General features: G+C 44.8%; 93 protein-coding genes and 1 tRNA gene (1 of these 94 running past the window's edge). 54 read left to right on the forward strand and 40 right to left on the reverse strand.

The genetic code is table 11. The features are described from left to right. Nucleotides 1–443: 443 nt before the first annotated feature. The 3 genes from dnaA to NIASO_RS00015 all read left to right on the forward strand — a co-directional run bounded on the left by dnaA (nt 444) and on the right by NIASO_RS00015 (nt 4,016). Complete coding sequence (gene dnaA, locus NIASO_RS00005; RefSeq protein ID WP_008582401.1) at nt 444–1,877, forward strand: chromosomal replication initiator protein DnaA; 1,434 nt, start codon at nt 444–446, stop codon at nt 1,875–1,877. Between the two features lie 98 nt (nt 1,878–1,975). Further along, nucleotides 1,976–2,064 (forward strand) — tRNA-Ser (locus NIASO_RS00010). A gap of 89 nt (nt 2,065–2,153) precedes the next feature. Beyond that, the gene (locus tag NIASO_RS00015; RefSeq protein ID WP_008582399.1) at nt 2,154–4,016 is read left to right on the forward strand and encodes a sulfatase family protein; all 1,863 of its coding nucleotides are present in this window, start codon (nt 2,154–2,156) and stop codon (nt 4,014–4,016) included. A gap of 789 nt (nt 4,017–4,805) precedes the next feature. On the opposite strand, the gene NIASO_RS00025 is transcribed toward NIASO_RS00015, so the two are convergent. Together NIASO_RS00025 and NIASO_RS00030 are read right to left on the reverse strand one after the other, a co-directional pair. Continuing rightward, on the reverse strand, nt 4,806–6,002 hold the full coding sequence (locus tag NIASO_RS00025) for a hypothetical protein (protein WP_044046357.1): 1,197 nt from the start codon (nt 6,000–6,002) through the stop codon (nt 4,806–4,808). Between the two features lie 289 nt (nt 6,003–6,291). Continuing rightward, nucleotides 6,292–6,762: a response regulator gene (locus NIASO_RS00030; RefSeq protein WP_008582396.1), complete on the reverse strand. Its 471-nt coding sequence runs from the start codon at nt 6,760–6,762 to the stop codon at nt 6,292–6,294. Nucleotides 6,763–6,827: 65 nt separating this feature from the next. Here NIASO_RS00030 and NIASO_RS00035 point away from each other — a divergent pair, with 65 nt between their 5' ends. The 11 genes from NIASO_RS00035 (at nt 6,828) to NIASO_RS00085 (ending at nt 20,975) form a co-directional block, all read left to right on the forward strand. Beyond that, the gene (locus tag NIASO_RS00035; protein WP_008582395.1) at nt 6,828–7,964 is read left to right on the forward strand and encodes a ThiF family adenylyltransferase; all 1,137 of its coding nucleotides are present in this window, start codon (nt 6,828–6,830) and stop codon (nt 7,962–7,964) included. 7 nt (nt 7,965–7,971) lie between these two features. Further along, nucleotides 7,972–8,703, forward strand: coding sequence for a GNAT family N-acetyltransferase (locus NIASO_RS00040; protein WP_008582392.1), 732 nt, complete (start codon nt 7,972–7,974; stop codon nt 8,701–8,703). A 31-nt stretch (nt 8,704–8,734) separates the two neighbouring features. Then, a complete protein-coding gene (locus NIASO_RS00045; RefSeq protein ID WP_008582390.1) occupies nt 8,735–10,867 on the forward strand; it encodes a sensor histidine kinase in 2,133 nt (710 codons plus the stop codon). Nucleotides 10,868–10,879: 12 nt separating this feature from the next. Continuing rightward, a complete protein-coding gene (locus NIASO_RS00050; RefSeq protein WP_008582389.1) occupies nt 10,880–11,974 on the forward strand; it encodes a hybrid sensor histidine kinase/response regulator in 1,095 nt (364 codons plus the stop codon). 59 nt (nt 11,975–12,033) lie between these two features. After that, complete coding sequence (locus NIASO_RS00055; RefSeq protein WP_008582387.1) at nt 12,034–14,184, forward strand: M3 family metallopeptidase; 2,151 nt, start codon at nt 12,034–12,036, stop codon at nt 14,182–14,184. Nucleotides 14,185–14,390: 206 nt separating this feature from the next. Next, on the forward strand, nt 14,391–15,575 hold the full coding sequence (locus tag NIASO_RS00060; RefSeq protein ID WP_008582386.1) for an acyl-CoA dehydrogenase family protein: 1,185 nt from the start codon (nt 14,391–14,393) through the stop codon (nt 15,573–15,575). A 214-nt stretch (nt 15,576–15,789) separates the two neighbouring features. Continuing rightward, nucleotides 15,790–16,296, forward strand: coding sequence for a shikimate kinase (locus NIASO_RS00065; RefSeq protein WP_008582384.1), 507 nt, complete (start codon nt 15,790–15,792; stop codon nt 16,294–16,296). Then, nucleotides 16,289–16,675, forward strand: a complete 387-nt coding sequence (locus NIASO_RS00070) for a DUF423 domain-containing protein (protein ID WP_008582383.1) — start codon at nt 16,289–16,291, stop codon at nt 16,673–16,675. The genes NIASO_RS00065 and NIASO_RS00070 overlap by 8 nt, the downstream gene beginning before the upstream one ends. A 108-nt stretch (nt 16,676–16,783) precedes the next feature. Continuing rightward, nucleotides 16,784–19,360, forward strand: coding sequence for an FtsK/SpoIIIE family DNA translocase (locus NIASO_RS00075; protein ID WP_008582381.1), 2,577 nt, complete (start codon nt 16,784–16,786; stop codon nt 19,358–19,360). Nucleotides 19,361–19,447: 87 nt separating this feature from the next. Continuing rightward, nucleotides 19,448–20,095: a LolA family protein gene (locus NIASO_RS00080; protein ID WP_008582379.1), complete on the forward strand. Its 648-nt coding sequence runs from the start codon at nt 19,448–19,450 to the stop codon at nt 20,093–20,095. Nucleotides 20,096–20,162: 67 nt separating this feature from the next. After that, nucleotides 20,163–20,975, forward strand: a complete 813-nt coding sequence (locus tag NIASO_RS00085) for an SDR family oxidoreductase (RefSeq protein ID WP_008582377.1) — start codon at nt 20,163–20,165, stop codon at nt 20,973–20,975. A gap of 583 nt (nt 20,976–21,558) precedes the next feature. Here NIASO_RS00085 and NIASO_RS00090 read toward each other — a convergent pair. Next, nucleotides 21,559–23,748: a glutamine synthetase III family protein gene (locus tag NIASO_RS00090; protein WP_008582375.1), complete on the reverse strand. Its 2,190-nt coding sequence runs from the start codon at nt 23,746–23,748 to the stop codon at nt 21,559–21,561. A 574-nt stretch (nt 23,749–24,322) separates the two neighbouring features. Between NIASO_RS00090 and purL the strand changes: the two genes are divergently transcribed. From purL to proC, 3 genes are all read left to right on the forward strand, one after another. Next, complete coding sequence (purL, locus tag NIASO_RS00095; RefSeq protein WP_008582374.1) at nt 24,323–26,551, forward strand: phosphoribosylformylglycinamidine synthase subunit PurL; 2,229 nt, start codon at nt 24,323–24,325, stop codon at nt 26,549–26,551. 127 nt (nt 26,552–26,678) lie between these two features. Further along, nucleotides 26,679–27,503: a hypothetical protein gene (locus NIASO_RS00100; protein WP_044046239.1), complete on the forward strand. Its 825-nt coding sequence runs from the start codon at nt 26,679–26,681 to the stop codon at nt 27,501–27,503. 230 nt (nt 27,504–27,733) lie between these two features. Further along, nucleotides 27,734–28,528, forward strand: coding sequence for a pyrroline-5-carboxylate reductase (proC, locus tag NIASO_RS00105; protein WP_008582371.1), 795 nt, complete (start codon nt 27,734–27,736; stop codon nt 28,526–28,528). Nucleotides 28,529–28,794: 266 nt separating this feature from the next. Here proC and NIASO_RS00110 read toward each other — a convergent pair whose 3' ends face one another. After that, nucleotides 28,795–31,311 (reverse strand): M1 family metallopeptidase, encoded by a 2,517-nt coding sequence (locus NIASO_RS00110; protein WP_008582369.1) that lies wholly within the window; start codon nt 31,309–31,311, stop codon nt 28,795–28,797. Nucleotides 31,312–31,921: 610 nt separating this feature from the next. Between NIASO_RS00110 and NIASO_RS00115 the strand changes: the two genes are divergently transcribed. Both NIASO_RS00115 and yidC read left to right on the forward strand, forming a co-directional pair. After that, nucleotides 31,922–33,574, forward strand: a complete 1,653-nt coding sequence (locus NIASO_RS00115; RefSeq protein WP_008582366.1) for a CTP synthase — start codon at nt 31,922–31,924, stop codon at nt 33,572–33,574. Between the two features lie 111 nt (nt 33,575–33,685). Continuing rightward, the gene (gene yidC / locus NIASO_RS00120; protein WP_008582365.1) at nt 33,686–35,530 is read left to right on the forward strand and encodes a membrane protein insertase YidC; all 1,845 of its coding nucleotides are present in this window, start codon (nt 33,686–33,688) and stop codon (nt 35,528–35,530) included. Nucleotides 35,531–36,357: 827 nt separating this feature from the next. Here the strand turns inward: yidC and NIASO_RS00125 are convergent. The 6 genes from NIASO_RS00125 to msrA all read right to left on the reverse strand — a co-directional run bounded on the left by NIASO_RS00125 (nt 36,358) and on the right by msrA (nt 41,642). Beyond that, complete coding sequence (locus NIASO_RS00125) at nt 36,358–37,053, reverse strand: SusC/RagA family TonB-linked outer membrane protein (protein WP_008582363.1); 696 nt, start codon at nt 37,051–37,053, stop codon at nt 36,358–36,360. A gap of 57 nt (nt 37,054–37,110) precedes the next feature. Beyond that, a complete protein-coding gene (locus NIASO_RS00130) occupies nt 37,111–37,653 on the reverse strand; it encodes a TonB-dependent receptor plug domain-containing protein (RefSeq protein ID WP_008582362.1) in 543 nt (180 codons plus the stop codon). A gap of 169 nt (nt 37,654–37,822) precedes the next feature. Next, nucleotides 37,823–39,121, reverse strand: a complete 1,299-nt coding sequence (locus NIASO_RS00135) for a radical SAM protein (RefSeq protein ID WP_008582359.1) — start codon at nt 39,119–39,121, stop codon at nt 37,823–37,825. Between the two features lie 95 nt (nt 39,122–39,216). Continuing rightward, nucleotides 39,217–39,819, reverse strand: a complete 603-nt coding sequence (locus NIASO_RS00140; protein ID WP_008582357.1) for a hypothetical protein — start codon at nt 39,817–39,819, stop codon at nt 39,217–39,219. A 10-nt stretch (nt 39,820–39,829) separates the two neighbouring features. Continuing rightward, nucleotides 39,830–40,873, reverse strand: a complete 1,044-nt coding sequence (locus NIASO_RS00145) for an agmatinase family protein (protein WP_008582355.1) — start codon at nt 40,871–40,873, stop codon at nt 39,830–39,832. Nucleotides 40,874–41,096: 223 nt separating this feature from the next. Further along, entirely contained in the window at nt 41,097–41,642 is a 546-nt protein-coding gene (msrA, locus tag NIASO_RS00150) for a peptide-methionine (S)-S-oxide reductase MsrA (protein ID WP_008582353.1), read from the reverse strand. 423 nt (nt 41,643–42,065) lie between these two features. Between msrA and NIASO_RS00155 the strand changes: the two genes are divergently transcribed. The 5 genes from NIASO_RS00155 (at nt 42,066) to NIASO_RS00175 (ending at nt 48,050) form a co-directional block, all read left to right on the forward strand. Beyond that, a complete protein-coding gene (locus tag NIASO_RS00155) occupies nt 42,066–43,949 on the forward strand; it encodes a beta-N-acetylhexosaminidase (protein WP_008582351.1) in 1,884 nt (627 codons plus the stop codon). 33 nt (nt 43,950–43,982) lie between these two features. Beyond that, on the forward strand, nt 43,983–44,525 hold the full coding sequence (locus NIASO_RS00160) for a Crp/Fnr family transcriptional regulator (protein WP_008582350.1): 543 nt from the start codon (nt 43,983–43,985) through the stop codon (nt 44,523–44,525). A 60-nt stretch (nt 44,526–44,585) separates the two neighbouring features. Further along, entirely contained in the window at nt 44,586–44,942 is a 357-nt protein-coding gene (locus tag NIASO_RS00165; protein WP_008582349.1) for a bleomycin resistance protein, read from the forward strand. A 136-nt stretch (nt 44,943–45,078) separates the two neighbouring features. After that, entirely contained in the window at nt 45,079–47,187 is a 2,109-nt protein-coding gene (locus tag NIASO_RS00170) for an endonuclease MutS2 (RefSeq protein WP_008582348.1), read from the forward strand. Between the two features lie 164 nt (nt 47,188–47,351). Then, complete coding sequence (locus NIASO_RS00175) at nt 47,352–48,050, forward strand: DUF5683 domain-containing protein (RefSeq protein ID WP_008582346.1); 699 nt, start codon at nt 47,352–47,354, stop codon at nt 48,048–48,050. Nucleotides 48,051–48,114: 64 nt separating this feature from the next. On the opposite strand, the gene NIASO_RS00180 is transcribed toward NIASO_RS00175, so the two are convergent. Beyond that, the gene (locus NIASO_RS00180) at nt 48,115–49,206 is read right to left on the reverse strand and encodes a calcium:proton antiporter (protein WP_008582344.1); all 1,092 of its coding nucleotides are present in this window, start codon (nt 49,204–49,206) and stop codon (nt 48,115–48,117) included. A gap of 134 nt (nt 49,207–49,340) precedes the next feature. Beyond that, a complete protein-coding gene (kdsA, locus tag NIASO_RS00185; RefSeq protein WP_008582342.1) occupies nt 49,341–50,171 on the reverse strand; it encodes a 3-deoxy-8-phosphooctulonate synthase in 831 nt (276 codons plus the stop codon). A gap of 274 nt (nt 50,172–50,445) precedes the next feature. Here kdsA and NIASO_RS00190 point away from each other — a divergent pair, with 274 nt between their 5' ends. Further along, nucleotides 50,446–51,399, forward strand: coding sequence for an NAD-dependent epimerase/dehydratase family protein (locus NIASO_RS00190; protein ID WP_008582341.1), 954 nt, complete (start codon nt 50,446–50,448; stop codon nt 51,397–51,399). 214 nt (nt 51,400–51,613) lie between these two features. Here NIASO_RS00190 and sucC read toward each other — a convergent pair whose 3' ends face one another. Beyond that, nucleotides 51,614–52,825 (reverse strand): ADP-forming succinate--CoA ligase subunit beta, encoded by a 1,212-nt coding sequence (sucC, locus tag NIASO_RS00195; RefSeq protein ID WP_008582340.1) that lies wholly within the window; start codon nt 52,823–52,825, stop codon nt 51,614–51,616. 209 nt (nt 52,826–53,034) lie between these two features. Between sucC and NIASO_RS00200 the strand changes: the two genes are divergently transcribed. From NIASO_RS00200 to NIASO_RS00220, 5 genes are all read left to right on the forward strand, one after another. Then, a complete protein-coding gene (locus tag NIASO_RS00200) occupies nt 53,035–53,859 on the forward strand; it encodes a purine-nucleoside phosphorylase (protein ID WP_008582339.1) in 825 nt (274 codons plus the stop codon). Between the two features lie 9 nt (nt 53,860–53,868). Beyond that, nucleotides 53,869–55,914: a putative porin gene (locus NIASO_RS00205; protein WP_008582338.1), complete on the forward strand. Its 2,046-nt coding sequence runs from the start codon at nt 53,869–53,871 to the stop codon at nt 55,912–55,914. 297 nt (nt 55,915–56,211) lie between these two features. Continuing rightward, complete coding sequence (locus NIASO_RS00210) at nt 56,212–56,715, forward strand: TlpA family protein disulfide reductase (protein WP_008582337.1); 504 nt, start codon at nt 56,212–56,214, stop codon at nt 56,713–56,715. A 61-nt stretch (nt 56,716–56,776) separates the two neighbouring features. Then, on the forward strand, nt 56,777–57,949 hold the full coding sequence (locus NIASO_RS00215) for a PepSY-associated TM helix domain-containing protein (protein WP_008582336.1): 1,173 nt from the start codon (nt 56,777–56,779) through the stop codon (nt 57,947–57,949). 108 nt (nt 57,950–58,057) lie between these two features. Beyond that, complete coding sequence (locus NIASO_RS00220; protein ID WP_008582335.1) at nt 58,058–59,065, forward strand: LacI family DNA-binding transcriptional regulator; 1,008 nt, start codon at nt 58,058–58,060, stop codon at nt 59,063–59,065. Here the strand turns inward: NIASO_RS00220 and NIASO_RS00225 are convergent. From NIASO_RS00225 to ubiE, 5 genes are read right to left on the reverse strand one after another with little or no spacing between them, the layout of a single operon-like run. Further along, nucleotides 59,062–59,418 (reverse strand): hypothetical protein, encoded by a 357-nt coding sequence (locus tag NIASO_RS00225; RefSeq protein WP_008582334.1) that lies wholly within the window; start codon nt 59,416–59,418, stop codon nt 59,062–59,064. The genes NIASO_RS00220 and NIASO_RS00225 overlap by 4 nt on opposite strands. 18 nt (nt 59,419–59,436) lie before the next feature. Continuing rightward, complete coding sequence (locus NIASO_RS00230; RefSeq protein WP_008582333.1) at nt 59,437–60,096, reverse strand: MgtC/SapB family protein; 660 nt, start codon at nt 60,094–60,096, stop codon at nt 59,437–59,439. Between the two features lie 60 nt (nt 60,097–60,156). Then, nucleotides 60,157–60,909: a helical backbone metal receptor gene (locus tag NIASO_RS00235; protein WP_008582332.1), complete on the reverse strand. Its 753-nt coding sequence runs from the start codon at nt 60,907–60,909 to the stop codon at nt 60,157–60,159. Continuing rightward, a complete protein-coding gene (locus NIASO_RS00240) occupies nt 60,902–62,098 on the reverse strand; it encodes a retropepsin-like aspartic protease (protein WP_008582331.1) in 1,197 nt (398 codons plus the stop codon). Before NIASO_RS00240 ends, NIASO_RS00235 begins: the two co-directional genes overlap by 8 nt. 36 nt (nt 62,099–62,134) lie before the next feature. Then, nucleotides 62,135–62,923, reverse strand: coding sequence for a bifunctional demethylmenaquinone methyltransferase/2-methoxy-6-polyprenyl-1,4-benzoquinol methylase UbiE (ubiE, locus tag NIASO_RS00245; RefSeq protein ID WP_245605205.1), 789 nt, complete (start codon nt 62,921–62,923; stop codon nt 62,135–62,137). Between the two features lie 302 nt (nt 62,924–63,225). On the opposite strand from ubiE, the gene NIASO_RS00255 reads away from it, so the two are divergent. Beyond that, entirely contained in the window at nt 63,226–64,248 is a 1,023-nt protein-coding gene (locus NIASO_RS00255) for a GntR family transcriptional regulator (RefSeq protein ID WP_008582328.1), read from the forward strand. Between the two features lie 10 nt (nt 64,249–64,258). After that, on the forward strand, nt 64,259–64,894 hold the full coding sequence (yihA, locus tag NIASO_RS00260) for a ribosome biogenesis GTP-binding protein YihA/YsxC (RefSeq protein ID WP_008582327.1): 636 nt from the start codon (nt 64,259–64,261) through the stop codon (nt 64,892–64,894). A 69-nt stretch (nt 64,895–64,963) separates the two neighbouring features. On the opposite strand, the gene NIASO_RS00265 is transcribed toward yihA, so the two are convergent. Next, nucleotides 64,964–66,280, reverse strand: a complete 1,317-nt coding sequence (locus NIASO_RS00265) for a MutS-related protein (protein ID WP_008582326.1) — start codon at nt 66,278–66,280, stop codon at nt 64,964–64,966. A 10-nt stretch (nt 66,281–66,290) separates the two neighbouring features. Further along, nucleotides 66,291–67,652, reverse strand: coding sequence for a dihydroorotase (locus tag NIASO_RS00270; protein WP_008582325.1), 1,362 nt, complete (start codon nt 67,650–67,652; stop codon nt 66,291–66,293). 173 nt (nt 67,653–67,825) lie between these two features. On the opposite strand from NIASO_RS00270, the gene NIASO_RS00275 reads away from it, so the two are divergent. After that, nucleotides 67,826–69,535: a hypothetical protein gene (locus NIASO_RS00275; protein WP_025298557.1), complete on the forward strand. Its 1,710-nt coding sequence runs from the start codon at nt 67,826–67,828 to the stop codon at nt 69,533–69,535. Between the two features lie 110 nt (nt 69,536–69,645). Then, on the forward strand, nt 69,646–70,149 hold the full coding sequence (locus NIASO_RS19520) for a DUF922 domain-containing protein (RefSeq protein ID WP_168128478.1): 504 nt from the start codon (nt 69,646–69,648) through the stop codon (nt 70,147–70,149). 134 nt (nt 70,150–70,283) lie between these two features. Here the strand turns inward: NIASO_RS19520 and NIASO_RS00285 are convergent, their stop codons facing one another. The 3 genes from NIASO_RS00285 to NIASO_RS00295 are packed head-to-tail and all read right to left on the reverse strand — an operon-like array spanning nt 70,284 to nt 73,707. Further along, nucleotides 70,284–70,730 (reverse strand): GNAT family N-acetyltransferase, encoded by a 447-nt coding sequence (locus NIASO_RS00285; RefSeq protein ID WP_008582322.1) that lies wholly within the window; start codon nt 70,728–70,730, stop codon nt 70,284–70,286. A 24-nt stretch (nt 70,731–70,754) separates the two neighbouring features. Next, complete coding sequence (locus NIASO_RS00290) at nt 70,755–72,116, reverse strand: pyridoxal-phosphate dependent enzyme (protein ID WP_008582321.1); 1,362 nt, start codon at nt 72,114–72,116, stop codon at nt 70,755–70,757. Nucleotide 72,117: 1 nt separating this feature from the next. Then, nucleotides 72,118–73,707, reverse strand: a complete 1,590-nt coding sequence (locus tag NIASO_RS00295; RefSeq protein ID WP_008582320.1) for a S41 family peptidase — start codon at nt 73,705–73,707, stop codon at nt 72,118–72,120. A 279-nt stretch (nt 73,708–73,986) separates the two neighbouring features. Here NIASO_RS00295 and NIASO_RS00300 point away from each other — a divergent pair, with 279 nt between their 5' ends. Together NIASO_RS00300 and murQ are read left to right on the forward strand one after the other, a co-directional pair. After that, nucleotides 73,987–74,829, forward strand: a complete 843-nt coding sequence (locus tag NIASO_RS00300) for an N-acetylglucosamine kinase (protein WP_008582319.1) — start codon at nt 73,987–73,989, stop codon at nt 74,827–74,829. A gap of 13 nt (nt 74,830–74,842) precedes the next feature. Then, complete coding sequence (murQ, locus tag NIASO_RS00305) at nt 74,843–75,670, forward strand: N-acetylmuramic acid 6-phosphate etherase (protein ID WP_008582316.1); 828 nt, start codon at nt 74,843–74,845, stop codon at nt 75,668–75,670. 720 nt (nt 75,671–76,390) lie between these two features. Here the strand turns inward: murQ and rpsT are convergent. Next, a complete protein-coding gene (gene rpsT / locus NIASO_RS00315) occupies nt 76,391–76,651 on the reverse strand; it encodes a 30S ribosomal protein S20 (RefSeq protein WP_008582315.1) in 261 nt (86 codons plus the stop codon). Nucleotides 76,652–76,894: 243 nt separating this feature from the next. On the opposite strand from rpsT, the gene NIASO_RS00320 reads away from it, so the two are divergent. After that, nucleotides 76,895–79,648 carry a 2-oxoglutarate dehydrogenase E1 component gene (locus tag NIASO_RS00320; RefSeq protein ID WP_008582313.1) on the forward strand — a complete coding sequence of 918 codons (2,754 nt, stop codon included), beginning with the start codon at nt 76,895–76,897 and terminating at the stop codon, nt 79,646–79,648. A gap of 259 nt (nt 79,649–79,907) precedes the next feature. Here the strand turns inward: NIASO_RS00320 and NIASO_RS00325 are convergent, their stop codons facing one another. Further along, nucleotides 79,908–80,558, reverse strand: coding sequence for a response regulator transcription factor (locus tag NIASO_RS00325; protein WP_008582312.1), 651 nt, complete (start codon nt 80,556–80,558; stop codon nt 79,908–79,910). A gap of 153 nt (nt 80,559–80,711) precedes the next feature. Between NIASO_RS00325 and odhB the strand changes: the two genes are divergently transcribed. Beyond that, nucleotides 80,712–81,953: a 2-oxoglutarate dehydrogenase complex dihydrolipoyllysine-residue succinyltransferase gene (gene odhB, locus NIASO_RS00330; protein WP_008582311.1), complete on the forward strand. Its 1,242-nt coding sequence runs from the start codon at nt 80,712–80,714 to the stop codon at nt 81,951–81,953. Nucleotides 81,954–82,000: 47 nt separating this feature from the next. Beyond that, nucleotides 82,001–83,170: a methyltransferase domain-containing protein gene (locus NIASO_RS00335; protein ID WP_245605206.1), complete on the forward strand. Its 1,170-nt coding sequence runs from the start codon at nt 82,001–82,003 to the stop codon at nt 83,168–83,170. A gap of 5 nt (nt 83,171–83,175) precedes the next feature. Here the strand turns inward: NIASO_RS00335 and NIASO_RS00340 are convergent, their stop codons facing one another. From NIASO_RS00340 to mnmA, 5 genes are all read right to left on the reverse strand, one after another. Then, the gene (locus NIASO_RS00340) at nt 83,176–84,246 is read right to left on the reverse strand and encodes a glycoside hydrolase family 18 protein (protein ID WP_008582306.1); all 1,071 of its coding nucleotides are present in this window, start codon (nt 84,244–84,246) and stop codon (nt 83,176–83,178) included. A 223-nt stretch (nt 84,247–84,469) separates the two neighbouring features. Next, entirely contained in the window at nt 84,470–85,573 is a 1,104-nt protein-coding gene (locus NIASO_RS00345) for an MBL fold metallo-hydrolase (RefSeq protein WP_044046241.1), read from the reverse strand. A 224-nt stretch (nt 85,574–85,797) separates the two neighbouring features. Next, nucleotides 85,798–86,460, reverse strand: coding sequence for a Rossmann-fold NAD(P)-binding domain-containing protein (locus tag NIASO_RS00350; protein WP_008582302.1), 663 nt, complete (start codon nt 86,458–86,460; stop codon nt 85,798–85,800). Nucleotides 86,461–86,506: 46 nt separating this feature from the next. Then, entirely contained in the window at nt 86,507–86,953 is a 447-nt protein-coding gene (locus NIASO_RS00355) for a DoxX family protein (RefSeq protein ID WP_008582299.1), read from the reverse strand. Between the two features lie 327 nt (nt 86,954–87,280). Further along, nucleotides 87,281–88,528, reverse strand: coding sequence for a tRNA 2-thiouridine(34) synthase MnmA (gene mnmA, locus NIASO_RS00360; protein WP_008582297.1), 1,248 nt, complete (start codon nt 88,526–88,528; stop codon nt 87,281–87,283). 82 nt (nt 88,529–88,610) lie between these two features. Here mnmA and NIASO_RS00365 point away from each other — a divergent pair, with 82 nt between their 5' ends. Together NIASO_RS00365 and NIASO_RS00370 are read left to right on the forward strand one after the other, a co-directional pair. Further along, nucleotides 88,611–89,027 (forward strand): single-stranded DNA-binding protein, encoded by a 417-nt coding sequence (locus tag NIASO_RS00365; protein WP_008582295.1) that lies wholly within the window; start codon nt 88,611–88,613, stop codon nt 89,025–89,027. A gap of 96 nt (nt 89,028–89,123) precedes the next feature. Next, nucleotides 89,124–90,002, forward strand: coding sequence for a hypothetical protein (locus tag NIASO_RS00370; RefSeq protein ID WP_008582294.1), 879 nt, complete (start codon nt 89,124–89,126; stop codon nt 90,000–90,002). A 590-nt stretch (nt 90,003–90,592) separates the two neighbouring features. On the opposite strand, the gene NIASO_RS00375 is transcribed toward NIASO_RS00370, so the two are convergent. The 3 genes from NIASO_RS00375 to NIASO_RS00385 all read right to left on the reverse strand — a co-directional run bounded on the left by NIASO_RS00375 (nt 90,593) and on the right by NIASO_RS00385 (nt 94,029). After that, nucleotides 90,593–91,840: an amidohydrolase gene (locus NIASO_RS00375; RefSeq protein ID WP_008582292.1), complete on the reverse strand. Its 1,248-nt coding sequence runs from the start codon at nt 91,838–91,840 to the stop codon at nt 90,593–90,595. 166 nt (nt 91,841–92,006) lie between these two features. After that, nucleotides 92,007–92,684: an ankyrin repeat domain-containing protein gene (locus NIASO_RS00380; RefSeq protein ID WP_008582291.1), complete on the reverse strand. Its 678-nt coding sequence runs from the start codon at nt 92,682–92,684 to the stop codon at nt 92,007–92,009. A gap of 13 nt (nt 92,685–92,697) precedes the next feature. Next, nucleotides 92,698–94,029, reverse strand: coding sequence for an amidohydrolase (locus NIASO_RS00385; protein WP_008582290.1), 1,332 nt, complete (start codon nt 94,027–94,029; stop codon nt 92,698–92,700). 103 nt (nt 94,030–94,132) lie between these two features. Here NIASO_RS00385 and NIASO_RS00390 point away from each other — a divergent pair, with 103 nt between their 5' ends. The 3 genes from NIASO_RS00390 to NIASO_RS00400 all read left to right on the forward strand — a co-directional run bounded on the left by NIASO_RS00390 (nt 94,133) and on the right by NIASO_RS00400 (nt 97,516). After that, on the forward strand, nt 94,133–95,212 hold the full coding sequence (locus NIASO_RS00390) for an Ldh family oxidoreductase (RefSeq protein ID WP_008582289.1): 1,080 nt from the start codon (nt 94,133–94,135) through the stop codon (nt 95,210–95,212). 231 nt (nt 95,213–95,443) lie between these two features. Then, on the forward strand, nt 95,444–96,766 hold the full coding sequence (locus NIASO_RS00395; RefSeq protein WP_008582288.1) for an aspartate kinase: 1,323 nt from the start codon (nt 95,444–95,446) through the stop codon (nt 96,764–96,766). A 75-nt stretch (nt 96,767–96,841) separates the two neighbouring features. After that, on the forward strand, nt 96,842–97,516 hold the full coding sequence (locus tag NIASO_RS00400) for an alpha/beta fold hydrolase (RefSeq protein ID WP_008582286.1): 675 nt from the start codon (nt 96,842–96,844) through the stop codon (nt 97,514–97,516). Between the two features lie 650 nt (nt 97,517–98,166). Here NIASO_RS00400 and NIASO_RS20110 read toward each other — a convergent pair. The 7 genes from NIASO_RS20110 to mqnE all read right to left on the reverse strand — a co-directional run bounded on the left by NIASO_RS20110 (nt 98,167) and on the right by mqnE (nt 103,790). Then, the gene (locus NIASO_RS20110; protein ID WP_008582283.1) at nt 98,167–98,331 is read right to left on the reverse strand and encodes a hypothetical protein; all 165 of its coding nucleotides are present in this window, start codon (nt 98,329–98,331) and stop codon (nt 98,167–98,169) included. A 14-nt stretch (nt 98,332–98,345) separates the two neighbouring features. Continuing rightward, the gene (locus NIASO_RS00410) at nt 98,346–99,140 is read right to left on the reverse strand and encodes an SLATT domain-containing protein (RefSeq protein ID WP_008582281.1); all 795 of its coding nucleotides are present in this window, start codon (nt 99,138–99,140) and stop codon (nt 98,346–98,348) included. An 83-nt stretch (nt 99,141–99,223) separates the two neighbouring features. After that, entirely contained in the window at nt 99,224–100,048 is an 825-nt protein-coding gene (locus tag NIASO_RS00415) for a lipase family protein (RefSeq protein ID WP_008582280.1), read from the reverse strand. Between the two features lie 3 nt (nt 100,049–100,051). Continuing rightward, entirely contained in the window at nt 100,052–101,236 is a 1,185-nt protein-coding gene (locus NIASO_RS00420; RefSeq protein ID WP_025298563.1) for a hypothetical protein, read from the reverse strand. Between the two features lie 10 nt (nt 101,237–101,246). After that, a complete protein-coding gene (locus NIASO_RS00425) occupies nt 101,247–101,609 on the reverse strand; it encodes a hypothetical protein (RefSeq protein WP_008582277.1) in 363 nt (120 codons plus the stop codon). 483 nt (nt 101,610–102,092) lie between these two features. After that, nucleotides 102,093–102,527, reverse strand: a complete 435-nt coding sequence (locus NIASO_RS00430; RefSeq protein WP_008582273.1) for a CBS domain-containing protein — start codon at nt 102,525–102,527, stop codon at nt 102,093–102,095. 114 nt (nt 102,528–102,641) lie between these two features. Further along, nucleotides 102,642–103,790, reverse strand: coding sequence for an aminofutalosine synthase MqnE (mqnE, locus tag NIASO_RS00435; protein WP_008582272.1), 1,149 nt, complete (start codon nt 103,788–103,790; stop codon nt 102,642–102,644). Between the two features lie 380 nt (nt 103,791–104,170). On the opposite strand from mqnE, the gene NIASO_RS00440 reads away from it, so the two are divergent. The 10 genes from NIASO_RS00440 to NIASO_RS00490 all read left to right on the forward strand — a co-directional run. Further along, nucleotides 104,171–105,418 (forward strand): nucleoside permease, encoded by a 1,248-nt coding sequence (locus NIASO_RS00440; RefSeq protein ID WP_025298565.1) that lies wholly within the window; start codon nt 104,171–104,173, stop codon nt 105,416–105,418. Nucleotides 105,419–105,623: 205 nt separating this feature from the next. Beyond that, the gene (trxA, locus tag NIASO_RS00445) at nt 105,624–105,944 is read left to right on the forward strand and encodes a thioredoxin (RefSeq protein WP_008582267.1); all 321 of its coding nucleotides are present in this window, start codon (nt 105,624–105,626) and stop codon (nt 105,942–105,944) included. Between the two features lie 185 nt (nt 105,945–106,129). Continuing rightward, the gene (locus tag NIASO_RS00450; protein WP_008582265.1) at nt 106,130–107,203 is read left to right on the forward strand and encodes a class I fructose-bisphosphate aldolase; all 1,074 of its coding nucleotides are present in this window, start codon (nt 106,130–106,132) and stop codon (nt 107,201–107,203) included. Between the two features lie 253 nt (nt 107,204–107,456). After that, complete coding sequence (locus NIASO_RS00455; RefSeq protein WP_008582263.1) at nt 107,457–108,074, forward strand: HAD family hydrolase; 618 nt, start codon at nt 107,457–107,459, stop codon at nt 108,072–108,074. 74 nt (nt 108,075–108,148) lie between these two features. Beyond that, a complete protein-coding gene (locus NIASO_RS00460) occupies nt 108,149–109,159 on the forward strand; it encodes a LacI family DNA-binding transcriptional regulator (protein WP_025298566.1) in 1,011 nt (336 codons plus the stop codon). A 10-nt stretch (nt 109,160–109,169) separates the two neighbouring features. Next, entirely contained in the window at nt 109,170–111,338 is a 2,169-nt protein-coding gene (locus tag NIASO_RS00465) for a hypothetical protein (RefSeq protein WP_008582261.1), read from the forward strand. Nucleotides 111,339–111,573: 235 nt separating this feature from the next. Then, a complete protein-coding gene (locus NIASO_RS00475; RefSeq protein WP_008582260.1) occupies nt 111,574–112,605 on the forward strand; it encodes a LacI family DNA-binding transcriptional regulator in 1,032 nt (343 codons plus the stop codon). A gap of 83 nt (nt 112,606–112,688) precedes the next feature. Beyond that, nucleotides 112,689–113,855, forward strand: a complete 1,167-nt coding sequence (locus NIASO_RS00480; RefSeq protein WP_008582259.1) for a glycoside hydrolase family 172 protein — start codon at nt 112,689–112,691, stop codon at nt 113,853–113,855. A 99-nt stretch (nt 113,856–113,954) separates the two neighbouring features. Continuing rightward, nucleotides 113,955–115,226 (forward strand): DUF6786 family protein, encoded by a 1,272-nt coding sequence (locus tag NIASO_RS00485; RefSeq protein WP_008582258.1) that lies wholly within the window; start codon nt 113,955–113,957, stop codon nt 115,224–115,226. A gap of 101 nt (nt 115,227–115,327) precedes the next feature. Beyond that, on the forward strand, nt 115,328–115,343 hold the start of the coding sequence (locus tag NIASO_RS00490) for an L-fucose isomerase (protein WP_025298568.1). Its footprint extends 1,772 nt past the window's final position; the window shows 16 of its 1,788 coding nt (coding positions 1–16); it begins with the start codon at nt 115,328–115,330; its stop codon lies beyond the right edge, outside the window.

Below are 115,343 nucleotides of genomic sequence, written 5' to 3' on the forward strand. Positions count from 1 at the left end.
AAAATCAAAGTAAATACTTCGTAAAAAATTAAGCCCCAACTGGTTTATTAAGAGAAGCGTTGAACAAACTGCGCGACGCCTAGATAAATAAGGTTATTTTTATAAATCCCGTGAAACCCTTTGCAGTAAAGGGTTTCACGGTTTAGTCGTTAACGGATGGCGCTTAACCATTAAGCAATGCCAGGGCCCGGCAATCAAAAGGCCGCAATGAAATTATTTTCTGTTTTTTGATCTTTTTATTGAAAGATTTGTAATCGGCAATCAGAAAAAATAGTTTTTGTGCCATAGTAAAAAAAAATTGAGGATTAAATTTTTTTTATGTTGAATAAATGTGGATATTCGCTGTCCCGCGAAACTTTTTTATCACTATAGAGAAAATAACTTTTGCTGGACCTTTTTTAGAAACCCTTATCTGAATGATCTTATAAATTGTGCAACTTCTCATGGAGAAAAATGTCGAAAAAATCTGGTCTAATTGCTTAAAGATTATTAAAGACATTGTTGAATGGCAACATTACAAAACCTGGTTCGAACCTATTAAGGCAATTTCACTTAAAAACAACGTGCTGGTTATTCAGGTACCCAGCCAATTCTTTTTTGAATATCTTGAGGAACATTATGTAAATTTATTGGCAAAGACCCTGAAGCGTGAGTTAGGAAAAGAAGCACGCCTTGAGTACCGGATCATGGTAGACAGTGGGAACAGTAAGAATAAACCACTCACCATGGATGTTACGGGCACTGGTTACAAAACCTATTCCAATAACGAAATGGATTTCCCTCTCGTGATTAATAACCCTGTAAAAAATCCTTTTGTAATTCCCGGCATTAAAAAAATGCAGATCGATCCTCAGTTGAACATCAATTATACATTTGATGCTTATATCGAGGGTGACTGCAATCGTGTTGCCCGGAGGGCCGGCAAAACGGTGGCCGAGAAACCAGGAGCCAACTCTTTTAATCCGTTGGTGGTGTATGGTGGCGTGGGATTAGGGAAAACACACCTGGTACAGGCCATTGGAAATGAAGTGAAAAAGGCCTATCCAAATAAAATAGTACTTTATGTAAGTTCGGAAAAGTTCATCAATCAGTTTATGGACCATAGCCGGAACAACGCTATAAATGATTTTATACACTTTTACCAACTGATTGATGTATTGATCGTGGACGATGTGCAGTTTTTCAGCAAAGCGGAACGATCGCAGGATGCATTTTTTGCAATATTCAACCATTTGCACCAGTCCGGTAAACAGTTGATCCTGACTTCCGATAAATCTCCCAAAGATCTTGAAGGCGTGCAGGAGCGGTTGCTGAGCCGTTTCAGATGGGGGTTGAGCGCGGATCTGCAGATCCCGGATTATGAGACCCGGATTGAGATCCTGGAACGCAAAATGAAGGCGGACGGGCTGGACATGCCTAAAGAAGTAGTAAAATATATTGCTTACAACATTAATAGTAATGTGCGGGAACTGGAAGGCGCACTGATTTCACTGCTGGCACAATCTTCCTTGAACCGGAGGGAAATTGATCTCGACCTGGCTAAAAAAGTATTGCGTAATTTTATAAAATCTTCCAGTAAGGAAATTACAATAGACACCATTCAGAAAATGGTTTGCGATTACTTTAACGTGTCTTACGATAAACTGCTGCAAAAGACCCGGAAGCGGGAAATTGTACAGGCCCGGCAAATAACGATGTACCTGGCTAAATCGTTTACCAAAAATAGTCTTAAGACCATTGGGGAACATTTTGGCGGTCGCGATCATACCACAGTGATCCATTCCTGTCAAACCGTGAAAGATCTTATGGACACGGATTCTGTGTTCCGTGAGAATGTATTGGAACTGCACCAGAAAGTACAGTTGGCGGCCATGTAGCGCTGCTTTCCTAAAAATTTATTTTACCAAAACAGGCGTTTTTTTTAGTTTATATAGTTCCATTTCTATATTTTTGCAACCCCTGTAAAGGATCAGCCGGTGAGGTGGATGAGTGGCTGAAATCAGTAGTTTGCTAAACTGCCGTACGGGTTAAACTGTACCGCGGGTTCGAATCCCGCCCTCACCGCTAAAAAAATTTTAATGGCTCCCTTGGGGCCATTTTTTTTATGCGTAGCAACTGCGGCCCGCCTACTTTTGTAATATAAAGATTGTCATATGAAACCACATCGGATAAGGCAAGCTGGGTATATTACCGGTCTCTTGTTATTTTTCTATTGCCTGGCAGGAGGTAATTTATCGGCGCAGCAGGCGCCCAACATTATTGTATTTATTGCTGATGACCTGAACCAGCAGGATGTGGGGTGCTATGGTAATGCCGATGTAAGAACCCCCAACATGGATCTGCTGGCAAAAGAGGGGATGCGTTTTACCAAAGCTTATGCTGCATCCTCTATGTGCACGCCTTCCCGCAGTGCTGTTTTTACTGGCTTATATCCTTATAGAAACGGGTCGCAAATGAATCATTTTACCGTTCGCCCGGATATTCAGGGCCTCCCCCAATTTTTACAAAAGCTGGGATACCGGGTGGTGATATCGGGTAAAATAGATGTATTTCCCTTAAAGAATTTCCCTTTTGAAGTAATAGGAAAGGAATTTGGTAAATATGCGCCCGTCGAAAACCGGGTCGATCGGAAAAAAGAAACCGTACACCTGATCGAAGATCATTTTAGCAAACATGCGAATCAGCCTATTTGCTTAATTGTGGCGCCCTGGTTGCCCCATGTGCCCTGGTTCCCGCATAAGGACTTTGATCCGCAGCAAATAAAAATGCCGGCCTACCTGGCCGATACAAAGGAAACGCGCGGCGCGCTGGCGTCTTATTATCAAAGTATAAGTGCAGCGGATAATATGCTGGGCGAGGTAATGCAGGCGCTCGACCGGGCAGGGCAGACACAGCATACCTTGTTTATGTTTACTGCTGATCAGGGAGCCCAGTTTCCGTCAGCAAAATGGACGGTTTATGATAAGGGACTGAAAGTGCCGCTGATCGTACGATGGCCGGGCCATACAGCAAAAGGCACCGTCTCGGATGCATTGATTTCCCTGGTTGATATTGCACCGACGCTGGTTGATGCCGGAGGTGGAGTGCCGGTAACGGGGTTAGACGGAAAGTCATTTAAACCGGTACTGGACAATGCAAAAATGCATCATCATGATTTTGTTTTTGCAGAAACATCTGTTGAGCCACATTTTTGGTATAACTATACGCCGGCGCGGAGTATTATTACTGCCGATGGCTGGCATTATATAAAAAACTATCATCCGGGTAAACGTTTTATCACCCATATTGATAAAGTAGAGCGCAACGAGTTTTACTTTGATTCCTGGGTGGAAGCGGCTGTGCATAATCAACAGGCTCAATTCCTGTTGAACCGCTACAGTTATCATCCACCCGAAGAAATATATAATGATCAAAAGGATCCGGAAGAGTTTCATAACCTGGCGCAGCAAGGAAACTATAAAAGCAAGCTGGATGCATTGAGAGATCTGTTAACCCGCGAACTGTCCCGGCAGGGAGAAACAGACGAGATGATTAAAAGCGGTCCCTTGCCGCAGTTTTTTGATAACAGTTATGTGATCGCCCAAAACAAAAGCGCATCTGATCTGTCTTTTAACAGAAAACGCTGGAACCCCGATGTACTGTATATTACCGCCTATCTCACACAAATAAATAAAGGCGGGGTTGTTTGCGACTACTTCAATAATTTTAAATTATTTGCTTATAAGGGAAAAATAGGCATCGGCACCGGTGGCGATAGCATTCTCGAAAGTACCTTGCTGCCGGAAAAAAACGGGCAATTGGTTTTCCGGCTAACAAAGGAAGGAGCACTGTCAGTCCTGTTTAACAACCGGGAGGTGCTGGCCACCGCATTGCACCGGGACCTTACCAAAATACAGGAAGGATATGTGACCTGCGGCATGCTGCAGGGACTGAAGCTGGAGGGGCGTTTACAACCTTATGAAGGAACGATCAGGGATCTTCAGTTTGTAATGAATCAATTAGATAAAGCTCCGTAAGGAAAAAGCGTAAGTTGCTTCTTCATATACCGATCTTTTCCCGCTGAAATCGAAGGGCCATTCATTAATACGGATATAATGTCGTTTACTTAAGCGGCGGATTCTAGAAAATGTAAAATAAGAAATATTGAATTAGAAATGTAGAAGGGCATTATTTTTATAAAATGCAGTGCTCGTTCTTTTTTTGATGTTTTTTTAACCGAGGAAGAAAGCATCTGAACGTGCAGTCCTTGAATATTTTATATTGATAATTCAGTATCATTTTCTTAAAAGAATAACGAAATTATGACGAAAAATATATCCCGATAAAAGACAATTGCATTTCCCAAACCGGATGTTACTTAGAAGGGGTTCCGCCGGGCAGTGAAAGGTCAAATCAAGCGGAACGGCGGTTTTGACGGCGCTAGACGACTTTTTAAAAACAGAATGGCAGGAAGGCGTCATAACCAGGCCTGTAGCGAGGAGTTGACCGGTTCCGCCCCGGCCTGGTTGCAAAATAGGGGGGCGGAATTCACCTTCCGGCGGAAAAAGATTTTTTGCTTACTTTTTTATCGACTGAAAAAAGTAAGAGAAGAAACAAAACAGAATGAAATTATCAATAGAAATGAAAAGATTGTATCAACATCGTTTTTTGCAAAAAATGTTATAAACAATGAATGTAGTCCTTTGTAAAAGCTAGAAAAGATCTGCTCTGAAAGCTAAAGTAAACGACATTGAATACGGATACCTCATCTGCGCGTGCAGCGGAAAAAGTTGTTGTCAGATATAATTGTTGAACGGGCGCTGAGCCTAAACTTTAAACATCCTGTTGGCAGAATTGATATATTCTAACGGGTCAAAGGTTTTGTCAAACGACTCCTGAAGATCCCGCATTTTTATTTCGAGATCCTTAATGCGGCTGCCCAATTGGGGATCGTTCCGGTATTTGTCAAATAATTCTTTATATTTTAAAAGGTTTTGACTGATGCGGAAGGTGACCTGGCCAAACCGCTGCTTTAAGGATTGCACGTCATTCATTTGTATATAGGCCGCCTGGCGCCATTCCTTGGGGTTATTCTGTTTTTCATTAGTAACAAAGCCTGCTGCCAGATCCCTTAATTTTGTAAGGTACTGGTAGCGTTTTTCAGCATCATTCTCTTTTGAAAAGTTGTTATCAAAATCCGCTGGGGTTATTTTAATGATGGCGAGATTCTCTTTTAATGATTTATCGTATTTTTTCTGAAGGTCCTGTAATTCGGCAGTGATCGCCTCCCACTCATTTTCTATCCTGTTGTTGTCGTAGTTAAATTGGCTGATCTTCATCGTCAACGTCAGCATTTCCTCGCTTTGCGCTTTCAATGCTTTTTCTTTTTTGCCAATATTGTCAATATAGGTGGTCATGCTGGAAAACAGGGCAGAAGTGATGGGGCCTGTTACCGGAACGCCCTTAGAAAAACCACTGGCAAAAGTTAACAGGTTGCTGGTCACCGTTAAGGCCGGGCTTTCTGCTTTTTTTTCTTTTACAAACGCAGCGTAGGAATTATACCATTTGGTATAACCGTCGTAATTCAGCGGATTTCCCGTTGCGTTCAGCGAATTGAAAAATGCCTTTGTGGAATTAAATAGGATCAGCGGTTTGATCTCCCGTTCCATGGAAACCAGGTTTACGATGGCCGACTGGTAGTTGGCCTGAAAAATGTTCAGTTCATTCTGTTCTATTGCTTTTTGTTTTTCCTCAACCGCCTGCACGCGTTTCACCAGCTTGTCTGCCTTGTCCTTAGCATCTTTCGACTCTGTGATCGATTTATCCAACGCCGACATGCGTTGGTCTAATTGCGTAACAGTTGAATCAAAGGATTTCGTCTTACTCGTGAAACTCTTCTGGATATCATCCAGCACCTTATCTCTGAGTGATTGTGTAGCCGGCGGAGCGGAGGTAGCGGTATTCTGACCCTGGGACAGGAAAACGAAACACAACAACACAGCGGAAATCAACAGTTTTTTCATTGCTAATAAATGATTGGTAATCAAAATAAAGCTTGTACCCATAGGGCTGGTCAAAGTTCTTTCTTGTCATACTTCCGGGTGGCTATCCGGATCCGGAGTCTAAAATGTGTTTGATTATCATTTTATTATGATCATCCCTGAGGGCGAAAGACGTTTGAGCAGCCTGCCGGATGCTTCTTAAAAAAGCAAATAACCCGCCAGTTTGGTTGAATCGGCAATAAAATATCCGGTATAAATATATTTAGCTGACAATCAAATTACTAAATATTTAAAAAACGAACTATTGTTATCAGGAGAGGAGGGTTTGTCTTAATATGAATTCCATTTGCCGGTTATTTTCTTCCAATTTTCCGGCAATTTCTTTTTTGGCTTTATTTAAGGCATACAATTCAAGTCCTTCTGTTATCGTTTTCCGCAATTCTTCCTCATCCCAGGGTTTTTGTATGTATTTGAAGATATTCCCTTTGTTGATGGCATCAATAACGGCATTAATATCCGCATAGCCGGTAAGCAACATCCGGATCGGATCGGGGTATACTTTCATTATAGATTCAAGAAATTCTGTACCTGTTATTTCAGGCATGCGCTGGTCTGTAATGATCAGATGCACTTCTTTCTCTTTCAGGATCTCCATTGCTTCTGCTACACTGGAGGCAATCAATACCGTAAACTGCCTCCGGAAACAGGCTTTAAAGGAATTCAGGTTATGAATTTCATCGTCAACATACAAAACATTGTAATATTGAAGAGATTCCTGCATAAATAAGGGTTGGAATTAATAATTCAGTAAGTTTGTAAGAAACAAATCAAATATACTCATTATTTATGAGAAAAGGCACAACTGCTGATAATTCACAAAATAAACAGGCAAATGAATCGCTGGAGCATCCATATCATCCCGTTTTTTTAAAATTGGGAAATCCGAACGATAAAGCGATCTATGAATTTATTAAAAATGAGATAACGGGCGTTGAAATTATTGATACGATTTTGCGGCAGCTTAAGGAACTACTAAAGATCAGAAATGTGAAGACCTGGGCGGAGGAGGATTTCGATCAATTACTAAAAGCGCAGTTGGGCGATACTGCAATTGAAGAATATGGTACATGGGTTTATTATCCGTGGTCAAAGAAGCTGGTTCATTTGCTCAACAAAGATGCATTTATCGAGGTAAGGACTAACCGTAACCTGTACAAAATTACTCCGGAGGAGCGGCTGGTTTTACAATCAAAAATAATCGGGGTTGTTGGCTTATCAGTTGGCCAGTCGGTGGCATTTACGCTGGCGCTTGAAAGGGTATGCGGTGCATTAAGATTGGCCGATTTTGATACGATTGATCTGAGCAACATGAACCGGTTGTCTGTAGGCGTGCAGGATATTGGCGTTAATAAAGCAGTGCTGGCAGCGCGTAAAATAGCAGAACTTGATCCGTATATGGACGTGACGTGTTATACTGCGGGATTGACGGATGAAAATATGGATGATTTTTTTACGAGGGATGGCAAGCTGGATCTTTTAGCAGAAGAGTGCGACAGCCTGCCGGTTAAAATCAAAAGCAGAATAAAGGCCCGGAGTATGGGAATTCCTGTAATAATGGATACGAATGACAAAGGGCTGCTGGATGTAGAACGGTTTGACCTGGAGCCAGACCGGCCAATCCTGCATGGAAGAATGAAGCTGTTTGAAGGAATGAGCGATGCAGCAGTGATTGAAAAACTGGATCGGCTGACACCTGCTGAGCGGTTGAATACAACGGTTGATATTATTGGCGCTGAAAATATTTCCGACAGAATGAAACAGTCGTTAAAAGAGATAGGCGTCAGTATTACCGGCTGGCCGCAATTGGCGTCCGCTGTTGGCCTGGGCGGTGCAATGGTAGCGGATGTAAGCAGAAGGATTTTGTTAGGCCAGTATAATGTTTCCGGTCGTTATAATGTGGATTTTTCTGACCTTGTAAATTAATTGTGGTTTGATAAATACGATAAGAATACGGGCATTTCGGGCGGTAGATGATCCGGAGGCATGTGAAAAATTTATTTACGGGCACCGAAAGATTCTTGAGATCTATTACGGGATAATTAAAATAACTTCAGATAGTAATGACTGGCTGAAGGATCCGTATACGATTGTAATTATAGCGGAAGACCCCGAAACCGGGAAAATATATGGCGGTGCAAAAGTGCAGGTGTTTGACGGAAGCGCACCGTTGCCGATACAAAGCGCTGTAAGCAAATATGATCCATTGATCGATACGGTTGTTTGGAACGATTTTAAAAAAGGAGGAACCTGCGAGATCTGCGGACTGTGGAATTCGAAAGAGATTGCAGGGCTGGGGATCGGAAGCCATATTTTATCCAGGGTGGGCATCGCCATCAGTGATCAGTTGGGCGTAAAAAGCATCTTTGTCCTTTGTGCCCCCGCTACCGTTAGAATGGGAAAAAGAAATGGGTTTGTGGTGGAAACGGAGTTGGGGAAAGACGGGCTCTTCTTTTATCCTAAGGATGATTTTATTGCTACAGTGATGCGGTTGAGGGATGTTCATGATTTTAGCCTGGCCAATCCACAGGAACTGGAAAGTATCTTATTGCTGAGAAACTCAAAAACGGTTCGCCTTGCTGAAAAGGGCCCCAAGGGGGCATTTGAAGTTGACTATGAACTTGAAGTGCATAATTGGGTGCCACCAAAATACGAAGATAAATAAATCAGTATTCTTTGATAAAATGTGTTGTCAAATGCCAAAAAAAATGTTGTTGTTGTTGTGCTGTTTTATTTTTTTTGCTGGCCGCGGATTTTGTGCTGTTGATACCACCTCTTATGTTCTCTCCCCCCGTTTAATACAGGTGCGGGACCTGGCCCTTTCAGAGGATGAAACAAACACACTTACCATCCGGGATATCAACAAAATGCATTTTGAGGCGGAAAAAGATAAATCAATCGGCATTTCAAAGAGCACCTTTTGGGTGCAGTTTTCAATAAAAAATAATTCTGCAAGCGATTCGCTTTATGTTCTGTTGGAAAACCCGACATTGAATACGCTTTTTTTTTATACCACCATTAACGGTGCGGTCACAGATTCCCTGCATTCGGGAAGGGAAGTTGCCTTTAGCCAACGGTTGGAGCGTATGACGAATTTTGTGTACAAAGTGCGCCTGAAACCGGGAAACACTGCCACCATTTTTCTTAAGATCCGCTCCCCGACGCCTATGCATTTACCTGTTTTTATTGGTTCGGGTGAAGCGCTGTATAACCGGGAAGCAACAAATAATATGGTTTTCGGGATCTACCTGGGAATCGTTTTGATTATGGTGCTGTATCATATATTTATAAAATTTACCGTCGCAGACAGCAGCTATACCTATTATATATTTTTCATCTTTTTTGTTGGGGCGGCCCAGGTAGTGTTGCGCGGATATGGACAAATGTACCTGTGGAAAGATAATCCCGCGGTTGGGATGGCCAGCATTAATATAAGCGGAGTTTTATCGGGCATAGCTACCGCGTTATTTGTAAAACATTTTTTACAAACAAGGAACGTAGCCCCTAAAATGGATCGGGTGCTTAACCTGCTGATCCTGGGGTACTGCGTTGCCGCAATTGCCCAGTTCCTGAATTACCCGTATGTTGCCTTCAATCTTATTAATTTTATAGCCGCCATTGGTTCTGTTGTAGCGCTCACTACCGGGGTTATAGCTTACAGGAAAAAGATCCGTTCTTCTGTATTCTTTTTATTCGCCTTTTCAATTTTTCTGCTGTCTGTAATTGTTTATGTAGCCAGATCTGCAGGGATGGTCCCTTATAGCCTGTTTACGAATTATATATTGGAAATAGGTTCGGCCGTTCAGATCACGCTGCTTTCCCTGGCCCTGGCGGATAAAATTAATACCTATCGCCGCAACCAGGAAATTGCGCGCAGGGAGGCATTAAGGGTGTCAAAGGAAAATGAACGTTTGGTCAGAGAGCAGAATGTTATTTTGGAAAAAGAAGTGCAAAACCGCACAGAAGAACTTTCGCAAACGAACGAAGAGCTGAAAGGGGCTATGAAAAAACTCCAGGATGCCCAGAGCAAATTGGTAGAAACCGAGAAGATGGCGTCGCTGGGCCAGTTGACCGCAGGCATCGCTCATGAAATCAATAACCCCATCAATTTTGTTACCTCCAACATCAGACCTCTGGAGGATGATGTGGCTGATCTGGGGAAGATCATTAAAATGTACGAAGCGCTTGATTTATCGAACGAGATCCGCCCTCAGATCGAACAAATTGAAGAATTTAAAAAGGATATTGATTTTGGCTATGTAAACGAGGAAATTACCACTTTGTTATCCGGAATCAGGGAAGGCGCAAGCCGCACTTCAGAGATTGTAAAGGGACTCCGGAGTTTTGCGCGTGTTGATGAAGCAAGCTGGAAACGCGTAAATATCAACGACGGGCTCGATTCTACTATTTTGCTGGTGAAAAATCTGTTTCCCAAAGACTTTGAATTGGTCAAAAAATTGGGTGATATTCCGAAAATCGAATGCGCGCCCGGCAGCATTAACCAGGTGTTTATGAATATTATTACCAACGGCATCCAGGCCATAAAGGAGCAACAGCAAACTACAGCTATGACCGGCCGCCTGGAAATAACCACTTCCGAAGAGCGGGGGTACGTCGTGATATCCATAAAAGATAATGGCCCGGGCATTCCGGAAGCAGTCAAAAAGAAGATCTTTGAACCCTTCTTTACGACAAAAGACGTGGGAGAAGGTACGGGACTCGGACTGTCGATTGTGCAGGGAATTATTGACGAACATAATGGCTTAATTAGGGTAGATACGGAATCAGGACAAGGAACTACCTTTGTCATTAGTTTACCGGTTCGATAAATAAGAAGTGCTATGTCAGGGATTAATGTATTATATGTTGATGACGAGCAGCAAAACCTCAACTCCTTTATGGCCGCTTTTAGAAGGAAGTTTAAGGTTTTCCTGGCTACTTCTGTTGCGGCAGCATTTGAAACGCTTGAAAAAGAACCGATCCATGTATTGGTTTCTGATCAGCGCATGCCCGAAATTACGGGGGTTGAGTTCCTGAAACAGGCAAAGGAAAAATATCCGGATATCCCCCGCATACTATTAACGGGTTATACTGACGTGGAAGTACTGGCAGACGCCGTTAACGAAGGAGACATTTACCGGTATATTACAAAACCCTGGGACGAGCTTGAGGTAGTGAACAGCATTTTGAATGCCTACGACCGGTTTAAAGCTTCAAAAGACCTGCAGGAGAAGATGGAAGAACTGCAGAAGACCAATGATAGTTTGAACCGGTTTGTGTACAGCGTGTCCCACGAACTGCGGGCGCCCATCGCTTCTGCCAAAGGGATTTTGGACCTGGTGAAAATGGATGATATGTACGATGCTGCCGGGGAATATTGGAAGCTGATGGAGACCTGTGTGCAAAAGCTGGATTATTATGTTTCACAAACAATTCAGTTTTATAAAACCGCCCGGTTCGATGTTCGGCCCGAATCAGTTAATTTTAAAGAGCTCATAGATTCCCTGATACGGTTATACAAGAGCCTGGGAAATGCAAAAGGTATTAACTTTCAGGTACAGGTGGATGAACAATATCCCTTTTTGGGCGATGCGTTCCGGGCTGAGGTGATTATTGCCAATTTATTATCGAACGCCGTAAAATGCCAGCGTCAGGAGGAACCGGACAAGATGGTAAAAATTGATGTACTGACGCTGAAAAAAGAAGCAGTTATTGCTGTAACGGATAATGGAATCGGGATTAATGAAAATGATCGGGAAAGGATCTTTGATCAGTTTTATAAAAGTACGAATGTGGAAGGGATAGGATTGGGGTTGTATATTTTAAAAGAATCGCTGGCGAAATTAAATGGTACCATAGAAGTGCAGTCCCGCCTGGGGGAAGGCAGTACCTTTAAAGTAGTGATTCCCAATTACGACGAAGCCACCACTGCATAATTGTTGATTCATCCGTTATCGCCGCAGGGGCCGGCAATGAATTTTAAAATTAAATTTTTATGAAGCTAACTTATTATTATTTTCTTTCTTTTTTGATCCTTACATCCTGTACCATGCAAAACCGCAACCCGCAGCCATCCGCCGGAGGCAGTGAAAGTAATCCGTTATTTCAGGAAAGTACGCTTCCCTATCATACCATCCCCTTTGATAAAATAAAAGAAACAGATTTTGTTCCCGCATTTGAAAAAGGAATGCAGGAAGAGATGAAAGAGGTCGATCATATTGCAACGGATACGGCAATACCATCGTTTGAAAATGTTTTTGTAGCGCTCGAAAGATCGGGCCAGGTATTGAAGCGTACCAATCTGGCTTTTAACGTGCTCACCAGCGCTAATACGGATGACCGGTTGCAGCAAATACAGGAAGCAATGGCAGCGCGGCTTTCAGCCCATTCCGATTCAATCTATATGAACGCAAAGCTATTTCATAAGATAGATACGCTATATAAGCAGTTAAATAAATTGTCGTTGGATCCGGAATCCAAACGCCTGGTGGAACATTGCCATCAGCAATTTGTAATGAATGGCGCAGCGCTTCCCGATTCAAGTAAGGAGCAGTTAAAAAAACTGAATGAGGAAGAAGCAACACTTAGTACAAAGTTTAGTAACCAATTACTGGCAGCTGCAAAACAGGGAGCGTTGGTGGTGCATTCAAAAGAACAACTGGCCGGACTGACGGATGCAGAGATCGCTGCTGCGGCGGAGGCGGGAAAGGCCAGGAGTGAAAAAGGTGCCTACGTGTTATCCTTAACGAATACCACCCAACAGCCAGACCTGCAATCCTTAACAAACCCGGAAGTGCGCAAAAACCTTTTTGAAGCTTCCTCGACCCGTGCAGAGAAAGGGGATTCGAACGATACCCGTAATAATATTTTGCGCATCGCGGCCATACGCAGGGAAAAGGCCGGGTTGCTTGGTTTTCCCAGTTACGCCGCCTGGAAACTGCAGGACCAAATGGCCAAAACTCCCGCAGCGGTAAATAATTTTTTGAGTAAACTGGTGCCACCGGCCCTTGCAAAAGCAACTGCAGAGGCGCGGGATATTAAAGCAATGAAATTGCAGCAAAAAGATACCGGTGCCCTGGAGCCTTATGATTGGGATTTTTATGCTGAGAAGGTGCGCAAGGCAAAATATGACCTGGATGAGTCGGAAGTAAAACCCTATTTTGTGCTGGATAGTGTGCTGAAGAACGGTGTTTTCTTTGCTGCTAACCAGTTGTATGGGATCACATTTAAACAAAGAACCGATCTTCCCGTTTACCAGGAAGACGTAAAAGTGTATGAAGTGTTCGATAAAGACGGAACACCAATGGCGTTGTTTTATACAGATTATTTTAAAAGGGATAATAAAAATGGGGGCGCCTGGATGGATAATTTTGTTACACAATCCAAATTGTTGAACACCCGGCCGGTTGTTTATAATGTATGTAATTTTCCCAAACCCGTAAAAGGGCAACCGGCTTTACTGAGCTTTGACGACGTAACCACCATGTTCCATGAATTTGGTCATGCGTTGCATGGGATGTTTGCCGATCAACAATATCCCTCCCTGTCCGGTGCCAATGTATCCAGGGATTTTGTTGAAATGCCCTCGCAGTTTAATGAGCATTGGGCGCTCGATTCAACAGTGTTGAAAAACTACGCAAGGAATTACAAAACAGGCGCCGTGATTCCGCAAGCCCTGGTAGATAAAATAAAAAATGCCGGTACTTTTAATCAGGGGTATGCCATGACGGAGTTGCTGGCAGCCGCTGAACTGGACATGCAATGGCATTTGCTGGGGGCAAAGGACAGCGCCGTTACCGATGTGGACGCCTTTGAAAGAAAAGCATTGACTAAAACAGGCACTGCTGTTGCTTATGTGCCGCCGCGTTACCGGTCTTCTTATTTTTTGCACATCTGGGCAAATGGCTATTCGGCTGGCTATTATGCTTATAGTTGGGCCGAGATGCTAGACCATGACGCGTTTGCCTGGTTTAAAGAAAACGGCGGGCTCAACAGGGCCAACGGACAGCGATTTCGCGATATGATCCTGTCTAGAGGAAATACTGAGGACCTGGCAACTTTATACAAAGCCTTCAGGGGAAAAGAACCCAGTATTGAGCCGTTGCTGGAAAACCGCGGATTGGTTGTCCCTGGCAAGAAGAAATAACGATATAAATGTTTTAATAGCGAGGTTGTGGTGCGGGGAATGGAATTTTAGAGAGCGGCAACATGCAAAACGCTACCGTCGGGTTCGTATGACGATTAAAATGAGGCAGCCTGTTGGCGATAAATCCTTCGCGTCTCCGCGCCTCCGCGGTTAAATAGAAATACGTCCATTTCGGTTACCTTTGTTCATCATCAACCTTTGGCGTTATGTCTGTAAAGGCCGATTTATTTCAGAGTCCGGATTATTTTGAAGTGGATGCACTCTTTACGGAGGAGCACCGGATGATCCGTGATGCGGTGCGGGCTTATGTAAAGAAAGAAATTTCCCCGATCATTGAGCGTTACGCGCAAGAGGCCGCTTTTCCGGAGCAGATTGTAAAACAATTGGGAGCGCTGGGATGTTTTGGCCCCACTATTCCCACCCAATATGGCGGTGGAGGCCTGGATTATATCAGCTATGGACTGATGATGCAGGAGCTGGAACGGGGCGATAGCGGTGTTCGCTCCACGGCATCGGTCCAGGGTTCGCTGGTGATGTATCCCATTTATGCTTTCGGAAACGAAGCGCAAAAACAAAAATATTTGCCAAAGCTGGCTGGCGGCGAATGGCTGGGCTGTTTCGGGCTAACGGAGCCCGACCATGGTAGCGACCCCTCCAGTATGAATACCCATTTTACAGATGCCGGGGACCACGTAATTTTAAATGGTGCAAAAATGTGGATCAGCAATGCGCCATTTGCACAGGTTGCCGTGGTATGGGCAAAAGATGAAGCCGGGATCGTGCAGGGGTTGATCGTGGAGCGCGGGATGCCGGGCTTTTCAACGCCCACCACCCATAATAAATGGAGCCTGAGGGCGTCAGCAACCGGCGAGCTGGTTTTTGATAATGTACGGGTGCCCAAAGAAAATATCCTGCCGGGCGTTAAAGGGATGAAAGGGCCGCTGAGCTGTTTAAATAAAGCCCGCTTTGGTATTGCCTGGGGGGTGATCGGCGCGGCAATGGATTGTTATGATACCGCGCTGCGTTATGCAAAAGAACGATCACAGTTTGGAAAACCTATTGCCGGTTTCCAGTTACAACAGAAAAAACTGGCGGAAATGATCACCGAAATTACTAAGGCGCAATTACTGAACTGGCGGCTGGGGGTGCTGATGAACGAGGGCAGCGCTTCTCCGCAGCAGGTGAGCATGGCCAAAAGAAATTCCTGTGCCATTGCCACGCAGATCTGCCGGGACGCGCGCCAGATATTAGGCGGGATGGGCATTACCGGCGAATACCCGGTGATGCGGCATATGATGAACCTGGAAAGTGTGATTACATATGAGGGTACCCATGATATTCATTTGCTGATAACCGGCATGGATATAACAGGGATGAATGCGTTTAAATAAGTGAAAAGTGAATAGTAAGAAGTGAATATGGTCAATGGTCGCCGTAGGGGCCAATAATAATTGGCCCATCAATGCACCGGTGTACAAGAGTGCGACGCAACGAAGAGGCCACCTGTACAGCAGCCCGGATAAAAGGTAGCGGTCAATAACCATTGACCTCATGAAAAAGTAAGGGTCAATAATCATTGACCCCAACGAAAAATATAAGAGAATCATGCGCATTTATTTGATAGGATTTATGGGAGCGGGCAAAACACATTGGGGAAAACAGCTCAGTAAAAAAATGGAGCTGCCCTATTACGACCTGGACGACCTGGTGATTGAATCGGAAGGGAAACCGATCAATCAGATTTTTGAAGAAAACGGGGAAGAATATTTTCGCATGCGCGAGAAGGAAGTTTTGTACATGATAACCGAGAGCCATCCTGATCTGCTGCTTTCCTGTGGCGGCGGCGCTCCCTGCTATTTCAATAATATCGACTATATGAATGCGCACGGGGTTACAGTATGGCTTAACACGCCTTTTGATATTTTATTGGGCCGCTTGCGCCAGCAGCGGCTGCATCGCCCCTTATTAAAAGATCTGGATGATGAACAATTGAGGGCTTATGTTGTTAAGAAAAACAACGACCGGCGTATTTATTACGAACAGGCAAAGCTAAAAGTGGACGATACCCATATTAAACCCGAGGAGTTTGTAAAAAAAATAATGAATGCATAAATTATACCTGAGCATTGGAGCCGCTGTTGCAGGCATTGGCGTTATTTTGGGCGCTTTTGGCGCGCATAAATTAAAAGAAATAGCCCCGGATACCGTGCCTACCTTTCAAACCGGCGTGCAGTACCAGATGTACCATGCTATTGCTTTGCTGCTGGTGGCAATTGTTTATGAAAAGTTCCCTGTAAAAATGTTGTCCTGGGCGGGAGCGGCCTTTTTGATCGGGATCATCCTGTTCTCCGGTTCGCTTTATGCGCTAACGGCGCTGAAAGCCACAGGAAAAGTGGGGTTGGGCGGCGTTGGAATTCTTACTCCTATCGGTGGGCTGTTTTTTATCGCCGGCTGGGTCTGTTTCCTGTTGGGGGTGGTTAATAATAAATGATTGTTTGCCGAAAAATCTGATTGTCAGCCCGTTTTTCCTTTCCGCACCGGCCAATTTTTAGCAGCTTCTGGTAGGTATTTCTCCGTTCGTAAATAGTATCTTTGTTCCATGTCGACTAAGAGTAAATCGAAGAGTAAAAAACCAACAGCTCGGATCAGTACTAAGAAACCAACCGCCGGAACCTGGAAAGTTGAAAAGGAAGAAAAAATTCAACTGAAGGCATTGGCTAAAGATGAACGCACCTGGAAAATCGCAGGCGTTACTTTCCTGGTAGTTTCTATTTTTCTTATCATATCTTTTTTATCTTATTTTTTTACCTGGAAGCAGGATTTTACTCAATTATCAAGGGGCAGTGAGATCCTTTGGAATTCTGATGTAAAGGTGGAGAACCTGCTGGGGAAACTGGGCGGTCTCTCTGCACAATATTTTATTTACCGGCTATTTGGCGTGGCGGCCGTGTTGATCTGCACTTTCTTTTTTGTAATAGGGGTGAACCTGATGTGGCGACGCAAAGTGTTTTCCGTTTGGCGCAACCTGAAATATGTAACGTTGGGCATGTTGGTAGTATCGGCCATTTTGGCCTACCTGCTGCACGATGAAGAATTCCGTTATGGCGGGGGGGTAGGTAATGTTATAGCGCATTGGCTGGTTGCGTCCCTGGGAAAAATTGGTGCAGGCGCCGTACTGGCACTGATCGTGATCGGGTATTTTATCTGGCAGTTCAATCCCGTTTTCAGCTTTCCTAAAAAATTGAAAAGGCCTGTTCTGCCTGCAGATGAGGCGGCGGCCGATGAAACTATGCCGGGCGAACAGCCGGTTATTGCAGTGGTTGAAAATGCAACACCTGTTGATACGGGCACCGGGGGAGCAAAACTGGTCATGGATACTGCTGCCGAAAAACCGAAATATGATATCAGGCTGATCAATAAGGAGCCGGAAGTGCATGCCATGGAAGAAGAGGAAGGGCATGAACGCATTACCGTATTAAAGCCGACTGCAAAAAGGCCCGAACCGGTTATTGAAACGGAGCCTGAAAAAGATGCTGCACAGGAGTTGGCGATCCCCTCAAAAATAGTGTCGAAAGACAAGCCGGTGTTAGATGATAATCTGAAACTGGAGATCAATTCAGGCCCTATAACCCCCGCTCAACCGGCAGCACCGGCGGCCGAAAAGAAAAAAACTTACGAGCCTGCCCTGAACCTGAGGAGTTACAAGAAGCCTACTACGGATCTGCTGGAAACGCACGGAAGTGAAAAAGTGATACAGGATCAAAACGAGCTGGAAAATAATAAGAACCAGATCATTCAAACCCTGCGCAATTACGATATCGAAATACAACGCATAAGCGCCACCGTTGGACCAACGGTAACGCTTTATGAAATTGTACCTGCCGCCGGGGTGCGTATTTCCAAGATCAAGAACCTGGAAGACGATATTGCCCTGAGCCTGTCGGCGCTTGGTATCCGTATCATCGCACCCATTCCCGGGCGTGGCACCATTGGTATCGAAGTGCCCAATGCCCGGAAGAGCATTGTAAGTATGAAAACCTTGCTGGCTTCGGATGAGTTTACAAAAAGCACTTATTCCTTACCCATTGCGCTGGGAAAGCGGATCGATAATAAAAATTTTATCGTAGATCTGGCTACCATGCCGCACCTGCTGATGGCCGGTGCTACGGGTCAGGGTAAATCAGTTGGTATCAATGCGATCCTGGTATCGCTGCTGTACAGCAAACATCCCTCGCAATTAAAGTTTGTATTGGTGGATCCTAAAAAGGTGGAGCTGAGCGTTTATAGCCAGATCGTAAACCATTTCCTGGCGCGCCTGCCCAACGAAGAAGATGCGATCATTACCGATACTAAAAAAGTGATCAATACACTCAATGCGCTTTGTATTGAAATGGATACCCGTTATGATCTTTTAAAAGACGCAGGCTGCCGGAATATAAAAGAATACAACGCCAAGTTTACGGAACGCAGACTGAACCCTGAAAAGGGGCACCAGTTCATGCCGTTTATTGTATTGGTGGTGGATGAATTTGCAGACCTGATCATGACTGCCGGTAAGGAAGTGGAAATGCCGATTGCACGCCTGGCCCAGTTGGCGCGTGCCGTGGGTATTCACTTGATCATTGCCACGCAACGTCCGTCTGTAAATATCATCACCGGTATTATTAAAGCCAACTTCCCCGCGCGTATCGCATTTAAAGTAAGTAGTAAGATCGATAGCCGTACGATCCTGGATGCCGGCGGTGCCGATCAGTTGATTGGTAAAGGTGATATGCTGATCAGCCTAAACGGCGAGCTCTCCCGTTTACAATGTGCCTTTGTTGATACGCCTGAGGTAGACAAAGTGGTCGACTTTATTGCCTACCAGGAAGGCTATCCCGAACCATTTCTTTTACCGGAGTATATTGATGAAAAAGACCTTGAAGCCGGTGGCGATTTTGATCTGGATGACCGCGATTCCCTTTTTGAAGATGCCGCTAAGCTCATTGTGGCTAACCAGATCGGCTCCACCTCCTTATTGCAGCGAAGAATGAAACTGGGCTATAACCGTGCGGGCCGCCTGATGGACCAGTTGGAACAAGCGGGCATCGTTGGCCCTAATCAGGGCAGTAAGGCCCGGGAGGTGCTCATAAAAACAGAAGCAGAATTGCAGCAGCACCTGGATATGTTAGGGTAAGGGCTGTTAAAAACTGTTAACACCGCAACCCTGAAACGCGGAAGACGTCTAAGGATTATAATAATTTTCAAATCAAATTAAATAACTATGAAGAAGTTATATGTAAGTGGAGCTCTTTTACTGGCAACCTTTTTTTCATTTGCGCAGCAAAGAGATCCAAAGGCGAAGGCAATACTGGATGAAGTGAGCACTAAGTTTAAAACCTACCAAACTGTTTCAGCTAATTTTGCTTATTCCATACAAAATGCGCAGGGAAAAGTATTGTCAAAGAAGAGCGGTACGGTGAATATGAAGGGGCAAAAGTTCAATATATCCTTCGGCAATAATAAGATCATCAGTGATGGTACTACCATCTGGAACTATGACCCCTCCTCAAAAGAAGTAACGGTAAATACTGCAAATAAATCGGAGAGTACCATTACTCCGCAGAAATTGTTTACTGATTTTTATAACAAGGACTTTATGTACGTAATGGGAAATGATTCGAAGATTGGCAGTAAAACCGTTACCAATATCATTATGCAGCCCATCGATAAAAATAAGCCGTTCAGCCGTCTATATCTTGCAATTGATAAGGCCGCCAAAACAGTAGTGGGCACCACAGTGGTTGAAAAAGGCGGTAACCGGTATGTGTATATGATCAGCAGCCTGAAACCAAATGTACCGATGCCGGATACCCAATTCACCTTTGATAAAGCAAAATATCCCGGTGTGGAAGTGGTGGATTTGAGGTAAGCATTTATAGATAAATAATTGTGGGGGCCTGTTTTCAGGCCCCTTTTTCAGAGCTAAAATTTATTTCATGATCAATTTTGATTTAAACGGGAAGGTGATTGTAGTAACCGGCGGCACCGGTATTTTAGGTAAAGCCTTTGTGGATGGAATTGCGGAGGCCGGAGGAATACCGGTCATCATGGGTAGAAATGAAGCCGTTGCCCAGGAGCGGGAGGCGGCCGTCAAAGCCAAAGGAGGCAAGGCGCTGGCCCTTATTGCCGATGTAACAAATGAGCAGGAGTTGCTTGAGGGAAGAGACCGGGTACTGGATGCGTTTGGTACCATTGACGGATTGGTGAATGCTGCGGGCGGCAATATGAAAAAAGCGGTTATCCAAAAAAATATGGACATTTTTGACCTGGATATTCCCGCGCTACAGGCGGTAATGAACCTCAACCTGTTTGGAACCATTCTTCCTACCCAGGTTTTTGGAAAAGTGCTTGCAGAAAAAGGCGGCGGCAGCATTGTAAATATTTCTTCCATGGCCGCACAGCGTGCAATTACAAGAGTGCTGGGCTATAGCCTTGCCAAAAGTGCGATTGACAATTATACCAAATGGTTCTCTATGGAGCTGGGCAATCGTTACGGTGATGCGATCCGCATGAACGCTATTGCTCCGGGATTTTTCCTGACGGAACAGAACCGGGAACTGCTTACCAATGCTGACGGATCCTATACAGAGCGGGGCAATTTGGTGGTGCAGCATACACCGTTTAAACGGTTTGGACATCCTGAAGAATTGACTGGCGCACTGATCTGGTTGCTGAGCGATGCCTCAAAATTTGTAACCGGAACCGTAGTAAATGTAGATGGCGGTTTTGCTATTTTCAGCGGGGTATAGATACATCTTCAAAGAAGCATAGTTTTTTGCCACTAATGCACGAATATGCGCCAGCGGCACCTATTGTTTTGTGCCTATTTTTGGAAGAAGCAATACCAGATAATTTATTCGTGAATGCTGTACAACTAAGTCGTTTAAGCTGATTTTAAATTGCATAAGCACAGAAATCACAGTGTCTAAAGCAGCATGAATTAGGGATGACTAATTTTTTTGGCCCGCAGATTTACGCATCCCGATAAATCGGGAGCCAATGGCGCGGCGCGGATTACCCTTCATTCTTCTGCGAAAGTCTGCTTCCGATAAATCGGAATGCGGAGACCTTTGACCCGTTGATCTGCAGGGGTCATTTTCGTTGTATACTTAAATCATCCAGCAACACAGAACGATGGAATTTGTGGCGATTTTTAAATTTGCCGCGTCTTTGCTCCTCCGCGTCGTTGCTAGAAATTTAACCGCGAAGGCGTCGGTGTCGATCTGTGTTTCTGCGGCTTTTTATTCCAAGAAAATTATCATTTATATTCTGAAAACAAAAGAGGCCGGATGAAATCCAGCCTCTTTTGTTATATAACCTTTGTTAAAATGACTAACGCATAAATAACAGCTCTCTGTACTTAGACAGATACCATTCCTTGTCGTCAACCAGTAATTCCAGTTTGTCAACATGGTAACGGATCTGATCGAAGAACGCCGCTTTTACCTGGCTTTCATAAGCGATGGCCTTTGTGCGGGTATCCTCAATAGCGTTGCAGATCTTCCTGGCTTCGATCATTTTCTCTACCAGATCACCGGCTTTATTGATGTGCTCGGAAATTTTGTTCAGGATCTGTTTCTGACTGGCATAAGCTGATTCAGGCAATCCGGCTTCTTTCAGCCCGCGGATATTCTGGCTTAGCAATGTCTGGTAACGGATCGCCGGGGGAAGAATGAGGCTGGTGGCCATTTCGCCCATGATACGGCCTTCGATCTGCACTTTTTTGATATATTTTTCCAGCTCAATCTCGTGTCTTGCTTCCAATTCTGCGTGGGAGTAAATACCGTTGCTAACAAACAGCTTTGTATTTTTCTCACTCACCATTGCATCCAGTGCAATCGGGGTGGTCTTTAAATTGGGCAGGCCGCGTTTTTCTGCTTCTTTTTCCCAGGCTTCGCTATAGCCATCGCCTTCAAAAAGGATCTTTTCGCTGGAGATGATATATTCGCGGATCACCTGCATGATCGCGATCTCTTTCTTTTCGCCTTTTTCGATCAGCGCGTCTACTTCTTTTTTAAACTGCTTTAAGGTTTGTGCCATGATGGTGTTTAAAACCGTCATCGGGTTAGCACAGTTGGCAGTAGAACCCACCGCTCTGAATTCGAATTTATTACCGGTAAACGCAAAAGGAGAGGTACGGTTACGGTCAGTATTGTCCTGGAATAATTCCGGAATAGTTTTATGAATATCCAGTTTCAGCATGCTTTCATCCTGCTCATCCATTTTGTCGGATACGCGGTCTTTCACCTCGTTCAGCACCTTGGTAAGATATTCCCCAATAAACACGGAAATAATTGCGGGCGGCGCTTCATTGGCGCCCAAACGGTGATCGTTAGGGGCAGAAGCGATGGATGCTCGTAAAACATCAGCATAATCATGAACCGCTTTAATGGTATTTACAAAGAAAGTAAGGAACATTAAATTGGTCTTGGGCGTTTTGCCGGGCGCTAAAAGATTCACACCCGTATCGGTTGCCAGGCTCCAGTTATTATGCTTGCCACTTCCGTTCACCCCCGCAAATGGTTTTTCATGAAACAGCACGCGCAGGCCGTGACGGGGCGCAATGCGGCTCATAGTGTCCATCAGCAGCGTGTTATGATCCACTGCTAAATTGATCTCTTCATAAATAGGGGCGCACTCAAATTGTGCGGGCGCCACCTCGTTATGCCGTGTACGCAAAGGAATGCCCAGTTTGTAACATTCGTTTTCAAAATCACGCATAAAAGCATAAACCCTTTCAGGGATAGCGCCAAAATAGTGATCTTCCAACTGCTGGTTTTTAGCAGAATTGTGCCCGTAAACCGTTCTGCCGGTCATTACCAGGTCCGGACGTGCATTAAACAGTCCTTCATCTACAACAAAATATTCCTGTTCCCAGCCCAGGGTAGCGTTAACTTTTTCAACATTGCGGTCGAAATAATTGCAAACATCTACTGCTGCTTTATTTAAGGCGTCGATGGACTTTAAGAGTGGCGCTTTATAATCTAATGATTCACCGGTGTAGGATATAAAAATAGTGGGGATGCAGAGGGTGCGTCCGTAGCCGATTTCCACAATGAAGGGGGGCGACGAAGGGTCCCATGCGGTATAGCCGCGTGCTTCAAAGGTGGCTCTTAATCCGCCATTGGGGAAGGAAGAGGCATCGGGCTCTTGCTGAATTAACGCTCCGCCGTCAAATTCTTCGATAGGGGTGCCATCGCCTTTTAAGGTAAAGAACGAATCATGCTTTTCGGCAGTGGTTCCGGTTAAGGGTTGAAACCAGTGGGTATAGTGTGTTACCCCTTTCGCTTCTGCCCAGGCGCGCATGCCTGTAGCGATCTGGTTGGCCACATTGCGGTCAATTTTCTGACCGGCATTAATGGAGGCTTTTAAACTTTTATAAGCTTCATCGCTTAAAAACTTCCTGGCAGTTGTCAGATTAAAAACATGCGATCCGAAAACTTCGGTAATCTTTGGAGTGATTTTGCCCACATCGGTATTGTATGTGTGCAACTCGGCGATTGCGTTAAATCTTAATGACATTTAAAAATATTTTTTGCAAAAATAAATGAAAATTGATATTTGATGAGTATATATTTTCTATTTTTTGATTTTTTATTAAATAAATTTTGAATAAATTGTATGAATTAATTGTTTTTAAGCATAAATAAATATATTATTAATATTTATTATGTAACTGCACGCTCATTTTAATAACCGTGCAGTCTTGCAAAGACGGCAAGCATTATAGCGGAGGTATTAACAGGAATAAATATACTCATAAATTTCGGATAGAACTGCCTTGCCAGCGCTTTTGTGATGTAATGGTTTAACGACAGGACGCCATAGCGCGGGAATAGAATTTCAGAAAGCGGTAATCTGTAGCGGAACCGTCGTTTCGGCGAGCATTTCTGAAAGAAAGCGAGGAGAAATCTAGTAGTTAAAGAACAGGATTTCTTACCCACCGGGCATCGGGTTCAAAATGATGGGGGAATGGTCTTGCGTTCCGGCGGTCAGGATAATTGCTGTGCAGCCAAAAAATGTTCATATAAACGGAGTTGTTTTGTAAATTCGCTGCGATTTTTAAACTACTACATAAAATCAGCTATATATTATAATGGAGATAACTGTAAAAACCGCGGAGCAGCTGCGTTTAACAAAAGAAGAGTTTGAGTTGATAAAAGAAAAACTGGGCCGTACCCCTAATTTTAATGAGTTATGTGCTTTCTCCGCCATGTGGAGCGAGCATTGCAGTTATAAAAACTCTATTAAATGGCTGAAAACGCTTCCGCGCGACGGTGGCCGGATGCTGGTAGCGGCAGGGGAGGAAAACGCGGGGCTGATGGATATCGGCGATGGATTAGGCGTTGTGTTCAAAATAGAATCACATAACCACCCCTCGGCTTTAGAGCCCTTCCAGGGAGCGGCAACAGGGGTGGGCGGTATTCACCGCGATATTTTTACTATGGGAGCACGTCCGATAGCGGCCTTGAACTCGCTGCGGTTTGGAAAGTTGCATGAAGCAAAAACGCAGCATTTACTAGCCGGGGTGGTGCATGGTATCGGTCATTATGGTAACTGTTTTGGAGTGCCAACGGTAGGAGGAGAAATTTACTTTGATCAATGTTATCATACGAACCCGCTGGTGAACGCCATGAGCGTGGGTATTGTAAATGCTGGTGAAACGGTTTCTGCTACTGCGGAGGGAACCGGCAACCCGGTGATCTTCGTGGGAAGCGCTACCGGGAAAGATGGTATCGGCGGGGCGTCCTTTGCTTCTGCGGATATTACTTCAGAAAGTGTGCAGGAATTGCCTGCCGTTCAGGTGGGCGACCCCTTCCAGGAAAAGAAATTACTGGAAGCCTGCCTGGAAGTGATCCAGACCGGCGCGGTTGTGGGGATGCAGGACATGGGCGCTGCGGGCATTATTTGCTCCACAGCGGAGATGAGCGCAAAAGGCGGCGTGGGTATGCGCATCGACCTGGATAAAGTGCCTACCCGCCAAAAAGATATGAAGGCCTGGGAATTGTTATTGAGCGAAAGCCAGGAGCGCATGTTGTTGGTGGCCGAAAAAGGAAAAGAAGCTGAAGTGATCGCCGTTTTTGAAAAATGGGATCTTCCGGCGTCTGTGATCGGAACCGTAACCGATAATGGGCTGCTTGATTTTTATATGAACGGTCAGTTGGAAGCCTCACTGCCTGCTGAAGAGCTGGTATTGGGTGGCGGCGCTCCGCAATATGATCGTGAATACAAAGAGCCCGCCTATTTAAAAAAGATTGGTGCATTTAACGGGGCCTCCATTCATCAATCCGAAGAGCTGAAAGCGGTGGCCGAACAGCTTATTACATTGCCTTCCATTGCTTCCAAACGCTGGATCTATAATCAGTACGACAGTATGGTGGGAACGGTAAATACTTCTACTAATGAACCGGGCGATGCAGCGGTGGTAACGATAAAAGGAACAAAAAAAGGATTGGCGATTACCACAGACTGCAACAGCCGTTATGTATATGCAGATCCTTACAAAGGCGCTATGATCGCTGTAAGCGAAGCAGCCCGTAATTTGGTATGCAGTGGGGCGCAGCCGTTGGGCGTTACCAATTGTTTGAATTTTGGTAACCCTTATGACCCCGAAGTGTACTGGCAATTTGTTAATGCGATCAAAGGGATGGGGGATGCCTGTCGTAAATTTGATACGCCGGTTACGGGCGGCAATGTGAGCTTCTACAATCAGAATCCTGATGGTCCTGTAAATCCTACACCTACCATTGGCATGGTGGGATTATTGGAAGATCTGAATAATAAGATGACCCTCGATTTCAAAAACGAAGGCGCTATGATCTATGTGCTCGGGAAACAGTCTGACGACCTGGGCAGCTCAGAGTATGTGTATCATGTGCAGGGCATCACGCACTCAGCGGCTCCTTATTTTGAACTGGAAGAAGAGTTTGCATTACAGCAGGCTTTGGCAAAACTGATCAGTAATAAAACGATTTTATCAGCCCATGACATCGCCGAAGGGGGCTTGTTTATAACCCTGGTGGAAAGTGGCTTTAACCGGGGTCTGGGATTTGACATCAACACCAATCCTTCCTTAAGGAAAGATGCAGCGTTGTTTGGCGAAGCCCAAAGCCGGGTGGTGATCAGCGTTGCAGCGGATAAAACCGCCCAATTTGAAAAGGAAGCCGGTGTTGTTTTTGAAAAGATCGGAACGGTTACCTCCGGTGCAATCCGTATTAACGGGGAAGATTGGGGAACCATCGCCGGATGGCAAACTAAATACGATACTGCTATTGAATCCTTTCTTGCTAAGGAATCAGCGGCTGAAGCTATGGGCGGATTGTAATACACTATTTTGATCGTTGTATACAAAGGGGGCTTTTCACACTAATGTGGAAGGCCCCCTTTTCACATGATTTTCATAATCCGGAATGACCTTTGTGGTCGGCGTATTTAAAACGTTGGCATCAAACATGAGCACATATTCCAAACTGCTGGCCCTGGTATTATTTACTCTTGTATTTTTTTCCGGGGTAAACGCCCAGGAGGATAAAAAGACGACAGTTACAGTCGGCGTCAATTATCAAAACAACCTGCAATACCTGGGGCGTGTGGACTCTGTTAAAACCCCGCTGATCGTTCCCAATGCACGGTTATCACTTAAGAATGGATTGTATGCGGAAGCGGACGGCTACCTGGATTTGCATAGCGGTAAACTGGATGGGGGCTATATTGCGGTGGGGTATGAGCTTTCAAAAGATAAATGGGGAATGGGCGTTGGCGTAAGTAAATATTTTTTTGACGCATCCAGCAATATTGTAAAATCGGATATCAGCACCGCACTGGAGGGATATTTTTATCGTGATTTTAATGCGGTTACTTTTAATATAGAGCCCTCGTACAACTTTGGCGATGCCAATGATTTTGTGTTGGGTACCGGTTTGTCCAAAGACATAGAATTTGGCGATAGCGAAGGCAAATTCCTCCTTACGCCCAAATTGTACCTATGGCTGGGTTCGCAAAACTTCGTGGAGGAGCATTATCTGCGGAAAGGAAACGGCAAGGGCAGGGGTAACGGCGGAACAACCGTTACTTCGTCTGACATTAACAAATTTACCCTGATGTCGGTTGAGGCCAGTTTGCCCTTTAGTTACACCATTCATAAGAAATTTAAATTGCTGGCAGAACCTTTACTGGCCTTTCCGCAAAACTACAAAATGTTAGGCGGCTATTACGCCTCATCTGCATACCCGAACCCCATCTTCATTATAAAAGCCGGTGTGGCATATATTTTTTAAATTATAGCTACCGGCGGTGCATTATGCCCATAGTTTTCCGGGGGTGACGCTGAAAAGTAATTTTTTGTCCTCGGGATGCGCAGATCCACGCCCCACTCAGTGGTTCTGTGTTTCAGTGGCTTTTTGGTCAGCCACAGGGCCTCCTGCATGCGTCATTTGCGGCCCGCCTACTTACCCGGTCCTTTGTGTTTTGCCCAAATACGTTTATTTTAGAGCCTCAAATTTATTTTATGTCTGAAAGAATAGCCATTATTGGCGGAGGAAACCTTGGCACTGCGATAGCCGAAGGATTAATAAAAAGCAGGTTTTGCAAACCCGACGCTATTACCATAACGAAAAGGAACCCGGCTACGCTAAAAGAATTAGAGAAAAAAGGCGTAACGATAACGGCCGATAATACAACAGCAGTAAAACAAAGTGACCTGGTCATTTTAGCGGTGAAACCCTTCCAGGTGGCTGCTGTAATTGAAGGGTTCAAAAAACAACTGACGGCCAAACATACTATTGTGTCGGTAATTACGGGTGTGTCGCTATCGGATTTGCAGGAGATGGTAAAAAAGAGCCTGCCACTGTTCCGGGCCATGCCCAATACGGCTATTGCCATCCAGGAAAGCATTACCTGTATCAGCTATAGTAATGCAACGGAACAACAAGCTTCCTTTGTAGTGGATATGTTTAATACCCTCGGCAAGGTAGCGCTGATCGACGAAAAGCTGATGGATGCCGCTACGGTGCTGGGTGCCTGCGGAACGGCCTATGCCATGCGTTATATCCGCGCCAATATACAGGCAGGTATCGAAATAGGGTTTGATGCAAAGACCGCCAGTCTTATTGCCGCGCAAACGGTAAAGGGTGCGGCGGAATTGTTATTGAAAAACGGAAGCCATCCGGAGCAGGAAATTGATAAGGTAACTACCCCCAAAGGCTGTACCATTGTGGGGTTGAATGAAATGGAGCACCGCGGGTTTAGTTCTTCATTGATCCGTGGGGTGATCGCGAGTTATAATAAAATAGCGAAAGATTAAGCAACGTGCCAACCGGCGCCCAGAGCATCATTATGGACTTAGAAGAGGCGTAGCCTCGGCTTAATGGGTTAACAAGGGACTTTAGTTCCTTGTTAACAGGTGCAGGACTAAACGCAGAGAGCCGTCGGCTCGGTCCATAAGTCGGTTTAACAACAGTACCGAAGCTATTGTTTTTTTAATAAAATGAATGCCACCTTATTATAATACAAAAATAGCAAAGGAATAAAGCTCCTTTGCTATTTTGTTATGAGGGGATGTTTTCTAATCTATTTCTTAAACGCTTCCGCTGCTTTTTTAAACAGCTCGGCCTGCTTTAGCAATGCATCTTTAGCCGTGCTGCTTGCCTTCGCAGCCGCCTGTGTTTTTGCCGCGCTCATGTTTTCATAAGCGGGAATTAACTGGGCGGTAAACAGGTTTTCAATTTTTAAACGTTTGGCTGCCGCTGCCAGATCTGCCAATCCTTTTTCTGTAATAGCGGGATTGGGATTTTTAAACAGGTAGCCAACGTAGGGTCCGATGATCGGGTAAGCTTTATTGGGCCGGGTAGCTGCAGCCAATGCCTCCGAGAAATGCGATTGATATTCATCCTTTGCATCTGTGCTGTAAAACTCAAATAAGGGCCGTTGAATATGTGCTTTTGTATCGGCGTCCATTTGCTTAATAGCGGCTGCGCCTTTTTCAGGAGCCAGTTTCGTCAATCCTGCCAGGCTGGCGCCAATAACATTGTATGATTGATCATGTATGCCGGCTTCCATCAACGGAATATAAGCCGCATTCCCCGTAAGCGCCAGTTTGGTGATGGCGGCGGCCCTCGCTGTTGTTTCTTTATCTGTCTTCGCTATGGTCAGTATTGCAGGGAGTACGGCATTTTTGATCTCAGCATTGGTGAGATCGATCGATTCAATGCTGATGGCGCGTATCTCAGCATCAGGATCTTTCAACATAGCAGCCAGTAATTGCTGCGCCTTAGGACTTTTATCTTTGCGGACAAAGTTGAGCGCGTTGATCCGGTTGGCAAAGGAGGGTGCATTTTTATATTGGAAGGCATAATCATCGACGGTTTTGTCTTCTTTTATTTCTCCGACAATGATCTTGTCCACATCGAAATCTACAAAATCGGGCTTGCCTGTGAGGTCAAAACTAAAATCCTGCTCCCTTTTATTGATGAGTATCGATTTTGTGATCTTATTCTTTCCAATATAATAATCCAGTTTTACCGGAAGTAAAAAAGTCTGCACCGAAGGGTCCTGTATTTGTTTAACATGCACCGTAGCTTTGCCGTTGCTATAATCATACTTTACATCTAATATGGGGTGGCCGCCATAATACCACCATTGGTTAAAATATTGGCTTAAGTCGCGACCGCTGACAGCCTCTAGCGCCAGGCGTAATTGTTGCGGTTCCCCGTTTTTATAGGCATTGTCCTGTAAATATTTCTGTAAGCCTTTATAAAAAGCAGCATCGCCCAGCAAATTCTTTAATGCGTAAAGAATGATGGATCCTTTTGAATAGGTAACGGCGTCAAATACTTCTTCCTTGTCGTTATAATAATAACGGGCTAACGCCGGGCTGATCCCGTTCTTTGTACCCCGCAGGTACGAGGTCAGTTTTTCATAGCGGGAACGATCCTCGGCTTCTTTGCCTTTGTCGTGCCCCCGCCAGATCACTTCGCCAAAAGTGGCGAAGCTTTCGTTCATAGTCAGGTTGCTCCAGCTTTCTGCAGTAACATAATCGCCAAACCACTGGTGAAACAGTTCATGCGCAATGGTTCCTTCCTGGTTACCGTCCAGCAGCTCCCGGCCGGTTTTTTGCACCTGTTCCCCATGCAGCGTTGCCGTAGTGTTTTCCATCGCGCCGGAAACATAATCCCGCACCACGATCTGCCCGTATTTTACCCAGGGAAAATCGACGCCCAGGGTTTTGCTGTAGAAGCTGATCATATCAGGCGTTTTGCCAAAGATCTGTTTGGCATACGGCGCGTATTTAGGCTCCAGGTAATAGCTGATCTCCTTGCCTCTCCAGGGGGTATCTTTGTATATTTTAAAATCGCCCACGGCCATCATAAATAAATACGGAGAGTGGGGTTGCTCCATTTTCCAGGTATCCGTACGGGTACCGTCTGCATTCTTTTTTTGCGCTGTCAGTTTTCCGTTGGATAATGTGGTGTATTTAGCCGGGACGGTCATGGATATTTCCTCCGTGGTCTTTTGATTCGGTTTATCGATGGTGGGGAACCATACGGAGTTGGATTCTGTTTCTCCTTGCGTCCAGATCTGTGTGGGTTTATCTTTTTCTGTTCCGTCAGGGTTAATAAAATACAGGCCTTTTGCATCGGTAATGGCGGCGCTGCCTTTTACTTTGAGGGCATCGGGCTTAGCAGTATATTCAATGTAAATAGTGTATTTTTCAGCATTGGAGTACTGCCGGTTCAGTTTGATGTGCAATAACTCGTTATCATAAATGTATTTTAACGGAGTGTTGGATTTCCCGTTTACGAGGGCAACGGTTTTAATGTCCATGCCTTTTGCATCCAGCGTAAGACTATCCGTAGGATAAAATTGAGGCTTCAGCGTTATCCATTCTTTCCCATAGAGATAGCGCTTGGCATAATCAAAACGGACGTCCAGCTTGGTATGCACCAGGTCGTTGACCTTGGTGGTGGTTGCCCGGTAGGTGGAATCCACACCCTTCGGAATGGTTTCAATAACCTGGGCTTTTAAGGGTTGCAGATAAGCAGTTGCGGCAAAAACAGCAACAAGCGGAGTTAGCAAATATTTATTCATCTGTTATTTATTTAGTGCGAAAGTAAGGCGGAAGCGGAGTTTTTAACAGCGATTTTTAGCCCCCGTTATTTTTGCGGTGCGATGGCGGGATGGACGGTCGCGTGCAATTCAACCGCGAAGGCGCGAAGACGCGGAGGTGTTTGTGTTCATCCGCGTCATCTTTCGCTGCGTCGCCGCGAGAAATTTAATCGCGAAAGCGTCTATTCCAATCCGTGAACCCAATAATAGCTCTCACAAACCGCTCAATATTTTTTTCTCACAGATTCTCGGATTTGCACAGATTTAAAAAAAACTTCTGCGAAAATCCGTGGGATCTGTGAGCCCTTTGGCCTTTTCATTGCGCCCTTGCCTCCTCGCGTCTTTGCGAGCAATACTGAGCTGCTTCGTTAGGCCGCTGCGTGAAATCCCATCGCGTAACATGAATTTTTTCTAAATCCGAAATTTCATATCTTTGCATGACCTCTCAAAGTTTTTCACTGAATTTTATTGGTCATAACGGCTTATTTTATTTTATCCGTGATAATTGTGTCTGAACATCGTTGGAACAGGTTGAATTTTTTCGTGAAATGATTCTTGTTAAAGTGTAATTTATTGATTTTAATATACCATTATGGCTAAGTATGTATTTGTAACCGGTGGAGTATCTTCATCGTTGGGAAAAGGAATTATTGCAGCGTCGCTGGCAAAGCTGTTGCAGGCAAGGGGACTGCGGGTTACGATACAAAAGTTTGATCCCTATATCAATATCGATCCGGGCACGCTCAACCCTTACGAGCATGGAGAATGTTATGTAACGGAGGATGGTGCGGAAACCGACCTGGACCTGGGGCATTACGAGCGTTTTCTGAACATTTTCACCTCCCAGGCAAATAATGTAACCACGGGGCGCATCTATCAAACGGTTATCAACAAAGAAAGGGAAGGGGCTTATCTGGGAAAAACGGTGCAGGTGGTGCCGCATATTACCAACGAGATCAAGCGCCGGATGATGGAACTGGGAACCACCGGTTTATATGATGTGGTGATCACCGAGATCGGGGGTACCATCGGTGATATTGAAAGCCTTCCGTTTGTGGAAGCCATCCGTCAATTACAATGGGAACTCCCGGATGAGGATACAGTAGTGATCCATCTTACCCTGATCCCTTATTTAAAAGCAGCAAAAGAGTTAAAAACAAAACCTACCCAGCACAGCGTACGGATGCTGAGCCAGGAGGGCGTAAGGCCGGATATTATCGTTTGCCGTACCGAAAAACCGCTGTCGCCGGAACTGCGCCGTAAAATCGCACAGTTTTGTAACGTACGCCAGGAGGCGGTTATAGAGTCGGCAGATCAGTCTACCATTTATGAAGTGCCAATGGCGATGCTGCGCGAAAAGTTGGATCTTACGGTGCTGAAGATCATGGGGATCACGGAATACCAGGAGCCGGAATTAACGAAATGGCGGGCTTTCCTGGATAAGTTGAAATATCCGAAATCAGTGGTGCGTATCGGGCTGATCGGTAAATATCTCGAATTGCAGGATGCCTATAAATCAATCCTGGAAGCCTTTGTACACGCCGGGGCCGTGAATGAATGTCAGGTGCAGATCGTAAATGTGCACAGTGAATACATCACCCCTGAAAATGTTGGAGAAAAGCTGGCGGGACTGGATGGTTTGCTGGTGGCGCCGGGTTTTGGTTTAAGAGGGGTGGAAGGCAAGATCACGGCAGTGCAGTTTGCGCGCGAAAACGGATTGCCGTTCTTTGGTATTTGCCTCGGAATGCAGATGGCTGCTATTGAATATGCGCGGAACGTACTCGGATTAAAGGGCGCCAACTCCACTGAAATGGATAAGGAGGCCGCAGACCCAGTGATCGACCTGATGGAAAGCCAGAAGAACATAACGGAAAAGGGCGGTACCATGCGCCTGGGGGCCTATGATTGCGAGCTGAAAGAAGGGTCGCTGGCGGCATCCATTTACGGCACACAACAGATAAGCGAACGCCACCGCCATCGCTGGGAGTTTAATAACCGTTACCTGGAAGCTTTTGAAAAAACAGGCATGATCACCAGTGGTAAAAACCCCGAAAGCGGTTTGGTAGAAGTGATTGAGTTACCCGCCCATCCGTTCTTTATCGGCGTTCAATTTCACCCCGAACTGAAAAGCACAGTGGAAAATCCGCATCCCATTTTCGTAAGGTTTGTGGGCGCCGCCCTGAGCCATGCCGCCGAGCATAGCGTGACGGTTAAAAAAAGTGATACGGTAAACGTTGATTTATAATTAATTATATATATATATTGTTGAAGGTCGCTCTCTGGTAGAGCGACTTTTTTTTATACCAAATCCCGTGCTTTATCCTATCTTTGCGGCCTCAAAAAATACATAGCAGTAATGAATTTCGACCGGAATACGATCATAGGGTTTGCAGTGTTAGCAGTGCTCTTTTTCTTTTATTTTTATTACAATAACCTGCAGCAGGGCCAATATCAAAAAGACCAGGCGCGGAAGGATTCCATCGCCAAAGCGGCGCTGCCTAAAGTGGATTCAGCTGCCTTGCGGTTAGATTCTTTGCGTGCAGACTCTCAGCGGCACGTTACCAGCGCAGGGCAATTTGTAAAGGCCGCCAACGGAGCAGAACAACTGGTATATGTTGAAAATAAAGTGTTCAAAATAGCTTTCACCAATAAAGGCGGGCAACCCAAATATGTAGAATTAAAGAATTTTAAAAATGCGCTGGACAGTCAGCACGTAAAGCTGGCCGGGTCCGATTTTAATAAGATCAGTTATGCAATCAATACTGCCGCTAATCAAAGCGCGCAGACCGGCGATCTTTATTTCAGCAACGGCACGGTTACACCGGGTCCCGATGGGTCGCAGATCGTAACTTTTGGATTAAAAGGCGGCGACAGTACGGCGACAAATTATGTAACGCATCAGTTTATTATTTACCCGGATGATTATAAGATCGATTTTAATATCACCCTGGCACAACCGGGCAGTTTATTGTCGCAGGGAACCCTGAATATGTTATGGCAATACGATGCTCAACAACAGGAGTCGGATATCGATTTTGAAAAGCAGAACACCCAGATCGGTTATATGCTGAACGGGGAATTCGATTACCATACTATCGGCCGGAAAGACCGTGTTGATTTTGATAAAAACGTCGGCTGGATCGGTGTACGGCAGCGCTTCTTTAATACCTTCCTTTGGGCCAAAGACCAATTCTCCGGTGGAAAAATGACCTGGTCGATTCCTACAAACGCCTCAGAACATGATATTGTAAAAACCGTTGCCACCATGCAATTGAAAGTGCCGGCGGGAAATGCCACCGCCACTGTGCCAATGAGCATCTATTACGGGCCGGCCGATTATAATATCCTGAAGAAATACGACAATGGTTTTAGTAAGCTGGTAAACCTGGGACAGGGCATGTACACTTTTGTACGCCCCTTGAACCAGTTCATCATTATCCCGGTTTTTAATTTTATGAAAAGCATCGTGGGTAGCTTTGGTCTCGTGATTGCCTTGCTGACCCTGGTGATCCGTTTGATCATTTCACCGCTGACGTATAAAAGCTACCTGAGCGGTGCGAAAATGAAAGTACTGCGCCCGGAAATTGCCGCCTTAAAAGAAAAATTTGGCGGCGACCAGCAGGCGATGAGCATGGAACAGATGAAACTGTTTCGTGAGGCAGGCGTGAATCCGTTGGGCGGATGTATACCCGCGCTATTCCAGATCCCCATCTTCTTTGCCTTGTATAGTTTCTTTAATTCGAGCGTGGATCTGAGAGGGGCCGCATTTTTATGGACACATGATCTTTCAGCGTTTGATGCGCCGATAAAATTTGGAATGAATATTCCTTTGATCGGTAGTCACCTGAGCTTATTCACTATTACCGCGGTGGTAACCAGTTTGCTGATCTCTATTTACAGCATGAGCATGACGCCGGATCAGAACAACCCGATGATGAAGTATATGCCGTACATTTTCCCGGTATTCCTTTTGTTTATTTTTAATAAGCTTCCATCGGCACTTACCTGGTACTATACCGTGTCCAATATTATTACGCTGGCACTGCAATTTGTAATACAGAATTACATCATCGATCATGATAAGATACTGGCCAATATGCAGGAAAACCGCAAGAAGCCCAAAACCAAGTCCAAATGGCAGGAGCGGCTGGAGCAGATGCAGGAGCAGCAAAAGCAAATGCAGGCACAACGTAAAAAGTAAAGAAATAGTTTTATAGTAAAAGGCGCGGATTGGGTTCGCGCCTTTTTTATGCTCCCGGCTTTTGTACTACTATTGGCTTCGTTGCGTCGCACGCTTCAGCGTCAGTATTACTATCAACAGATCGCTTAATAATGACCCGGAATCAATTTTATTAAGATGCGTAATCGTAATAATAAACCGGTATCCATTTTATTAAAATACTTGTGATGCTGATTGACTAATGGGGTATCGCTGCAGGATTAACTTATAGGCCGGGCCGATGGCTCTCTACTTTAGTTGCGCGCTTTTAACAAGAAACTAAAGTTCCTTGTTAACCCATTAAACCGAGGCTACGCCTCTTCAACGTTCACTGACTGGAGGTTTCAACTAGTTTAATCATGTACTCAATGTAACAGAAAGCCAGAGGCCCGCCCGGATGAACCGTTCGGACGGGCTTGCGTTCCTCAGGTAACTTCGGAATTTATTCCGAAGTAATGAGCCAAATATAGGGAATTGAGTGCCATCGGCACGATCCATTTCGAAAGCAACGCCAGGCCTGCTATTGCTCTTAGCTAACGAGCACCCCGCCTGCTTTGATCACAATGAAGGAGAACCCATAAGTCCATTATGATAATTTTGATACCGGTTCATTATAAGTGGTTTGTGAGAACACAAGCGATTGCTACATATCAGGAAATTGCTGAATAATGCCTTCGGCATTACCCATTTTTAGAATCATATATCATAATTGACCGTGCCGCATAGCGGCTACCCGTTGAAAGGGAATCGTGTTAATTTTGATGGCGGTTCAATATCAGTGTAAAAAGCAGTGCAATCAATAGCTGTAGCTACCGGCTGGGCAATGCCTCCGGTGCTACGCTTGCCAGGGGGGTGACCGGTGGATCATCATTTCGTGCAAAAGCAACCTTATCCAGATTATTTAACCGGAGGGTTTTGCCATAACGTTCCATATGGACGGAATGCAGTTTGTTGTTGTTGTATTTGACTGAAACAAAATCTTTTTCCGGATAAAGCGCCTGAAGCGGCTTCAGCTCTTTTTTGTCTGTTAATTCCATAACCAGCAAACCGTTGGCGGCGCGGGAGCCATAGATCGCCACTGATGCGGCATCCGTTAGAACTTCTATTTTTTTAAAGGAGGCGGTGCTGATAAACCAGCTAAGCGCCAGGTATTTTACGGGATCGGGGGTGGAATAATAATCGCCGTTCACTAAGTTTCCGTTAATGATGATCAGCGGGGCCGGAATGCCGGTTATTTTATTTTTCAGGCGTTCTGTTTCATTAGCCTGGAGCTTTTTTCGTTGTTCGCCGGTAAAGCCTACAACACAAACAGGTCGCTGAAAGGCAATAGCCGTGTCGCCGGTCAGCCGGTTGGCAATCATCTGTTGTTGTTGTTGCAGCGGCTGCCGGGCAAGGCTATCCATCCAGTAAGCATGGGCAGCCCTGTCTTTGGCGATAAACCGCTGCTGGGCACCGGCCGTAAACCAACCGGCTAAAAGCGGTATCAGCAGTAAGTATTTTGTCATTATTTCAAAAGGCAATTGGTGTCAAATTACGTAAAAAAATGAATAATACACGAATGGTTACCCCTCACCGGGTTTTTCGCCACGGATCATAATAGTGCCGGGTTTATTAGCGGGTGACAGGGCATTGGGGTCGTAATCTTTTGTAAAAATCTGGATCACTTTCAGGGTGCCATACGGAGGAGGCAGATAATTAAAGCCTTTTGAATACAATACTGCCGATTTAATATTGTTGGCATCCAGTTTTAATAAACCTGTATCCCCGACCGGCTTGTTGTTAATGATGAAAAGGCTCATTGTATCCAAAGGGATATTGTATTGAAGCAGAAGTGTCTTCAGTGGAACAAAGTTGTATTTGGAGGGTGCTTTTGTCTTTATTATCACAACCCCGTTTTGTGCAGCCGATCCGTAAATACTGGCAGATGCGGCGTCTTTTAAAACTGTAATAGATTGAATATCAACAGGATTAATACCCCCTAATTCTCGTCCAACAATAATGGAATCGATAACAAAAAGGGGCGCATTTGACGAATGCATGCCGGGCTGGGCATTGGTGGTACTAATACAACAGGCCGATAACAACAACAGCACTATAAATTTCATATGACCGTTTTTTATTGAAGATGTAGGTCATAGCAAATTTACATAAAAGACATCGCCACAGGCGATAGGATAATGATACGAGGCGGGGGACGCCTCGTATAGCCTTAGTCTCGTTCTTCTTGTTATGCTGCGAAAATCAGCGCCATCTGCGGGAAATTGCCTGATTGTCCTAATGCGCAAAATCTGCTTCGTACTTTCCTTTAATACGCTCTATCGGTGGGTTGTAATACCCGTATTTTAAATGGGGAAATTCTTCTTTTATCAGCTCCATCAATTGCTTTACGCCCATGCACTCGCCCGTATCACTTACATTAATCTTGCCCAGGTACCAGTCCGGATCAATATTAAAATTCCGCCACTGGATCATCTTCAGCCCGGTTTCTTTTATCAGTTTGCGCAGGGCTTCATATTCGGCAATACTATCTGTCATGCCCGGGAAAACAAAATAATTGATGGAGGTCCAGCCACCAAAACTATTTACTACTTTCAGACTTTCCACAATATCCTCAAACTGGTAATTGTTGGGGCGATAATACGGCATATAAATTTCGCTGCGGGCGCTGTTGGTGCTCACGCGAATAGAATTGAGGCCTGCTTCACACAAACGCTTTACGGCATCGGGTTTAGAGCCATTGGTGTTGATGTTGATGCTGCCTTTTTGTGTGTGTTTGCGGATCTCAATAATCGCTTTTTCAAGCGTCTCCCACATCAGCAGCGGTTCGCCTTCACAGCCTTGCCCAAAGCTGATAAGCGGATAAGGTGCTGTTTCCAGGTGGGGTACGGTAAACTCTACAATCTCTTCAACCGAAGGTTTAAAGCTCAGCCGGTCCTGTGTGGATACAATGGTTTCTTCATCGGGCTGCAGCGAGATACAACCCACACAGTTGGCATTGCACGCGGGTGAGGCCGGTACGGGACATTCCCAGCGGCCGATAAAATAGTTTCTTGCAGCAGGACAATGATAAGTAAGTGCACAATTGTTGGCAAGATGTTGCACCAGGCGGTTATGCGGGTAGGCCTGGGTGAGATGGGTTACCCCTGTTTGTACTTTATCCGCATCAAAACCCGCGCATTCCTGGCGGATGTCCTGTTCAATACGAACCGCGGGGACATAAAATTTATCGTTGTGCCAACCTACAGCCGTGTAACAAAACAGAGGCAGGGTAGGTGCGCCGGGTTTTGTTTCAAAGGCGGAGATATAAAAACCGGTATGGGCCGGGGGGATGAAGGCGGCTACCGCCCATCCTTTTTCACAAAGCCGCAGTTCACCTGTTTTTACATCAATGCCGATGCCCACTCGCTCCGGTAACTCATAGAGCGAGCCACCATCGGGCAGTTCGATCCATTCGGATACGGGAACAGGGAGCGCGTCCCAGCCACTGCGCCCTAAAGCATACAGGCTGGTATCTTCAAAAATAGTTCCGTTACCGTCAGAATATAAAAGATAAGGAGAAGTTGTTAAAGCCATGTGCGTATGATATAGTATTTATATTTCGCTTTTGAATAATGCCTGGGTTCATAGTCGATAGTCCATCGCCCATGGTCCATCGCCTAAGCCATTGACTATTGACTATTGACTATCGACCTTCTGCAAAATTCGTTAAATTCTGCCTCATTTACCGCCTGATCCTCTTCTTTTACCAGGTGCTGGTAAATTTTGTTGTTTTTAAGGTCAATGGTCAGAATATCGTCTTTTAAAATAAGATTGCTGACCTGGTCCCAGGGGATCTTTTTTGCTGGAAAAGAAGGATAGCTGACGCTATCTGCGGTAATAGAAATAACCAGTTGGCGACGGGAAACTAGGTACAGGAACCACAACAGCACATTTATCACAAATCCCCAGCCCATGGCATATTGGTACCAGCGAAATCCTAATATCAACATTATAATACCCAGCGATTGCAGCCTGTTTTTTTTACGAAGTAAATAGCGGTCCCATAATACCAACAGCAGGAGTAGCGCCCCGCAAATAACAACGCTGAAGGTAAAATTGGAACTGTTATGCCGGTAATCCAGGACCAGTTGGCCCAGCAGGTTTAAAAAGATAATGCAATAGGCAAAAACCTGGTAAATAAGAATACGTGCATTAGGAATGATAAAACGATAACCCATAGCGGGTGCTGTTATAGCGGCTTCCGGATTGTTATTTTGTTGTTCCTGGATCAATGAATACTATTTAGTTGTTGCTGGCAGCAAGCATGCTGCATAATTTATACAACACCCGCGCGCCAACGTTAGCATTCCAGTCTGTTTCGCCCACACCGATCTCAACGAGGTCAAAACCGATTAACTGCCGGCCGCTTTCCAGTATTTTTTTAAAAAGGAAAAACATGCGGTCCAGCTCAAAACCTCCCGGAACAGGGGTGCCGGTATCCGGGCATAATTTAGGATCCAGCCCGTCAATATCAAAGCTGATATGCACTTTTTGAGGCAATTTGCTTACGATCTCTTCAGCAATATTTCTAAAAGTATCCCCTTCATACTGGCGTTCTTTTATTTCCTTATCAAAATAAGTGATCACCCTGTAATCGCTGTTTTTAATATATTCCCACTCATCCTGGCCAAAATCTCTTACGCCTACCTGCACAATATTTTTAACTTCGGGAATTTCGTTGAGGGTATTGTACATAATGCTGGCGTGGGAATATACAAATCCCTCATAAGCCTTACGCAGGTCGCAATGTGCATCAATTTGCAGAATACCAAATTCGCCGTGCTTTTCCGCCAGTGCCTTGTACAGTCCCAGGGGGGTGCTGTGGTCGCCACCCAGCAGGCATACGAGCTTATGCTGATCAAAATATTTTTTTGCCTGTTCGTATACCCAGTTATTCAGGTACCCGCCGCCCTCGTTAACTTCTCTTATTGTGCGGCACATGAACTGGTTTTTAAACAAGGCCTCGCCTTTGGAAATATAATCGATGTATAATTCTGCCTCTTTGCGCAGGAAATCGCTTTTCAGTAAAACGGTCCGGTCGGTAGGCTGCAGGTAAAAGCCGCGTTTCCACATATCCGGATAATCGGGGTCATATAAATCTACCTGCATACTTGCTTTCAGGATACTTTCCGGCGCCCTTGCCGTACCGGCTCCATAACTTACGGTTACTTCCCAGGGCACATTAATAATGATAAGATCTGCATTTTCCTCAGTGCTGGGTAAACCGAAAACATTATTGTTGGGGTTAGCTACTCCGTTCTGATCAAAATTCGTTAAATCTAACATTGCTGACTCCTTGATTTTTTTGGAAGGCGCAAAGTTACGCGCTTTTTATCGCATCACACACTAATGAGTGTTTGTTTTAACGAAAGAAGGTATTGCCTATTCGTTATCAGATATTTGCTGTTAGCCGCAACAGGCGTTCCAGGTCAAACGATACGCGATAAACGTTAAATTTCACGATTGCATCGGAAATCCGATTCCATGACCTGAAATTGGTAACCTATAATTATTTCTTCAGCTTATCCTTAAACACTTTATGGAATTTATCCACTTTGGGGCGGATCACTATAGTACAATAAGGATTCTTGTTTTCATTATTATTAAAATAATTCTGGTGGTAATCCTCGGCAGGGTAAAAAATGGTGAAGGGTTTTATTTCGGTAACAATAGGATTGTCGAATGCGCCGCTTTTGTCCAGTTCGGTTTTGTAATGCTCCGCTTTTTGCTGCTGCTCCGCATTCCGATAATAAATGCCGCTGCGGTATTGGGTGCCAACATCGGCTCCCTGGCGGTTCAGGGTGGTAGGATCGTGGGTCTTCCAAAAGATCTCCAGCAATTCATCAAAAGAAATAACAGCGGGATCGTAAACGATCTGCAGGGCTTCCGCAAAGCCGGTAGTGCCGCTACATACCTGTTCATAAGTCGGGTTTTTTGTATGCCCGTCTGTATAACCACTAGTCACTGATTTTACGCCCTTAACGTCCTGGAAGATCGCTTCGGTACACCAAAAGCACCCGTTAGCAAAAGTTGCGGTATCTGTTTGTTGATTCATAGAAGAATTTTTTTCGGGCCCCGTAAAAACAACAGGACGCTCTTTTTTTTGTGCGCAGGCATTCAGGCCAATGCAAACCAATAGCGCTATGTGAATGAATTGTTTCACTTGAAATTATAAATTACTTGTTGCAAGGTACAAACTCTTGCGCTGAATTTAATACTACAATAGTATAACAAAGGAGCAGGTTGAAAAGTTTGGATATTGAAAGTTGGTTTGAGAAAGAAATCGAGCGTCATTCAAATTTTAGCCGGGCACAATACCTATTTTGTTAGATTTCGGGTGCAAACCGGAAGTCTCCGCTATTTGAATAAGATGCCTCCCCGCGGTCGGCATGACGGTAGCGAAAAATTGAATTGCGCCAGGGAATTTAAACATTAAAAATTATATTTGATCTTCATTCCTTTCAAAACATACAATACAATGAAACGGTTTCTTGGCGCGCTGCTATTTATGAGTGCAGTCCATTTTGCAAATGGACAAAATCAGGTTGTGAAAATTATTCCCGAACCGGTATCTGTTCAGCAGGCCAACGGTAATTTTTTATGGGATAAAACTGTGGTCACACGGGTAGAAGGAAATAATGCGGATCTTTCGCAAACCATTGCTTTTTTTCTGAAACAGATCAATACCGTTTGCGGAACCAAAAATACGGTGCAAAAATCAGCGGCGCCCGGTAAAAAAGAATTTATTATTGTTTTGAATCCGGCAGAAGATAATACCATTGGTGCTGAAGGTTATGTTTTAAAGGTGGAGCCCAATAAGATAAAACTCAGTGCAAACAAGCCATCGGGTATTTTTTATGGCTTGCAAACACTGATGCAATTATTTCCTCCCGGTGCGTCAGGCGCTGCTTTTGTAAAAAACTCCTTCCAGGTACCCTGCGTTGCCATTACCGATTACCCGCGTTTTGGCTGGCGCGGGTTGATGCTGGATGTAAGCCGTCACTTTTTTAGTAAAGAAGACGTAGAACGATACATTGATGAAATGGCGAAGTATAAATACAATGTTTTTCACTGGCACCTGAGCGATGACCAGGGCTGGAGGATAGAAATAAAAAGTCTGCCCAATCTCACAAAAACGGGCGCCTGGGGCGTGCCGCGCACCGGCCGGTGGAACAGCTTCGCGCTGCCGCAGCCTGGTGAAAAAGCTACGCAGGGGGGCTTTTATACCCAGGAAGACATCCGGGAAATTGTACGGTATGCACAGGAGCGTTTTATAACCATCGTTCCGGAAATCGATGTGCCGGCGCACAGCCTGGCGCTGATCGCTTCGTACCCCGGATTGTCCTGCACCCAGCAGCAATATGCTGTAAACTCCGGATGGTCCTTTTATAAGAAAGATGATAATGTTTTATGTGTGGGCAATGATTCCGTGTTCCTGATGCTGGATAAGATCTTTACTGAACTGGCACAATTGTTCCCCGGAAAATATATTCATGTGGGCGGCGATGAGGCTTATAAAGGTTTTTGGGAAAAATGCCCCAAATGTCAGCGGCGGATGCAGGAGGAGCATTTAAAGAATGTAGAGGAACTGCAAAGCTATTTTGTAAAACGCATGGAAAAGATGTTGCTGTCCAAAGGGAAAAAGCTCATCGGTTGGGATGAGATATTGGAGGGCGGACTGGCACCAGAAGCAACGGTAATGAGCTGGCGGGGCATTAAAGGCGGCATCCAGGCGGCTAAACAAGGTCATCATGTGGTAATGTCGCCCTGGGATAATTGTTACCTCGATCTGTACCAGGGCGATCCCGCTGCAGAGCCTCCTACCTATGGGCTGTGCCGATTGAGCGCTTCTTATAATTACGAACCGGTGCCGGATAGCGTGGATGCAAAGTATATCCTGGGCGGCCAGGGCAATTTGTGGAGTGAGAGTGTTTATGATATCCGCCATGCGGAATATATGACCTGGCCCCGGGCACTGGCCCTGGCGGAAGTATTTTGGAGCCCGAAATCAAAAAAGAACTGGGAGGGGTTTATTGGCAGGCTGGAAGCACAGTTTCCCCGTATGGATGCGGCGCACATAAAGTACGCCCGCAGTGTTTACGATCCGGTCATAACGGCGCAAAAGGCGGAGAATGCAGATTCACTGCAGGTACAGTTGGCTACAGAAATAAAAGGGCTGGATATTTATTACACTTTTGACGAATCGAACCCGGATAATTTTTATCCAAAATATAGTGGTACGCCGCTGGTTTTTCCCGCCGGTGCTTCCGATTTAAAACTGATCACCTGTCGTGGAGGAACGCCGGTCGGAAAGCAGATTACGGTTTCAAAAGCAGATTTGCGGAAACGATTGAAAAAATAAATCTCAATGAGCCTTTGATTGTAAATTTAATTCATGGAACATTTTTTAAATGCGATCGGAAGATTTTCAAATAATGATATTAACGTCTTTAAGGAGTATACAACCATAAGAACCTTTAATAAAAATGAGTTGCTTTTGAAGCACGGAGAAATCTGTAAATCTGTTTTTTATATTTTGTCCGGTTCATTTTATCAATTTCAAATGAACGAAGTTGATGAAATTGTCATTGACCTCCATCTTAAAAATGAATGGTTGTTCAATCATACAAGTCTTATCAATCAATCTCCTTCCTTAACTTCCATTAAAGCATTTGCAAAAGCAGAAGTGGTTGAGTTGTCATTGACCCGCCTGCACGATTTAATATCAAAATCCTCCGCTTATTTGCAACTGGGCCGCCTCTTCAACCAGGCATCTGAGCGCATTTATTTTTTTGATAATTGTTTAACTCCGGCTCAAAAATATGGACATCTGATGGAGGCAAAACCTCTGGCAATGCTTACGTTCCCGGTGAAAATGATTGCTTCTTATCTGAAGATCGCTCCCGAGACCTTAAGTCGTGTAAGGGCGCGTTGTTAAAATTTACTGATTTCAATCAAGGATGAGAAATAAATAATTATTCATTTTTGTGAAAAAAATATGCTTACAGATATTCATCCCAAGCTGCCCATGCGTAACAGGGACCTTACGATACGGTTTTATGTTGATCAATTAGGTTTTCAAAAATTTGGAGACAGGGACTATGAAGGATACCTGATGGTTAAGCGGGATCATATTCAAATTCATTTTTTTGAATTTAAAGAGTTGAATCCTGCTGAGAATTATGGTCAGGTTTATATACGAACTAATAATATAGATGCATTGTACCAATCCTTATTAGCGGAACAGGTGCCGATTCATCCCGCAGGGCACCTGGAGACAAAACCCTGGGGGCAACGGGAATTTTCATTGCTTGATCCGGATAATAACCTGCTGACTTTTGGGCAGCAAGTGTAACAGTTGCCTGTGGCGCAGCCCGTTAGAGAGAAACAGCTTGTGCTTGGAGCGTCCTGAAACATATTGTGTGAGAAAGAGAAGACCAAAAACCGGTAATCATATCGTACTTTTGCAGGCCTGAAAATGGGGCACGTTTATGAAATTATATCCGGAATCGGCTTATATACAACTGGAGTTTGACAAGATCAGAACGCTGGTACTGCAGCGTTGCGAAACGGACTATGGCCGGCAAAAGGCAGAGCAGTTGCGCATTCATACACATAAGAAATTTATTGATGCCGCATTAAAAGAATCGCATGAGTTTAAGCAACTGATCCAGAACGGGGTTTATTTTCCCAATGATTATATCCTGAATCTTGCAAAAGAATTAAAATTATTATCAATACCTGGCGCCCTGCTCACCGGCGAGCAGTTGATCCAGATACGCAAACTGGCCGAAAGCATTGAAAAGATCTTTCGCTGGTTTGATGCCGAACGCAAAGGCGCTTACGAAGGCCTTTATTCGGTTATTAAGGAGACCTATTACGAGAAGGCCATCATCGGATTGATCGACGAGGTAATTGATGAGATCGGCCAGGTGAAAGATTCGGCATCGCCAGAGCTGAAGGAGATCCGGATGGAGTTGTATCGCAAGCGCAATGAATTGCGCCGTGTTTTTGACCGGATCGTTTCGAAATTGAATAAGCAGGGCTACCTTGCAGAGATCGAGGAGAGCTTTATGAATGGCCGTCGCGTCATTGCCGTCTTTGCTGAGCAGAAACGTACGGTAAAGGGTATTCTGCACCGCGAAAGCGATAGCCGCAAAACAGCGTTTATTGAGCCGGAAGAAACGATCCATTTGAATAATGAAGTCAGCGATCTGGAACATGAGGAGCACCGGGAGATCGATCGCATCCTGCGCCAACTGACAGCACGCCTGGCTTCTTATTCCGCATTATTGGTCACTTATCATGCCATCGTTGGGGAATATGATTTTATCAGGGCAAAAGCAAAATTTGCCATCGAGATCAACGGCGAAGCTCCCATTGTGCAGGATAAAGCACAGGTGCACCTGGTAAATGCCGTACACCCATTATTGTATCTATACAACAAAAAAACACAAAAACAAACGTTTCCTGTTTCCGTAACCCTGGATGAAAGCCAGCGGATCCTGTTGATCAGCGGTCCCAATGCCGGGGGTAAAACGGTTACCATGAAAACCGTGGGCCTGCTGCAAATGATGGTGCAGAGCGGCTTGTTGGTACCAGTGCATCCCAATAGTGAATTTGGTATTTTCAAACAACTGATGATCCATATAGGCGATACGCAAAGCCTGGAGTTTGAACTGAGCACCTACAGCAGTCACTTGCTTCATATGAAATATTTCATAGAGCATGCTAACGGTAAAACGCTATTTTTTATTGATGAACTGGGCAGTGGCAGCGATCCCAACCTGGGCGGAGCTTTTGCCGAAGTGATCCTGTTGGAGTTGCTGAAAAAGCACTCCTACGGCATTGTTACCACCCATTACCTGAACCTGAAAATAATGGCCGGGAAAACGCATGGTATCGTAAATGGTGCGATGGCTTTTGATGAAAAGAACCTGCAGCCTTTGTTTCACCTGGTGGTAGGCCGGCCGGGCAGTTCTTATACTTTTTCTATAGCAGAGCGCATCGGGCTGGATAAGCGGCTGATCAGCCAGGCCCGGCAGATGGTGGATGATGACCAGTACCGGCTGGATAAATTATTAAACCGTACCGAACAAAACCTGCGGGACCTAACAAAAAAAGATAAGGAACTGGAGCGGTTGATAAAAGAAAATGAGCGCTTGAAAAAAGAGATGGAGCACGTGATGGATAAAGAAAAGCACCGTCAGCAGTTGAATGTGTTGCGGGAGCAAAATAAAATTTCGGAAGACCGCATCGCTTATCTGAAGGATATGGAGCGCAAGCTGAAACAAATCACCCTGGAATGGAAAAAAGAAGAAGACAAACAAAAGCTGATTAAGACGATCAATAACCTGCTTTTTAATCGCGATGAAAAGAAAGCGGTCAACAAGATCCAGAAAAAAATTGAGTCCAAATACAAAGAAGTAGGTGGGGAGATCAAACCAGGTGATAAAGTAAAAATGAAACGCAATCACCAGGTGGGCGAAGTGCTGGAGTTAAAAGGCAAAAGGGCAGTGGTGAAAATAGGTCTGTTGCCGATGCAGGTAGACCTGAATGATCTGGTAGTGGTGCAAGAGAAGGAAACGACGGCTGAATAAGCGGCCCTGGGAACGCGGCAATGCAGTTGGCGATAGGAGGGCGGAGCCCCGCCCGTCGCACAAGTCCCACCAGTAGACCGGTATATAGGTGCGTATAAATCTTCAGTAAAATTAAAATCACGAATTTTAACATTTTGGCTGCCTTAAAAAGCTTTATTTGCGGCATGCTATTACCCAATAAAAAATTACTGCTGTTACTGCTGCTTTTTTGTTTCGATGGAATTATCGCGGCGCAAACCACTGCTTCAATAGGCTTGATTCGTGAAGAACAGTCCGATGCTTTTTCAATAAGACAACAATTGCCTTTATCAGGCGACAAATGGAAAACCGATGCCTCCTATTCAGATAGTGTGGCTGAAAAACGCCAGCGCTACCGTGATCCGGGAAAAGCAGCATTCCGTTCCGCCGCTTTGCCGGGGTGGGGCCAGGTATATAATCGCCGAATCTGGAAGGTTCCTGTTATTTATGCAGGGTTGGGCATCACTGCCGGCCTTTTTGTTGATAATTTAAAATGGTTCAAGCGCTTTCAATATGCCTGTTCCGTTGCGGACAATATTCAAAACAAGAAGGATAGTCTTAGTGGTCCAAACTTTGCCAAAGTCTATAAAACACTCAAAGCTCCTTTTTTTACCGATAATGGAATTGACCTCGCCGGACTTAAAAGTTACCGTGGGCAGTCCCGGCAATATATGGATAATTCGCTTGCAGGCTTTTTGCTGGTTTGGGTGTTGAATGTGGTGGATGCCACAGTAGATGCGCATTTGAGCAGTTTCGACGTTTCTCCCGGGCTTTCATTGAAAATAAGTCCTTCCCTTTTAAATGAGAATAATATAGGAATGTCGCTGGCGGTACAGTTAAAATAAAAGCTCCCGCCGATGATTTTGCTTTCTTTTCTGCGTTTCATCCGCGCGATCTGCGGGCTCCTTTTCACGGAAAAATATTCAGGAATAAATAGGCTGCAAAAATGGTAAGCAGCACCACCCCGTATAATACATTTGTTTTGCCGGTCACCAATGAAAGCATTACAGTAAAAATGGAAAGGATCAGCAATACCGTGGACGTAGTGTCTATTCCGAGCAGTACCGTGGTGTGGCTGAATAAGGTATAGATGGCAACGGCAGGAATGGTAAGCCCGATGCTGGCCAGTGCAGAACCTAACGCAAGGTTCATGCTGGTCTGCAACCGGTCTTTCCGGGCGGCCTGTATGGCAGCAATGCATTCCGGTAATAATACGATCATGGCAATGATGATCCCGACCAATGAATTGGGCGCGCCAATGGAGGCAACGCCTGCTTCCAGTGAGGGAGACAGCTTTTTGGCCAGTAACACTACGGCCCCCAAACAGGCAATCAGCAAAAACAGGCTGGTGAAAGTGGTTTTATCAGACGGGGGCGTGGCATGCGTATCTTCGGCATCATTAAGATTACCCTTTTCGTCTTTGGGCAAAAAATAATCGCGGTGCCGCACGGACTGTATCATGATAAAGCTTGCGTAAATAATAAGACTTACTACGGCTGCAAAGATCAACTGCGGGTTGGTATATTGGGGGCCGGGGCGGCTGATGGTATAGTTGGGTAACACCAGCGTTAATACTAATATGGCGGTAAGGGCTACCAGGGCAGAGGTGGCGGCGTGCTTGGTTACAAATTGTTCCCTGAATTTGACCCCGCCTACCAGAATACAAATGCCTATGATAAAAGTGAGGATGATCATAATGGCGGCAAAAACAGTATCACGCGCCAGCGCCGCTGTTTTTTCACCACCGGAAGACATGAGGGAAACCAACAGGGATACCTCGATTACGGTCACGGCCAGCGCCAGTATAATGGTACCAAAAGGTTCGCCCACCCGGTGTGCTACCACTTCTGCATGATGCACGGCGGCCAGTACTCCTGCAATGAGCACCACGGACAGAAGCACGGAGGGAAGCGTGCCCGCCATCCCGCCTATGGCAAAATAAGCTATCCAGGCTAAAACGGGCGCCAGGAGGGTCCAGAAGGGCAGTGCCAGTGATTTCATACCGTAAATAATTTTGTTAAATAAAGGTTTGTTTTATGATCCCGGCTGCAGTACTACGATGGAACAGTCTTGCGTCGCACACTTCAACTGTAGCGCTACTATCAGCATCATACCCAGGCTAATTTGTACCGCTGTTAACCAACCGGCAGGATCGCTTTTCTGATCTTCACTAATTGTTCCAGTAAAGGTTCCAGGTAGTCCAGTTGCAACATGTTTGCTCCATCGCTTTTGGCAACTGCCGGGTTGGGATGGGTTTCAATAAACAAACCATCCGCGCCCGTTGCAATGGCGGCTTTGGCAATGGTGCCGATCAATGCAGGATTTCCACCGGTTACGCCGCTGGTTTGGTTGGGTTGCTGCAGGCTATGGGTACAGTCCATCACCACAGGTGCTCCGTGCTCTTTCATCCAGGGAATATTGCGGAAGTCTACCACAAGATCCTGGTATCCGAAAGTATTGCCTCTGTCAGTAAGCAGCACTTTGTCGTTTCCCGCCTGTTTTACTTTATCCACCGCAAATTGCATAGCGGGCCCGCTCAAAAACTGCCCCTTTTTGATGTTCACGATCTTTCCGGTTTTTGCGGCCGCTTCCAGCAGGTCCGTTTGCCGGCTCAGGAAGGCAGGTATCTGCAACATGTCGATGTATTGCGCCGCAATAGCTGCTTCCTCATGCGCATGAATGTCACTAACAACCGGCAGATGGCAGGTGTCCCGTACTTTTTTCAACAATTCAAGGGCGGCGGTATCGCCTATCCCGGTAAAAGATCCGGCGCTGGTCCGGTTGGCCTTCCGGTAGGAAGATTTAAAAACATAGGGGATGCCCAGGTTTTTACAAATGCCGCTGACCTTATCGGCCACCGTCATTACCAGGTCCTCACTTTCTACTACACAAGGCCCTGCCAGGAGGAAGAAATTCTCAGGATCATATTGCTGGTCTTTAAAAAGGTCTTTAAGAAATGCTTGCATGGGTACAAACGTACATTAAATTTTTCACCCGTAAAATTGTGCAAAGACCAGGGATTGATCAGAAAAGGGTTAATGCTTCACCGGGAGCCCCGAAAAACGGGAAGGTTTTGTTTGGTAACCGTCTAAAGCTTACCGCCTCCACGCCTTACCGGCCAAAAAATATTTTTTAATGGACCCAATAAAAATGGCTGGCCCTTTTAACAAACGATTGCACAGGTAGCTGCAACCAGTGGTTTATAAAACTATATTTGCACACACAAAAACTACATACCATATGACAAAAGACAAGATCCTGGTTATTGGTGCTTCCGGCCAAATTGGCGTTGAGCTAACGATGGCGCTAAGGGAAATTTACGGCAATAACAACGTGGTGGCATCCGACCTGCGGGAAGAAAATCCGCTGTTAAAAGGATCGGGCCCTTATGTGAGTATCGACGTAATGAATAAGGAAATGCTGCATGTACAGGTGATCCGTCAGAATATTACACAGATCTATTTGCTGGCGGCCATCCTTTCTGCTACAGGGGAGAAAAACCCGGGGTTGGCCTGGCACCTGAATATGCAGGGGTTGTTGAACGTGTTGGACATTGCAAGGGAGGAAAATATCCAGAAAGTATACTGGCCCTCTTCCATAGCGGTTTTTGGCCCTACTTCGCCAAGGCAAAACTGCCCGCAGCAAACCATCATTGAGCCTACAACGGTTTATGGTATCAGCAAATATGCGGGGGAGTTCTGGTGTAATTATTACAATATGAAGTATGGCGTGGATGTAAGAAGCATCCGCTATCCCGGATTGATTTCTTATAAATCGGCGCCGGGCGGTGGTACCACGGATTACGCCGTGGAAATTTTTCATGACGCGCTGGAAGATAAAAAATATGAAAGCTTTTTAAATGAAGATACTTATCTGCCGATGATGTATATGCCGGATGCCATACGCGCTACCATCGAATTAATGGAAGCTCCGAAGGACCGGATCTCGGTGCGTACTTCTTATAACGTTGCAGGGATCAGTTTTTCACCCAAAGAAATTGCAGCCGAAATAAAAAAGCATATTCCCGATTTTGAAATAACGTATAAACCGGATTACCGGCAACAGATCGCCAACAGTTGGCCGCAAAGTATCGATGATACAGTGGCGCGCAACGACTGGGGCTGGAAGCATGAATATGACCTTGCCGCTATTACCGATGATATGCTGAAAAATTTGCCGGAGCTGATAAAGTAATTGGGGTATTACCGCCAGGAGGCCCGGCAGGGCTGCATTGGGTAGCATATGGTCGCCCTGTCCCACAAGTCTCACCCAGGCGACTTGTGGAACATGAAAGACTGATGGCAAATCTGAAAAACAACCCCTGCCCGCTTTTCCGCCTTTCCGGCGTGTTTGCATAAAAAAAGACGCCTCAACAGACGCCTTTTTCGCAACTATTTTCTGCTATTGATTAAGCAACCGCTTTCTTCACTAAATCCGCTGCTTCGCTTAATAATATTGCTGATTCTACTTTTAATCCGCTTTCGTCGATCAGTTTTTTAGCCTCTTCCGCATTGGTGCCCTGCAGGCGCACAATGATGGGGATATTGATATTACCCATATTTTTATAGGCCTCAATAACACCCGCGGCCACCCGGTCGCACCGTACGATCCCTCCAAAAATATTGATCAGGATCGCTTTAACCGCCGGGTCTTTCATAATGATCTTAAAACCGGCTTCAACGGTTTGTGCATTAGCGGTACCGCCAACGTCCAAAAAGTTAGCCGGCTCGCCACCGCTTAATTTGATCATATCCATAGTAGCCATCGCCAAACCGGCGCCGTTCACCATACAGCCTACATTACCATCCAGTTTTACAAAGTTCAGATTGTATTTGCCTGCTTCCACTTCTGTAGGGTCTTCTTCTGTAACATCGCGCAGCGCTACCAGGTCTGCATGGCGGATCATGGCGTTATCATCAATATTCATTTTACAATCCACCGCAATGATCTTGTCGTCTGCAGCTTTAAACAGGGGATTAATTTCCAGCATGCTGCAATCCAGTCCTACATAAGCGTCATATAAATTGGTGACAAACTTCACACAGTTTTTAAACGCCACACCTGAAAGTCCCAGGTTAAAGGCGATTTTTCTTGCCTGGAAACCCAGTAAGCGCCCGGAAGGATGCACCCATTCTTTAAAAATTTTCTCCGGTGTTTCATGCGCTACATCTTCAATGCTCATGCCGCCCTCTGTGCTGTACATAATCACATTTTCTCCCTTGCTTCTGTCCAGCAAAATCGAAAGGTAAAATTCCTGCCTTTCAGAAGGGCCATCATAATACATATCCTGGCCAACAAAGATCTTATTTACCACTTTTCCCGCAGGCCCGGTTTGTACGGTTACCAGTGTGCCACCCAGGATGCCCTTGGCAAAAGCCTCAACATCTTCCATGGATTTTGCCACTTTTACCCCGTTAATGCCTGTTTCCTTGATGGTTCCTTTTCCCCGGCCGCCGGCATGGATCTGTGCTTTAACCACAGCAAACTTGCTCCCGGTATCGGTTTTGATCTTGCGGTACGCTTCTTCGGCTTCCTGCACAGAACTGCAGGCATAACCTTCCTGCACCGGAACGTTGTATTTTTTTAATAATTCTTTGGCCTGATATTCATGAAGATTCATAATAAAAACTTTCGCACGAAGATAAGGATTCAGTTGAAACTTTGATACTCGATTCTGGATGCTCGGTTCTCGATTCTATCCGGTATCCAGCGGCGAGCATCCAGAAGCCAGAAAACCTGTTAATAGTTTTAAAAGATGTTGGCAGCCGGGTTTGCAAAAGTGCGAGTGCCTGTTAGTTTTATTATATTTGCTCCATTTAAGTGATTACTATGGCAGCGTCAATAATCGGGCAGGTAGCCGAAACCGTGGCATTTTTAAAAACAGTTTATCCGGCTGCTCCGGAAGTGGGAATTGTACTGGGGAGCGGACTGGGAAATTTTGCCCAGCACATACAGGTCGAAAAGGAAGTAGCATATACCGAAATTCCGAATTTCCCGGTTTCAACAGTGAAAGGCCATTCCGGCAAACTGATCTTTGGCAGTCTTGCGGGTAAGAAAGTGGTTGCCATGGCCGGCCGCTTTCATTTTTACGAAGGCTACACCCCGCAGGAAGTGGTTTTCCCGATAAGAGTATTCCAACAACTCGGCATTAAACAACTGCTGCTGAGTAATGCTGCCGGTGGCGTAAATCCGGGGTTCGCCGTGGGCGACATTATGATCATTACCGATCATATCAGCTTTGGAACCCCTAATCCGCTTATTGGCAAAAATATCGACGAATGGGGTACCCGCTTTCCTGATATGAGCGAACCTTATAAAAAGGAGCTGGTGGCCCGGGCCAGGGAAATTTGCAGCGAAGCAAAGATCGAGGTTCGCGAAGGGGTTTATTATGCGGTAACCGGCCCTACGTTTGAAACCCGTGCCGAATATAAAATGATTCATATTCTGGGCGCAGATGCCGTTGGGATGAGCACCGTACAGGAAACTATTGTGGCCAATCATATGGGGCTGGAGGTTTTTGCAGTAAGTATTATTACCGACCTCGGTATCCGCGATGAAGAAAATACGATCACGCATGAAGAAGTACTGGAGGCTGCAAGGCAGGCAGAACCCAAGCTGGCGCATTTATTTACTCAAATGGTGGCGCGGGCATAAAATCATTTAATGAAATTTTACCTTATTTTATTTTTTGTTCTTTTAGGAGTTGGCGCAGCCGCTCAGGATCCGCTTGGAAATATGGGCAACCGCTTCCGCGGAATTAAAAATGCGGGATCGGGAAATGACAGCCTGGCTAAAAGGAACAAGTTTGAAGATTCGCTTACGATCAGTTATCGTTATTTGGATACGCTGCGGAACTATAAGCTGGATTCGTCGATCAATGATCTTACCCGCTATTATCCTATGCCGGCCGAATATAATTATCTGGGCAACTTCGGCTCCGCCGCACAATCCTATTTATTTGCACCAGGCATGAAATCGGGCTGGGACCCCGGCCTGCATGCCTATGATATTTACAAATACACGGTAGATAAAGCCCGGTTTTTTACGACCACGAGGCCCTATTCGGAGCTGAACTATTTGCTGGGCACCCGTTCCGAACAGTTTATTCATGTTCTGCATACCCAAAATATAAAACCGAACTGGAACATTCATTTTGAATACCAGTTGCTCAATTCGCCGGGAACTTTCCAGAACCAGAAAACGGCGCATAATAATTACCTGGTCACCAACTGGGTGCAGTCTACCAACAAGCGTTACAATAACTATATCATTATTGTTGCCAACAAATTGCAGTCTTCTGAAAATGGCGGTATCAGGGATCGGGGCCTGATGGACAGTGCCATCTATACCCAGCGCGATTTTATTCCGGTGAAACTGGGGGGCGGCGCGGGCTATTCCGCCAATTTCTTCAGCACCAATGTTTCCACGGGAAATAAATATACCGATCTGCATCTGCTGATGCGACAACAATACGACTTTGGAAGAAAGGATTCGCTGGTAACGGATAGCTCTGTTGTTAAATTATTTTTTCCAAGAGTACGGCTGGAACACACAATAGAATATAGTAAATACAGTTTTCAGTTTACTGATAATAGCGCTGCTCCTTCTTTTTACCAGCAATACAATATGTTTGTGGACACGGGTGCTGCGTACCATAAACAGGATAACTGGAAGGAGCTGATTAATGACTTTTCTATTTATACTTATCCCGATGCCAAAAATACCCAGCAGTTCCTGAAGTTGGGTGCCAGCGTGCAAAATCTCTCGGGCTTATTTGATACGATACCCCGGCAATCTGAGCTGGAGCCATTTGGTTACCGCCAATCGGAAACCTATTATAATGTTTTTGGACATGCAGAATACCGGAACCGTACCAAGAATAAAAAATGGGATATGACGGCCTATGGCAAGCTCTATTTTGTGGGGCTCAACGCGGGTGATTATGAGGCCGGAGCCAGCATTGAAAGCCTGCTGGGACAAAAGATCGGTAATCTGACCCTTGGAGGACAGAATACCAACCGGTCTCCGGATTTTATTATGACTTATGCCAACAGCAGCTTTAACTATATGAAAGCGGCAACACCCGATCTGAAAAAAGAAAATATCACCCATTTATATGCAGATATCTATCAGCCGCTGCTGCAATTGCGGTTAACCGGGCATTATTACCTGATGACCAACTACACTTATTATACCGATTTTTATAAAATAAATCAATACAACGCGCCATTCAACGTAGTGCAGATCGGGCTAAATAAAGTATTTGGAGTAGGCAGAACCAAACAATGGAAGTGGCGGTCCGAAGTGTATTTTCAGCAAGTGCTGGGTGGGGCCCCGTTGCATATTCCCACTATTTATACCCGCAACCGGTTGGGCTACGAGGGCAACCTGGGTTACCCGAAATTAAACCTGGCTATGGGGTTTGAGGTCAACTACCGGACCAATTATAAAGGCGATAATTACTCGCCCCTTTCAGGACAATTCTTTTACCAGGACGCCGTTACGGTGCCCTACCAGCTACCCAATATTGCGGCCTATCTTAATTTCCGTATCAACGCCTTTAAAGCCTTTTTACGCGCGGAAAACCTCAATACGTTTCATAACTTAAATGGCAACTGGGGCTTTACAAATAATAACTACGCAGCGTACAACTATCCTTACCCCGGATTGCTGATACGGTTTGGGATCTTTTGGGGGTTTGTGAACTAGTCAATAGTGAAAGGTCAATAGTCAATCAAAGTCGTTTGCTTAAGCAGCGGATTCCAAAGAATGTTCTTTTTGATGTTTTTTAATAGGGAAAAGAACGTATAGCTCGTGAATGTTTTATATTGCTAAAGCGATGTTATTGACAACGGAGCTGCTCCGGGGGATAGGAAAGAAGCTATCCTGAAAGATTAAGTAAAAGACATTGAATAGTGAAACGCCCGGCATGCAGGGTTCTCGTCTTTCGGTTCACTTCTCACCATTTCTTACATTCAGTGTAACACATAACAATAAACAGGACTGATGAAATTCCTTTGCATTTTTTTTCTTTTGATAGTAAACCTATCGGTGCTACACTCCCAGGAAATGATCACGCCCTTTCCGGCGCCTGATTTTGAGCTGCAATCACAAAACGGGACCCCTGTTCATCTTTCGGATTTTAAAGGGAAAACGGTGCTGCTTAATTTTTGGGCCAGTTGGTGCGCGCCCTGCCGCGAAACAAATAAAAAACTGGCAAAGCTTTACAACCAGTTCAAAAGTGACGCGTTCGTAATCATAAATATTTCAGAAGACACCAGCCAGGTAAAATGGAAAAAGGCTGTGGTGAATGATAAGATGAAATGGCTGCAGTTGATTGATTTTACCGACTGGAACCGAAGCGCAGCCCGTCGCTGGAACGCGTCGCAACTGCCGGCTTCTTTTTTGATCAACCGTTACGGAATGGTGATTGCATCAGACGCAGCGTATTTGCTCACAGATGACCCGGAAGGGTTTAAATCAGCATTGCAAAACTTATCCACTCAATAATACCAGGAAATTCCGCATTTCGTAAATAAATATCTGCCATTGTTGAATAGTTTTGCCGGCTATGGCAAAAGGGAACGCACGAAAATTTATCAACGATATTCATTTGTGGTTGGGCCTGGGAAGCGGCATCGTTCTTTTCCTGGTTTGCCTGTCGGGCACGATCTATACCTTTCGGACAGAGATTGAAGAGCGTTTGAACCGGGAAGTCTATTTTGTAAAAGACTACCAGGGAAAACAGGCGCTTTCGCTGGACAGCTTGCTGGCTACGGTCGAAAAATCAACCCAAAATAAAATATCCGCGGTTACCATTCCCTCCAACGCGGAAAAAGCCTGGTCTTTTTCCGCAAAACCGAAGGGGAAGGAAGGCGGACGCGGAAAAACAATACTGGTGAATCCTTATACCGGAACTATTGCAGGCGATACACAGACCGGCAGCAGCCGTTTTTTTATGACGGTTATGAAAATGCACCGGTGGCTGTTGATGGAGCAGGGGACGGGGCGCATAATTGTTGGGGTAGCTACTGTTATTTTTGCTTTGATGTTGCTTTCCGGTATTATTCTCTGGTTGCCCCGCCGGTTTCGCTACTGGAAGCAGGGATTGACGATCCTGTTCCGTGGCAAATGGAAACGGATCAACCATGACCTGCATAACACGCTTGGATTTTATGCTTTTATTTTTTTATTGATCATGGCCCTGACGGGATTATGCTGGTCGTTTGAGGGATACCGGTCGGGCGCCTCAAAAATACTGGGTGCAGAAATATTCGGATCAAAAAAAGAAAAACCAGTACAAGCTGCAAACAGCGCCGGCATGATGCTCTCGCCGGATGCTGCGCTTAAGATTGCGGCAGGGCAATTGAACTATGCCGGCGTCACACGTCTGGGTTTTCCCGAGGCAAAAACGGTAACCTTTACAGTTTCAAAAAATAATTCAAATGCCTGGAACACCGCAGCGGCTGATAAACTGGTGATTGATGCCTACAGCGGCAGCATTTTAAAAAAGGAGGCATTTGCTTCAAAAACTACCGGTCAGAAAATTGCTGCAAGTATCCGTTCTATTCATACCGGGGAGATTTATGGGATGTTCTCAAAAATTATTTATTTTATCTGTTGTTTAATTGCTACCAGCCTGCCGGTAACAGGCACGTTTATATGGATCAATAAGATGAAAAAGAAAAAACCAGGACCTTCCAAAATACCTGCTGCCATTACGCAAACGATTGCGGTTCAGTAGTTCGATCTTAATTCAGCTTATCTCCCGAAATGGGTATAAAAAATGGCAACCGCTGCCGCTAATTGCGTATCTTCATTGCTGAATTAAGAGTGGAGTATAGTACCGGCAATGGAAGCGATTAATTTAAAGAAACTGGCGTCCCTTTTACAACTGTCTATCAGCACTGTTTCAAAAGCGCTGCGCGACAGTCATGAGATCAGCGCGGACACTAAGAAGCGGGTGATGGACCTGGCAAGGGAGCTCAACTATGAACCGAATCCCTATGCAGGCAGCCTGCGCAAATTTAAGAGCAAAACAATAGCGGTTGTTTTACCGGATATCATCAATAACTTTTTCATTTTTGCCATAAAAGGAATACAGGAAGCTGCTTACCTCAAGGGGTATCATGTGTTGATCTATATCACTAATGAAAATCCGGAATATGAAAAAGAAGTAGTGCGCCAGTTTGCGAATGGAAGAGTGGACGGGCTTATTATTTCGTTAACGAGCCCGTTTGATAAGACCGAGCATATCAGCGCATTGGAAGATAAAGGGCTTCCGATTGTTTTTTTTGACCGGGTGAGCCAGAATTTTGAGCATACGCTTATTACCACCAATAATTATGAAAGCGCTTATAAGGGAACAACCTTATTGATTAAGCAGGGATGCAAAAGAATTGCCCACTGCCAGGTTTCTGATAAAATATCTATTGGTATTGATCGCTTAAACGGGTATAAAAAGGCATTGCAGGATATGGGGATAGAGCTGGACCCCGAATGGATTCTTTCGAGCAATAAAGATATCGACTATGATACCGACCTGATCGAAAGAGCGCTTACCCGCAAAAACGGGCCCGACGCGCTTTTCACTTCTGTAGAAACCCACGCGCTCATCGCGTATGATATCTGCCGGAAACATAAGATCGATATTCCCAAAAAAATAAAATTATTAAGTTTCAGTAATCTGCCTACCGCCCATTTAATGCAACCTTCGCTATCCACCATCACACAGCCTGCTTACGAAATGGGCAGGGCCGCTGCGGAACAATTGATCCTGGCGCTGGAAAAGCCTGCGCGCTTTAAGCCTGAACGGATCCAGATGGATTCGATATTATATGAGCGGGAATCGACCCGTTAAACCAGCCGGCAGGGCACTTCCAGGTCTTCAGTAAGATAATAACTTGCACAAAGCCGGTGATAGCCGTCGGCAATGATGAGGGTTGCCTGGTGCCGCGCCAACAGGATGGGAGACAATTTTTTCAGTTTCTTAAATTTTTTCAGATTTTCCTGTACATGAATATTCTCTTGGGGGAGCAGGGGAAGCTTACTGGCCCTCAGGATATCTTTTGATTTTTTTTGGATGGTAACCGTCTCTTTTAACTGGGTAACGATTTTTTTTACGACTGCAGGATCCAGCAACAGTTCAAGATAGTCCTGGGCCGCAGGATAATCATGCTCCTCCGGGTCCTTTAACCATATGCTTTTTTTCATACAAAGAATATCGATTGTTTAAAATTGGTAGGAAATAATCTTTGGATTGTTGATTAAATTATTGGTAAGCCGTTCATGCTTTTGCAGACTGCCGGTTACCACCCAGGTCCTGGAAAAATGATTCACTTCTTTTGTTTCACGCAGCAATGCATAATCCAGGTTATATTTTTTAAAGACTTCGATACATAACTCAAAGTCGGTATAGGATTGTGTAACTATTTTGTATTCCCGTATTTTATGATGCGTGTCAATATAGCGTTGCAGCGGCAGCAGCAATCTTAAAATAGCCATTACCACTACTGTTCCAAGCAATGCCAGGTAAATATGTCCGGAGCCTGCCGCCATTCCCAGGGAAGCCGTGCCCCATATGGCACTGGCGGTGGTGATGCCGCCTATTTTTGTATCGTCTTTAAAAATAACACCGGCCCCTAAAAAGCCGATACCGGTTACGATATTAGCGGCTAACCGGTCCGGGTTCTGAATCCCGATTTTGATGGATAATATGGTAAACACACAGGAGCCAAAAGAAATCAGGATAAAGGTGCGCAGGCCTGCTGATTTATTGCGGTATTCTCTTTCGGCTCCTATAATAATGCCTACGAGTATTGAGATAACGATCAGGATCAGTTGTGTCGAAATTGTCTGGAGGTCGAACGAGTTGATAAGATCTTTAATCATATACTATGAAATTACATTATTTAAAAAATATTTTTCAGAAAAAGAAACAGGCAGCGGATCTTACAGGAGGGGATTTAGTTTACGGAAGTAAGACGGCGCCTGAAGCATGCGGCTCCCATACCAACTGAACAAGGTGCCGTCAACCAGTAAGATTGCTGCATCCGGAAGTAATTGTTTCAGTGCTGCTGCGTGTTTCTCTTTGAAAGGATAGGGTTCGGAGGAGAGCAGGATTTTGCACGCCCCCAGGTGCCGGAGGTCTTCCAAGGCAATAGTGGGGTACCTGCTTTGATGCGCAAACCTGTTACTAAATCCTGCTTTTAGCAGCATATCATTTATAAAAGTATCGCCGCCAACCGTCATCCATGGATCTTTCCAAATAAAATAAACAATGGGTTGCAGAGGGGCCGGGCGCAAGGATGCGAAGCTGTCTTTTATTGAGGTGGCCAGTATTTCCGCTTTATCGGCGCGGTTGGCGTGAAGGCCTACCTGACGGATCATTTCAAGTGCCTGATCAAAATTATTGACATCGGTTACCAGTACCTCAAAGCTGGCAGCAAGCTGTTCTACCTGTTCTTTAACATTTTCCTCCTTATTGGCAATGATCAGGTGCGGCTGTAAAAGAGCAATTTGTTCTATATTAATTGTTTTGGTTCCGCCGATCCTTGTTTTGGTGCGGAACCATTTTTCAGGGTAAATACAAAATTTGGTAATGCCCACCACTTCCTCTTCCAGGTCCAGTGCAAAAAGGAGCTCGGTAATGGACGGAACAAGCGAAACGATTCTCCTTTTCGTTATTGCCGGCGTATTAATCATAATCTTCTTTTTTTAGCAACAATTTTTTTATAACTCCTTTTTTGTCTTTGACGGTTATTTCTTCCGCTGTTGCTGTTTCAGGAAAAGGAGGCCGGCTGAGCAGATCGCAAAAATTATTTCCGTTATAAGCGTGCTGTCCAATTGCAAGCACCTGGTCACCCACTTCGAACTCGTCTCTTAAACGGGGATCCCATACATAGGTAATGATCAGGTCGTCATCGGACAATCCAAAACTAAGCGGCCATTCTCTTTCATCCAGATTAACAACTGGCGTATCCGGAAAAAAATAAAACCGCTTGTTTTTATTATCAAGGATGCAGCCTCCGTACTTCAATAATTCAATCCCTAATGCATTGTACGATTTGTCCATGCTTTGAACATGCACGTTAAGAAAAGTGGCATTGCCGATATGTAATTCGGGCAGTAACAGCCGGTATTGGGTTTCGATGGTTTCAATATTTTTGTCGTATACGCTGAGGGCATTGGAGCCTTTTATCTTTCCCGAATCCAGTACGGCAAAATAGTCTGTCAACGTGGAATCTGCGGCGGAGGCCCGCGCTACCTGGTAGAGCCCCCGGAACCCAGTATCAAAAATGGTGACGAATATACCGGTTGCTTCATGGGTAAGTTTTGTGTCTATAAACGGGCTCATTTGTCGTGTGAAAACAACGGGGGAAACGAAAGTATTGTGCTGCGCAAGCTTGAAATCGGCTATGTTATTTGAAAGCGTCAGTTGCTTTTTTTCAGGGTCAATATATATTGCGTAATCCACCAGGAGGTCGTTGCCCAGTACGCCATCAATATTGAGGCATTTAAAAAGCGGGCTCGGGAAAACTGCTACCTTCTTATTGTAGAAGCGAAAGGTGCCAACGCTGATCTCTTTAAGTTCCTGGAAAGAGGCGCTTCCTTCCATATTGTTGGCATCAACGAAATTTACCCTACCTTCTTTCTTTAATTTTAGGCGTCGGCCCAGATCGGGTGAAAGGGCAGTGAAGGAACCCGTGTCAAAAAGAAAATGATAGGTTTTCCCTTCAACGCTCACGGGTATTATCAGCAGGCCCGTTGCATCATCGTAGGGGACGCTTGTCGGCTGAGTGCGTTGTACCGCGCTCTTTTTTTGAGCCGCTGCCGTAAGAAAAGCAGCCGGGCTCAATACTATAAGAAATATAAATCTCCAAAAACGGCTCATACGCCCGTAGTTAGTGATACTAAAAATGATCCGCGCTTATTTTTCGGCAGTATAAATGCAGCAGACGCCAAAGGTAAGGGACCGGTAAGCTGCGTTTTTAAAACCTGCCCGGGTCACAATTGCCGTAAAATCATTACGTTCCGGAAAGGCCTTTGCGGATTTGTTCAGATATTTATAGGCCTCCTTATTTTGTTTTAAAATGCCCGCAATTTGCGGAGCCACAACGGTCATATACAATTGATATATTCCTTTGAATACACCCGGTTTGGGTCGGGAAAATTCTATGATCACCAGTTGCCCGCCGGGTTTCAGCACGCGGTGCATTTCTGAAAGCCCTTTTTCCAGGTTTTCAAAATTGCGCACCCCAAAAGCGGCGGTCACCGCATCAAACTGCGCGTCGACAAAATGCAGATTTTCCGAATCGCCCAACTCCAATGTTATCTTGTCTGAAAGCCCTTCTTTTGCAATTTTTTGTTTGCCAACTTCCAGCATTTGCGCTGAAATGTCTACCCCGGTTATGTGTTGCGGGTGCAATAGCTTACAGGCGGTAAGTGCCAGGTCACCTGTGCCGGTAGCAATATCCAGTATTTGCTGGGGACGATACTTTTTAAGCAGGCCTATCGCCTTTTTTCTCCAGGTAACATCTGTTCTGCCGGAAAGCACCCGGTTCAGCAAATCATAGCGCACCGCTATCCGGTCAAACATCTCGGCTACCTGTTCCTTTTTCGTTTTGCCGGATTCTTGATAGGGAATAATATGGTCGTGTGGTAATTCCGTCATAACCAACAAAGGTAAAGAGTTTTGTGCTGTTAAGGGGCGTTGCATTTTCTAAAATATGGAGGATGGGATCAAAAGCAGGCGCCGCAAAAAACACCTGCTTTTTGACGTTGCATAAATCAGAATTAACAACCCCCGTCCCGGGTATTATTTGCCCTTTGAGCATTTGCCCCGGGCAGGCGGTTATATGGTCTGCCTGTTCCTGCCGGACTTACAGGTGCCATGCAAAAAATGTTATAGATTTTCAATCGTACAGGAAAGGGGAGTGAAAATTGCTCACTAATTTTTGTTACTTTTAGGCATCCGGTAATGGCTTGTTATGGCGTGTTCTGTAAAACGGATAAAAGCGTATGAATATTTTGAAGTATATAGAATTAGATGTGCTGTCCGCCACTCCCAAATATCAGCAACTGGCGCAATCGATCATAAACGCCATTGAATCCGGAGAATTAGAAAAAGATGCAATCCTGCCTTCTATTAATGAGTTAAGCTATGAGTTTGAAATATCAAGGGATACGGCCGAAAAGGCGTATAAACATCTGAAGCGAATGGGCGTGCTGGGCTCGGTGCCGGGAAAGGGCTACTATGTAAAAACTAAAGAAGTGCGTAGCGACGTGAAGATCTTCCTGTTGTTTAATAAACTCAGCACCCATAAAAAAATCATTTATGATTCATTTGTAAAAACCCTCGGCCCCCAGGCGGTTATCGATTTTTATATTTATAATAATGATTTTAACCTGTTTAAAAAGCTGATTGCTGACATTGAAAAAACATACACGCATTTTGTGATCATTACTCATTTTTTGGATGGGGGAGATGGCGCCGCGGAATTAATAAATGCATTGCCCAAGGATAAACTGATCCTGCTGGATAAGTTGGTGCCGGGCATAACAGGGAATTTTAGTGCCGTGTATGAAAATTTTGAAGAAGATATTTATCGCTCGCTTGAAAAGGCGTTGAAACGGCTGGAGCATTACCAGATAGTGAAGATTATTGAACCCGAATACTCTTATTTTCCAATGGAGATAACCAGCGGATTTATGCGGTTTTGCGAGGAGTATGGATTTCAGGGAAAAGTAGTGCATGACCTGGCGAAGGAAACCATAAAGCAGGGAGAAGCCTATATCTGTTTAATGGAAGATGATTTGGTGATCCTGATCGATAAAATAATGCAAACAAAATTAAAAATAGGAAAAGAAGTTGGGGTCATCAGCTACAATGAAACACCATTGAAACGGTTGATACTACGGGGTATTACCACTTTTTCTACTGATTTTGCAGCTATGGGGGAAGAGGCTGCGCGGATCATTTTAAGTGGCGAAAAGAAAATGATGCCGGTGCCTTTTTATTTGCAGTTGCGCCCATCCCTTTAATTTTGCTTTTATGGAAATTATTTCTGCAACGTATATAAAAAGCAGCCCCGACTATGGGCAGTGCCCCAAAGCAGATCGCCCTGAATACGCATTTATCGGGCGCAGCAATGTGGGTAAATCTTCATTGATCAACATGCTTTGTAATAAGAAGGCTTTGGCAAAAACCTCCGCCGCCCCTGGAAAAACACAACTGATCAATCATTTTGAGATCATAAGCGCAACAAGGGATAAAAGTGGTAAACAGGAAAAGCGGCCCTGGTACCTGGTGGATCTTCCGGGGTATGGTTATGCAAAGGTTTCCCAGAAGCAACGCAAGAGCTGGTCGGCAATGATCGAAAAATATATCCTGAAAAGGGAGAATTTGATCACCTTATTTGTGCTGATCGACAGCCGTCATGAACCACAGCTCATCGACCTCGAATTTATTAATCAACTGGGAGCATGGAGCATACCCTTTGCATTGGTATTTACCAAAGCCGATAAAAATAAACCGGGCGCTACTATAAGAAATGTGGATGCGTTTTTAAATAAGCTCCGCGAGACCTGGGAGGCGCTGCCGCCGCACTTCATTACTTCGGCAATTGATAAAAACGGGCGGGAGGAAGTGCTGGAGTATGTTGGGAAACTGAATGCGACCGCGGGGTAGGTGAGACCTTCGCGACTGGTGCGGCTGGTACCGAAAGTGCCATCCGTGAGAAACAAAAGAATAAGACTTTTACAGTTTATCCAGCAGTTCAATCACCTTTTCCTTTTTTAAAATGAAATATCCTAAACGATCTTTGCTGATGCCCTCTTTTAACTGGTAGCTGAAGGAAAGCGTATCATCAGTTACGGTGGTTTCAAAATGCTTAAACGTAATGCCTTTTTCATCGGCCAGGTCTTCGCCGATCTCATAGAGATGGGTCGAGAGCACAAAGAGTGCCGTTTTTACTTTCATCAGCCCGCGGATCACGGCCAGGGAACAACGCATGGCATCCTGTACATTGGTGCCTTTAAACAGTTCATCAATAAGCACCAGCCATTTTTGATCATTACTGATCTTTTCAACCGTATTCTTCACCCGTTGTACCTCGTTAAAGAAATAACTTTCGCCCTTTACAATATTATCCATCACATTAATATTGCTGATGAGCCCGTCAAACAGCGTCAGTTGCATTGCCTTTGCGGGAACGCCCATCCCGATATGCGCCAGGAAAACGGCAGCGCCCACAGACTTGATCAGTGTGCTCTTGCCGGCCATATTGGCGCCGGTAAGAAAAAGAAAATTGTTTTCCCGGGTAATGGCCACATTGTACGGAACGGGATTATGCAATAAGATATGATACAATCCATCAGCTTCTATCATGGGTGTTTCCTGCTTTACAAATACGGGGAAGCTCAGGTTATAATGTTTTACCGCAATGGCCATGGAATACCAGGCATCCAGCCGGGAATAGATATCCATTAATTCCTCCACCGCTCTTTTATGTGCTACGCGAACCTGCCCGGCATAATAAAGGTTTTTATTAATAGGGAGCTCCTGGTCTTTTTGAGTTTCCGATAACTGATGGAAAGATTCTGTTTTCAAGAGTTGATCGATCCGGTCCAGATAGATCCGGAAGCTGGCGGGTAAATCTGTATCCCGCAGCAGGTCTGCTATTTTTTTGATGCTCCTGAAAAAATCAGCAAAATGACTGATGGAAAAACGCACCATCGAATAATCGGCGTGGTGTAAGAGGCGATAGATCGTGGCATCTACAACATTAGGGCTGTCGCTTATCTTATCCAGCGCATAGTCAAGAAAACGATCCATTACGAGCATGGTGCCATTGGTAACATCCTCCGGCCATTCCGCTACATGCAGTATCAGTTGTTTAATGATATTCTGCGTGCCATTGATTTTTGTAATATCATTGAACGGATTGGAAAAAAAATGCCGCAGCCATTCTTTCCCGCCAAACGTACGGGTGAAATTCAGCTTATGAAAAATAGAATAATCTTCTTCAGGATGAAAGATGGCAATATCGTTAAACGAAGTAGTATCTATTTGCATAGGGGAAGTATCATACTCTGTCAAATAATAAACGCTGTCCTTTTATAGACTCATTCCATTGCCCGTTTCCATAAACCAGATTACCATTTATAAAAGTGTGTGTAATACTTGCGGGGAAAGTGAAGGGGGTGCCCTTACCGTCATTATTTTCAAAGGGGCTCCAGTTGCATTTATAAAGAATATTTTCTTTTGTCGCCTGAAAGGGTGTATTCATATCCACGATCACAAGATCTGCATGATACCCTTCACGGATATATCCCCGTTCTTTTATCTGAAAGCATTCTGCGACGGCATGACTCATTTTCTCCGCCACTTTTTCCAGGGTGATCTTTCCCTGTTTTACATAGTAAAGCATTAGCGGCAGCGAATGTTGCACCAGGGGTACGCCGGCATGCGCTTTCAGGTAGGGCTCATTTTTTTCTTCCCAGGTATGCGGCGCATGATCCGTGGCAATCACATCCAGCCGGTCGTCCAGCAGGGCTTCCCATAAAGCGGCACGGTTGCGGGGCGCTTTAATGGCCGGGTTACATTTGATAAGGTTGCCCTGAACGGCATAGTCGTCAGCCGTAAAATGGAGGTGGTGCACACATACTTCGGCAGTGATCTTTTTGTCTTTCAGCGGAAGCATATTAGTAAAAAGCTGCAATTCCCTTTCAGTACTGATATGTAAGATGTGCAATCGAGCCCCGTGCTTTTTAGCGAGCTGCACGGCGTAAAAAGACGATTCAAAGCAGGCTTCCTCGTTGCGAATAATGGGATGGTCGGCCGCAGTAAGCTTGCGCCCGGAGGCAATCGCTTCCTGCATATTCCGTTTAATGATGCGTTCGTCTTCGCAATGCGTGGCGATCAGCAATTCACTTTCACCAAATAGTTTTTCCAGCACCAGCGGATTGTCCACCAGTAAATTCCCCGTACTGGATCCCATAAAAGCCTTGATGCCGCAGATCTTGTCTTTGTGTTGGTTAGCGGTTAAGGCATCGTCTGCATTTTGATTATTGGTGCCCATAAAAAAAGAATAATTGGCCAGCGAAGTCTGCCGGGCAATGTTGTATTTATTTTCCAGGAGCTCTAATGTAAAAGCAGGGGGAACGGTATTGGGCATCTCCATAAAACTGGTAACCCCTCCTGCAACAGCGGCTTTGCTTTCTGTGTAAATTGTTGCTTTATGCGTTAAACCCGGCTCCCGGAAATGCACCTGGTCGTCGATGGCGCCGGGTAGCAGGTATTTTCCTTCCCCGTCAATTTCGATGGCAGCAGGCGCCGTAATGCTGCCGGCTATCTTTTGGATCCTTCCGTTATGAATAAGTACGTCTGTTGTAACAGTTTTCCCTTCGTTTACCAGGTTTATTGCTTTTATTAAAAATGTTTGCATGGTTTTTGTAATTAGTGGGGCAAGTTTAGCGAAATCCTTTTTATTGGTCTAAAAATAATTAAATGATTTTAAATGAGTGACTTGTAACTCATAAGACCCTTTATCTTTGCGGAAAATTATCGGATGTTTTATTTGTAAAACCCGGATAATGGTAAACCTCTTATCCTATTTGTATGAAAATTAAATATTTATTAAGGGTTGTATTTCTTATGATGCCCCTCTACAGTATCGCGCAGACAGATAATATTGAACTGAGCGATAAACAGAACCGTCTCATTGACCGGCTGGATATAAAGTTACGGAATGATTCGGTTTTGAGGTTTACCACGGTGCGGCCCTGGGGACGCAAGCGCGCAACCGAAAGGGTGGAACGTATCGATTCATTGGATAAAGCGGGAGCGTTGGAAGGGGTATTGACCCCGGTGGACCGGTATAATATCCGGAGTATGATGATGAATAACTCTGACTGGACCACCAACTACCGGGATTCTTTCCGGCGGAAGCCGATATTAGGCGCTTTTTTTGAAAACCCTGCGCATGCTTATATGGTGGATAAAGGGGAAAAATACAGCCTGGTCGTTGATCCGGTCCTGAATCTGGAATTGGGCAGGGCCACCGGTACCCAAACTTTTGTGAATACAAGAGGCTTTCGTTTAAGGGGGCAGGTAGATCAGCGGTTGGGGTACTACCTGTATTTTTCAGAGAACCAGGAACGGGACCCCTTTTATGTGCGGGATTATACCAGCGCGCATGTGAGCGTTCCGGGGATTGGTTTTTATAAGCCGTTCAAAGGGGATCAATATGACTATTGGAATGTGCGCGGTGGTATTACGTTTCATGCCGGCAAATACATTGACTTTCAGATAGCACATGATAAATTCTTTGTTGGTGACGGATACAGAAGTTTATTTATCAGTGATAACAGCGCTCCCTATCCCTTTCTTAAATTAGGTGTGCAGGCGGGGAATTTTCAGCTCACATCGGTAGCCTCGCAAACCATTGCACCTTTTCCCAATTACTATAGACTCGATTCTACCAGGCCGCGGAATTATATGATGTTTCATTATCTTACCTGGCAGGCAACCAACTGGCTGAAGTTGGGCTTCTTTGAAAGTACGTTGTTTAATAGTAAGATCAATGGAGGTTTTCAGGTAGGCTATTTAAACCCTGCTATGTTTAACCGTGCCTATTCGTCTTATACCGGCAATAGTGCAAAATCAAGTATTGGTCTCGACTTTAAAGCAAATTTTGCGCATTATTTCCAGCTATACGGCCAATGGCTGATCAACGAATTTGTGGTGAGCAAAGTGCTGAAATCAAACGGTCCCTGGGTGAATAAGTTCGGGTACCAGATAGGGGCTAAGTACGCAGATGCCTTTACTGTCAAAAACCTGGATCTGCAGGTGGAAGGCAATTTTGTACGACCTTTTACCTATACTGATAAATGGGCGCAAAACAATTTTCTCCATTATAATCAACCTTTGGCGCACCCGTTGGGAGCCAACTTTCGTGAATTTGTAGGTATCGCTAATTACCAGCCGCTGCCCCGGCTGTATCTGAAAGCAATGTTGATCACTTATAACAAGGGGCTGGATAGCACCAATTATTATACCGCCTGGGGCTCGCCCAGCAACGGGGGCGATCTGTTCAGGAACTACAACGATGGGAGGTTGTCTAATGATGGCTACCATATCGGCGGCGGTATTGCAAATAAAGCAATGCTGGGCTCCTTTACTGTTTCTTATGAAGTGCTTCAAAACCTGTTTGTTGATCTCAGCGCACTATACCGTAAATACAGAGTGGCGGGCATTCCGGACAATACTACCAAATGGCTTTCTGTAGGATTGCGCTGGAATATGGCGCGGCGTGATTTTATTTTCTAAACATGCGGGTTATAGGGCTTGTTTATTTTTTATTAACTGCATCGGCTCTAAGCGGCCAGGTAAAACCTGATGCGCGGGCAATTGAATGGTCTTCCGGCCGGGTTTTACGAGTGTCAGATTTCAAAGTTGTAAAGGAAGGGCATTCTGCTCCGGAAAGTCTGGGAGGTAACCAGGCGGTAACGAGAACCGGTTTCCTCTATACATCAACCCAAATAAATTCAGGAAAGGAAAAAGGGCGGAATCGTATTAAAGTACAGGCGTTAATGTATCCTCAACATTCTTATATAAGAGCCGGGGTGTTAAAAGCCGCTCCCTCTGCAATTGCTTATCTTATGAACCATGAGCAGAAACATTTTGATATATCAGAGATTTACGCCCGCCAGGCCGCCCGTTTTTTACAAACACACCGGTTTACTAAAAACTACGGCCCCGAAATAACAAATGAAATGAAACGTCTTTTTAAAGAAGCGGCTGCCTTTCAAAAGCGTTATGATGATGAAACAAATAACGGAAGAAGCCGGGCAAAGCAGCAGCTCTGGGACAAATATATTCATGAAAAACTGAAGGAAGTTTCGGCCTATAGCCAGAAAGATTTTCTTTTGAATGTGCAGTGATAGAGAACCGGCATCAAAATTAGTGCTATTCCCGGTCAGCGAGGATACTGTCCTTAACGCTGCCTTTTAATAAAATTGCTGCGGGTGCATTATAAGATATCGCGAAATCGGATTGTCTTGCTTGTGGCGCTTACTTATTTTGTGTAGGCATTTTTGTTATGCAATTCCATCCAAAGAGAAGGGTCTGCTATCTCTTTCCAGCCAAACTGCCTGTATAATTGATGCGCGTCGCCGGTAAGTAAAATCCATCTTCGCAGTCCCTGTAAATCGGGGTGATTCATTATTGTTTCCATAAGCCATTTTGACAACCCCATTCCCCTGTAATCCTTTACAATAAATACATCACCGAGGTATGCAATCGTCGAAAAATCGGATATAATTCTTGCGAAGCCAATTTGCCTGCTGCCCGTATAAACCCCGAAGCATAACGAGTTTTCAATAGAAACAAGCACCCTGTCTTTGGGAATATTCAAACACCAATACGCCTCCTTTGCAAGAAAAGTATAAATGGTATCAATATCCAACTTCGTTTTATCAGTTGAAATACAAAAATCGTTTTTAACTATTGTCAGGTCGGTCATTGTAAAATGAATGGTTGTGTTGCATCAACTGCCCAGGGCCTGCAATACATCATATTTGGTAATGATGTGGTAATTGCCCGCTTCGTCCTTACTCATTACTGCGCCGTTTACTTTTGTCAGATAAGACTTGAGCTTTTCGAGCGGCGTGTCAAAAGCTACCAAAGGAAATGCCGCTTCCATTACGTTGGCGATCACTTCATTTTTTAGATCGGGATTGGAGAATATTTTCTGGAAAAGGCCGTTTTCACTAATAGAGCCCGCCATTCCCGTACCGTTCATTACAGGTATCAGTTCAATGTCATATTTACGCATCAGCTCAACCGCATCACTAACCGTTTGATCGATTTTTACGCTGATAAGCTTATTGTTTGCCGGACGCCCGCTGATAATGTCTTTAAAGGTTTTTACCTCAAGGAAGCCGCGTTCCATCATCCATTGGTCGTTATAGATCTTGGCTACATACCTGCTGCCGTGATCATGGAAAATGCACACTACCAGATCGTCTTTTTTGAGACTGTCTTTCAATTGCATCAACCCCTTTAAACAACTTCCCGCGCTGTAACCGCAAAACAGGCCTTCTTCCTTTGCCAGCTTACGGGCCATAACAGCGCCGTCTTTATCCGTTACCTGGGTGAAAGCGTCAATGATCGACATATCATAATTTTTGGGCACAAAATCTTCCCCAAAGCCTTCGCTAAAATAGGGGTACACCTGGTTCATATCAATTTCGCCGGTATTAAAGTACTTGGTAAGCAGGGAGCCATAGGCATCCACGGCCCATATTTTAATGTCGGGGTTTTGTTCTTTCAGGTATTTGGCGGTGCCGGTAATGGTGCCGCCGGTACCGGCTGTACAAACCAAGTGCGTAATTTTCCCTTCGGTCTGTTTCCATATTTCCGGGCCGGTAGTTTCATAATGCGCCAGCCGGTTGGCAAGATTATCGTACTGGTTCATGTGGTAGGAGTTGGGAACTTCTTTCGCCAGTCTTGCCGCCACACTATAATAGCTTTGGGGGTCTTCTGGTTCCACATTGGTGGGGCAAACAATTACTTCTGCCCCCATCGCCTTTAGTACATCTGCTTTTTCCTTGGACTGTTTATCGGTAGTAACAAATATGCATTTGTATCCTTTTACAATGGCTCCCAAAGCCAGACCCATTCCGGTATTGCCGCTGGTTCCTTCAATAATTGTTCCCCCCGGTTTCAATTTCCCTTCCGCCTCGGCCACTTCAATCATTTTAATGGCCATGCGGTCTTTAATGCTGTTGCCGGGGTTAAAATAATCTACTTTGGCAACTACGGTGCAAGGCAACTCTCTTGTGATCTTATTCAACCGGATTAAAGGAGTGTTCCCGATGGTTTCAAGTATATTGTTCTTTATATCCATATTATTGGGTTTTTAAATAATCGGTTGCCCGGGCTACTACAGGGTCCGTCAGGTTCAATACCTGGTAAAAGCCATTATCTCTCCATTTAAAACGGGCCAGGTAGGCCTCCATCCGGTTTTCAACCCTTACGCGTTCCGAATCGGGAACGGTGGACAGGTTGGCAGAGTCCTTTTTTGCCCAGCCCACAAATTCCAGCCACATTTTTTTCCCGGGCTGAAATTGCTGCGAAAAGGTAAGCGGAGAGGGATAGGGGTCTAACACCTTCTGATTATCAAGATAATAATGTAGTACAAATTCATTAAAAGAACCATTAAAGAAAAGCTTATTGATTTCCTTTGAGGTCTTTGTGGTATCCAGTCCCACAAAAATATCCGGCATAATACCTCCACTGCCGTACAAGATACGCCCCGAGGGGGTTTTATATTGTTTCCCTGTATTCACCTTATTGCTATCGGCAAAGTAGGCCTGCCCGTTGGCATAGCGGCTCCATACTTCGTCCATATATACTTTTTTCCCTTTATTATAAGGGCGTTGAATACTTCTTCCCAGTGGCGTATAATAGCGGGCCACTGTTAGTTTAAGGGCGGCGCCGTCACTTAAAGGGAATATTTCCTGCACCAGTCCCTTTCCAAAAGTCCGGCGGCCAACGATCATGGCCCGGTCCCAGTCCTGTAAGGCGCCGCTCAGGATCTCGCTGGCGCTGGCGGAAAGTTCGTCAACCAAAACGGTCAGTTTCCCCGTTTCAAAAACACCGGGTCTTTTGCAACGGTACTCTTTTTTGGGGCTATTCAGCCCCTCGGTATAAACGATCAATTTATCGCCGCTTAAAAATTCATCGGCGATATCGATGGCAGCATCCATATACCCGCCGCCATTGCCGCGCAGGTCAAAGATCAGTTGGGTCAGCCCCTGCTTTTTCAGTTGCTCCATGGCTTCCATAAATTCCCGGTAGCTCGTGCTGCCAAACCGGTCCAGTTTGATGTAGCCAATGTTTTTATCGATCATATAAGCCGCCACCAGTGTAGGCCTGGGAATATCGGCTCTTGTTACGGGCACCTGCAACAACTGGTTGCCCCGCAGAATCTGTAAGTTTACTTTTGTGCCTATGGCGCCTTTTATAAGATTGCTGACCGTTGTTGCGGCAACTTTTTTCCCGGCAACGGTGGAATCACCTATCTTAATAACCTGGTCACCAATTTTTAACCCCGCCTTTTCGCTGGGCCCGTTTTTAAAAACAGATAAGATATTTACGGTATCCCGGATCAGCTTGTATTCAACGCCGATGCCCATAAATTGTCCTGATAAATCCTCCGTAGTTTCCTTTAGGTCAAGCGGGGGAAGGTATACGGAATGCGGGTCCAGTTCATCCATCATTTCGCGGATCGCGTTAGCTTCCAATGAATCGATTTTAACAGAATCCACATATTTCTGTTTAATGATTGCCGCTGCTTCATTTAATGCAGAGCCGCTGCTACCTACGGATAGGCCCCCGTTGGGCTGGGCGCTTCTTAATTTGTAGCCGATAAACATTCCGATGATTAGCACAAGGGAAAACAATAACGGTAACCAAACCTCAAATTTCTTTTTCATCAGTATGTTTTTTAGTTGCCTGCGAGGGGCTGCAAAATAGCCAATCTTTACTGTTTATTTCAGAAATCAAATCTATTTTGTTATTATTTTATAAATAAGCCGTTTTTTAATACTTATATTGCAGCTTAAACCAATGGTAACGAGGAATAGCCCTAAACTATTTCGAGTGCTACAGTGGTAAGTACTGCCTCAGGATTCAGGATAATATAGTGGAATAGAATTTGGACGATTATAATTTTTCAAGCAGTATTAAATCATTTCGATAAAATTGCAGTCTCAATGACAAAAGTGCAACTCATCGCGGATGCGGGTTCAACAAAAGCCGAATGGTGCCTTCTAAACAACGGGAAAATCAAAACGGTGCTAACCAGCGGGGTAAGCCCTTATTTTTTAAATGGAGACCAGATTGCGGCGCTTTTGGGTAAAGAGCTGCTGCCCAAACTGAAAAATGCTGTAATTGATGAAGTGTACTATTACGGTACGGGCTGCCTCAACCCGGATAATCAAAAAATGGTTCAAAAAAGCCTGAAGCGGGTTTTTAAAGAGGCACGTGTCAAAGTTTGGCACGATGTGGAGGGCGCCGCCCGCGGGCTTTGTGTAAGACAAAAGGGGATCGCCTGTATTTTAGGCACAGGGTCGAGCTCTTGTTATTATGACGGGAAAGCGATCCGCAAAAATAACCCTGGTCTGGGATATGTACTGGGAGACGAAGGGAGTGGGGCGTACCTGGGACGTAAAGTGGTTCAATATTATCTCTATAATACATTTGATGAAGACCTGCGTGCCCGTTTTGACGCAACATATGTAACCAATGCAAATGAGATCCTGGAGCGGGTATATAAACAACCGCTACCCAACCGTTACCTGGCCGGGTTTGCAAAATTCCTGGCCGACAACCGCGGGCATTATATGGTGGAGAACATCATCGAAGACGGGTTAAATGACTTTTTCTTCACGCATCTTTGTAAATTTCAGGAGACCTGGAAATATCCGGTTAATTTTGTGGGGAGTATTGCTTTTGGTTTTAAAGATGTTATAAAAGAGCTGTGTAACAGCTATAGTTTTGAATTGGGTAAAATACTGCAGAAACCAATGAAAGGACTTATCGAATATCATTCCTAAGTTGTTTTTTTATATGACGAGAGAAAAAATTACAGAACAGTCGAGCAACTATGATCACCTTGAAAAGATGTCGGTCCTTGAGTTGTTGTCTTCAATGAACCGGGAGGATCAGACCGTACCACTGGCCGTGGAAAAAGTGATCCCGGCTATTGAAAAGCTGATCGAAGCCATTGTGGAACATATGGTCGTGGGCGGCCGGTTATTTTATATTGGGGCCGGAACCAGCGGCCGCCTGGGAATACTGGATGCCAGCGAAATCCCCCCTACCTATGGGCTGCCGGCTGGCGTGGTTATTGGAGTGATAGCCGGGGGCAGCAAGGCTATTACGACGCCTGTGGAAAATGCGGAAGATGACGACCTGCAGGGTTGGAAAGATCTGGAAACCTATAATATAAATGAGCAGGATGTAGTAGTAGGGGTTGCCGCCAGCGGTTCTACCCCCTATGTAATCGGTGCATTGCGTGAGTGCCGCAAAAGAGGTATTGTTACCGGCAGCATCACTTCTAACCCCAATGCCCTGGTCAGCGAAGTATCTGATCACCCAATTGAAGTGATTGTAGGCCCCGAATTTGTTACCGGCAGCACCCGAATGAAAAGCGGAACCGCGCAGAAGCTGGTGCTGAACATGATCTCCACCACGGTGATGATCCAGTTGGGAAGGGTAGAAGGCAACCGTATGGTAAATATGCAACTAACCAACTCCAAGCTGATCGACCGGGGAACCAAAATGGTAATGGAGCAAACCGGGCTAAAAGATTATGAGCAGGCCAAGCAACTGTTGATCCGTAATAAAAGCGTTAAAAATGCGGTAATTGAATATGAAAATACCCAGCAATCATAATATATTTTAGCGAAGCTGAACGTGTGCGATAGTCCAGCAAATTCCTTTTATTCGGAATGAAATATCAATGTCGGTTTGTTAAGCGTTAAAGAATATTGAGAGACGGGAATCCCAAGGCGGATGTATTAGACTTCTAAAGGTTTGTACAGCTCCTACGATTCTCGGTTGTTCTATTTTTCCACTTTTTTCCCGAAAGCATTCGGGACCAAAAAGTGGAGCAAAAAGGGCAGGGTCGAACGAATGCCTCCGGCTGTTCGACCGCCAAGCACGCGAAGACCCAAATTGAAAAGCGGCTTTAAGACCTTGCCGAAGGTCAAGGTTGAAATTGCTTTTCGCTTCACTTTGAAGTGCCCTTATTGCGCTGATTTTTTCCGGGAATAGTTTTTTCTAATAAGAAGCTGCGTTCCTGCCGGGCAAAACAAAGAGTATTCAAAACGAAAGAGCCTAGGCAGGATTTGCCCTTTTGCGAACAAGATTTTTTTCTTACTTTTTTATCGACTGAAAAAAGTAAGAAAAAAACAAAAAAAGAAGCTACCACTGGAAGTAAAAAGACTGTATGACAAATGAACTTTTGCAAGGCTGCTAAGTTTGTTGACGATAGACACCGTCCCCAAAAGCCATGAGCGGTGAAAGCTTAACGAAATGACATTGAATGAAATATAAACAACAAAAGGAAGAGCGCATACTCTTCCTTTGTTTAAACAAATAAAAAATTTATAACTACTTAGCCGCCAGATCAGCATTGATCTTCCGCGCCAGCTTGCTTTTTAAATTCGCAGCTTTTTTACGATGGATAACGCCTCTTTTCGCTAATTTATCGATCATGCTTTCAACAGAAGGTAAACTCGCCTTTGCATCCTTGCCTTCAGCCGCTCTTAACTCTTTAATAGCATTACGGGTAGTTTTACCATAATACCGGTTTCTGTCGCGACGTTTTAAGGCCTGACGTGCATGTTTCTTTGTAGCTGTATGATTCGCCATTGCTCTTTCTTTTATGATTTTTCGGACGGCAAAGGTAACGGAAATAAATGAACTATTGCTATTTTACCAATAATTTATTTAGATTTCAATCTTTATAGGTTGTTTCGCTATTAAAATATATCTTAAATCAAAAAAAGAGAACGTTTGGTTTGCCCGAATATTGCGTATCTTGTGGGGCAATTTTTGAAAACAGGATTTTTTTAAAGCTGATTAAATAAATAATATATAAATAGCTGATTTACAATGAAAGATTTTTCCTATATCACGAGCTCTTCTCCGGAATTTATTGAGAATATGTACAAGGAGTTTGTGAAAGACCCCGGGGGCGTTGATACCGAGTTGAAAAAATTTTTTGAAGGATTTGATTTTGCCGTGGGCAATGGACTGGCGGAAAAAAACGGAACAACAGCGGCTGCCGGCACTAAATCATCGGCTACAGGGGCAGATTGGAGGAAGGAAATTGCCATTTACCGCCTGATACTGGGCTATAGGAATAAAGGACACCTGTTGGCGGACACCAATCCCATTAAACAAAGAAAAGACCGGGGCGCCAACCTGGACCTTCCGTTTTTCGGACTTTCAGAGGAGGACCTGGATCATGAATATGAAGCCGGAAGCCTTATCGGACTGGGCACCACCACGCTCCGGAATATACTGGCTCATTTAAAAAAATGCTATGCCGGGCATGTGGGTATCGAGTTTAAATACATCAGCGACCAGAAAAAAGTAGACTGGTTGACCAACGAGATGGAAAAGAAATTCACCAATCCCTTGCCGCTGGAACAAAGAAAACGCATCCTGGAAAAATTGAACGAAGGGGTGATGTTTGAAAAATTCCTTCATACAAAATATGTAGGGCAAAAACGTTTTTCGCTGGAAGGTGGGGAAACCACCATCCCCGCGCTGGACGCCATTATTAACAAAGGCGCCGAAATGGACGTAAAGGAAGTAGTGATCGGGATGGCGCACCGCGGCCGGCTGAATATATTGGCTAATATCCTGGGCAAGACCTACGAACAGATCTTTAGCGAGTTTGAAGGAACCGGGGAAATTAACCAAACCATGGGTAGCGGGGATGTGAAATATCACCTGGGATATGGTAGCGTGATTGATGCTACGAACGGGGAAAAAGTGCATTTGAAGCTGATGCCCAATCCGTCGCACCTGGAGGCTGTAGATCCTGTGGTGTTGGGCTTTGCCCGGTGCAGCGCCAACCTGTTGCACAATGAGCGTTATGAAAGTGTGCTGCCCATTTTAATACACGGCGATGCGGCATTGGCCGGTCAGGGTGTGGTGTACGAACTGCTGCAAATGTCTAAACTGAAGGGGTATTACACTGGTGGTACGATTCATTTTGTTATCAATAACCAGATTGGGTTCACGACCGATTTTTCCGATGCGCGGAGCGCAGACTATTGTACATCGCTCGCCGCCATGGTACAATCGCCGGTATTGCATGTGAATGGCGATGACCCCGAAGCAGTGGTGAAATGTGCTGAAATTGCCGTACGTTATCGCAATGAGTTTCATGCGGATGTGTTTATTGACATGGTTTGCTATCGCAAGCACGGGCACAATGAGGGAGACGACCCCAAGTTCACCCAACCCACGATGTACGCCTTGATCGATAAACATCCCAACCCCCGGGAAGTGTATATAAAATACCTGCTGGATGGCGGTGAAGAGGATGCGAAGGAACTGGCAAAGCAAATGGAGCAGAAATTCTGGGATGATCTGCAGGACCGCCTGGATGAAGTAAAGCAGCATCCGTTGCCGTATACTTACCAGGAACCTGAATTGCAATGGAAAAGCCTGCGTAAGGCGGCCCCGGATGATTTTGATAAAAGCCCGGATACGGCTATCAGCGGACAGGATTTTGTAACGGTATTCAATGCCCTGATGAAGTTCCCTGAAGGATTTACGCCGCTGCGGAAAGTGGCCAAACTGCTTCAGGATAAAGTAAAATTACTGGACACCGAACATAAAGTTGATTGGGCCACCGGCGAACTGATGGCTTTTGGAAGCTTATTGCTGGAAGGACATGATATCCGTATGTCTGGCCAGGACGTAGGCCGCGGTACTTTTAGCTCCCGGCACGCTGTGTTAAGAGATGAGGTTACGGATGTTTCCTATAATCGGCTAAGCCAGATACCCGGCGCCACTGCCAAGTGCAGGATCTACAATTCGCTGTTGAGCGAATATGCGGTGCTGGGCTTTGAATATGGTTTTGCGCTGGCGTCTCCCAATGTGTTAACGCTTTGGGAAGCACAATTTGGTGATTTCGCCAATGGAGCGCAAACATTGATCGATCAGTTTATCACCAGTGCTGAGCAAAAATGGAACCGGATGAACGGGTTGGTAATGCTGCTGCCTCATGGTTTTGAAGGACAGGGGCCGGAGCACAGCAGTGCGCGCATCGAACGCTTCTTACAGTCTTGTGCCGAACTGAATATTATCGTTACCAATATTACCACTTCCGCCAATTATTTTCACGCACTGCGCCGGCAACTGAAGTGGCCGTTCCGGAAGCCTATGATCAATTTTGCGCCTAAGGCCAACCTCCGGCATCCCGGCAGTTATTCCCTGCAGCAGGAATTTACGAAAGGCCGTTTCCAGGAGTTGATCGATGATACCTTTGCCGATGATCCGGTAGCAGTGAAAACGGTATTGTTCTGTTCAGGTAAAATTTATTTTGACCTGGCAGAAAAACAATTGAAAGATAATCGTAAGAACGTCGCCATCATTCGTATGGAGCAATTATATCCGCTGCCTAAAAAGCAATTGGATGCCTTGTACGCCAAATACAAAAATGCCGTTTGGTATTGGGTGCAGGAAGAACCGTTAAATATGGGTGCGGCTTCCTTCCTGCAAATGAACCTGAAAGATATTAATTATGGCATCATCGGGCGTAAACCTGGCGCGGCACCGGCTTCCGGCTTTATGAAAGTGCATAAGGCAGAGCAGGAAGAGATCATCAATACGGCGTTTTCTATGTAATAAGATTAGTGTTTGTTTGGATTTTTAACCACATAGTTTTAGTGATTGGCTGAGATGCTGGGCCTTTTTGCCACTGAAACACAGAAAAATTCAGCGTTTCAGTGCCTCTATGGCTTTCTGCTAGAATCAGCGGACCATGGAGAGTTTGCCGGCTTACCGCCTTCACGCTTTACCGGCCTAAAAGTACTTTAGTTTAAAAACAGCGGGCGGAATAGAAATTCCGCCCTTTTTTATCTATTCAAAACTAAACATGAGCTCTTTAAATCAGTTTTTGATTAAGCGCCTTTACCACGGCTTCAGAAACTGAGTTCACCTGCAGTTTTTCATATACATTTTTAATATGGGTATTTACCGTGTGGATACTCAAATTGCAGGCAGACGCCACCATTTTGCGGGAATACCCTTTCACGAGGAGATTCAATATCTCTTTTTCCCTTATTGTAAGCGTAGTTTCTGGTGTATTGTTCTCAAAAAATACGTTTTTCTGAAAAGCAGTCAACACTTTTTTGGCAATAGATGCTGTCATGGCTGCATCGCCATTGTAGACATCTTCAATTGCCTGCAGCAGTTGCGCCGGGGGGGATTTTTTTAAAATATACCCCGAAGCACCGGAGCATATGGAAGCAAAGATCTTATCGTCGTCCTCAAAAACCGTTTGCATCAGAATGGCCACATGAGGAAAGTTGACCTTTATGATTTTCACCCCTTCGATGCCGTTTACATTAGGCATATCAATGTCCATTAGCACCACATCTGGTTCCGCTTTGCGGATATCATTTATAACATTGCTGCAGTCAAAAAAAGTTCCGGTGCAGGTCATCCGGGGCGATGCGTCAATCAACATATTCAAACTTTCCCTACGGTAAGCGTTATCGTCAAAAACAGCCACTTTTATGGTTGATGGATTCATACCTTAAAAGTACAATATAAAAGGGGGCCATAAATAGCTAATTTGGGTGATATTCGGAATCGGGGCCTATTTACCTGATTTGATTCCTGTTAAACTACAATTATTAATAATTTTTGCCGTACTTTGCCGTACCTTTTAAAAGCAAGTTTTTTTATGGCAATTGATATAAAAGTTCCCACAGTTGGAGAGTCTATTAATGAAGTGACCTTGTTAAAGTGGGTTAAGAATTCGGGGGATTATGTTAATCGTGATGAAGTTATCGCGGAGCTGGAAAGCGAAAAAGCTACTTTTGAGGTAAATGCTGAAAAGGCGGGTGTTTTAACTACCCAGGTGGCTGAAGGGGATACGTTGAATATCGGAGATACCATTGCCACCATTGATGATACGGCGCCGAAACCGGCAGCTCCTGAAGGATCCGAACAGGCGCCTGCCGACAAAATCCCTGCAGAGGCACAAAAGCCCGCTGCGGATAAACCGGTTCCGGCCAAAGAAGCGGCTCCGGCGAATGTAAAAGCTACCCCGGTAGCTTCCGCAATTATTGCAGATAAGGGCGTAAATCCCAAAGATGTTACCCCCTCCGGATATTCCGGTAAAATACTGAAAGAAGATGTGTTGTCGGCCCTGGCAAACCCGGGTAAAAAATCTTTTGACGGTGGGGAATTGTTTGGTCGTAATGAACGCGTACAAAAGATGACCAGCCTGCGTAAAACCATCAGCCGCAGATTGGTAGAAGCAAAGAATACAACAGCCATGCTCACCACGTTCAACGAGGTGAACATGAAGCCCATTATGGATATACGGGCAAAGTATAAAGATAAGTTCAAGGAGGCGCACGGGGTTGGTTTGGGCTTTATGAGCTTTTTTGCCAAAGCCTGCGCTATAGCATTAGCTGAATGGCCTTCCGTGAACGCCTATATCGATGGCGATCAGATTATTTTCCATGATTATGCCGATATCAGCATTGCCGTGAGCACGCCCAGAGGTTTGACCGTTCCGGTGATCCGCAATGTAGAAAGTCTGAGCATGGCGGGTGTCGAAAAAGCCGTTCTGGATGTTGCAAAAAAGGCGCGCGACAGCAAATTAACCGCAGAAGACCTTACGGGTGGAACTTTTACCATCACTAATGGTGGCGTATTCGGCTCATTGATCAGCACGCCTATCATTAACCTGCCGCAGAGCGCAATACTGGGTATGCACAATATTGTGGAACGCCCCATTGCCGAGAACGGCCAGGTGGTGATCCGCCCAATGATGTACATAGCCCTGAGCTATGACCACAGAATAGTGGACGGACGGGAGTCTGTAAGTTTCCTGGTGCGGATAAAAGAGTTGCTTGAAAACCCCACTTTACTGCTGATACAGCAGGATCCGATTAAAACGTTACTGGAGTTATAAATAAACCTGTGAGGTCTTTATGACCTCACAGGTTTTACTTTTACCCATTGTCAACTGATTCATCCATACCAGATCCCCCCAAAGGATTGGGGCGTTTTTATTCCTATTTAAATAGCGCGATAAACGTGCTCCGGAAATACAAAGGGGCAGAGCCGCTTGCTCATTTCCTCAAACATCATTTTGCCGCCCATAAGAAGATGGGGAGTAAAGACCGGAAACAGATTGCGCATCTTTGTTACTGTTATTTCCGGCTGGGGAAAGCTTTTACCGATCTTTCGCTGGAGCAGCAGGTGCTGTTGGGTTTAAAAAAGTCCGATAAGGCCCCCGGTCCTGAATGGAATCAGATCATTGCAGCATACAAAGTGCCGGATGAGGCGCCGCCGGGTATTTTCCCCTGGAAGGATAAATTAAGCGCGGCCATTGATGCCGCCGCATTGGAACGATCTTTTTTGATACAGCCCGACCTGTTCCTGCGCATTCGCCCGGGTAATCAAGAGGCGGTTTTAAAGAAACTGACAGATGCCGGTGTTGCTTTTGAAAAAGAGGGAGCTGCTTTAAGGCTATTAAATACGGCCAGGGTGGGTGAGGTGCTTTCTGTAAATAAAGAGGTGGTGGTGCAGGACCTTAGCTCACAGGAAATTAGTTTCTTTTTGAAACATTTTAAATCAGAAATTCCAAATCAAAAATCAGAAATCCGCGTTTGGGATTGTTGCGCGGCCAGTGGCGGCAAATCCATTTTAGCGGTGGATGAACTGGGGGTAGTTGACCTGACCGTTTCAGATATCCGCGCTTCTATTATTGCCAATTTAAAAGAACGGTTTCGTGAAGCGGGAATCAATAACTATCGTGCGTTTATTGGTGATGCAACAAAGCCAAATGATCAGTTGAGCAATGCCCTTTTTGATCTGGTTATTACGGATGTACCGTGCACCGGCAGCGGCACCTGGAGCCGCACACCGGAACAACTGTTTTATTTTAATCCCCAACAGATTGTACACTATACAAAATTGCAGCGAAGCATCTTACAAAACAGTGTGCGGCACGTTAAAAAGGGCGGCTATCTGCTCTATATTACGTGTTCGGTTTTTAAAGCGGAAAATGAAGACCAGGTGGCCTTTTTAACCGCACAAGGTTTCGAGGTGGTGGAGCAGCAGGTGATCACCGGTTATGATAGAAAAGCCGATACGCTATTTGGGGCGTTATTAAAAAAAACATGATGCTGTTAAAAATGGAGGTTGTCGAGTAACCCGTCTTTGGGTGTATCGTAAAAAAGCTCCCAGAACATAATGCCACCCAGGTGCTGCTTTTTGATATAATCGATCTTTAATCTTAGTGACCGGTGGTTATCTCCCGTTGCAAATAAATTACGTTCTTTATTGAACCAATAAGGTTCCTGTGCTTTTGTATCCCAATATTCAGCGAACCCGTTATGGAAAGAAAGGGAATCATTATTCCAGCGATACCCCCGCATAAACAGGAACCGCGCCGGTTGAAACAGTCCATTAGTTACGGCTGAATCTGTCTGGAATACGCGTACATAAAACGGCACGCCTACAATTATTTTCTGAAGCGGGAATTGTATTTTTTTGAAGAACCCGATCGCCCGGTTTACCGATTCTTCTTCCGGCAATGCACTGTATAAAGAAGATTGATGGCCGGTCCTGGTGGAATAGCCATGTACCAGATCATAGGTCATCAGGTTGACAAAATTAATCAGTGGGGAAAGTTTTTTCCATTCAACGGCTTCATCTAAATACGTCTGAAATCCGCCTGCGGCAAAGGTTATAATCTTTTGCCTGCCCAATGCTTTCCTGAGGGAAGATACCAGCCGGGTAAAGTTTTGTTTGTCTTCCGGTGCAAAAGGATAACCCGGAACGTTCTTTAGCGCGGGATATTCCCAATCCAGGTCGATACCGTCCAGTTTAAATGCGGTTAAAAAATCTTTTACCGACCGGGAAAAAAAATCGATACTGTCGGGATGACTAAATCTCTGCGAGCAGGGCCTGCATCCGCCCCAGCCACCCAGGGCGATCATTATTTTTAATTGGGGGTGTTGGCTTTTTACAATTTGAAATCCTCTTAATACTGCCGTGTCTTTTGCTTTAAATATGGCGAATCTCCCCAGGCTGTCCAGGTGCCCGAATCCGTAGATGAGGTGCGTGATGTGGCTGAAGTCATACTGTATCAGGGTAGCGCTGTCGCCGGAATAATAGGCTACAGTTTTGTAATTTTTTTGCGCAGAAGCCGTGCCGACAATTTGTAATAAGATCAACGCCAGGAGCCAATTTTTCACAGCAATAAATTTGATCACCAATATACGATAAATAAAAGCGAGGTTGTCTCAAAAGTGATGTTCGGCCGGTAAGCCGGTGAGACGGTAAGTTAAAAGCAATATCTTCCTGCTTTCCCGGCATTGATTCGCTTCTGTTTTTGATACAGCCAGGTTCTATGCAGCATAAAAATCCGCGAATATCGGCGGAGAAATCAGCATACATCAGCAGGAAAAATATATAGCGCTATTGAATTTTCGTCCACCAGGGTTCAAACTGCTGGCCCGGATCATCCAGGTAAACAATGCTGCCGATCACTGGCGTTATTAACGGGATCGGGTCGGTTTCATTAAGTCTTGTTACTTCTTTCAATGGCTCATCCCAGGGGTGCTGTGCCAGCGCAAATTTTGACGAATGCACAGGGAATAGTCGTTTTGCTCTCAGGTCTTTCGCCGCTTTTAATACTTCTGGTGGCAACATATGGATGGCGTGCCAGGCCGGATTGTATTGCCCGTTTTCTAATATAGCTACATCAATACCCGGGAACTTATTTCCTATTTCTGCAAAATGCGTATCATAGCCGCTGTCGCCGCCAATGTATACCGTAAGTGATGGTGTTTGCAACAAATAGGAAGTCCATAATGTATTATTCCGGGTAAACCCCCGTCCGCTGAAATGGCGTGCCGGCAGGGTAGTGATACGGAAACCGGCATCCAAAAGAGTGGTTTCGTTCCAGTCTTTTTCGATAATGTCTTTTACATCATAGCCCCATCGGATAAGATGCCCGGCTACGCCCAGTGGACAAACAACCTGTTTTACTTTTGATTGTATTGCACGGATGGTTTTATAATCCAGGTGGTCGTAATGGTCATGTGTGATCAATAAATAGTCGATGGAAGGCAGGTCTTCGGTTTTGTAAATATCGCTTCCTTTAAAGGCCCGTGCCGTGCCGGACAGGGGTGAGGCATTGCCACTTAGTACGGGATCAATAAGAAAACGTTTTTCATCGATCTGCATAAAGTAAGAAGAATGGCCAAACCAGACAAGCAGGTTGCGGTTGGATGGCAGTTGGGATAGATCTGTCTTTATTGAAGGTATGCTATCCGTTGGTCGTCTGCGCGGCAACTTTGCAAACAACTGCTTTTTTATTACGCCCCACATACTGTATCCTTCTGTAAGTGTGGGCGTAAAACGGAGGTTTTCGAATTTCCCTTTCTTAAATCGGGGAGATTGTTGCATCAACTGGAAGCGTTCACCCGCAGGAGGCCTGCCAAATTGTGGTAAACGCATGTACCAATAAGTCACTGCGACCAATATAAGTATCACTGCCAGAAAAAATAAGATCATCATTTTGCTAATTATCTCTTTATCCGGAGGCTGACTAAAAAGCAGCAAGCTAATGATCAGCCGGGAAACCGGAAATACGGGAGGGTCTTGTTTTCATTCGTCTAAAACTTACCGTCTTGCCGCCTGAAAAATATTTTTTAGTCAGCCCCACTAATCTTATAACAATGTATTGTATCGTCAGACGTGAAACGATAAATGAGAATTTTTTACGTCTCACCTCTAATCTTTTACTTTTCACTTAACTCCAGTATATCCTTGCCTTCCAGTATGGGTTTGCGGTAACCCGTGGTGGCGGCGTTGATCATAGCCCGGCCTACCTGTTGGAGGGTGCTGGCGCTGTTAGGGGTTATTATTTTAAGCACCGGGTAAAGCCAGCTAAAGTATTTATAGGCAGATAATAGAAACTGCTGCCCCGGCATGGCTTTCATAAAAGCGGGTCGAAACATATAAGCGTTCCTGAATCCCAATTGCAACAGATCATTTTCTGTTTTCCCTTTTACGCGTGCCCACATCAGTCGCCCCTTTTCAGTGCTATCTGTGCCGCTGCCGCTTACATAAATGAATACCAGTTGTGGGTTCAATCCATATAACACTTTTGCAAAATGAAGTGTTGTATCGTAGGTGATCACCCGGTATTCGTCTTCTTTTTTACCAATGCTGGTAATGCCCGCACAGAAAAAGCAGGCATCATATCCTTTTAGCTGTTCATCGTCCGGCTGTAACTGCAAAAAATCGGGAACAAGGTATTCTTTGAGCTTGGGATCTGTTTTGCCTGCAGGTCTCCGGCTAACGGATAACACAGTTTCCACATCGGAGTTTTGCAGACATTCGAGCAAAACGCCCTCGCCAACCATTCCTGTGGTTCCGGTAATAATTATTTTTAATCCCATAACTTTCTTTTTTGCGGTCCTGGCCGATTTTAAAGGTGAGCCGGCATTAGCTTGCAACCGCAAAGATATATACCCAGATAATAAAAAATAATTGCAGGGGAACACGGAACCATAAATACTTTAGCCCTTGGCCGGTAAAATCTGTTTTTGTTTTTGGCGCGACGGCTGCATAAATATTCGCCGGCAGGATCAAGAGAAAAAAAACGATCAGCGACCAGCCCGTCAGCATTCTTGTTTGTGGTATCATTAATCCGATCGCTGCCGCTATTTCAAATATTCCCGTCACCAGGATCAGAAAAATGCGTGCCGGCACAACCGGAGGCAGCATGTGCTCCATTTCTTTTGGCTTTGCAAAATGCGCGATACCGGTAAACAGCAGCATTACTGCCATCGCAATACAACCTGCCACTGCAGTATTACCAGCGCCGGTAAAAATTTTATATGCCGCCAGGCTAAGAATAAAAGTGATAATAAGTATCAGAAAGGGTTTCATGGGTTGATCAATTACAATTTCTTTCGAACCTAATAGCACTAAGGTAAGAATATTTCGCTGTCCCGGTTGGTAATGTTACGGAGGTAAGGAAGGATAACCTCCTTTCTTTTTCAATTTGGCTCCGTTAGGAGCATTGTGTTTGTAGATTGATTGTTCGTTTAATGCATCGGCTCTGTAGGAGCCGTGTAAACACGAGGCTCCTGCAGAGCCCAGATCCTTTTGCGTCAACAGGCTACAAACACAATGCTCCTGATGGAGCGATGCAAATTTATCTTAACAACATTGCCCAAGGGAGCAGCAGGAAGGCAGAGAAAATTTCTGATACCATTAAAGCGAAAGCTTGTATTCGGTACGAATAATCCCACCGCCGATCACATCATCGCCTTCGTAAAAAACGGCGCTTTGTCCAGGAGCAATGCCTTTGGCATTCTGATAAAAGGAAACTTTGATGTCATTGCCTTCGGGAGTCAAGCTGGACAAGGTGCCACTGTCTTTATAACGGATCTTGGTGGTTGCTTCCATACCCGGCGTAATGCTGTCATATTTGATATAATTGATCCGCGTTACATGCATTTCATTTTTTTCAAGATCTTCTTCATCGCCCAATACAACCGTATTGGTATCCGGGTTAATCTCTGTAACAAATGCCGGCTTGCCCAGGGCAATGTCCAGCCCTTTGCGCTGCCCGATCGTATAAAAAGGATAGCCCTTATGTTGGCCCAGGACCTTTCCCGATTTATCTACAAAATTGCCTCCGTTCACGCGCTCCTCCAGTCCGTCAACCCGGCGCTTTAAAAAAGAACGGTAATCGTTGTCCGGAACAAAGCAGATCTCGTAGCTTTCGCTTTTTTTAGCCAGCTCGGGGTAGCCATAATCCATCGCCATCTGGCGGATCTCGGTTTTATGATAGCCCCCCAGCGGCAACAACGTCCGTGCCAGCAGGTCCTGGTCTACGCCCCAAAGCACATAGCTCTGGTCTTTTGTAGCGTCAATCGCCTTGCTGATCACAAAACGACCATTATCGTGCTGACGTACTTTAGCATAATGCCCGGTGGCGATAAAATCGCAGCCCAGGGCATCAGCTCTTTTTAATAAAGCGCGCCATTTAATATGAGTATTGCACAGTACACAGGGGTTGGGCGTACGTCCCGCCAGGTATTCCTCCACAAAATCATTCACTACAAAATCTCCGAACTCTTCGCGTATATCCAGGATAAAATGAGGAAAGCCGTGCTGGACCGCTGCCATCCGGGCATCGTTAAAACTATCTACATTGCAGCAGCCGGTTTCCTTTTTGCCTCCGCCACTGCCCGTGTAATCCCAGGTTTTCATGGTGATGCCGATCACTTCATACCCTTCGTCATTCAACATCAATGCAGCCACCGTGCTGTCGATACCGCCGCTCATGGCCACCAAAACTTTTCCTTTCTTGCTCATAATAAATAATAGCGTGCAAAGATAAACCAACATTTTGTGAATATAGGCGGTGTAGGAGCTTGCAGGGTTGTGCGTTTCCCTCTGATCGATTTTATAACTGGTAATATGTTGAATATCAACATACAGCGTAATTATCATCGGTTGGTAAAATTTTCTGGTAATTATTTTCGAAAAATGTATCTTGCCTGATCAATTTATAAAAAACTTAAATCGGAGCACTATGTTAAAAATGCAGATTATCGGGAACCTGGGAAAGGATTGCGTGGTGAATAATGTGAACGGCAAAAGTGTGATTAATTTTACGGTGGCACACACGGAGAAGTTCCGGGACAGCCAGGGGAACAGCCAGGAACGAACCACCTGGGTAGATTGTGCCTGGTGGACGGATCGTACGGCTATTTCACAATATCTTACCAAGGGCAAACAGGTTTATGCAGAGGGCCAGCCTGAGGTGCGCAGTTTTACAAGGAATGATGGTACCGCGGGCGCTTCATTAACGTTAAGGGTTAGAGAAGTTCAGTTGTTGGGTGGCCGTGAAGGCGGAGCACCAGTTTCAAGTGGCGGATACAGCACTTCTTCAGGTACGGCCGGAACGCCCATGAGCAATGAGGGGCCTGCTGATGACTTGCCGTTTTGACGATCGAAAAAACTAAAAGGACTGTTTCTGAATTCAATACCAGGGATTTTTGAAACAGTCTTTTTTTATTTATAACCTGCCAAAACTGTTTGCTTTATGAGAATATATCTCCTCTTTACTTTAATGGTTTGTTTTGCCACAAGCTCCTGCACTTTATCTTTCAGAAAATATAAAAAGCCATTCGCTGTCGAGAGCGCCTCTGATCCGCAATTAAAAAAACTGGTGGGTGAATGGATGTGCACGAAAATAGTAGTTGAAAGCAATAACCGGGCACAGGAGTTGGAAATGGAGGATGTTCTTTCATCCGTACGGGAAGACCTTGAATTAAATGTAATAGAGTTGGGCGCTCCTGATTCTGCCTGGACGTCTTACCGTTCTAACGGAAACGGCTACCAGGCAATGCAATGGGAATTCCAGCCTGCAAATAACATCAATTTTAGCGCAGATGGCGCGCCTGTTGGATCTTTTGCTATAGCTGCACTGGAAAAAGATACAATGGTGCTGCTAATGCAACTGAGGCCGCCGGATGGCGGTGCGGGCAAAGCGGTATGTTCCTGCCAGTTCACCCGGATCAACTCCCGCAAGATAGCGGGTATGCGGCTGTATGACCCTGCTATAAACTGGTGGCGGCCGCAACCTCAGAAAAATGAATCGCATACAGAACTGGTAAACCGGCTTAAAGCAATGCTTAAGTTTGACTATGTTTATATAAGATCACTTTATTATTCGGCCGCTACTTATATTGACACAAAGCGGCTTAACATGCCGTTCATATACTACAACGGTGGTATCGGGCTAAAGGATTATCCTGATGGAACAGATAGTTTTACCAACTTTTTTTATTCAAAGGAAAATATAGAAGAGGCCATGCACATTTTAGCAAAGGGCTTTGGCAAAGTGCAATATACAAAACGACCTAATTATACGCTGGAATATGCACAATTTATGAAAGATCTGGCAGATGTAATTGAATAATGTTTAGCTTAAACGTGAAATGTCGACCTGAGTATTCAATTTACGTTGTAAAATCTACCTACCGGTTGCATAATATTCTTTCGTCGCCCTGACCGCAGTCCCGAACACTTTCGCATGTGCGTCAAGATAAGGAAAACGATTCAGGCGCTGTAAGCGCCGCGTGTTTATAGTATTCATGATCATCTACGCAATGCACATAGGCTCCGTCAGGTGCCGCGTAAACAGCCCGAACAAATACCATTGCGATTGCTATAAACACAGCGCTCCTAACGGAGCGGAAATGGCTCAAATACTGGTGTAGTTGCAGTTCCAGCAGATTGAATGTCGTGCTTAGCTTGACGCGCATGCGAACACTTTCGGGGCGGAGTGGAAGCCCGTCCGGCTGAACACCGGACGGATGGGGGCGCTCAACTCTCGGGCAGTCTGGTAGCACAGTGATGCTTCGGCTATGCTCAGCATGACGATAGTATGATTCTTCTTCAGTATGTAGTGTCATTTGTTATTGGCAGATAGCAGCCGGGAGTAAAATATGAACCGCTCACATTTATCGTTTCACTTTTCGCAATACCATTTGCTGCTTTGCGATCAACTTACCACCAGTTCTTCCGGTAAAAATTTCCCTTATACGCAAATGCCGCTGTTTGAGACATCCGGGAAACGGCTTCTGCAGAGCAGCTAGCGTCTACAAGCACAAACTCCGCAGCAGCATCTGCCTTGGGCCATTGCATTGCTCCTTTATCATCCAGCGGAAGGATATTTTTTGTGGCAAACCTAAGGGTACGGGAAAGCTCAAATTCGGTTCGCCAGCCATAAAGCTGCGCCATGAGGTTGGCTTTTTGTAACATATTCCCCGTGCCGAAAGTGCTCCAATGATCCTGTATATTATCATTACCTACCAATACTTCCACGCCTTGTTTTACTAATGTAGGGATGGGCATCAGCGCTCCGGGGAACGGAATGGCGGAAGCAATACCCACTTTGGCTGCTGTCAGTTTATCCGAAATTGCTTCGGCATCCTTCAAAGGCAACTGCGCCAGCGCAAAAGCGTGACTGACATAAGTGCGACCCTGCAGTTGCGGGTTCTCAACTGCTTTTTGCGCCAGGTATTCAATAGTGCGGAGACCTTCTTTACCCGAATCGTGCAGGTGGATATCGATGCCTTTGTTATTGTCTATTGCCAGTTGAACGGTAAAATCAATGGCTTTTTCAATATTTTTATCGATGCTGAACGGATCTAATCCGCCAACAAAAGCTACTGCTTCCAGTTGTGCAGCTTCTTTCATTAACGGAGCTGAATCCGTGTAATACAATCCGTGTTGCGGGAACGCCACCAACTCTGCATCAAAGCAGCCTTTTTTATTATCCAATGCCTTTTGCAGGTTCTCTAAAGAGCGCAGTCCGGATGTGGTGTCTACATTGAAATGTGCTCTTGCAAAAGTTGTCCCGTACTGTTGTAAAAGATCGATGAGCTGTTCCGCCCGGTAGGTGGAAGTTTTCAGCAACTCAGGAATGATCTCCTGTTCGTAGGCGATCATATCCGCAACGGTTTCCCTTGCTGGTGAAGGCGCCTGCCAGGGCAAACCGTACAAGGTTTTATCGATATGTACATGCATATCTTTGAACGCAGGCAGCATCAGCAATCCTTTTGCATCAATGGCATCCGCCAACGAAGCATCGTTCGGGAAGATCTTTACTATTTTGCCTTCTTTGATTTCGATGCAAAACAATTCTGTTTTTGTACCGGTAACACCGCTTTCGTTTTTGATAAAAGCTGTTTCCAGTCGCACGTTTTTTAAAGTATAACGGCCTTTTATGGGTTCTGTATATGTTGTCTTCATGATCTAAGCGCTTGTTAAAATTATATTTTAAGATTAGCTTCCCGTAGATAACGCATCGGAGATGACCCCAAGCCGGGAACTAATAGTTAGCGGGAATCCGGGAAGGTTCATTCTTCAGTTTTTTAAAAATTACCGCCTTATCATTTAGCCGGCAAAAAAATATTTCTTACGGTTGCAGCAGGGCTGCAATTTCAGTGAATCCTCTTTGTTGTGCGTGTTGCAGAGGCGTTATGCCATCGTGGTCGGGTATATCCATTTTCGCGCCGGCATCCTTTAGTATCTGAACGATCTGCTGGTACTTTTTGCTTCCGTCGCCCAAAACAATGGCTTCCATTAGGCCGGTCCACCCCAGGCGGTTTACGTGGTTAACGGGGTATCCCTTGGTATTGGCCAGTAAGCGAACGGTTTCTACGTGCCCGCGCTCGCAGGCCGGGATCAGTGCTGAACCATAATAGCGGTTAAACACATCGAAGCGGGCGCCATTATCTAAGAATAATTGCACCAGTTCTGTTTGCCCGCTGGCGCCGGCATAAAGAAAGGGGCTGTCCAGGTTATCTGCCTGCTGATTGACATCTGCTTTATGTTTTACCAGCAATTTTGCCATTTCGGTCTGGCGGTTGTTGGTGGCGATCAATAATAAAGAGCGTTTGCTATTATCTGTCGTATTTACGTTTGCCCCGTTTGCCAGCGCTGCGGCCACGCCCTGGAGATCGTTTTTCTCCACCAGGGATATAATATCTTTCTTTTCCATTGGTACTTGTCCTCTATTATCTGTATCTGTTAATGTTGCATGACAGGAGATGATTGCTGTCACCAGTATCAGTAAAAAAAAGGTTGTTCTCATAAAATAATACTGTTTAAAAAACGATTGAGCCTTTATAGATTAGTGATTTTACAGGGGAGATCCGGGAAACTGCTTCGGCGGAGCAGCTTGCATCCACCAGCGCTATATCTGCATCATCGCCTGCTTTTGGCCATTGCTGTACGCCTTTGTCGTCTAAAGGCAAAGGGCCTGTGGTGGCTAGTTTCAGCATTCTGGACAAACCAAATTCTGACGAGTAGCCATACAACTGCGCTGCAAGATTCGCTTTTTGTAAAACACTGCCGGAGCCAAAGGTGCTCCAGTGATCTACAATGCTATCATTTCCGGTCATTACTTTTACGCCATGTTTCATTAAAGTGGGAATAGGCATGATCAAGCCTCCAAAGGGTATGGTAGAATTGATACCGATTTTAGCAGCGCTGAGTTTTTCAGCCATTTCTTCCTGTTTTGATTTATCTAACCGCCCCAATACAAAACAGTGACTGATATAGGTTTTCCCTTTCAGTGCCGGATTCTCATTTACTTTATTGATCAGGTATTCCACGGTTTTCAACCCAGAGTCGCCCGATTCATGTAAATGAATATCGATCCCTTTATTATTGTCAAGGGCCAGTTGTACCGTAAAATCCATTGTTTTTTCAATAGCACCGTCGATAGAATAAGGGTCTACGCCGCCGATAAAATCGATATCCATTTTAGCCGCTTCTTTTAGATAAGGAACCGAATCGGTATAAAACACGCCATGTTGTGGAAAGGCCACCAGCTCTGCGCCGAAAACATTCTTTTTATTTTCCAGCGCCTTTTGCAGGTGGGTGAGTGATTCCAGTTTCGATGTCGGTTCAATATTTACGTGGCTACGGGCAAAGGCGCTTCCTTTTGATTGGAGCAACTCGATCATCTTTTCCGCCTTGTAAGTAGAGGTCTTCAGCAGTTCCGGCAGGATCTTTTGTTTCAGAGCGATCATTCCCTTTACACCGCCGGGCCCTCTTCTGGTAGCCTGCCACTTACTGCCATAAAAGGTTTTATCCAGGTGGATATGCATATCCTTAAACGAGGGGAGCATCAGTAGGCCTCTAGCATCTATCGCTTTAGCATTGAGTTGATTTGGACTGACCTTTTTTATTTTCCCGTTTTCGATCTCAACAGAAAAAAGATCCGTTTTAGTGGCGATAACCTCATCGCCCTCATATTCAAAACCTGTTTCCAGGCGAACATTTTTTAGCGTATAGTGATTGGACTGCTTCATAGTTGTATTCGTTTTTTCTCCGGCCGTTGCCTTTACTGTCCTGGGAATAAACGCCAGCCCTGCAAGGCCTAAGGTGGAGTGTTTAAGAAAATTTTTACGGGATGTAGTAGATTGTTTCATATTATAGAGTTACTACAAAGGTAGATTGCTTTGCCGCGCTTTACATGAGCAATTGCTGCCATTCCTTGTAATATTTATCACTGCTTTATCGTTATTTTGCAAGATGCAGGATACAAACTACTCACTTCAACAGTTACTCGATTTTACGGTACAGATATTTAAAGCAATGGGCTGCCCGGATGCAGATGCTCAAACGGCGGCAATAGTTTTATTGCAGGCTGATCTGCGCGGTGTGGACTCGCACGGCGTAGCACGACTTTCGGGCTATGTGCGTTTATGGGAAGCCAAACGCGTTAATGCAACGCCTGATATAAAAGTAATTCATGAAACCCCATCAACAGCCGTGGTGGATGGAGACAGCGGCCTGGGCCTGGTAGTGGCGCCTTTCGCTATGCAATTGGCCATTGAAAAAGCCCGTAACGTGGGCACCGGCTGGGTCAGCGTGCAAAATAGTAATCACTACGGCATTGCCGCTGCCCATGCCATGAAGGCATTGGAGCATGATATGGTCGGTATTTCTATGACCAATGCCAGCCCGCTGGTTGCGCCCACTTTTTCTACAGCAAAAATGTTGGGTACCAACCCCATTTGTGTGGCGGCCCCGGCGGGGGAGCAGCCGGCCTTTGTTGCTGACCTGGCAACTACAACTGCCGCCAATGGCAAACTGGAAATATTGCAACGAAAAAACGAGGAGGCGCCGTTAGGCTGGGTGCAGGACAGTGAAGGTCACCCGGCCACCGACGCCAATATTTTAAAGAAGGGTGGTGCTTTGTTACCGCTGGGCGGTGATCGGGAGCATGGAAGTCATAAAGGGTATGCACTAGGTGCAGTGGTGGATATTTTCTCTGCGCTGCTAAGCGGGGCCAATTATGCGCCCTGGGTGCCGCCGTTTCCCGCCTATGTGCCCATGCCGGCAAAACAGCCCGGTAAAGGCATCGGGCATTTTTTTGGTGCCATGCGGGTAGATGCTTTCAGAACAGTGGAGGCTTATAAGCATGATATGGATGATTGGATCGAAGGTTTCCGCAAGGCGGCAACAGTCAAGGGACAGGATAAAGTACTCATTCCCGGAGATCCTGAAAGGGAGGCTGAAGTGGAAAGAAGAGCAAGTGGAATACCGCTGCTACCTGCTGTGGCAGATGATTTAAAGGCGCTAGGGGAGAAAATGGGAGTGCCTTTTTAAACAGAGATTATTGCTCTGAAGATAGGAGGGATGAACGAGCGTAAGGGCTGCCACGAATGCACAAATGTATTATTCGTGCATTCGTGGCATTGGCCAATAGCATTGCAGATGTTGTAAAATGTAATGATTAGCCAATTTTCAATATTGTTTACTGGCTTTTTTTTACGAAATTCGCTAACGATGCTTTAACGCATATTAGAAAAATAAAAACAGAAATAATAAAAGACAGACATGAAGGTAATGAAATTTGGGGGTACCAGTGTTGGTAAACCAGAACGGATGAAACATATTGCATCGCTTTTACAAACCGAAACGGAACCTGCTATTGTAGTACTTTCGGCATTATCCGGAACCACCAATGCACTGGTGGAGATCGGCAATGCCATTGCCAGCGGCGACCGGCACAGCGCACAGCAATTTATTAATAACCTCACCGAACATTATAATAAATTCATAAAGGAATTATTCTCAAAAGAGGCTTCTCTGGCGACAGCACAGGCTATTGTTGACGAGCATTTCGAATTTCTAAATATCATATTAAAAATATCGTTTAGCGAGTCATTGAGTAAAGACATCCTTGCGCAGGGGGAATTGCTCTCCACCAAAATATTTTCCGTTTACCTGGAAGAGATCGGTGAATCTTATGCGCTGCTGCCGGCATTGGAATTTATGAGCATCGATGAGAATGATGAACCCCAGATCGGCAGCATTCGCATCAAGCTGAAACAGTTGCTGGATCAACATAAAGAGAAAAAGATATTAGTAACCCAGGGATACATCTGCCGGAACGCCAGGGGCGAAGTGGATAACCTGAAAAGGGGCGGAAGCGATTATTCTGCATCGTTGATCGCAGCGGCTATCAGTGCCTCCGTGTGCGAGATATGGACGGATATTGATGGCATGCACAACAACGATCCCCGGGTGGTGGGCACTACCCGGCCGGTAGAACAGTTAAGCTTTGAAGAGGCCGCGGAGCTGGCTTATTTTGGAGCCAAGATCCTGCATCCGGCATCCATCTGGCCCGCGCAGCAATATAAGATCCCCGTGAAATTGCTGAACACGATGCAACCCGAGGCAAAGGGGACCCTTATTACCCAGGAACCGGGTGGGCATGGGGTAAAAGCCGTTGCGGCAAAAGATAATATTTATGCGGTGCGCATAAAAAGCAGCCGCATGTTACTGGCCTACGGCTTCCTGAGAAAAGTGTTTGAAGTATTTGAAAAATATAAGACAGCTATTGATATGATCACTACCTCCGAAGTAGCTGTTTCCTTAACCATCGATAATGCAGATCACCTGGACCAGATCATAAAAGAACTGGAAGTGCTGGGCACCGTTACGGTGGATAAAGATCAGACCATCGTTTCAGTGGTAGGATATAATATCAATGAAACCGAGGAGATCATTAAAAAGCTTTTTGGCTCCATACGCAGCGTGCCCATCCGTATGGTTTCCTACGGTGGCAGCCCGCACAACATTTCCCTGCTGGTGAGTGCTGATGAAAAAGTGCACCTGCTGAAGCAGCTGAATAAGGGGATGTTTGGGTTGGAATAAGGTTGAAAAATTGATAAGTTTAAATGTTAACAGGGAATACCCCTGTCAACTTGTAAACTTGTCAACAGACCATAAATGCGTACCATCTATTGCATACCCGGCTTTGGGGTTGATGAACGGATTTTTAGCAACCTGCATATTGACAATGCAATCCTGCAATGTATCAATTGGCTGGATCCTTTAAAAGGGGAAAGCTTTCATTCTTATGCGATGCGAATGGCCGATCTGATGGTAACAGATACGCCTTTAACCATCATCGGTATTTCCTTTGGCGGGATGGTAGCGCAGGAGATCGCCCGGTTCCGGAAGGTAAAACAGATCATCCTCATCTCCAGCGTTAAATCCCGCAGCGAAATGCCGTTGTATATGCGCGTTGCCGGTGCGCTGAAGCTGAACAAACTCTTTCCTGTAAAAGTGGTACAACGAAGCGACCGGATATATAAGATAGCCAATCGCAGGCTGGGCGCATACACGCCCGAAGAACAGGAGTTTGCAAACGTCTATCGTAAAACCGCAAACCTGAATTACATCCACTGGTCCTTTGATAAGATCCTTAACTGGAGGAATCTAAATGGGACCGCAACGGCCATCACTCATATTCACGGAAGCAAAGATCAGGTGTTACCTATAAAGTATATTAAAGCCGATTATGTGATTGAAGGCGGCACGCATATGATGGCCTGGAACCGTGCGGAAGAAATAAGCAGGATTATTAATAAAGTGACGGGGAGTGATGGAAGATACCTGTGAGGTTTCAAAACCTCACAGGTCTTAGCCCGGCTTAAGCACGACCCCAACATGCAGCACTTCCCGCAGATCAATAAAATTTGCCGCCTCCATCAATTTGGTCAAAAGCAAATACAAGGGCAGCAGGCTAAATACATAGCCCTTAGCAAAGAGAGAAGGATAAATTATCAGGAACTTGTTAGAGGCTTAGGGAGCATCCAAAAAAGCTGTTGGATTTTGAATTTGATTTTGAAGAATGAAAAGCACTAACGGACAAGTATTGCTTGCAGTTTGGGCATTTGAAATTCGTCGCGCCGAAACTGCTGCTTATATGTAAAAACGTAGTTTTATTCTTGCAGGTTTCTGAAATGAAACAATACACAGCTTACAAAATAATCAAGCTTTATAATCGAAGAAAAGGTTTTCCAAGGCATTGAGATAAAAATGATAACGATTTGAAAAAAGCAAAGGCATTTGTCAGAAAAAGTTAAAACAATATTCCTTGTACGGTAAGATGATGCTTTAGTTTTTACAGCTTATTCCTGAATTGCTGCTGTTTTTTTTAGCCAAATTTATAGCATCAAGCCCGAACTGAAGCTGAATTTTTTACAGATGCTGACGCTTACAACGTCCAGCCTAAATTGCAGCAATATCCCTGTTGTGCGTTCGTCGTTTTAATTAAACCAATCGTCCCATTTTTCTGCAAGTACTCTGCCTATAAGTGCTACCAAAACGCCGATTGCACCTGCAGGGTTGCCTGCAATAATACCCCACAATATAGTAACAGCCCCTATTAGCTGAAGAAATATACCTATTGATTTTGCAGTAGAGTTATCCATTGGGTCGTGATTTTTTAAGGTAGAGTTAGAATTACTTCGGCGGTTTTATCGCCTGTTACATCAACATTTTTTGAAAAGCTAATTATTTTGTCTGCCTTAGTTGCTCGAACTTGAATTGTATGGGGTTGGATAGCAACGTTTCTAAAAACTATTGATGTAGTTCCTTTCAAAGCAATTGGAACTTCATTGTCTATTCCAATTTCTATATTAGAGTAGTCAGTGTAATTTTCTACGTTAACTGAAATATTAGCAGGGTTTTTATATTCATCTTGCTTTTGTTTAAACAACTCATAAAGCTCACTGGTTTGTGTCTGAAATTCTGTTGCCCATGAACCTGTTTCTACTTGAATTGTCGTGTAAACAGCTTGCCGAAAGGTTTTTACCAAATTTAATAATGCTAAAATATTTTCTTGAGTTAGAGGATTATTTGCCTTTGCAGTTTCTATATCCCAGTTCTCAATGAAGTCTTGAGTATTCTTTTTAATATCCAATTCAGCAATGTAAAATCTAACATAACCTGAGGAAATACCTAAATATTTGTCGAGTAACAACAAAAGTCCCCCAATGGCTAAGCTTATATAACCATAGTTTGGAATAGGTTTGTTCTTTAGTACCTGGTCTGCACTTAGAATAGGCCACAGTATTCCAAAAGCAAAAAGGATAATTGATAAAACCCGAATCGTTCTAGAATAAATAGAATGATACTTTCTAAATCGCGCATACCATTCTTCTTCTGTTTTCATAGAAGTCAAAATATTATTCTTAATTGTTTCAAGAGTTTCAGTTGGTTTGGTCCAGTCGTAAGCCATTGTGTGTTGTTTGAATTGTTAATGATGGGGTTTGTTCGACGAGAAAATGCTAAACGGATTAAACATATGCACAAGTGGCATGGTTAAAAAGTTTTAGATGCGTTAATTAAATTAATTGCAAGCTTTCTCATCGCATGCCTTTCTATTGAATCGCCTTTAAAAAATGAAAATTTGTATTCCTTAATCTCCGGATCAACCGTTGTTAATGGATAAAAATATTTTGCAACCTTCCTGAAAAAAAACAGAACCTCACCCGCCTGGTATATTCTGCATATTTCGATGCCAATTTCATTTATTTTCCTGAAATTCTTTTTAATGTCCTTATACCCGGTGACCGGGGATGGATTGAATGCGAAGACTTTTTTTATATCATTTGTTGCATATGCAGCTTGTTGTGCCAGGCCTCCGCCCAGGGAATGCCCGGTAGAAATAAATTCAACAGATTTATTTGGAAAAATATTTTTAACAGTTGAAATTAATTGTGGGATCAGCATTTGAACTTGATGATAGTAGTCCCAAAAAAAGTAGTGGAAAACTCCCCGCAAAACAGGATTTAGAGTAAACCATCTTAAATTGCAGATCCAATCATTAAAAACATTTGGCGTCGTGCCTTTAAATGAGATTACGATTTCGATTTTGTTTTCTGTTTTCCGGTGCCATACTTCATATACCAGCCCACAAATCATTTTCTGAGTTTTTAAAATTGGAAGTGGGATTTTCGGAAGGAATGCCTCATCAATTTTTTCCCAATCTGTTTTTACGGGTATAAAAGAACTGCTGGTTTTGTTCTCTGGATAGATATTGGAAGAAAAAATAGCATAGTCTACAAATTGCTTTGCCGCAATATTGGCTTTTAGTCTCTCCTGATGACTTCCGGTTAAGACAATAACAAATTTTGATCTGGTCATAATTCAGAATTTGTAACTAAACCCAATGGAATAAACCTGGTCGTTCCTGGCGTCGAATGGAAGTTTGCCTGAAGCATAACTTACAAACATTCCTGATGTGGATTGCAATGCCATAACAAAATAATTGGCCGAACTAAAGTTGGAATTTTTAATTGCTGCAGGAGCAGCCAGCTCCTGATAAAAACGATAATCTGCATTAAAGAATATATTTTCCTTGCGTATTCTTGAAATAAAGGTTCTGAAACTTGTTTCAAATTTGAATCTTGGAAAAGGGTTCAAGTTGCCGATAAGTTTTCTTCGTGTACTGTCGTTAGAAGGAATCACATAATCAAGTGTTAATTGAACAGTTGGTATTGTAGCGCCATAGACAGTAAACGATTTGTCGGTGCCCGTTATTAACCTTATTAGTGCAAAAGGGTAATCCAGTATGTTGAGCTTTGATAAAATGTTTTTTTTGTTCCAGGCTTTGGCTCCCAGGTCAATTGTAATGCCAGGAGTAAATTGGGTTTTTGAAAAGTCTTGAGTGGCCTCGAAAGCAAATTTTGGGCCAATACCATAGTAGTATTGGTTACTCAATTTCAGCTTGTCTCCAAATTCGTCCCATAGCGCAATGGCTTCCTTGCTTTTCATATCTTTTATCTTTACCAATTTGGTTTCAATATCATTAAGTTCAGAAAAGACAGAAGTATCGTGTTGTTTAATAACGCCGCCAATAAAAGCGGCATAATTATAAAACACTTTTGTTTCTAAGAGATTATTAGGATTCGCTCTCTTATTAAAGGCAACATTACCCTTTGCCGAAAGTCCGAGCGTATGTGAGATTCTGCTTTTATCTTTTTCGATAAACTTGGCGTAATCAAAATTGAAATCGTATGAGAACCCTAAAGATGTGGTTGTACTGTCTTTTGATTGGAATGTTTTGAAGGCAATATTCAGATCGTCCAGAAATTGGAATTTTTTATTTTTATTTGTATAACTCTGTTTGAGAAAGTCTTGCCACAAAGTATTGTAAAGATCGGGGTCTTTTATAATGCCATTTAATATGGTTTTTATTTCATCTTCTTTTTTATTTGCGGCTTTCAGGGTCATGACCAACCTATTGATTTGCTGATTCGACATTGCCTCCTGGCTGTTGGCAGAAAGAACTGCTGATATGATAACTAAAAACGATAAAATGTAACTTTTCATTATTCTGGTATCACTGGTTTAGCAAAGTTGATTCGCCCCAAAATTTATAGGAGTCATCAATCGTTTGGGCAAGATCTTTTAGTAGCTTTTTTTCATCAATAAGGATTTTGACCATACTGTTCATCGCTTTTGTTCTGTCAACATTAGCTTCATATTTGGCTCCACGCCCAATTCTGAAAATATGGTCTAGCTGGTCGGCAATAATCATTGCCTGCTGTTTCCTGAGATCGGGACTACCGAGTGTATTAAAATATGTCAACGTGTTCATTGCCAAATCACCGCTATCGTCAAAATTGGTCGACAACTGCTGCATGGAATAAAACGTGGACCACAACGTTGTACAAGCTCTGTTATTGGAGGACCAGTCTGTCATAAGTTTATTTTGAGTTTGTTGTATCTGGTGGTCTGTAATAGCTTCGATAGTGTCTTACCCTTCCGCCTCTCTTAAGCGTTAATTTAAAGTCTACTTGTCCTTTATAGCTGTTAAAATTGGGCTTGCTTCTTAATTCCAGTCGTTCGGTTAAATTTGGTCATCTCTAAGCACCGGTTGCTATACTAAAATTATACCTTTTTTATATATAAAAAAATAATTTATTATTTATTTTTATATATGTTGGGTCGCTAAATCAGGTGATGCGGCTGCGCTCGAAGCCCTACTATGGAGTTTGTTTTTGGGGTAGGTTTAACTCCTCTTTCGCCGAAAGGCGCGCAGGTCAGGAGACCTGGCCGGATAAAATCGGAGTCACCCGGAATATAAAAATTAATGGGGCAGGGCAGCAATCGCCCCAGCCGCCAAAATAAAAACCGCGAAGCTGCAAGCTTCGCGGAGCGATGATTAATGATATGTTCCGGCGTATTACCCGCCGCTATGTATATAATCCTGTAAATGATTAATCGTTTCTTTCTGCTGCAGGATGGTTTCTTTTACCACATCGCTGATGGAGATAATGCCCGCCAGTTGCTGATCAATAAAAACCGGCAGATACCGGATATTCTTATCGCTCATGAGCTCCATACAGCGTTCTACGGAATCTTCGGGAGTGACCTTTGGCAGATCGGTAGACATGATTTCTTCAACGGTGGTATCGGAGGAATGCTTGCCTTTCAGGATCACTTTCCGGGAATAATCACGCTCCGTCATGATCCCCAGGAAATTTTCTCCTTCTTTTACAACAAGCGAACCAATGTTCTTTTCAGCCATCAACTCCAGCGCCCGGTAAACGGTTGTGGCAGGGGGGATGCTGATGGCATCGTGCCCTTTTCTTCCCAAAATATTTGATACTTTAGACATGATAGCAAGGTTTATATCAGCAATATATTGAAAAAATAGAAGAAAAGCGATTAATTTTTTATTTATAGATCATAGGTCATGGATCATAGTTCATAGCCGCCTATGAACCATGAACTATTCCACTGCTTCCAGTTCTGCAGTGCTATAATCCTTGATTACGTTATACAAAGTTCCCCTCTCGACCGGTTTGCGTTTGGCCTGTTTGATCAGTACCACCAGGTCCTGCGTGGTCATGGAGGGGGTTTGCTCCTCGGCGCCGGCCATGGAATAGATCTTCGTGGTATCGTCGATCGTTCCGTCCAGGTCGTTTACACCAAAGGAAAGCGATAACTGGGCATTCTGCCGCCCCAGCATCGGCCAGTAGGCTTTAAGGTGAGGGAAATTATCCATATAAATACGGGCAATGGCATACAGGCGCATATCCTCAATTAAGGTAGATTCCGGGACATGGCTCATGTCATTATCGCCATTGCGGAATTTCAGCGGAATAAAAGTATTAAAGCCGCCGGTTTTATCCTGCAGGGCCCGCAGCCGGCTCATATGATCCACCCGGTCGGCAAAACTTTCTATATGTCCGTACAACATAGTAGCATTGGTGTGCATCCCCAGTTGATGGGCTGTCTCATGTATTTTTAACCAACCGTCGGCATCCACTTTATCCGCACAGATCTGCTGGCGCACCCCGGAAGCAAAGATCTCCGCACCCCCGCCGGGCAGACTTTCCAGTCCGGCTTCCTTAAGGTATTGCATCCCTTCTTCAACGGTTTTCTTCGCCTTGCGGAACATATAATCCAGCTCCACCGCCGTAAATCCTTTGATGTGCAGCCCGGGGCGATGGGCTTTTATTTTGCGCAGCAATTCGGCAAAAAACTCCAGGTTCATTTTGGGATGTACGCCGCCCACGATATGCACTTCTGTTACCGGTTCATTATCGTACTTTTTTACAATGTCCATCATCTGCTCCAGGCTCAGTTCCCAGGCTTCATCCCGATGGGCGTATAGCCGGCTGTAACTGCAGAAATTACAGGTATACACGCAGGCATTGGTGGGCTCGATGTGAAAATTCCGGTTGAAATAAGTGGTATCGCCATGTAATTTTTCGCGTACATAATTGGCCAGACTGCCCACGAAACCAAGGCTCCCTTTTTCGAAAAGAATAAGACATTCTTCGTCAGTGATTCGTTCGCCGTTATAAACTTTTGTTGCTATATTTTTAAGAGCGGTATCTTTTGGAAGTACATCTTCACTCAGCACTGTTACCATAAACTAAAATTTTGGCAAAGGTATGCTATAATGCTGAACGCCCAATGCTCAACGCTGGATTCCGGTTACAGGTTACAGGTCTCAGGTTTGACGTTTGACGTTTATCTTTTGCTGTTCACCACTAAGTTTCATTAAAAGGATCTTTTAAAATATAATGGTTCACAGCTTACGCGGATTGCCACAGAATGTTTTAAATCTGTGTAAATCTGGGAATCTGGTATCAGATGCTAAACATTATTAGCAAAGCCTCCTGCGTTGAGCATTAAGTGTTCCGCGTTGGGCATTAAGCCGGTAAAAAACGATTTTTCTAATAAAAAAAGGTGTTTTGTTATAAGTATAACAGAATCTCATAATTTTATCGATCAAAAACACTATTGCCAATGAGTTTGAAATTCAGATTGATTATTATCAATTTCCTTCAGTTTTTTATTTGGGGCGCTTACCTGACTTCAATAGGGGGGTATATGTATGCAACACTCCATTTCAAAGGGGAGGAAATTGGAACCGTTTTTTTAACACTTGGGATCGCTTCTATATTTATGCCGCCCTTGCTTGGAATCATCAGCGATCGCTGGGTGAACGCAGAGCGCTTGCTGGGAATAACCCATATCGTTGGCGCAATAGCGCTATATTATGCCTCTACAGTAACAACTCCATCCAAAATGTTTTGGGCCATGTTGTTCGTATGCATGACGTATATGCCTACAATATCTTTAAATAATACCGTTTCCTATCATATTTTAAAAAATAACGGGCTGGAACCTCAAAAATATTTCCCCCCCATCCGGGTGTGGGGTACAGTAGGCTTTATTGCTGCGATGTGGCTTACTGATTTATTTCATTGGACATTAACGGGCACTCAACTTTCCTTTGCCGCCGTGAGCGCGCTAATTACTGGCCTCTATTGTTTTACACTGCCACCCTGTAAGCCCGATAACAAGGACGGCCGAACCCTGGCTGAAGCTTTCGGAATTGAAGCGCTGAAATTATTTAAGATTCCCAGAATGGCGATCTTTTTTATATTTTCTATGTTTCTTGGCGCTGCTTTGCAAATTACCAATCAATGGGGGGTACCATTTGTTGATCATTTTAAGTTCGATCCCGTTTTCGCAAATACAATGGGCGTTAAATATCCAAACATCCTGATATCTATTTCCCAGATATCCGAAACGGCGTTTATCGTTACTATACCATTCTTCCTGAGAAGATATGGTATAAAAACAGTGATGCTGATGAGTATGTTTGCCTGGTTTTTAAGATTTGGGCTTTTTGGTATTGGCGATCCGGGTGGAGGGCTGATTTTTTTGGTACTCTCTATGATCGTATACGGCATGGCCTTCGATTTTTTCAATATTTCAGGTTCGCTTTTTATCGAGAGAGAGGCCCCTGCTACCATCCGGGGCAGTGCCCAGGGATTGTTTATGATGATGACCAATGGAATTGGGGCAATGATCGGAAGTTTTGGTAGTGGTTGGCTGGTGCAGCATTATACACAAGGAGCTAATACAGATTGGAAAACTATCTGGTTCATTTTTGCAGCGTATGCTTTAATAATCGGAATACTGTTTATGCTGATATTCCGATACAAACATGTTCCGTATAAAACTCAAAATCTTCCGGCTCATTAACGTGTGTTAGCGTTCGGGTGTCAGACGATAGACGTCAAATGTGAGACCTGAGACCAGGAACCTGTAACCTGAAACTGCCATCCGGGTATCCGGCCCTGCTGTATTGACATTTTTTTCACAACTTTTTGTCAATATTGCCTGTTATCTATCTGGGTGCTAAATTTGCAGTTCGTTTCCGGAACTAATAACAATTAAAATATTTAAAATGGCAAAAGAATTTAATGATTCCAATTTCCAGGCAGAGGTATTAGACTCTGATAAATTAACTGTGGTGGATTTTTGGGCAGAATGGTGCGGTCCTTGTCGCGCTATCGGGCCCGTAATCGAAGAATTATCAAAAGAATACGAGGGTAAAGTGAATATTGGTAAAGTGAATGTGGATGTAAACCCCCAGGTTTCTATGAATTACGGTATTACTTCTATCCCCGCCATCCTTTTCATTAAAGGCGGCCAGGTGGTAGACAAACTGGTAGGTGCACAACCCAAAGGAAACTTTGTTAAAAAGATCGAAGCGCACTCCAACTAATAAACGACCTCCTTCTATAAAGCCTCGTCCCGGTATCCGGAGCGGGGCTTTTTAGTATTCAGATTTCAGTTATCAGTCTTCAGACATCAGATTTATAGTCTGTATACTGATGACTGAAATCTAATAACTGAATACTGATAACTCTGATCTTTTCAACTTACATTTGGGTAACAAAAAAGAGCGTTATGAACTACAGTCAGATAGTAAAGCTATTGGGCAAAGAAAACGAATCGCTTTTTACCCATACCTGTAAAACCATCTCCAGCGATAAGCTGCATGTACCCAACCCGGATTTTGTTGATCAGATATTGCTGCCTTCCAACAGGGGCGTGCAAACGCTCCGGAACCTGCAGCAATTCTTCAATACCGGCCGGCTGGCGGGTACGGGGTATTTGTCGATCCTTCCCGTTGACCAGGGGATCGAACACAGCGCCGGCGCTTCTTTTGCAGCCAACCCGGAATATTTTGACCCGGAAAATATTATCAAACTGGCGATAGAAGGCGGTTGCAATGCGGTGGCCAGCACTTTTGGTCTGCTAGGCGCTGTCGCGCGTAAATATGCCCATAAGATCCCGTTCCTGGTAAAGATCAATCATAACGAACTGCTGACCTATCCCAATAAGTTTGACCAGGTATTGTTCGGCAAAGTGGATGATGCCTGGAATATGGGCGCCGCGGCCGTTGGGGCCACTGTTTATTTTGGCTCTGAAGAAAGCACCCGGCAGATCACAGAAATCGCGCGGGCCTTTGACCGGGCACATGAGTTGGGCATGGTAACGGTTTTATGGTGTTACCTGCGGAACAGCGCCTTTAAAAAAGATGGAAAAGACTATCATGTGTCGGCAGACCTTACGGGTCAGGCCATTCATTTGGGGGTTACTATCCAGGCAGATATTGTGAAACAAAAACTGCCGGAAAATAATGGCGGTTACCTGGCTTTAAATGCCGATGGTATCACTTACGGAAAATTTGATAAACGCATGTACACGCAGTTGGCAACAGACCATCCGATCGATCTTTGCCGCTACCAGGTAATTAATAGCTATATGGGGCGTGCGGGCCTGATCAATTCCGGCGGCGCCTCAGAAGGGAAGAAAGACCTGATGGAAGCGGTTCGTACCGCTGTTATCAACAAGCGTGCCGGCGGTATGGGCATGATCTCTGGCAGAAAGGCCTTTCAGAAACCGATGAAAGAAGGGATTGAATTGCTGCACGCGATACAGGATGTTTATTTAGAGAAGAAAATTGCGGTAGCGTGAAAGTGAATTAATTTGAAAATTTGGGAATGTGAGAATGTGGAAATATGGTCAATAGTCAGTGATCAATAATGAATAGGTTAGGCTTTCTTGTTAAGCCGGGATATGGACTAGATGATGAAGTGTGCGACGCAAGGATGCCTGATAGAAGCACTGTCGCCCAGTCTAAAAAAATAAATTGCTCGAACCCAGTATCCAGTATCGAGAATCCTGTAACTAGTAACCTGAAACCTGTAACCCGTAACAAAATAACAACATGTCTCAAAAAATAACAGCACTCTTTACAGATATCGGTGGGGTATTATTGACCAACGGCTGGGACCGGCAGGCCCGCACGCAGGCCGTTGAAAAATTTGGGCTGAATGCAGCGGAGCTGGAAGACCGGCATCACCTTACCTTTGATACCTATGAATCCGGCAAACTGTTGCTGGATGAATATCTGGATCGCATTGTTTTCTATGAGCCGCGGAAATTCTCAAGAGAAGTTTTCAAAGCCTTTATGTATCGCTATTCGCAGCCTTTTGATGATATGCTCCAACTGATGAAAGAGCTTAAGGAAGCCTATCGGTTGAAAATGGTGGTGGTCAGTAATGAAGGCCGGGAGTTAAATCAGTACCGCATCAACACCTTTAAACTTACCAGCTTTATCGATTTTTTTGTTTCATCGAGCTTTGTACATTTCCGCAAACCGGATGTTGATATTTTTAAAGTGGCACTGGATATGGCCCAGGTGCCGATAGAAAAGATTCTTTATATCGATGACCGGCCATTATTTGTTCAGGTGGCGGAAGGATTGGGTATTAAAGGGATTGTGCACCGGAGCTATGCCGAAACCAAAGCCAGGCTGGCGGAATACGGTTTAAAAGCAAAGTGATTGTGAAAAATAGCAGGCCTTCATTATAATATCATCCGGACTCGTTATTTTAGCAAATACATTTAAGTTTGTCAGTGAAGCATTTATCTATTAAAGATATAGCGAGGATTGCCGGGGTTGCGCCATCAACCGTATCTTTTGTTATTAACGGCCGGCATGAGGAAATGCGGCTCAGCAAGGAAATGGTAAAGCATGTGCAGGCGGTAATAAAAAAAACAGGCTATACGCCCAATCGTGCTGCCGCCAGTTTGCGTACCGGAAAGACGCATGTTATAGGACTGATCGTAGAGGATATCGCCAATTCCTTTTTTGCCTCGCTGGCAAAATCGGTAGAGCTGGCGGCCGCAAAGGCGGGCTACCGCGTAGTGTACGGCAGCACGGAAAATAATGATACGAAAGGAAATGACCTGATACAGTTGTTGGCCAAACAGGTGGATGGTTTTTTAATAACACCGTCAACGGGAATGAAAGCCGGGGTGCTGGCTTTGCGAAAAAACCGGAAACCCATCGTGTTAATTGACCGGTATTTTCCGGATGAGGAGATCTCCTTTGTATTGGTTGATAATTACGCTGGTATTCGCGAAGGAACACAATACCTGATTAATAAAAAGAAAAAAAAGATTGCGTTTGTAAACCTGGATATGGATCAGGTTCAAATACAGGAGCGGGAGCGGGCCTTTGTTGACACCATGAAAGCGCACGGTCTTTTTCAAAAAAAATTAATGCTGAAGATACCCTATTGTCAGGACCGAACCGGCTATGCGCCGCATATTGAAAAGTTTTTGGAAAAGCAGAAAGATATCGATGCGATTCTTTTTGCTACGAATTATTTAGGAATGTTTGGTATTAAGGCATTGAAAGAACAAGAAATTGTTATACCGGATGGAGTAGCTGTTATGAGTTTTGACGATACTGATCTGTTTCGTTTTTCTTCACCCTCTATTTCCGTGATCAGCCAGCCGGTACAGGAAATAGCGTCGCAGGCCGTAGGCTTATTGCTGGACCAGATCAATAGCCCGGGCACGAAGAGAAAACAAAAAGGTGTTTTGATCCCTCCGGAATTAATTATCCGGGAATCTGTATAAAAAAAGCCCGATGATTAAAAGGTTGTTCATAGTATATGCTGTTTTTACGCTGTTGAGTAATAACATAAAAAGCTATGCCCAGGCGGCAGTCAGGGAAAAAACCGCCTTCCAGATAGCTGCTCCCTGGAACGCAGCATATGATGTCCGGTCTGATGTTGCGATCGTTTACGGCGTAAATGATGCGGGTGGTAATTTTGAAGAACGCGTAAAAGGATGGCGCGATAAAGGATACCAGGTACATTTCATGACGGGCATTGCCTGGGGGCAGTATAAAGATTATTTCAAGGGCCTTTACGACGGCAAACAACATTTTGATGAAGGACAGAAACAGCGGAATGGAGATACGATCTGGCATGGTAAAGATGTTCCCTATATTGTTCCGTCTGAAGACTACCTCGGTTATATGAAGGCCCAGATGAAACGGGTTGTTGACGCCGGGGTAACGGCCATTTACCTGGAAGAACCGGAGTTTTGGGCGCGGGCCGGTTATAGTGAAGCCTTTAAAAGAGAGTGGCAGCATTACTATGGAGCGCCCTGGAGGCCGCAGCATGAATCGCCCGAGGCCACTTATTTGTCCTCGAAGCTTAAATACCATTTATATTTTAATGCCTTAAAAGAGGTGTTCGGGTTTATTAAACAGTATGCAAAAAGTGAAGGCCGGAATGTGCGCTGTTATGTTCCCACGCATTCACTGCTGAATTATTCTTCCTGGCAGATCGTAAGCCCGGAAGCGAGCCTGGCAACTATCAAAGACATGGATGGTTATATTGCGCAGGTGTGGACGGGCACGTCGCGGGAACCGGTCTATTATAACGGCATTAAAAAGGAACGGGTGTTTGAAAATGCTTTCCTGGAGTACGGCTCAATGGTTTCTATGACCGCGCCCACTGGTAAAAAAATGTTTTTTCTCACCGATCCCATAGAAGACTGGCCGCGTACCTGGGATGACTATAAACGCAATTACCAGGCAACCTTTACCGCACAATTGCTCTATCCGACGGTTGCGAATTATGAGGTGATGCCCTGGCCCAACCGTATTTATCTGGGAAAATTTAAATTGGAAAACGATACCGCCCGTTATCCGATTTCAAAAGAGTATGCCACGCAAATGCAAATAATGGTCAATGCATTGAATGAAATGCCCGCCTCATCCAATAAGCTCAATGGCAGTTCCGGCATCGGCGTATTAGTGTCCAACTCAATGATGTTTCAACGTTTCCCGACGCACCAGGGATATGAAGATCCGCAGCTTTCTAACTTCTATGGAATGGTAATGCCCTTGTTGAAAAATGGCGTGCCTGTGGAAACCGTGCATATGGAAAATCTGAAAAATGCAAATACGTTGAAGAATATCCGGGTGCTGGTGATGAGTTATGCGAATATGAAACCTTTATCAGTAAATTATCACAAAGCGTTGGCGCAATGGGTGCAACAAGGGGGCGTATTGTTGTATTATGGAAGAGACGATGATCCTTTTCAGTCGGTTAAAGAATGGTGGAATAGCAATGGCCTTAATTTTAAGGCGCCTTCGGCGGAACTTTTCAGGACATTGAATGTTGCAACGGCAGGCGATTTTGTAAAATCGGGGAAGGGTTGGGTGTGCATTAACCGGATAGACCCGAAAGAATTAGTGTTAACAGCAGGAAAGGACGGCGCTTATTTGAATGAAGTTGCCAAAGCATATAAACAGTATGCCAAAGCGGGCCCCCTGCAGACGAAGAATAATTTTCTTTTAAAAAGAGGCCCTTATATTATCGCTGCCGTGCTGGACGAAAATAAAGATGCCCACCCCCTGCTTATTCCCGGGCCGGTGGTTGATTTGTTTAACCCCGGTTTGCCCGTAGTAGCAACAAAAACGATCGCGCCAGGGGAACAGGCATTTTTATACGATCTACGGGCCATTCCTCCGGGACAGCCCAGGATCGTGGCGGCAGCCGGGCGCGCTTATGATGAAAAATACCAAAACAAACAGTACCGTTTTTTACTGAAGAGCCCTTCGCATACGGTTAACAGTATACGTATTTATCTCCCCCGGAAGCCAAAAGAGGTGCATCTTCAACTGGACGGGGTAAAAATTGATGCGTTGAAAGAACAGTGGGACGCTTCCTCAAAAACATTGTTGCTGCAATTTGAAAATTATAGCGAGGGGGTATCGGTATCCATCGATCTAAATGGGTAGGGGAGAGGCGACGCGGCCCATGCTGCACCGGTTGTCCCTGCTTACTCGATTAAATAGTGATTCTTTTCGCGTATTTTCGTAAAAGTTTGTAGTTTTATTTACGGGAGTTGTAAAGCTGATAAAAAAAGCATTTGCATTTACCGAATAAACATAAACTTTGCATTGGGAGAATTGAACGGTTGTTGCGAAATAAAAATTTACCATAAACGGTGTTAGCATTGATTAAAGTACCACTATGATCAAAAAACGGGTGTCGCTGAAGGATATTGCAAATAAAGTAGGAGTGTCCACTGCGTTGGTATCTTACGTGCTCAATGGCAAAGAAAAAGAGGCCCGCGTAGGCGAAGCGGCTGCAAAAAAAATTCGGAAAGTAGCTGCAGAAATGAATTATCAGCCCAACCTGATTGCGCGCGGGCTGAAGTTTGGAAGAACCCATACCATTGGCCTGATAGTGGCCGATATATCCAACCCTTTTTTTGCCATGCTGGCGCGTATCATCGAACTGGAAGCGCAAAAGAACGGATACACCGTGCTTTTTGGCAGCAGTGACGAGCAACTGGAAAAATCACAAAACCTGATCGACACGTTCTTAAACCGCCAGGTAGACGGTCTCATTATCACTCCCGTAGCCGGGTCACAGGCACAGATCGAAGGACTGAAGAAAAACGGAACGCCTTTTGTGCTGATGGATCGTGGCTTTACTGAACTGGAAACGAACCTGGTAGTGACCGATAACCATGATGCGATGTACAATGCAGTAAAACTGCTGATCCGGAACGGGCATAAAAAGATCGGTATTGTGGCCTATGATACGCCCCTGACGCATATGCAGGAACGGATAACGGGCTATAAGGATGCCTTAAAAGATAACGGCATCCGGTTCAATAGTAAATGGCTGGCTAAGGTTTCCTATGAGCACTACAAGGAAAATGTAGAAACGGCAATTGAATACCTCCTGGATAAAAAAACAGGACCCGTGGACGCATTGGTATTTGCTACCAACAGTATTTCCGTTCAGGCCTTGAAAATACTTCATTCAAAGGGCGTTCGGGTGCCACAGGACCTGGGGGTGATCAGTTTTGATGAAAGCGACGTATTCGATTTTTTCTATTCCTCTATAACCTACATTAAACAAAACCTGCAATCCATCAGCGAAAATGCGGTGCAATCATTATTGCAGACAATCGATGGAAAAAACAGGAAAGCCATTAAAGTGCTGGTGCGTTCTGCCATTGTTCACGGGGAAAGCAGTAATGCAAAAAAATAATAAAGTTGGTAGATATTTTTTAGCAGCTTATATTTGCTTAAACGTATAAGCTGGTCTTTGATTGTTTATTAAAAATTGTCTGTATGAAAAAAGTCGGAATCTTTGTCCTGTCTGCATTTATCCTGTTATCCGCTCATGCGCAGCAGGGCGCATTTAACGGGTTGGATATGAATCTTGGGAACCTGTCGCGCCTTTCGGATGCCAAAACCCGCTCTATAAGCCCCGAAAACTTTACCGGTGAAAAAGGCAGGGGCGGCATGGCCGATCCCGTAAAGGATAAAGGAAAACGTAATGTAGCCAACGCCGCAAATGAGGCACGGGATCTGGGCAAGGGCTGGAAAGTAAATCCCTTCATCATCATAAATCCGGGCGAGACCTTCACCATGGCGGATATTGCAGGCCCGGGCGCCATACAGCATATTTGGATGACCCCCACCGGCAATTTTAGTTTTTCCATTTTCCGGATCTACTACGACGGGGAAGCAGATGCTTCCGTTGAAAGCCCCGTGGGGCCGTTCTTTGGTATCGCCTGGAATGAATTTTCTCCGTTGAACTCGCTTCCAATCACGGTGAATCCGGGGAGTGCCTTCAACAGTTACTGGAAAATGCCGTTCCGTAAAAGCTGTAAGATCACCATGCAGAATACCGATAGCCAGCCGATGCGTTTATACTACCAGGTCGATTATACACTGACCAATGTTGGAGCGGATGAAGCCTACTTTCATGCCCAATACCGGCGTAGTAAACCCGATGTTAATTCCGTGCATACCATCCTGGATGGCGTAAAAGGCAAAGGGCAGTATGTAGGCACGTTTATGGGGGTAGGCGTTAACAATAACGGCTGGTGGGGCGAAGGGGAAATTAAGTTTTTTATGGACGGAGATAAGGATTATGCAACGATTGTCGGAACCGGGACCGAAGATTATTTCTGTGGGTCCTATAATTTTGAAAATAAGCGCACCCATCAGTATCAGGAGTTTTCTACAGCGTACACCGGGCTGCACCAGGTGTTGAAGCCCGATGGATTATACGGATCGCAACAGCGGTTTGGTATGTACCGGTGGCATATAATGGATCCTATTCGCTTTGAAGACGACTTAAAAGTTACGATCCAGGACCTGGGCTGGAAATCCGGCGGACGCTACCTGCCGCAGCACTCGGATATTATCACAGTGGCTTATTGGTACCAGACGGAGCCGCATAAGAAATTCCCTAAACTTCCTGACGCTGATGTGTTGGAAGTGAATTAGTCAATAGTTAATGGTCAATAGTTAATGGTCAATAGCTCATGGTTCATAACTGTCCAAATACTTTATACTAATACTCAGTTCTTAAGAAAATACGAACACATGAAATTAAAAAACTTACTCACGGCTATAGCTGCCGTTGCTGTGCTGATGTCTTGCAACAATGAAGGTAAACCGTCGTCTGGAACCGCATCCGACTCAACAAAAACAAATACAAATACAGCCATGAATAACCATGCACAAGGAAGCTTTGGCTACGATGTAGATTTTTTGCAGCGGCAGGATAGCGGATTGATCATATTGAAAAGCGCCGATCAAGCCAGCCAGGTGATTATTTCGCCAAAATACCAGGCCAAGGTTTTTACCTCATCAGCAGATGGTAACAACGGAAAAAGTTTTGGCTGGGTAAACTATAAGGCATTCAGCGGGGCCGTTGATGCGCATATGAACGCCTATGGAGGCGAGGACCGCCTATGGCTGGGGCCGGAGGGTGGTATTTTTTCGCTTTATTTCAAGCCGGGCACGAAAATGGAATTTGCGAATTGGAAAACGCCCGCCCCGATCGATACCGAAGGCTGGACAGTGGAGCATTCCGACTCATCCGCCGTAACCTTAACCCGGGATATGAATTTGCTGAACTATGCCGGCACGCAGTTACAACTGAAGGCGCTAAGAACGATCGGGCTTATCAGCAAAGAGGCGATTAACACCACCTTGGGTATTATGCTGACACCGGATGTTAAATCAGTTGCCTTTAAAACTTCTAATAGTATTACCAATAGCGGGCCAAATGCCTGGGATGAAAAAACGGGTGCACCCTGTTTATGGAACCTGGATATGTTTACCCCTTCTGAAGGATGTACGATCGTGATCCCTTATAATAATAGTGCAAGCGGAAAAGTGGCCACAACTGATTATTTTGGAGAGATCCCTAAAGACCGGATCCACTACAATAGTGGCCTTTTATTTTTTAAGGCTGATGGAAAGTCGAGAGGCAAATTAGGCATTCCTCCCAATCGGGTAAAAAATATTGCGGGCAGTTATGATGCCATCGGGAATGTACTTACCATAATAAAATATGATATTGACCCTGCGGGCAAATACCTCAATCAGGAATGGCGTACAGACCGGGCTCCATTTAGTGGCGACGCTATGAATGCTTATAATGACGGGCCGTTGGCCGATGGAAAACAAATGGGGCCCTTTTATGAGTTGGAAAGTGTGTCGCCCGCAGGCTTTTTAAAACCCGGGCAACAGTTGATCCATAACCACAGCGTATATCATTTTACCGGCGATAAGGCGGCATTGAGCACCATAGCGAAAAAAGTATTAGGCGTATCGGTGGAGGAAATAACAAACGCTTTTAATAAATGATGCTGGATGCTCGATCCTTGATGCCCGATATCAACCCAGTATCCAGTATCCAGTATCAAGAATCCAGTATCCAGTATCAAGAATCCAGTAATCAAATTAATATGGCAACGAAACAGA

It is taken from the genome of Niabella soli DSM 19437 (assembly GCF_000243115.2).
Lineage (GTDB): Bacteria > Bacteroidota > Bacteroidia > Chitinophagales > Chitinophagaceae > Niabella > Niabella soli.

Bases quoted from the DNA above. Each gene is read 5' to 3' on its own strand.
- dnaA (WP_008582401.1), top strand. From the start codon at position 444: ATGGAGAAAAATGTCGAAAAAATCTGGTCTAATTGCTTAAAGATTATT.
- NIASO_RS00015 (WP_008582399.1), top strand. From the start codon at position 2,154: ATGAAACCACATCGGATAAGGCAAGCTGGGTATATTACCGGTCTCTTG.
- NIASO_RS00025 (WP_044046357.1), bottom strand. From the start codon at position 6,002: ATGAAAAAACTGTTGATTTCCGCTGTGTTGTTGTGTTTCGTTTTCCTG.
- NIASO_RS00030 (WP_008582396.1), bottom strand. From the start codon at position 6,762: ATGCAGGAATCTCTTCAATATTACAATGTTTTGTATGTTGACGATGAA.
- NIASO_RS00035 (WP_008582395.1), top strand. From the start codon at position 6,828: ATGAGAAAAGGCACAACTGCTGATAATTCACAAAATAAACAGGCAAAT.
- NIASO_RS00045 (WP_008582390.1), top strand. From the start codon at position 8,735: ATGCCAAAAAAAATGTTGTTGTTGTTGTGCTGTTTTATTTTTTTTGCT.
- NIASO_RS00050 (WP_008582389.1), top strand. From the start codon at position 10,880: ATGTCAGGGATTAATGTATTATATGTTGATGACGAGCAGCAAAACCTC.
- NIASO_RS00055 (WP_008582387.1), top strand. From the start codon at position 12,034: ATGAAGCTAACTTATTATTATTTTCTTTCTTTTTTGATCCTTACATCC.
- NIASO_RS00060 (WP_008582386.1), top strand. From the start codon at position 14,391: ATGTCTGTAAAGGCCGATTTATTTCAGAGTCCGGATTATTTTGAAGTG.
- NIASO_RS00065 (WP_008582384.1), top strand. From the start codon at position 15,790: ATGCGCATTTATTTGATAGGATTTATGGGAGCGGGCAAAACACATTGG.
- NIASO_RS00070 (WP_008582383.1), top strand. From the start codon at position 16,289: ATGCATAAATTATACCTGAGCATTGGAGCCGCTGTTGCAGGCATTGGC.
- NIASO_RS00075 (WP_008582381.1), top strand. From the start codon at position 16,784: ATGTCGACTAAGAGTAAATCGAAGAGTAAAAAACCAACAGCTCGGATC.
- NIASO_RS00080 (WP_008582379.1), top strand. From the start codon at position 19,448: ATGAAGAAGTTATATGTAAGTGGAGCTCTTTTACTGGCAACCTTTTTT.
- NIASO_RS00085 (WP_008582377.1), top strand. From the start codon at position 20,163: ATGATCAATTTTGATTTAAACGGGAAGGTGATTGTAGTAACCGGCGGC.
- NIASO_RS00090 (WP_008582375.1), bottom strand. From the start codon at position 23,748: ATGTCATTAAGATTTAACGCAATCGCCGAGTTGCACACATACAATACC.
- purL (WP_008582374.1), top strand. From the start codon at position 24,323: ATGGAGATAACTGTAAAAACCGCGGAGCAGCTGCGTTTAACAAAAGAA.
- NIASO_RS00100 (WP_044046239.1), top strand. From the start codon at position 26,679: ATGAGCACATATTCCAAACTGCTGGCCCTGGTATTATTTACTCTTGTA.
- proC (WP_008582371.1), top strand. From the start codon at position 27,734: ATGTCTGAAAGAATAGCCATTATTGGCGGAGGAAACCTTGGCACTGCG.
- NIASO_RS00110 (WP_008582369.1), bottom strand. From the start codon at position 31,311: ATGAATAAATATTTGCTAACTCCGCTTGTTGCTGTTTTTGCCGCAACT.
- NIASO_RS00115 (WP_008582366.1), top strand. From the start codon at position 31,922: ATGGCTAAGTATGTATTTGTAACCGGTGGAGTATCTTCATCGTTGGGA.
- yidC (WP_008582365.1), top strand. From the start codon at position 33,686: ATGAATTTCGACCGGAATACGATCATAGGGTTTGCAGTGTTAGCAGTG.
- NIASO_RS00125 (WP_008582363.1), bottom strand. From the start codon at position 37,053: ATGACAAAATACTTACTGCTGATACCGCTTTTAGCCGGTTGGTTTACG.
- NIASO_RS00130 (WP_008582362.1), bottom strand. From the start codon at position 37,653: ATGAAATTTATAGTGCTGTTGTTGTTATCGGCCTGTTGTATTAGTACC.
- NIASO_RS00135 (WP_008582359.1), bottom strand. From the start codon at position 39,121: ATGGCTTTAACAACTTCTCCTTATCTTTTATATTCTGACGGTAACGGA.
- NIASO_RS00145 (WP_008582355.1), bottom strand. From the start codon at position 40,873: ATGTTAGATTTAACGAATTTTGATCAGAACGGAGTAGCTAACCCCAAC.
- msrA (WP_008582353.1), bottom strand. From the start codon at position 41,642: ATGAATCAACAAACAGATACCGCAACTTTTGCTAACGGGTGCTTTTGG.
- NIASO_RS00155 (WP_008582351.1), top strand. From the start codon at position 42,066: ATGAAACGGTTTCTTGGCGCGCTGCTATTTATGAGTGCAGTCCATTTT.
- NIASO_RS00160 (WP_008582350.1), top strand. From the start codon at position 43,983: ATGGAACATTTTTTAAATGCGATCGGAAGATTTTCAAATAATGATATT.
- NIASO_RS00165 (WP_008582349.1), top strand. From the start codon at position 44,586: ATGCTTACAGATATTCATCCCAAGCTGCCCATGCGTAACAGGGACCTT.
- NIASO_RS00170 (WP_008582348.1), top strand. From the start codon at position 45,079: ATGAAATTATATCCGGAATCGGCTTATATACAACTGGAGTTTGACAAG.
- NIASO_RS00175 (WP_008582346.1), top strand. From the start codon at position 47,352: ATGCTATTACCCAATAAAAAATTACTGCTGTTACTGCTGCTTTTTTGT.
- NIASO_RS00180 (WP_008582344.1), bottom strand. From the start codon at position 49,206: ATGAAATCACTGGCACTGCCCTTCTGGACCCTCCTGGCGCCCGTTTTA.
- kdsA (WP_008582342.1), bottom strand. From the start codon at position 50,171: ATGCAAGCATTTCTTAAAGACCTTTTTAAAGACCAGCAATATGATCCT.
- NIASO_RS00190 (WP_008582341.1), top strand. From the start codon at position 50,446: ATGACAAAAGACAAGATCCTGGTTATTGGTGCTTCCGGCCAAATTGGC.
- sucC (WP_008582340.1), bottom strand. From the start codon at position 52,825: ATGAATCTTCATGAATATCAGGCCAAAGAATTATTAAAAAAATACAAC.
- NIASO_RS00200 (WP_008582339.1), top strand. From the start codon at position 53,035: ATGGCAGCGTCAATAATCGGGCAGGTAGCCGAAACCGTGGCATTTTTA.
- NIASO_RS00205 (WP_008582338.1), top strand. From the start codon at position 53,869: ATGAAATTTTACCTTATTTTATTTTTTGTTCTTTTAGGAGTTGGCGCA.
- NIASO_RS00210 (WP_008582337.1), top strand. From the start codon at position 56,212: ATGAAATTCCTTTGCATTTTTTTTCTTTTGATAGTAAACCTATCGGTG.
- NIASO_RS00215 (WP_008582336.1), top strand. From the start codon at position 56,777: ATGGCAAAAGGGAACGCACGAAAATTTATCAACGATATTCATTTGTGG.
- NIASO_RS00220 (WP_008582335.1), top strand. From the start codon at position 58,058: ATGGAAGCGATTAATTTAAAGAAACTGGCGTCCCTTTTACAACTGTCT.
- NIASO_RS00225 (WP_008582334.1), bottom strand. From the start codon at position 59,418: ATGAAAAAAAGCATATGGTTAAAGGACCCGGAGGAGCATGATTATCCT.
- NIASO_RS00230 (WP_008582333.1), bottom strand. From the start codon at position 60,096: ATGATTAAAGATCTTATCAACTCGTTCGACCTCCAGACAATTTCGACA.
- NIASO_RS00235 (WP_008582332.1), bottom strand. From the start codon at position 60,909: ATGATTAATACGCCGGCAATAACGAAAAGGAGAATCGTTTCGCTTGTT.
- NIASO_RS00240 (WP_008582331.1), bottom strand. From the start codon at position 62,098: ATGAGCCGTTTTTGGAGATTTATATTTCTTATAGTATTGAGCCCGGCT.
- ubiE (WP_245605205.1), bottom strand. From the start codon at position 62,923: ATGCAACGCCCCTTAACAGCACAAAACTCTTTACCTTTGTTGGTTATG.
- NIASO_RS00255 (WP_008582328.1), top strand. From the start codon at position 63,226: ATGAATATTTTGAAGTATATAGAATTAGATGTGCTGTCCGCCACTCCC.
- yihA (WP_008582327.1), top strand. From the start codon at position 64,259: ATGGAAATTATTTCTGCAACGTATATAAAAAGCAGCCCCGACTATGGG.
- NIASO_RS00265 (WP_008582326.1), bottom strand. From the start codon at position 66,280: ATGCAAATAGATACTACTTCGTTTAACGATATTGCCATCTTTCATCCT.
- NIASO_RS00270 (WP_008582325.1), bottom strand. From the start codon at position 67,652: ATGCAAACATTTTTAATAAAAGCAATAAACCTGGTAAACGAAGGGAAA.
- NIASO_RS00275 (WP_025298557.1), top strand. From the start codon at position 67,826: ATGAAAATTAAATATTTATTAAGGGTTGTATTTCTTATGATGCCCCTC.
- NIASO_RS00285 (WP_008582322.1), bottom strand. From the start codon at position 70,730: ATGACCGACCTGACAATAGTTAAAAACGATTTTTGTATTTCAACTGAT.
- NIASO_RS00290 (WP_008582321.1), bottom strand. From the start codon at position 72,116: ATGGATATAAAGAACAATATACTTGAAACCATCGGGAACACTCCTTTA.
- NIASO_RS00295 (WP_008582320.1), bottom strand. From the start codon at position 73,707: ATGAAAAAGAAATTTGAGGTTTGGTTACCGTTATTGTTTTCCCTTGTG.
- NIASO_RS00300 (WP_008582319.1), top strand. From the start codon at position 73,987: ATGACAAAAGTGCAACTCATCGCGGATGCGGGTTCAACAAAAGCCGAA.
- murQ (WP_008582316.1), top strand. From the start codon at position 74,843: ATGACGAGAGAAAAAATTACAGAACAGTCGAGCAACTATGATCACCTT.
- rpsT (WP_008582315.1), bottom strand. From the start codon at position 76,651: ATGGCGAATCATACAGCTACAAAGAAACATGCACGTCAGGCCTTAAAA.
- NIASO_RS00320 (WP_008582313.1), top strand. From the start codon at position 76,895: ATGAAAGATTTTTCCTATATCACGAGCTCTTCTCCGGAATTTATTGAG.
- NIASO_RS00325 (WP_008582312.1), bottom strand. From the start codon at position 80,558: ATGAATCCATCAACCATAAAAGTGGCTGTTTTTGACGATAACGCTTAC.
- odhB (WP_008582311.1), top strand. From the start codon at position 80,712: ATGGCAATTGATATAAAAGTTCCCACAGTTGGAGAGTCTATTAATGAA.
- NIASO_RS00345 (WP_044046241.1), bottom strand. From the start codon at position 85,573: ATGATGATCTTATTTTTTCTGGCAGTGATACTTATATTGGTCGCAGTG.
- NIASO_RS00350 (WP_008582302.1), bottom strand. From the start codon at position 86,460: ATGGGATTAAAAATAATTATTACCGGAACCACAGGAATGGTTGGCGAG.
- NIASO_RS00355 (WP_008582299.1), bottom strand. From the start codon at position 86,953: ATGAAACCCTTTCTGATACTTATTATCACTTTTATTCTTAGCCTGGCG.
- mnmA (WP_008582297.1), bottom strand. From the start codon at position 88,528: ATGATAATTACGCTGTATGTTGATATTCAACATATTACCAGTTATAAA.
- NIASO_RS00365 (WP_008582295.1), top strand. From the start codon at position 88,611: ATGTTAAAAATGCAGATTATCGGGAACCTGGGAAAGGATTGCGTGGTG.
- NIASO_RS00370 (WP_008582294.1), top strand. From the start codon at position 89,124: ATGAGAATATATCTCCTCTTTACTTTAATGGTTTGTTTTGCCACAAGC.
- NIASO_RS00375 (WP_008582292.1), bottom strand. From the start codon at position 91,840: ATGAAGACAACATATACAGAACCCATAAAAGGCCGTTATACTTTAAAA.
- NIASO_RS00380 (WP_008582291.1), bottom strand. From the start codon at position 92,684: ATGAGAACAACCTTTTTTTTACTGATACTGGTGACAGCAATCATCTCC.
- NIASO_RS00385 (WP_008582290.1), bottom strand. From the start codon at position 94,029: ATGAAACAATCTACTACATCCCGTAAAAATTTTCTTAAACACTCCACC.
- NIASO_RS00390 (WP_008582289.1), top strand. From the start codon at position 94,133: ATGCAGGATACAAACTACTCACTTCAACAGTTACTCGATTTTACGGTA.
- NIASO_RS00395 (WP_008582288.1), top strand. From the start codon at position 95,444: ATGAAGGTAATGAAATTTGGGGGTACCAGTGTTGGTAAACCAGAACGG.
- NIASO_RS00400 (WP_008582286.1), top strand. From the start codon at position 96,842: ATGCGTACCATCTATTGCATACCCGGCTTTGGGGTTGATGAACGGATT.
- NIASO_RS20110 (WP_008582283.1), bottom strand. From the start codon at position 98,331: ATGGATAACTCTACTGCAAAATCAATAGGTATATTTCTTCAGCTAATA.
- NIASO_RS00410 (WP_008582281.1), bottom strand. From the start codon at position 99,140: ATGGCTTACGACTGGACCAAACCAACTGAAACTCTTGAAACAATTAAG.
- NIASO_RS00415 (WP_008582280.1), bottom strand. From the start codon at position 100,048: ATGACCAGATCAAAATTTGTTATTGTCTTAACCGGAAGTCATCAGGAG.
- NIASO_RS00420 (WP_025298563.1), bottom strand. From the start codon at position 101,236: ATGAAAAGTTACATTTTATCGTTTTTAGTTATCATATCAGCAGTTCTT.
- NIASO_RS00425 (WP_008582277.1), bottom strand. From the start codon at position 101,609: ATGACAGACTGGTCCTCCAATAACAGAGCTTGTACAACGTTGTGGTCC.
- NIASO_RS00430 (WP_008582273.1), bottom strand. From the start codon at position 102,527: ATGTCTAAAGTATCAAATATTTTGGGAAGAAAAGGGCACGATGCCATC.
- mqnE (WP_008582272.1), bottom strand. From the start codon at position 103,790: ATGGTAACAGTGCTGAGTGAAGATGTACTTCCAAAAGATACCGCTCTT.
- NIASO_RS00440 (WP_025298565.1), top strand. From the start codon at position 104,171: ATGAGTTTGAAATTCAGATTGATTATTATCAATTTCCTTCAGTTTTTT.
- trxA (WP_008582267.1), top strand. From the start codon at position 105,624: ATGGCAAAAGAATTTAATGATTCCAATTTCCAGGCAGAGGTATTAGAC.
- NIASO_RS00450 (WP_008582265.1), top strand. From the start codon at position 106,130: ATGAACTACAGTCAGATAGTAAAGCTATTGGGCAAAGAAAACGAATCG.
- NIASO_RS00455 (WP_008582263.1), top strand. From the start codon at position 107,457: ATGTCTCAAAAAATAACAGCACTCTTTACAGATATCGGTGGGGTATTA.
- NIASO_RS00465 (WP_008582261.1), top strand. From the start codon at position 109,170: ATGATTAAAAGGTTGTTCATAGTATATGCTGTTTTTACGCTGTTGAGT.
- NIASO_RS00475 (WP_008582260.1), top strand. From the start codon at position 111,574: ATGATCAAAAAACGGGTGTCGCTGAAGGATATTGCAAATAAAGTAGGA.
- NIASO_RS00480 (WP_008582259.1), top strand. From the start codon at position 112,689: ATGAAAAAAGTCGGAATCTTTGTCCTGTCTGCATTTATCCTGTTATCC.
- NIASO_RS00485 (WP_008582258.1), top strand. From the start codon at position 113,955: ATGAAATTAAAAAACTTACTCACGGCTATAGCTGCCGTTGCTGTGCTG.